Origin of the sequence: Chitinophaga rhizophila, from assembly GCF_019492185.1 — a bacterium.
In the GTDB taxonomy this organism is placed as follows: domain Bacteria; phylum Bacteroidota; class Bacteroidia; order Chitinophagales; family Chitinophagaceae; genus Chitinophaga; species Chitinophaga rhizophila.
Genome location: NZ_JAICCF010000002.1, coordinates 230687 through 346029, shown reverse-complemented (window position 1 = coordinate 346029; position 115343 = coordinate 230687). Strand labels below are relative to the sequence as shown.

At 43.2% G+C, this 115343-nt stretch carries 73 protein-coding genes, 1 tRNA gene and 3 pseudogenes (2 of these 77 running past the window's edge); 51 read left to right on the top strand and 26 right to left on the bottom strand.

Translation table 11 applies throughout. The features are described 5' to 3' along the window. Positions 1-229, bottom strand: the start of a protein-coding gene (locus K1Y79_RS10310) for an SDR family oxidoreductase (protein ID WP_220249936.1). It extends 566 nt beyond the left edge of the window; only the first 229 of its 795 coding nucleotides appear in the window; it begins with the start codon at positions 227-229; its stop codon lies beyond the left edge, outside the window. A gap of 125 nt (positions 230-354) precedes the next feature. Between K1Y79_RS10310 and K1Y79_RS10305 the strand changes: the two genes are divergently transcribed. Then, positions 355-738: a winged helix-turn-helix transcriptional regulator gene (locus K1Y79_RS10305; RefSeq protein WP_220249935.1), complete on the top strand. Its 384-nt coding sequence runs from the start codon at positions 355-357 to the stop codon at positions 736-738. Between the two features lie 118 nt (positions 739-856). Here the strand turns inward: K1Y79_RS10305 and K1Y79_RS10300 are convergent, their stop codons facing one another. From K1Y79_RS10300 to K1Y79_RS10275, 6 genes are all read right to left on the bottom strand, one after another. Further along, complete coding sequence (locus K1Y79_RS10300) at positions 857-1249, bottom strand: Rid family hydrolase (protein WP_220249934.1); 393 nt, start codon at positions 1247-1249, stop codon at positions 857-859. A 314-nt stretch (positions 1250-1563) separates the two neighbouring features. Next, positions 1564-2514 carry a DUF5996 family protein gene (locus tag K1Y79_RS10295; protein ID WP_220249933.1) on the bottom strand — a complete coding sequence of 317 codons (951 nt, stop codon included), beginning with the start codon at positions 2512-2514 and terminating at the stop codon, positions 1564-1566. A 299-nt stretch (positions 2515-2813) separates the two neighbouring features. Beyond that, on the bottom strand, positions 2814-3182 hold the full coding sequence (locus K1Y79_RS10290; RefSeq protein WP_220249932.1) for a nuclear transport factor 2 family protein: 369 nt from the start codon (positions 3180-3182) through the stop codon (positions 2814-2816). Between the two features lie 553 nt (positions 3183-3735). After that, a complete protein-coding gene (locus tag K1Y79_RS10285; RefSeq protein WP_220249931.1) occupies positions 3736-4530 on the bottom strand; it encodes an SDR family oxidoreductase in 795 nt (264 codons plus the stop codon). 108 nt (positions 4531-4638) lie between these two features. Continuing rightward, positions 4639-5217, bottom strand: a complete 579-nt coding sequence (locus K1Y79_RS10280; RefSeq protein WP_220249930.1) for a TetR/AcrR family transcriptional regulator — start codon at positions 5215-5217, stop codon at positions 4639-4641. A 693-nt stretch (positions 5218-5910) separates the two neighbouring features. Beyond that, positions 5911-7302, bottom strand: a complete 1392-nt coding sequence (locus tag K1Y79_RS10275) for a right-handed parallel beta-helix repeat-containing protein (protein ID WP_220249929.1) — start codon at positions 7300-7302, stop codon at positions 5911-5913. A gap of 1101 nt (positions 7303-8403) precedes the next feature. Between K1Y79_RS10275 and K1Y79_RS10270 the strand changes: the two genes are divergently transcribed. The 3 genes and pseudogenes from K1Y79_RS10270 to K1Y79_RS29525 form a co-directional block, all read left to right on the top strand. Beyond that, entirely contained in the window at positions 8404-8988 is a 585-nt protein-coding gene (locus K1Y79_RS10270; RefSeq protein WP_220249928.1) for a hypothetical protein, read from the top strand. Between the two features lie 212 nt (positions 8989-9200). Next, the gene (locus K1Y79_RS10265; RefSeq protein WP_220249927.1) at positions 9201-9461 is read left to right on the top strand and encodes a hypothetical protein; all 261 of its coding nucleotides are present in this window, start codon (positions 9201-9203) and stop codon (positions 9459-9461) included. A gap of 15 nt (positions 9462-9476) precedes the next feature. Further along, positions 9477-9626: pseudogene (locus K1Y79_RS29525) on the top strand (DUF6443 domain-containing protein); the annotation flags it as partial. Between the two features lie 342 nt (positions 9627-9968). Here the strand turns inward: K1Y79_RS29525 and K1Y79_RS10255 are convergent. Beyond that, positions 9969-10919, bottom strand: a complete 951-nt coding sequence (locus K1Y79_RS10255) for a DUF5996 family protein (RefSeq protein WP_220249926.1) — start codon at positions 10917-10919, stop codon at positions 9969-9971. Between the two features lie 137 nt (positions 10920-11056). Then, positions 11057-12844, bottom strand: coding sequence for a hypothetical protein (locus K1Y79_RS10250; protein WP_220249925.1), 1788 nt, complete (start codon positions 12842-12844; stop codon positions 11057-11059). Between the two features lie 416 nt (positions 12845-13260). Between K1Y79_RS10250 and K1Y79_RS10245 the strand changes: the two genes are divergently transcribed. From K1Y79_RS10245 to K1Y79_RS10215, 7 genes are all read left to right on the top strand, one after another. Further along, positions 13261-13572 (top strand): hypothetical protein, encoded by a 312-nt coding sequence (locus K1Y79_RS10245; protein WP_220249924.1) that lies wholly within the window; start codon positions 13261-13263, stop codon positions 13570-13572. Continuing rightward, positions 13547-14014 (top strand): SMI1/KNR4 family protein, encoded by a 468-nt coding sequence (locus K1Y79_RS10240; RefSeq protein ID WP_220249923.1) that lies wholly within the window; start codon positions 13547-13549, stop codon positions 14012-14014. The genes K1Y79_RS10245 and K1Y79_RS10240 overlap by 26 nt, the downstream gene beginning before the upstream one ends. 424 nt (positions 14015-14438) lie before the next feature. Then, the gene (locus K1Y79_RS10235) at positions 14439-15551 is read left to right on the top strand and encodes a DUF6794 domain-containing protein (protein ID WP_220249922.1); all 1113 of its coding nucleotides are present in this window, start codon (positions 14439-14441) and stop codon (positions 15549-15551) included. 417 nt (positions 15552-15968) lie between these two features. Continuing rightward, a complete protein-coding gene (locus tag K1Y79_RS10230; protein WP_220249921.1) occupies positions 15969-16775 on the top strand; it encodes a hypothetical protein in 807 nt (268 codons plus the stop codon). 124 nt (positions 16776-16899) lie between these two features. Then, positions 16900-17436, top strand: a complete 537-nt coding sequence (locus K1Y79_RS10225; RefSeq protein WP_220249920.1) for a hypothetical protein — start codon at positions 16900-16902, stop codon at positions 17434-17436. 508 nt (positions 17437-17944) lie between these two features. Beyond that, positions 17945-18274, top strand: coding sequence for a hypothetical protein (locus K1Y79_RS10220; RefSeq protein ID WP_220249919.1), 330 nt, complete (start codon positions 17945-17947; stop codon positions 18272-18274). A 235-nt stretch (positions 18275-18509) separates the two neighbouring features. Further along, on the top strand, positions 18510-19016 hold the full coding sequence (locus K1Y79_RS10215; RefSeq protein WP_220249918.1) for a hypothetical protein: 507 nt from the start codon (positions 18510-18512) through the stop codon (positions 19014-19016). A 194-nt stretch (positions 19017-19210) separates the two neighbouring features. Here K1Y79_RS10215 and K1Y79_RS10210 read toward each other — a convergent pair whose 3' ends face one another. The 3 genes and pseudogenes from K1Y79_RS10210 to K1Y79_RS10200 form a co-directional block, all read right to left on the bottom strand. Further along, positions 19211-20239, bottom strand: coding sequence for a hypothetical protein (locus K1Y79_RS10210; protein ID WP_220249917.1), 1029 nt, complete (start codon positions 20237-20239; stop codon positions 19211-19213). Between the two features lie 373 nt (positions 20240-20612). Then, entirely contained in the window at positions 20613-21035 is a 423-nt protein-coding gene (locus K1Y79_RS10205; protein WP_220249916.1) for a hypothetical protein, read from the bottom strand. Positions 21036-21299: 264 nt separating this feature from the next. After that, a pseudogene (locus K1Y79_RS10200) lies at positions 21300-21647 on the bottom strand (transposase); the annotation flags it as partial. 149 nt (positions 21648-21796) lie between these two features. On the opposite strand from K1Y79_RS10200, the gene K1Y79_RS29520 reads away from it, so the two are divergent. Beyond that, entirely contained in the window at positions 21797-22027 is a 231-nt protein-coding gene (locus K1Y79_RS29520; protein ID WP_220249915.1) for a sensor histidine kinase, read from the top strand. Positions 22028-22209: 182 nt separating this feature from the next. Here K1Y79_RS29520 and K1Y79_RS29515 read toward each other — a convergent pair whose 3' ends face one another. Continuing rightward, positions 22210-22365 carry a transposase gene (locus K1Y79_RS29515; RefSeq protein ID WP_220249914.1) on the bottom strand — a complete coding sequence of 52 codons (156 nt, stop codon included), beginning with the start codon at positions 22363-22365 and terminating at the stop codon, positions 22210-22212. 246 nt (positions 22366-22611) lie between these two features. Between K1Y79_RS29515 and K1Y79_RS10185 the strand changes: the two genes are divergently transcribed. From K1Y79_RS10185 to K1Y79_RS10180, 3 genes are all read left to right on the top strand, one after another. Further along, a complete protein-coding gene (locus tag K1Y79_RS10185; RefSeq protein ID WP_220249913.1) occupies positions 22612-24108 on the top strand; it encodes a Fic family protein in 1497 nt (498 codons plus the stop codon). Positions 24109-24127: 19 nt separating this feature from the next. Continuing rightward, the gene (locus tag K1Y79_RS29510; RefSeq protein WP_394370764.1) at positions 24128-24412 is read left to right on the top strand and encodes a DUF6933 domain-containing protein; all 285 of its coding nucleotides are present in this window, start codon (positions 24128-24130) and stop codon (positions 24410-24412) included. A gap of 223 nt (positions 24413-24635) precedes the next feature. After that, on the top strand, positions 24636-25028 hold the full coding sequence (locus tag K1Y79_RS10180) for a hypothetical protein (protein ID WP_220249912.1): 393 nt from the start codon (positions 24636-24638) through the stop codon (positions 25026-25028). Between the two features lie 317 nt (positions 25029-25345). On the opposite strand, the gene K1Y79_RS10175 is transcribed toward K1Y79_RS10180, so the two are convergent. From K1Y79_RS10175 to K1Y79_RS10140, 8 genes are all read right to left on the bottom strand, one after another. Continuing rightward, positions 25346-26467 carry a DUF262 domain-containing protein gene (locus tag K1Y79_RS10175; RefSeq protein ID WP_220249911.1) on the bottom strand — a complete coding sequence of 374 codons (1122 nt, stop codon included), beginning with the start codon at positions 26465-26467 and terminating at the stop codon, positions 25346-25348. After that, a complete protein-coding gene (locus tag K1Y79_RS10170) occupies positions 26464-27129 on the bottom strand; it encodes a hypothetical protein (protein ID WP_220249910.1) in 666 nt (221 codons plus the stop codon). Before K1Y79_RS10170 ends, K1Y79_RS10175 begins: the two co-directional genes overlap by 4 nt. A gap of 79 nt (positions 27130-27208) precedes the next feature. Then, a complete protein-coding gene (locus K1Y79_RS10165) occupies positions 27209-28597 on the bottom strand; it encodes a hypothetical protein (RefSeq protein ID WP_220249909.1) in 1389 nt (462 codons plus the stop codon). 3 nt (positions 28598-28600) lie between these two features. Next, on the bottom strand, positions 28601-30754 hold the full coding sequence (locus tag K1Y79_RS10160; protein WP_220249908.1) for an ATP-binding protein: 2154 nt from the start codon (positions 30752-30754) through the stop codon (positions 28601-28603). After that, positions 30739-32004 carry a DNA cytosine methyltransferase gene (locus tag K1Y79_RS10155; protein WP_220249907.1) on the bottom strand — a complete coding sequence of 422 codons (1266 nt, stop codon included), beginning with the start codon at positions 32002-32004 and terminating at the stop codon, positions 30739-30741. Before K1Y79_RS10155 ends, K1Y79_RS10160 begins: the two co-directional genes overlap by 16 nt. Beyond that, entirely contained in the window at positions 31991-32419 is a 429-nt protein-coding gene (locus K1Y79_RS10150; protein ID WP_220249906.1) for a very short patch repair endonuclease, read from the bottom strand. Before K1Y79_RS10150 ends, K1Y79_RS10155 begins: the two co-directional genes overlap by 14 nt. Positions 32420-32426: 7 nt before the next feature. Next, complete coding sequence (locus tag K1Y79_RS10145) at positions 32427-32639, bottom strand: helix-turn-helix transcriptional regulator (protein WP_220249905.1); 213 nt, start codon at positions 32637-32639, stop codon at positions 32427-32429. Positions 32640-33059: 420 nt separating this feature from the next. Continuing rightward, entirely contained in the window at positions 33060-33242 is a 183-nt protein-coding gene (locus K1Y79_RS10140) for a helix-turn-helix domain-containing protein (protein ID WP_220249904.1), read from the bottom strand. Positions 33243-33781: 539 nt separating this feature from the next. Here K1Y79_RS10140 and K1Y79_RS10135 point away from each other — a divergent pair. From K1Y79_RS10135 to K1Y79_RS29110, 5 genes and pseudogenes are all read left to right on the top strand, one after another. Further along, positions 33782-34723, top strand: coding sequence for an ATP-binding protein (locus tag K1Y79_RS10135; RefSeq protein WP_236059558.1), 942 nt, complete (start codon positions 33782-33784; stop codon positions 34721-34723). Between the two features lie 143 nt (positions 34724-34866). Continuing rightward, the gene (locus K1Y79_RS10130; RefSeq protein WP_220249903.1) at positions 34867-35286 is read left to right on the top strand and encodes a response regulator; all 420 of its coding nucleotides are present in this window, start codon (positions 34867-34869) and stop codon (positions 35284-35286) included. Beyond that, on the top strand, positions 35279-35854 hold the full coding sequence (locus K1Y79_RS10125; protein ID WP_220249902.1) for a hypothetical protein: 576 nt from the start codon (positions 35279-35281) through the stop codon (positions 35852-35854). Before K1Y79_RS10130 ends, K1Y79_RS10125 begins: the two co-directional genes overlap by 8 nt. A 748-nt stretch (positions 35855-36602) precedes the next feature. Next, entirely contained in the window at positions 36603-36860 is a 258-nt protein-coding gene (locus tag K1Y79_RS10120; RefSeq protein WP_220249901.1) for a hypothetical protein, read from the top strand. Then, a pseudogene (locus K1Y79_RS29110) lies at positions 36757-37797 on the top strand (recombinase family protein); the annotation flags it as partial. The gene K1Y79_RS10120 and the pseudogene K1Y79_RS29110, both read left to right, overlap by 104 nt. 532 nt (positions 37798-38329) lie before the next feature. On the opposite strand, the gene K1Y79_RS10110 reads toward K1Y79_RS29110, so the two are convergent. Further along, positions 38330-38413, bottom strand: a tRNA-Leu gene (locus K1Y79_RS10110). A gap of 236 nt (positions 38414-38649) precedes the next feature. Here K1Y79_RS10110 and K1Y79_RS10105 point away from each other — a divergent pair. The 5 genes from K1Y79_RS10105 to K1Y79_RS10085 all read left to right on the top strand — a co-directional run bounded on the left by K1Y79_RS10105 (position 38650) and on the right by K1Y79_RS10085 (position 41944). Continuing rightward, positions 38650-38937: a hypothetical protein gene (locus K1Y79_RS10105; protein WP_220249900.1), complete on the top strand. Its 288-nt coding sequence runs from the start codon at positions 38650-38652 to the stop codon at positions 38935-38937. A 506-nt stretch (positions 38938-39443) separates the two neighbouring features. Continuing rightward, complete coding sequence (locus tag K1Y79_RS10100; protein ID WP_220249899.1) at positions 39444-39764, top strand: LytR/AlgR family response regulator transcription factor; 321 nt, start codon at positions 39444-39446, stop codon at positions 39762-39764. Between the two features lie 209 nt (positions 39765-39973). Then, complete coding sequence (locus K1Y79_RS10095) at positions 39974-40543, top strand: hypothetical protein (RefSeq protein WP_220249898.1); 570 nt, start codon at positions 39974-39976, stop codon at positions 40541-40543. 63 nt (positions 40544-40606) lie between these two features. Next, positions 40607-40984: a hypothetical protein gene (locus K1Y79_RS10090; RefSeq protein WP_220249897.1), complete on the top strand. Its 378-nt coding sequence runs from the start codon at positions 40607-40609 to the stop codon at positions 40982-40984. Positions 40985-41188: 204 nt separating this feature from the next. After that, on the top strand, positions 41189-41944 hold the full coding sequence (locus K1Y79_RS10085) for a transporter (protein WP_220249896.1): 756 nt from the start codon (positions 41189-41191) through the stop codon (positions 41942-41944). An 84-nt stretch (positions 41945-42028) separates the two neighbouring features. Here the strand turns inward: K1Y79_RS10085 and K1Y79_RS10080 are convergent, their stop codons facing one another. The 3 genes from K1Y79_RS10080 to K1Y79_RS10070 form a co-directional block, all read right to left on the bottom strand. Further along, entirely contained in the window at positions 42029-43099 is a 1071-nt protein-coding gene (locus K1Y79_RS10080) for a pectinesterase family protein (protein WP_220249895.1), read from the bottom strand. Between the two features lie 17 nt (positions 43100-43116). Beyond that, positions 43117-44163 carry a pectate lyase family protein gene (locus tag K1Y79_RS10075; protein ID WP_220249894.1) on the bottom strand — a complete coding sequence of 349 codons (1047 nt, stop codon included), beginning with the start codon at positions 44161-44163 and terminating at the stop codon, positions 43117-43119. 139 nt (positions 44164-44302) lie between these two features. Then, complete coding sequence (locus tag K1Y79_RS10070) at positions 44303-47968, bottom strand: AraC family transcriptional regulator (RefSeq protein ID WP_220249893.1); 3666 nt, start codon at positions 47966-47968, stop codon at positions 44303-44305. Between the two features lie 232 nt (positions 47969-48200). On the opposite strand from K1Y79_RS10070, the gene K1Y79_RS10065 reads away from it, so the two are divergent. The 7 genes from K1Y79_RS10065 to K1Y79_RS10035 all read left to right on the top strand — a co-directional run bounded on the left by K1Y79_RS10065 (position 48201) and on the right by K1Y79_RS10035 (position 58639). Further along, the gene (locus tag K1Y79_RS10065; protein ID WP_220249892.1) at positions 48201-48938 is read left to right on the top strand and encodes an SDR family NAD(P)-dependent oxidoreductase; all 738 of its coding nucleotides are present in this window, start codon (positions 48201-48203) and stop codon (positions 48936-48938) included. Positions 48939-49188: 250 nt separating this feature from the next. Then, complete coding sequence (locus K1Y79_RS10060) at positions 49189-49713, top strand: RNA polymerase sigma factor (protein ID WP_220249891.1); 525 nt, start codon at positions 49189-49191, stop codon at positions 49711-49713. A gap of 82 nt (positions 49714-49795) precedes the next feature. Next, complete coding sequence (locus K1Y79_RS10055; protein ID WP_220249890.1) at positions 49796-50833, top strand: FecR family protein; 1038 nt, start codon at positions 49796-49798, stop codon at positions 50831-50833. 50 nt (positions 50834-50883) lie between these two features. Continuing rightward, complete coding sequence (locus tag K1Y79_RS10050; RefSeq protein ID WP_220249889.1) at positions 50884-54222, top strand: SusC/RagA family TonB-linked outer membrane protein; 3339 nt, start codon at positions 50884-50886, stop codon at positions 54220-54222. A gap of 20 nt (positions 54223-54242) precedes the next feature. Then, positions 54243-56159, top strand: coding sequence for a RagB/SusD family nutrient uptake outer membrane protein (locus K1Y79_RS10045; protein WP_220249888.1), 1917 nt, complete (start codon positions 54243-54245; stop codon positions 56157-56159). Between the two features lie 18 nt (positions 56160-56177). Further along, complete coding sequence (locus K1Y79_RS10040) at positions 56178-57650, top strand: pectate lyase family protein (RefSeq protein ID WP_220249887.1); 1473 nt, start codon at positions 56178-56180, stop codon at positions 57648-57650. Between the two features lie 38 nt (positions 57651-57688). Then, the gene (locus K1Y79_RS10035; protein ID WP_220249886.1) at positions 57689-58639 is read left to right on the top strand and encodes a pectinesterase family protein; all 951 of its coding nucleotides are present in this window, start codon (positions 57689-57691) and stop codon (positions 58637-58639) included. 50 nt (positions 58640-58689) lie between these two features. On the opposite strand, the gene K1Y79_RS10030 is transcribed toward K1Y79_RS10035, so the two are convergent. Next, positions 58690-58995 carry a hypothetical protein gene (locus tag K1Y79_RS10030; RefSeq protein WP_220249885.1) on the bottom strand — a complete coding sequence of 102 codons (306 nt, stop codon included), beginning with the start codon at positions 58993-58995 and terminating at the stop codon, positions 58690-58692. A gap of 147 nt (positions 58996-59142) precedes the next feature. On the opposite strand from K1Y79_RS10030, the gene K1Y79_RS10025 reads away from it, so the two are divergent. The 19 genes from K1Y79_RS10025 to K1Y79_RS09935 all read left to right on the top strand — a co-directional run. Beyond that, positions 59143-61311, top strand: a complete 2169-nt coding sequence (locus K1Y79_RS10025; RefSeq protein WP_220249884.1) for a hypothetical protein — start codon at positions 59143-59145, stop codon at positions 61309-61311. Positions 61312-61324: 13 nt separating this feature from the next. Continuing rightward, positions 61325-61834 carry a hypothetical protein gene (locus tag K1Y79_RS10020; RefSeq protein ID WP_220249883.1) on the top strand — a complete coding sequence of 170 codons (510 nt, stop codon included), beginning with the start codon at positions 61325-61327 and terminating at the stop codon, positions 61832-61834. Between the two features lie 690 nt (positions 61835-62524). Then, the gene (locus K1Y79_RS10015) at positions 62525-64144 is read left to right on the top strand and encodes an MBL fold metallo-hydrolase (protein ID WP_220249882.1); all 1620 of its coding nucleotides are present in this window, start codon (positions 62525-62527) and stop codon (positions 64142-64144) included. A gap of 67 nt (positions 64145-64211) precedes the next feature. Next, positions 64212-70607, top strand: coding sequence for a non-ribosomal peptide synthetase (locus K1Y79_RS10010; RefSeq protein WP_220249881.1), 6396 nt, complete (start codon positions 64212-64214; stop codon positions 70605-70607). Between the two features lie 29 nt (positions 70608-70636). After that, positions 70637-80461: a non-ribosomal peptide synthetase gene (locus K1Y79_RS10005; protein ID WP_220249880.1), complete on the top strand. Its 9825-nt coding sequence runs from the start codon at positions 70637-70639 to the stop codon at positions 80459-80461. Between the two features lie 40 nt (positions 80462-80501). Beyond that, the gene (locus K1Y79_RS10000; protein ID WP_220249879.1) at positions 80502-90359 is read left to right on the top strand and encodes a non-ribosomal peptide synthetase; all 9858 of its coding nucleotides are present in this window, start codon (positions 80502-80504) and stop codon (positions 90357-90359) included. A 24-nt stretch (positions 90360-90383) separates the two neighbouring features. Beyond that, on the top strand, positions 90384-97670 hold the full coding sequence (locus K1Y79_RS09995; protein ID WP_220249878.1) for a non-ribosomal peptide synthetase: 7287 nt from the start codon (positions 90384-90386) through the stop codon (positions 97668-97670). A gap of 212 nt (positions 97671-97882) precedes the next feature. Beyond that, positions 97883-98911: a sensor histidine kinase gene (locus K1Y79_RS09990; protein WP_220249877.1), complete on the top strand. Its 1029-nt coding sequence runs from the start codon at positions 97883-97885 to the stop codon at positions 98909-98911. Further along, positions 98892-99650 carry a LytR/AlgR family response regulator transcription factor gene (locus K1Y79_RS09985; protein ID WP_220249876.1) on the top strand — a complete coding sequence of 253 codons (759 nt, stop codon included), beginning with the start codon at positions 98892-98894 and terminating at the stop codon, positions 99648-99650. Before K1Y79_RS09990 ends, K1Y79_RS09985 begins: the two co-directional genes overlap by 20 nt. A gap of 171 nt (positions 99651-99821) precedes the next feature. Next, positions 99822-101159 carry a TolC family protein gene (locus tag K1Y79_RS09980; protein ID WP_220249875.1) on the top strand — a complete coding sequence of 446 codons (1338 nt, stop codon included), beginning with the start codon at positions 99822-99824 and terminating at the stop codon, positions 101157-101159. 8 nt (positions 101160-101167) lie between these two features. Next, a complete protein-coding gene (locus K1Y79_RS09975; RefSeq protein WP_220249874.1) occupies positions 101168-102226 on the top strand; it encodes an efflux RND transporter periplasmic adaptor subunit in 1059 nt (352 codons plus the stop codon). A gap of 15 nt (positions 102227-102241) precedes the next feature. Then, positions 102242-105367 carry an efflux RND transporter permease subunit gene (locus tag K1Y79_RS09970; protein ID WP_220249873.1) on the top strand — a complete coding sequence of 1042 codons (3126 nt, stop codon included), beginning with the start codon at positions 102242-102244 and terminating at the stop codon, positions 105365-105367. A gap of 329 nt (positions 105368-105696) precedes the next feature. After that, entirely contained in the window at positions 105697-106026 is a 330-nt protein-coding gene (locus tag K1Y79_RS09965; RefSeq protein WP_220249872.1) for a hypothetical protein, read from the top strand. A 148-nt stretch (positions 106027-106174) separates the two neighbouring features. Further along, positions 106175-106879, top strand: a complete 705-nt coding sequence (locus K1Y79_RS09960; protein WP_220249871.1) for an ABC transporter ATP-binding protein — start codon at positions 106175-106177, stop codon at positions 106877-106879. 55 nt (positions 106880-106934) lie between these two features. Next, positions 106935-109427, top strand: a complete 2493-nt coding sequence (locus K1Y79_RS09955) for a TonB-dependent siderophore receptor (RefSeq protein WP_220249870.1) — start codon at positions 106935-106937, stop codon at positions 109425-109427. A 38-nt stretch (positions 109428-109465) separates the two neighbouring features. Continuing rightward, positions 109466-110902 carry an ABC transporter permease gene (locus K1Y79_RS09950; protein WP_220249869.1) on the top strand — a complete coding sequence of 479 codons (1437 nt, stop codon included), beginning with the start codon at positions 109466-109468 and terminating at the stop codon, positions 110900-110902. 3 nt (positions 110903-110905) lie between these two features. After that, a complete protein-coding gene (locus tag K1Y79_RS09945) occupies positions 110906-112255 on the top strand; it encodes a DUF3526 domain-containing protein (RefSeq protein WP_220249868.1) in 1350 nt (449 codons plus the stop codon). Between the two features lie 10 nt (positions 112256-112265). After that, a complete protein-coding gene (locus K1Y79_RS09940) occupies positions 112266-114659 on the top strand; it encodes a TonB-dependent receptor (protein ID WP_220249867.1) in 2394 nt (797 codons plus the stop codon). Between the two features lie 147 nt (positions 114660-114806). Beyond that, positions 114807-115343: the start of a S9 family peptidase gene (locus K1Y79_RS09935; protein ID WP_220249866.1), read on the top strand. It continues 1767 nt past the right edge of the window; the window shows 537 of its 2304 coding nt (coding positions 1-537); it begins with the start codon at positions 114807-114809; the stop codon falls past the right edge of the window.

The following is a 115343-nucleotide window of genomic DNA, read 5'->3' as shown; positions in this document are numbered from 1 at the left end:
ACAGCACTTCGCTGATTACTTTTTGCGTATCTTCTGCCTTGCTCAGGTCAGCAGGAACAAAGTAAAGGTCCGCATCTGGCTGTTCGGGTTTGTTCCTCGCGGTAATGACTACTGTTGCACCAGCGGCCTTTAAGCGTTCTGCGATTGCTCGACCAGCCCCCTTGGTTCCGCCTGTTACTAAGGCTATCTTACCGGATAATTCGTTGCTGTAATTAAATTGCTGTTCCATATGTTTTTGTTTGTAGTGCAAATCTCGATACTAGGCAGGAAGCAAACAATTACGGGCTTACGAATCGGATACGGACAAATTTATCCGTATTGACCGTTGATCAGTTGTGTTGTATATTTGTAGTTATGTACATTAAAAAAACTACTCCGACGCTTAATTGTGGGCTTGACCTGGTTGGTGAAGTATTGTATGGAAAATGGAAGATCCGTATTCTTTGGTTCATCCATATAGGCAACTTACGGCCAAGTGAACTTCAGCGGAAAATTCCGGATGTGACCAGACGGGTGTTGAATGTGCAATTGAAGGAACTCGAAGATCATGAATTGATCACTAAAAAGATCTTTCCCGTTTTGCCTCCAAAGGTAGAATACAGTCTTACTGAATTTGGCAACACACTCATTCCGTTGATTCAATCCATAGGTCTTTGGGGCGACGAACATGAGGAGCGACTGCGTAGGGTCATTTTAAAGCACAATGCAGGGGCATCGGGAATGGAGGGGGATTACTAAGTGGCTCTATTACCGGTCATATAATACCATAGAGAACAACTTTCAAGAATAAAAAAGGCTTAGATTGCGCATCCAAACCTTCTTTAAGTATTTATTTTCGATAAGATTTTGAGATATATTATTCAGTGGCAATAATTTTAATTTCTACCAATTGTCCCGGCAAGGCAAGCCCAGTTACTCCTACCATAGTACTCGCTACCAATTTAGGATCAGTATAATACACTGTTTTAAAGTTCTTTCTTGCTTCAAATGCAGAACTCATATTCATTGTATAGATAACCTCTTCAACAACGTTATCCATTGTCATTCCAAATCGGGATAATAATTCTTTGATATTTGCGTAAGTCTGCTTCATCTGGGCATCCATGCCTTCCGGTATTTCCCCATTTTCGTTGTGACCAAGCTGACCGGAAATCCAAACGGTATTTCCTTTTTTTATTGCTTGCGCATATCCATAAATATCTTCCCAGGGCATTCCGAAGCCTTCTGCTTTCTTGTTTTGTTGTGGCATTTGTTATGAAATTTTGATGTTTAACTTATTTGGCAAATTCAAAATGCAGTATTCGACAGCGCATTCTACTGGTGTAACCAAATTGGATTTAGTGATCTCCCTAAATTTGCAAGTATTTGAAAAGAGGATAAGTCACCTAAAATCACACGTTGAACATTCAACTTTAACGCCAAGTATTTAAAATAATGATTTTAAATTATTTATGAAATGGTAAAATGAAAGTCAGTTGCGATATTTCGTAATTTTACGGCAGAAGTATTTATATTTCGTAGATTTTGAGTTTGTGATATAATCTTTTTGGATTTGTTGTTAAGCTAATCTTTCCGATGGCATCCATACGCGAACTCAAGCTCCGATAGGTTACATTCCAATGTTTTCCGGTCCCAGTTGCCTGTATTGGCGGCAGCTTCATAGGTGGATTGCAGGAATGACAATAAAACTTCTTCCGGATTGTCTGATTGCTGCACTACTTCATAGGGCAATAGAAATTCTCCCATCTCCTGACTGAAGAAGGCGCTTTCAGGCTTTACCTTAGATTCACCGTACGCCGGATTGCCAGGATAGCAGTAAGCATAAAATGCAGCGTGCGGATATTGTTCGTTTCCGGGCCAGAATCCACATGAACTTACTTCTTTGGAATAAGCTTCCTGCATCACTACTGCCGGAATATTGGGTGCTACACCCTGATGTTGTGGCGCATCTTTTCCGGAGAACCTGGTGACAGCCATATCAAAAGCTCCCCAAAAGAAATGTACAGGACTGGATTTGCCTGTAAAGCGGGAACTGAATCGCGTAAATACATTATGCACTTTAATCATCGCTTGCCAGTAACGTTGCATACTTTGCGCGTCATATGATTTGTGAATTTCATCCTCCTCAAATTTGATAGGATCACTTAATTCACAGGGCATGGTCGTAATATTAACATCGATTTCCAGGGCAGCTAATTTCTCAAATAACGATTTGTAAAAAATGGCAACTGTTCCCGGCTGAAGTGCCTGTATTTCCTTCTTACCTTTGCTGGTAGTGATAATCAGTTGATGTTGCACAAAGTCGAAGTCTATCTGAAAAATACCATGCTGATATGGTACACTTCCTGTGCTTAATCCTGACGGCGTCACATACAAGGTTACGTGCCAGGAATGATTTAACCAGGGCATTTTTCGCAAACGTATTTTACCTACCATCTGTGTCCACAGGTGAACCGTGTTCAATGTGTCTTTCCAATCGTCATACCCGATTACCGGCCAGTTATTATTACTCATGAATTTAATTTTTCCAGGTTAAAATTTTTATGAGATAAGAAAAGTATGTTGCTGCTTAAATTGATACTTAATGAATCAGCGCTTAGTGAAGTTAAGTAATGTTAAGGTAAAGTAAAGTATTTGTGGTTTGTGTAATTTACAACCCGGATGCTGGTATCCGGTTCGCCGTACTTGTTGAACTGGTAATGAACATAGCATTGTCACCACCTGCATTATCTGTGAGGGGAAAATTAGCAAGTGCCTCAGTTTAGAGGTTGCCCCATTGATCGGTGAGTAAGGCCGTTCCTGATATGATATAGTTAATGATCAGCTGTCGATTTATTTTTTTCAACCGGAAACAAATTTTCGTCCACAATCGTTCCCTGCCCGGCAACACGGCACCAGCCTGCCGTATTTTTATGATAGACTTCGAGCCGGCGTACTTTAATGTGCACATCTTGACTATCAACTGTCAGATGTACATTTGCCAGAAAGTTAATGACCGCCGTATTGCCATCATAAATGCGTATAAACTCATAGCCCTGTACGGGCTCTACAGATTTAAATACTACTTTCTGTTTTATTTGTGCGACTTTCCATTCGTTAAAGGAAAAGGAAATATCTCCTTTGGGGCCTACCGCTATGAAATCGTTACAATCTATGCAGGAGCCCGGCTTAATTTGATGCATCAACTGCCGGAGAGCTTGTCGTTACTCCGGAAAGCTGGTAGTATCTATTTGTGCATACAGGCGGCAGCAGGCGAGGAGGGCGATTAAGACTGGCACTATTTTTTTCATGGGAATGCGTATTTTCCCAAAAGTAAGTCGTGCAGTTACCGGTGAAAGTAAAAATAGATGAGTTGCGGCAAAAGCGCCGTTTCATGCTGATTTTTATCTCATCGTTGTATGGTTGGGATCCATCATAGAGCGACGACTGGATAATGACCATGCTACAATTTTTTTTGAGAAAGGCATTCTGAACCTTCAGCTGTCCAATCTGAGCATACAATTTCTGTAGCTGATCGGCTTGTTGCACCTATTTCTTAGTGCCTGCATCGGAGTCAAAGATTTTGCTGACTTTGATTTCTAGTATAAGAACTCCTTAAAAAAATACGGTGCCTCAATTATTTTTGAGACACCGTTTTGCTATTGTGAGGTGTATTAACCGTTTTATGGTATCCGAAACCATACTGCTTGTGTGCAGCCTTCTCTTATCCGGTAGCTTCTAAACCAACATACTTTATCAACTGACTACTGGTAAGGATCCTCCGTCAATAGCATAAATTGAACCTGTGAGGTAGCCAGCAGCAGGCGATACCAGGTAACGCACCAGTGAAGCCACTTCTTCAGGTTCGGCCATTCTGCCCATTGGAATTCCGCCAGTCTGTTTTAGCAGCTGTGCCAGTGCCTCCTCTTCTGGTATGTTTTGTGAAGATGCATAATCCGTGATGAATTTTTCCATTGGCGGCGTTTTCGTGGCACCGGGAGATACTGTCAATACACGTACGCCTTTTGCTGCCAGCTCTGTGGAGAGCGCTTTGCTATAACTGTTAAGAGCCGCTTTAGATACGGCATAGGCCAGATTTAAGTTCCAAAGCGCCTGGCGTCCTGCGATCGATGAGATATGGATAATCACAGTGTCTTTGCGGGTCATCATCTGCGGCAGCAGCTCTCTGTCCAGGCGAATGGCTGCGATCAGATTCAGCTGCAGCTCATCCTCCCAATGCTTATCGGTGAGGGTACTGAAGCCACCGCCAGGGGTGGTTAATCCACCCACGTTATTAATCAGGATGTCTATTCCGCCAAACTTTTCATTGATCTCCCGCGCAAGTAATGTAGCATCTTCTGCCTTAGTCAGGTCTGCGGCAATGAAATGATGTTCGCTATCTCCTGTCGGTTTATTTCTCGCTGAGACGATTACCCGCGCGCCTGCTAATGCTAATTCATCTGCTATTGCCTTACCGATACCTTTCGTTCCACCGGTAACCAAGGCTGTCTTACCTGTTAAGTCTGTGTTGAATTTTGTTGTGTGTGCCATGTATTTTATTTGTAATTCTGAAATGATTGTTTCAAAAAACTGCAGCACCTAATTTGCTGTAGTGTATGATTATTCTGTATCGATTGTTTCAGAATAAGGTAAAAAATTTTACTTGGAGATCTGGCGGATAAAATACTGCCCCATCTTTCTGATTTTATCTGCGTCTTTGTGGATGATGTAAGACTCATACCAGCCTGTCCAGGTGCTGATAAAGTAATCCGCTATCAGCTTAGGATCTTCCTCATCGGAAAGATGCCCTTCGTCCATAGCCTTTTTAATTAATGACGTAAGGAATTGATCTGCGTATTCGCTGTCGTTTTTAAGAATTGCTTTCACCTTTTTATTGTTGGCACCAACCTCAAATGCAGCCTTAATCGCCATGCATCCGTTCCGGCCATCTGTGATGACTTTAATGGCATCATTTATATATTCTACCAGTATCTCAAAGGCCGGTTTCTTGCTGGACATCCTTTGCTGAAGGTCCTTTTTTCTAAGATCGGTATAATGGGTTATACATCTCAAATAGAGTTCGCTTTTGTCGCCTATGGTATTGTATAGACTGCTGCTGTTGATCTTCATGGCGTCCGTGAGGTCACGAAGGGAAGTACCATTGTACCCCTTTTCCCAAAAAACTTCCATTGCTTTCTGGATCGCTTCCTCTTCATTAAACTCGACATTTCTCGCCATAACTGTCTTATTGATGCAAATATAGGTATTCTGAAACAAATGATTCAGATTTTTTTATGTAAGCCTATTATGTGATGGGGCTGAGCACCGGGCCGTTACTGGAGGAGACGCTTTATTATCCTTATAGGCTGATAATGCAGAGATACTCACTAATGCATTGAAACGAACGAATTATGCCGACAACCGGGTTAAATATAATGGGATGGAGTTACAATATAAAGAATTTGCTAATGGGAGTCGCTTGGTGTTGTATGATTATCGGGCAAGGACGTATGATGTACAAATTGGGAGATGGAGAAGACATTCTCTACCTGGGTGATCGTTTCGGTTTTACTTTACAGACTCCATTACAATAAGCCCATGTACCAGGGCATCCATTTTAATTACTTCTTCAACGTTTTAATATCATTTAAATCTACATACCCTTTACCTAGACATCCTGTGCACTCAATTTGAATGTTCTGTAGGTGTTGTATTTTTAAAAGTTTCTGAAAAAGTTCATAATAGAGGGATTTTTCCAGATATAGATTATTCGAGTAATACGAAAAAAATGCCAAAGTATTTTTGTGTGGTCAAAAAATTACTAGTCGGCCCTCTGTCTGCAAAGAAAAGGACCGACCTTTTTGGGTCAGTCCTTACTTATTGCATTTTTACCAGTATTATCTAATTATGTAGTGAAGCCTGGATGAAGTATTATATTCTTCTGTAACCAGCTGTACCCATCAATGATCCTGTCAGCGGCAGGTAGTAGTTGTTGGCACTTGCTCCCGCGGCAGCACTGGTAACAAACTTTTTGTTTGCATAGGTACCAGTACCTTCTGTGACAATGGCGCTATTTTCCAGGTAGATATAGTTCTTGTCGTATATTGTACCTGTACCATTCCTTGGTGCTATTAGGGCGTTTGAGTTCAGGATATTTGCACTCGTCTGACCACCAGAACCATTGATGCGGATAAGATTTCCAGCAGCGTATGCAACGGTGTTGTTTGAAAAGACCACGATGGCATTAGCGCTACCTCTCATGCTTATTCCGTCAAGCTGGCCATTGCGGAACAGATTATTGACAATAGTATGCTTGGAACCGTTTTCACCTGAACCATAGAACTGGCATAATTCACCCCAGCCATCATGTACGTAGTTGTCGTGCGTATTTGTGTTTGTTGTACGTCCACCGATCAGGATACCACCGTTATGTGCATAATTTTTCTGCGTTGCCCAGTTGCTCACTTCGTTGTTATGTACTTCCAGCTGATCAATTGCAGATGTTTGTATACCATCAAGGCCTATATTGCTGACAACATTGTTATAGATCTTCACATTACGCCAGATGATAGGCTGTACATACTGATGACCTGCGGTAAAACCTGAAGCTGCTCCATAGTAAGGCACGTTGGAAGTAAGATCCCAATAGGTAGCGGTATGTCCGATATACATTGCCTCATTGGTCGTATTTTTAATAACAATATCGTGTATGGAGAGATTCTGCATAACAGTATTTGGATAGGCTGTAGATGCATCGTTCTTAACAGGGTCGGTCTTCGCAACGATACCATTACCGCCGTCCTGTATTGTCAGATTGGATATTTCGATATTGTCTGACTTATTACCAATCTGCAGATCGTAATAAGCTGCTTTAGCGGCCTGTTTGGACCCATTAATAACCATTGATGTATTGCCTGATTGTCCTCCTAACTTAATGTAGTGACAATTCCATAAAACAAGTCCGGTGCTGTAACCACCGCCATTCCAGGCTGGATCACCGATATTAACGGTAGTGCCGGAAACGTTACGGATAGTTATCGGAGCAATCGCACTACCACTGGTATTAATGACCTGTACGGATTTGAATGTGCCCTTTAGATTTATGATATCTCCAGGCTGATAAGTTTTGCTACTGTTGTCAATCAGTAGGCGTCCACTGGCATCAGGGACAAGTGTAAATTCTCTTCCGGTCGGAGTTGCGGTAGTAGCGAGATTATTGATATCAAGTTTTTCTTCAAGAATTGCCTCTTTTTTACAGCTAAAGGCACAAGATATGGTAGCTGCTACAATCACTGATTGCGCAAATAATTTGAAATTTTTCATTTTTATTAGGATATGTTTTATGGTCGCAGGTATGTTTATCCTACGAAGGTTCTGTATGGTTTACGAAATAACAATTTGCATTCTCTTCGGTCTTCAGTATGAATGTTTCCGGATCCATTCAGTAACTGGCGTATTCGGTTATTCTAGTGTATTCAGTAGTATGATCGTTACGATGCGTACATAGTTACCAACGGAGTGCCATTTCTGCAAATTATAGTTATCTGTTTGAAAATCAATAACATATGTATGGGTATTGCGAGCTTGTCTTTTCCAATATCTGGAAAAATCCGTCGGAATCCGGAGAAATGAAATTGGTAATCGATTAAGTAAATAGAGCTATTTCAAAATCGACAGCAATTTTAAACGAAAAGTAAATTGGTTACTTGACTGTTAATAAGATGGAATTTGTATCAGTTAAAGAAAGAAGGTAGGCCCCTTCGCTTATATTAAGCTAATCGTAGGAGATGATGTTCAGATCAGTACTCATGCTTATAAAGGTCTAACCGACGAATTATGGAAGGCACCTGTAAAAGATATGATGGCGGGTATAGTACAGACTTTTGGAGGTAGTAATGGAGAAAATGGAGTGCATGATGTGGTACTTTCTAATAGCAGATGAACAGGAACTTACGGTTGTTATCTATCCGCTCCTCTTCGCCAACATCTGCGACTATGAACCAGGGCGTATTGTCAGTTAGAAAATAGAGGCCAATAAGTTGACTTCCTGTACATGCTGTTTTATTTGCTCTTCCGTTAAGTATTGAGGAGTCTTCTCCGAAAATTGCTGAGTGTTTCTTCGTTCATTTTATATACTAGTGTGGCTGATGGAATTACTTAGACTTAGTACCCTTAAGTTAAAACATGATTTTACTTGCTTACATTGGCAATTGTAAACGGAAACTGTCAAAAGACAATGAATTGTTTTATTACTATATTTGACCAAACGAGATTCAATGATGCATCAGTAAATAAGCATCAGCATTATTGATTGAACCTATCTCCATTAAATTATCTCTGCCTATGATTCAGACTTATTTAGATGGACGCCAAGCCGCTCAAGAGGTTCATGAGAAGAAAAATTACAGTCGATAAAATTATAGTATGAATAAAATAGATGGTTCATTTGTTTTGACATTCGTAGCATTAATCTTACTTATATGTGCCTGTGACATGCCCAATGGCGGGGCTAATAATAGAAGTGATAGTGTTACAGCTGATTCCAACAAATCGAAGTTAGAAATCGATATTGATTCGTCAGAAGAAGGTTTATATGAATTGGATGAAACTTATAATGCTTATATCCGTACGTATAAAGATACGATATGTGTAGATACACTAATTTTTAAAGATAAATCCAGGATTCAAATTGATTTTTGTCATTTTTGTCGATCAGATAGTTCAGTCCACATACCCCCAAAATATACTAAAATATATAATATTGATAATTTCGTTACACACAACTTTGTGTCAAATTTGAAGGTGAAAGTAGATGATATTTGTGTTGTGGACACAATTATTGGGAAGTCTGATTTTGTAAATTCAACACCAGAATATCTAAGGGACTATGGGGTGTTATTATACCCAAAGCTTCATTTTGAAAATATTGGACGTATTGAAATAAAATATAGTTTGTCAATACCTCTAACAGAAGTAGGAAAAGAGGTAATTTATAGTTATACACTATAATTTCTTCATGATCTACTATGTGACCGCTAATACAAAGAGTCCATTTGCGAATATTATATTATGCTTTGGAGAGGTAAACCGGTTTTGTATATTTTTTGGGGCTTTTAATAAAAGTGCAATAGTGTTTGTTTCAATATACCTGTTATAGTAAAATAGTTAAGTAAAACTGTCTGCAAGTATAGCTACCAATTACAAAGTAAGTAAGTCCCTCTATGAAATTTAGTGTACTGCGTGGAATTATCTTCGTTGCAACCCTATTGTTATCATCTGTCCCTTTTGCACAAAAGCCGGGAGGAGTACGTAACACCGCTACTCCAGTTCTGTTACCACCATCTTATACCAATACTAATATTAACTATGTCAGTGCCTGGGAACCGGATATGCCGTTGAGTGATACTGGAGCGGTGATATCGACTATCAGAAAAGTTAGAGAGGTAAAGCAAACGACCCAGTATCTGGATAGTTTAGGCTGATCTGTAAAGACAGTAGTAAAAGGAGGCACTGCAAACGGAAAGGACATGGTGCAGACGATTGTTTATGATAAATATGGCCGGCAGCAGTATCAATATTTATCTTATGCAGATCAATCATTTGCAGATGGCATATACCAATTTAAGAGGTTATTTATTCGCGTGTAGCGTTTACCGCAGTATTAATAGAGATTAACATCGGATTAAATTACCGAAGTCAACATAAAGCTATTTACTTAAACAGCATGTAAATAGTTTACGGCCAAGGTATACAAAGAATGGTTTTCGCAAGATTAAATACAAAATTCAGCAGGCACAGTTAAGGTCAGGTAAGCTGATCATAACATTATAACTACACTTCCTAAGCCTCAGTCCGATTTGGCCGTGATGCTAAAAATATCCTTCAAATGCATAATATTCTGTATTTGTTAGTATAGCAGTATAAAATTGAAAAGGGGCGTCTCAAAACTTTTGAGACACCCCTTTTCATTTGCCTGGTTATTTGTTAATCTAATCTTTCCGATGGCATCCATACGCTAACTCAAACTCCGATAAGTTACATTCCAATGTTTTCCGGTCCCAGTTGCCGGTATTGGCAGCAGCTTCATAGGTGGATTGCAGGAATGACAATAAAACCTCTTCCGGATTGTCTGACTGCTGCACTGCTTCATAAGGTAACAGAAATTCTCCCATCTCGGGACTAAAGAAGGCGCTTTCAGGGTTTACTTTAGATTCACCGTATGCCGGATTGCCAGGATAGCAATAAGCATAAAATGCAGCGTGAGGATATTGTTCGTTTCCGGGCCAGAATCCACATGAACTTACTTCTTTGGAATAAGCTTCCTGCATCACTACTGCCGGCATATTAGGCGCTACACCCTGATGTTGTGGCGCATCTTTTCCGGAGAACCTGGTTACTGCCATATCAAAAGCTCCCCAAAAGAAATGTACAGGACTGGATTTACCTGTAAAGCGGGAGCTGAATCGCGTAAACACATTATGCACTTTAATCATGGCGTGCCAGTAACGTTGCATACTTTGCTCGTCATATGATTTGTGAATTTCATCCTCCTCAAATTTGATAGGATCACTTAATTCACAGGGAGTGGTTGTAATATTTACATCAATTTCCATAGCAGCTAATTTCTCAAATAACGATTTGTAAAAACTGGCAACTGTTCCCGGCTGAAGTGCCTGTGTTTCCTTCTTACCTGTGCTGGTGGTGATAATCAGTTGATGTTGCACAAAGTCGAAGTTTATCTGAAAAATACCATGCTGATAGGGTACACTTCCTGTGCTTAATCCTGACGGCGTTACATACAATGTTACGTGCCATGAATGATTTAACCAGGGCATTTTTCGCAAACGTATTTTGCCTACCATCTGTGTCCACAGGTGAACCGTGTTCAATGTATCTTTCCAATCGTCATACCCGATTACCGGCCAGTTATTACTACTCATGAATTTAATTTTTCCAGGTTAAAATTTTTTATGAGATAAGAAAAGTATGTTGCTGCTTAAATTGATACTTAATGAATCAGCGCTTAGTGAAGTTAAGTAATGTTAGGCTAAAGTCAATTATTGGTGGTTTGTATGATTTACAACCCTGAGACTTCTATCCATTTCGCCGTACTGGTTGAACTGGTATTAAAAATAGCATCTTCACCACCTGCATTATCTGTGATGGAAAAATTGACCAATACTTTTCCTGCCTGGATAACTAGCTTCGAACGTGGAATAGCAATCTCCACTGTATATCCCCGATCTGTGTCGTTACTTTGGGAAATAGTTCCCTGGAAAGATGCCCTCACGTTTGATTGGGGATTTCCAGCTACCCAGCCTGCATTATATCCATTTGTGGATCTTAGCCCGTTGTGTGAGACCATGAACCTTCTGGCGCCATTCGTCAGCTGATCGTTAGTGGTAACAGGGCTGATCAGCAACGTGGCAAAGTCTTCAGCAGCTATGTTATCATCAAGCACTTCAATCAGGAAATATATACTGTCTCTGTTCACGGCTACGCGGAGTGTTGCCTGGGCCTGGGATTTTTCACCTACAAAGAGCGCTTCATCTGTATTCGTCCATTCCGAACTGTTTCCATCTACTTGCACCGTCCTGACGGTTGCATTGACACGATGATTCAGTACAAACTTCGCAAGCTTAATTACGCCGCTGGAAGGATTAGGAAAGACGCCGATAACCTGGTGACTGTTTTCAAGTTCCAAAGAACCCCAGAATCCTCCTGTTAGCGGTGTATAGTTATCGCCGAAGTGACGCGCAGATGTGTCGCCCATTTTCATATGAAAGCCGGAAGCGCGGTTGTACGAAAGAACAGTTTCTCCTGAAGGGAACTGCCTGATATATGGAGCGCTTCCCAGAAAAGCCTTGTCGTTTCGGTCCTCCGGTCCTTCCTGGTTCACGGTAAGATGTGTCCATGCGCCGTCCGTACCAGAGTATGCAAACGAAATATAGTAGTCGATACCGGTGTTTGCTTCAATAGCCGCAGCCAGTTCGTTGCGGTTGTTCAGTTTTATCACAGATGGCATCTGATTATTGAAGAATGTAGTACCGTTTTTCTCATACCGTGTACGCAACACATAGTACGGATCGGAACCGAATGCCGGCGTCCAGGTACTGCCGTTATCATTGGAAACGACCATTCCCGTGCCGGTATCTGTTCCAACGGTGCCCGTCCGGTCGCTGTCGGTAAAATAGCAGTGGATTTCTCCGGAAGGTAGCTGCAACAGGTAGGGCTCCCAATTGATGCCCTGATAGATCGCTATCGGATCACTCCAGGTAACGCCATTGTCGGTACTTCTCCTTAAGGCAATGCCGGCATCGAGTGGCTTTTTCAAAAATCCTGCATTAGCCCGGTAGGAGGCTACTGCCAGTATATGACCGTTTGAGAGCACCAGGGCATCCCCGTTTGAGAAGCGGCGCTCATTTGCCATTCCGTCCTGGTCAGTAATGGGATAGGACTTGAAAATCTCGTTTCGGGGTGTCCATGTCTTGGCGTCTGGACTGGTTGAGTATCGGACACTAGCGCCGATCTGATTGTTATGGAAGAACAGAATGTAGCTTCCATTCGCTAATTTTTTTACGCGTGGATAGTTCGGAGTAGTGGCGCCAAGAGATGATTGTCCCAGGCTGACATAGCTCCTGTAATTCATTTTTAAGGATGACCGGGCGGTGGATGCAGCATGGGAGTTAATAGTTGTTATACCCTGGTTGAGTTCCTGAATTGGAGTGATCTGTAATTCCTGGGCCATAAGTCTTTCAGGAGTGATTTCGTTTTCAGGATTTGTGTTCTTTTTGCAGGCCCATAACGTGGAATACACTGCTGTAAGCAGTATACAGGTCATGATTTGCTTGGTTGTTACGTTCATTGCATTATTTTGAGAGATTATAAATATCGTATCCGTGTAGTATTAACGGATACAGTTTTTTCGTTGTAAAATTCCATATAGTTAATGTAGTGGCAACGGCAGTTGATAATTTCAGATATCACCAGACAGGGCAAATTTCATTATCCAGTTACATTATAATGATGACATTTGTCGAAAAAAATCGTAGTTATTTGTCTACTTTTATTTTAATAAAAACATTTATGTCGGATACAAAGCTAAATGAAGGATATCTGCTATCACTTTGATGGATCAAGTTCTTATCTTCTAAAGACTTCCGTTAATGAGCATGGCATTTATATCCGTTCGTGCGGGCACGATTTTGCCACATTACTTTCCGTGGACCTGCAAACTATGCAACGGTGTTCATGAGCAAATAATTTGATAATCCATAAAAGATGCAACTATGTTTTACCATCAGAGACGGCAACACTTCCGTGAAAGACTACGCTTATGATGCTAATGTGAATATGATCGCAGATTTGAATAAGAGGATATCATCAATTACTTCTAGCATTCCCAATATTATTTTTCTCTATAGTGAATTGTTCAAGATGGGATTGACAGTAGAATGGGTTACGGAGCAATTGGGGTTATATACGAAGGCAATAGAACAAGGAGGAGATAAGTTAAAAAATGCTCAGCTTCCTTATAGAAAGGAATTAATGGAAAAATACTATCATTATGGGATCAGATATATTAACAAATAACTTAGCAATGCTAACTGAATATTGGAAGAATCAAAATATTGATATCGTGCAAAATTTTGATTATGAGATTGATGCCTTTCAGAAGGATGCAAAAGTTGAATTGCCAGATGATTTTCGAATCTATTATCTGACAATGAATGGAATGTCCTCGCATTTTCCTAATTGGATGGATAAAAATGGTTTTTTGTTTTATCCCCTGGAGGAAGTTGAGCCTTTTAATAAAATATTTAAAAAAAGATGGGGGAACCGAGATAAAAAAAATATTTTGATATTTGCTGAATACATGCACAAAAGCTGGTGGTACGGCATAAGAATAGATAATGTTAAAAATGCATATGAAATCGGAATAATCTCGGATGAAGATCAATTTAAACCGATTAGTAACTCACTTTCAGATTTTATACAATTTTATTTACAGGACGCTTCAATACTATATGTTTAGTAAGTAATATGACATCTTGCTCACAAATGTATATTTGATTAGCTATGCAAATGCGTTGTTCTTTAAATTTATTACCGCTAACATAAAGGTCAAAGTCTATTGATATCTTATAATCACTTGATCCCAACGGCCACCTGAGACCTCAGGTGGCTACTTTTTTTCAATGCGACTTGGGTTACGTTGATGCAAAAACATCCATCAGAAAGTCTGAATCTTCCATTTTGCCTCATCTCTCATTCTCTCACCTTTACACCATTGTAACTCTTATTCAATTTGATGATGAAAATATATCTGTTTTAAGGATGCTACGTTTACAGATGATGTTTAACATACAATTAACTGATAAATGAGTTTTGTGTATTATTGTGCGATAGTCATTTCCGAAAATTATTTATACAGTGGTAAATTTAATGTACCGATTAATATGAAATATTTCTTAGTGATTAATGTTTTTTTATTGCTAGCTGCTATGAGGGGCTATGCTCAACATAGTAATGTACCGAGCAACATGAAGCAAGCAATTCGCTTTTTAGACAGAGATTGTCCGGATAGTTTAAAGTCAATTATTAAGGAGACGGCAAATCCAAGATTGAAGGAACTTAGTTATCCATGGGGAGGGAACTACAAAACCATTTATAATTGGACTAGCAATGATAACGAGAATTCAAAAATTATAAAATATCTCTCACGTAAAGGTGTGAATGCAAATCAGGAAACGATAATACTAATTGCTTTTAAGGAACATTTACTTGGAGAAAAGTTAAACGAAAACGCCATTTATACGCCTTGGAAAATTCTCGAGGCAAAGAACAAGGCGGAAGACAAAGTCAGGTATACAACAGATAGTTTGAGAGGGATTTATATTCCTGTCAACCTTGAAGACTGCATTAGACAGATAGACTTATTCTGGAGTGATAGTATTAGATCAAATGTAAAACAGCTAACTGAAGATCAGTTTTCTGTTAGAGCACATCATGGATTTGGTATGTGGATAAGAAATAATTGGCAGCTGTGGGCAGGATCCAGACTCTCTAAGTATTTTAATGACAAAGGAATATATCATCCTGATGATATGTCCGGAATTATCCTGGATAGCTATCACAGACGCTTGAATAATCGGGATATCAAACTTGAGGATCAGATTCAACATTATCTGGATTATTGGAGCAAGTCGAAGATGGAGGCGATTGCAAGAAAAAATGAAGAATTTGACGCCTATAAAGTAGGTGATACTCTCACATATAAGTATAGATATGGTTATGTTTCAAAAATGCAAGAAAACAAGGAATCAGATGATATTTGTATAGCCAAATGCCTACTCTTGGAAAAGGACTCAGATAAACACCTTCTTAAAATTCGGTTATTAATAAGTTGTAGCAAAAAGGGGATTATCATTTATGATAATAAGGATGAACAATTGTACGATCCTGTGACAAAAGTATGGAGCCGCCCTTCAAAAAGAATTAGGAAGTGCGCAAAGCCTGGAAAATCATATTGGAGTGATTATAATGATTGGTCGATAGACGCAATAAATTAAGAGTGTACATTTGTGAAATGTTGATAAGAGATACGTTATTAACGAAAGGGTTTATGCAGCATAATATGCACTCAATTTAATATTAGAAGATAATCAGGCATGAGAAGGCAGCGAGTGCCACTGACGTCCTCCCTTAAAAACTGTAGTAAGTAGAACTGGAAATTTCGGGGTAATCACCAAAAAAATGCCCCCTAAAGGTGTTAACTTTTTTCGGGCACTTCAAATACTCCGACTTTTCCGCTTTAGTGCCCAGTAGCGGTAGATTGCCGAACCAAATGCTGTTGATTATTATGAAATTACAGCGAATCCGCTCAAATACTTGAACTTATTACACGTAGTATATGGTCAGCGTTGGAATTGTTAATGACATACTTAATATGCAAAATGAGCTATATTTAAGCGATAACTGATAAATAGATGAAAAAACAGAACCTATTGACATCTATACCCATTCTGTTCCTACTATTGAGTTGTAAGTCATATATTAAGCCGGCAACGAATGTTAAAGAAAAGTTTCATTGCCCGGCAGTTGTACAGAAGCAAACTAAGCATCCTGTTGCCTGTTTGGAAATGGATTTTATGAATGAAGTATTCTTCGAGTTCAGGGGTAAATATAAATTCACGGATACATTATTTTGGGATGATGATCGCCCCTGGCAAGATTCAACCTCGGAAAATGATTTCATAAATGAGCAAAGTCAGCCTGAGATTAACGACAGTTTACATACTGACGGATTCCAGATTATTCCGGATTATAGAACTTCCATCTATTGCAAAAACCATTTATATGGGGAAACCTACTGTTATTTTCCTGTATATATAGTGAATGAAACATCTTCCACAAAAGTATTCTATGGAAAAGATTCGTATGCCTTTGGCATTCAGGAAGCAATTGACACATCAGGTAGTAAGCAATGGCACCCCATTGAGGCCATGGCATTTGATTTCTGCGGTAATGGCAGTTTCGGTGTAAAAGTTCATCCAGGTGAATTTGTGATTCTTTTAGTACTCAAATATCAAGGGGAATTAGCAAATGCGATGAGGCTCAGGATTAGGATAGGAGAGTCATTATACATTTCCAGATCTTTTATTGGCTCCTACAGTGCGAAACAATTCAATATTAATAAGGACACCCGCCCTTATCGGAATCTAAAAGACCGCAAAAATCGCCCTCCTTTTGATCTGTTTTACGGAGCAATTCCCAAGGGACATGATCCATACTAGATCGCGCTTTTCAATTTTTCCGGGAATAAATGGATAGTCCTGGAAAATAGATATTCTTAGATCAAATCAAACTGGTAATAGATCCTTTTGTATAAAAGTCAAACACTGCAAGCAGTATAGTCAGATGACATACACATATAAACTCAATCGCGAACTACTCATCTATCAGGAAAAGATCGCTCCATTTGAGCTGAAAACAGGAACAGTCTATTTCCTGAAATCAAATATTGATGTGCTGGTAACGTCTTTAATGGATACACAACGTAGTAATCATAGTATGGTCGGAAAAGCGTATCATGTTCCCTATTCAAATGTGATCAGATGGTTGAGATCCAGAAGCGTGTACTATCTGCTTGAGAAAAGAATGAAGGATAAGGACGCGCTGGATGCCTATTTCCGGTTTTTTAATCTTCCGCATGATGTCATTGTCAAAGATTTGCGCGGAGTGCTCTGCAATCAGATATTTAACTTTGAATATAATTATGAGCAGTATAACTTATTCCTGATCAACTCAGCAGGAATGGATATACTGAGCATTGACGAGTTGCGTAGTTACATGCAGCAACGTACTACAGCACAAAAGTGTGTGCTTATATACGACACAGCATTACGACGTAATGATGATAATAGTGCCGTGTTCCAGTTAGAAGAGTGGAAATAGTCAGATACATCTGTCAACAGATAGCAGGTAACATTATTGGTTACCTGCTATTTTAGTATACCTCATTACATACTGATCAGGTATTATAAAGTGTGTTACATTATTTTCTGCTTTCTAGCCTGCTTGTAGACAGTATTTTCTTTTTCAAGGGCTTCCTATCTAATTTATACGAATTTCTGCACTGCCTCGACGGCTAGTTGTTGAACATGAAACGGTCAATTACATTTCTGTAATTGCGATAACTTAAGTCTTTACTATTTTACTTCGTTTAACCGTGTTTACTGACATTGGATCAGTATTCCCTTCTTTTCAATCACCGAGCGGCGATATTGTATACAAGTAATAACCAAATTACCCCCTGATGCTCAAAGTGGAGTTAAGAATGCAACGGGAGGACTTGAATATTCAACCGGATATAATACTTTAGGTTTAGGAATTTCAAAACCTGGAATCGGATATGGTCAGGAAAATGGTTATACATTTATGCACTATTTTCAAATTCAGTGATATGAGTAAATTTATTTTGACTTTTGCAGTATCTGTTATAATCTTTAGCTGTAACGATTGTCGATATTATGCTAAAGAGTTTAAGAAAAGACAATTTGTAATTATTGTGCGAGAGAAGTACATACATGATTATAAGCAGATTACTATTGAGGGGGTTGATCTGACAGGAAAGAAGGCACTATTTGATGAAGTAGGGTTTCGTGATTTATATGATATGGTAGAAGTTGGAGATACATTAAGAAAGGAACTGGAGACGGCAGATATCAGAATATTTAGAAAAGATACCAGCTTCGTTTGCTCATGGTACTGTAATGGACAAATCGTAAAATAATAATGTTTAGTTATTCAATAGTTGCGTAGTTTTTAAGTGGCCAAACTCCCTATATTCGGGCACTCAATCCAAGGCTAACCTGTTAACATCTATTGACTGGCCAAATGGTGGCCGCACGGAGTATGATTATGAACTGAATGTTTACGGAAAATATAATGTTTATCATCAAGGAAGTGGAATAAGGATAGAGAAAACACGTCAGATAGAAATCGAAAGTTTATAGAACGGTCATAACATGCTCAACATAGGATATAAAATTGCAAAACTGCGCAAAAGCTGGTCACAGGCAGATCTCGCAGAGGCAGTGGACGCCTCGCGGGATTGGAACGCAACGGGAACAGCCCCTCTATCTATATGGCCGTTAATATTGATGTTTTCTCAGGGAAATTCAATCCCTCAAACAGCACGCTACGTTGAAAAGCCGGTTTACAAAGTTTATAAGATTGATTCGATTAATAATTACTATTTGGTTTACGCGAAGAGTATTGCTCTGAAATATATGATTGTCTCTGTAAAAGCGAATGCTAAAAATAAACACGAAAAAATATTAATAGGAGGAGAATACAGATTCAGACTTCATTCAAGATTTGAACAACTGAATGAATTTGGCGATCCACTTCTTAGAACTCAAGTTAACTGTTATTTTTATGATGATTCGACTGCTATTTGTCTAGAAAGAAAAGATTCTATTTATGATTTGTACCGAGCAAATAATCTAAAAGGATTATACATTAAATTATAGTTGAGCTGCCAAATATAAATTCGCAATTGGACTCTTAATACTAGCCGTCACATAGCAAAAGGGATATTAATTTACTAATTATCAATGCTATTTGGTTTCGAGAATACTCTACTACTGGGCGCAGTAGCGGTAGAGATTCGATTGCACTGTGTAAAGTCCGTGGGGATGAAATCTTCCCCTAAGCAGTAACGTTTTTAACTATAGTATTCCATTATCTTACTCCGGGAAAAACGAGACAATCTTCTAGGCTTTCTAGGTATCTGCTTTAATAACCTTCTCAGGGTATGCTGATTGTGCGTCATCGGAATGTACTCGAGATATTCAGTATGACGATCGTTCTCAAAATAGTTGCCCGTCAGGATACAATTATAAGTAAGACTACCTGCTTTCCAACGATAAAGAAGAATAGAACGGTATGTTTTGATTCTGTAAGTACTTCGCGTACCAATTAGCTGCATACCAATGAATGGCTGGATAGTTGCCGGCAGTGTCAACGTAACCGGGGAATGTGGGTCATGGGGATCGTACAAGCTAGCCGGAGCATATTTCTCTGGAGTCCTGGCCATCACAAAGTCCCGACATAACTCCCTGATACCCTCAGCTGTCCCTGTGAGGCCTCTGGTTGCAGCATGAAGTGTAGCGGCGTTGTCTGGGGCCCGCGCCAGTAACTTCTGGAAAGGATGATGAAATCGGTCAAACCAATTGGTATCTTTCCCTAGAGAAAAAATGTCGTTCATAATAGTGACATACTCGTTCCTGTCATTATCAGAGGTGTCCAGGATGCGCTCAAACAAGGTTTGCGCATAATAGTTGCGCTCTGGATCCTGTACGCGGCTGAAAAAGTCAGTAAGGTAGAATAACATGAACTTATCTCTGGTAAATGAGATGTATAATCCATTCGAGCTTATGGATAGATCAAGTACTTCAAGCAATTCAAGATGATCATTTGCTGCAGCCTGTTGCATGTCTTCGAAGAAGGCAACCTTTCTCTCTGCATAAGGCAACTGTACCAGCATCTGGTTGTATTTACTTTTCAGCGCATCCCAAAGGTCCTGCATCTTTTTCTCCAGCTTTTGCCTGTTGCTTTCAAATTCCGGCGAGCGACCTGTATCATCAAACGCACTCCATAGCCGTGCAAATTCTAAACGGATTTTTTTATACTCTTGAAGTAGGTCCTCGTCAATGCGGGATTTCCTTCTCAGTTTATTAAAGGTATAGTCCATAGGTTATTGTTATAAAGATTATAAACATAGTGAAATTTTAATACATGTATGACTGCGCTTGGGGTTCCTTACAGGTATCAAACCTGCTATGAATTGATAAATAAAGTGTTAAGATGGTAAGGGATAATATGCAAAACGTCATAGGAGCGGGATTTGACGTTTTAGTGCCCAGTAGCGGATATTTACGAACCGCCTATACTTGATTATCAGTAAATTACTTTCCTCGTTTTAACTATTTTAAAGACAAAGCTGACTATAACAATGATGTAAACATCCTAACGTATACTGACAGTGCGTTCGATAGGAGTTTCCCTTACTGGTTTAACTCTCATCCAACCTTTATCGTTATATTCACGTTCTCTTTGAAACCCTTTCAGCTGCAGCGTTTCATTATCAATCCAGCGAATAATCTCTTCGTCATTGTCCAGAAGGTCAATTCCTTAACTTCCCGTAATGGCAGTATCATGGGGTTTGTAAAGTTAAATATTTTCATAAAGAATGGCCCACCCCAGATACAGCCTATTGTGGCTAATAGTTTTCCGTTAGGTGACAGATGGAAATTCGTCCAGATGTAACCGTCCATCTTGGGAGAATAGCTTGCCATCTTTTTATTAGTCAGATTGATGACGGTTTGCCCTCCAAACAGATTTTCTGCGCAGACCATGTATTCTGTATTGTTTGTTTCCAGCCAAGAGTAAAGGATCCTGTCTTCATTAACCAGGAAGTCAAATATTTTTTCATTGGTTGATTGCAGGTAAATCTGAGCTCTTGTTATGGCATATTTCTGATCGTACAACTCGTTTGCTTATAATCTGAAATTCCCTGATGGAGAGATAAACGTTTCACCATCGACTTCCTTTATTCTTTGATCAAAAATTTCTTTAAGACCAGCTCTTATTTCTTCAATATAATTCATGCTGGATAATACTTCGGCTAAGTTAGTCTAAATCCGTATTTGTGCATGAGTGGTATTTGTATGTGAAAGAGTTGTTTGATATAATAACATTTCAGGAATCGAACTTGTTATAGGGGATCAAGTTGAAGACTTGGGGGATCGTTATTAAGCATACAGTTTAACGAGCCTAAAAAGTAAGAAGTTAATATCTCTTATCCCTCTCATAGCGTTTCTAAATGATTTTACCTTCGCATTAAATGATTCTGCCGCCGCATTGGTGGCTCGGTTGTTAAAGAAGTTCAGGATATCCAGGTAATGATTTTGTACACTCCTGAACAAGGTTTTGAAGGATTGTATTCCTGAGGCGTCTACCTCATTGTACCATAATGCGAGTCTTTTAAAGGCTTGTTCTTTGCTAGTGCATATTCTGAACACATCTCCTAAGCCCAACGATAGTTGATAGGCTTTTGGGATAATAGGATATCTGGTAAATAATACTTCTGCCCGTTGCTGCTGCTCTCTGGTCTATAATGGTCTGCGTTTGATGCATAGGGCAACCCGAACGGTCAAATTAAGAGTAAAAGCTGCCAGCGTTAATCAGCGAACGGTTAGAAGACATCAAACGAACAGCAAATCGCAGCTTTCATTTTGAAAAAAAAACCTTGCCGGCAATAAACGCAGACGCTGAACGACTTGGGCAAGTCATCACAAACCTGCTGTCAAATGCAATTAAATACTCTCCCCAAAACAGCGATATCCGTATCGCGACCGAAGTTGTCGATAAACATATCCAAGTAAGCGTCAGTGACGAAGGATATGGAATCGCAGAAAGCGATCAGGAAAAGATATTTGACAGGTATTATCGAGTAACGACAAACAACATGAACACTTAACCTGGTATGGGCCTGGGATTATACATTACCACGCAAATTGTTCAACGCCATAGTGGGAGGATTTGAGTAGAAAGCGTGCTTGGCAAAGGCTCGACATTCGTCTTCACTATTCCCTATCAATGATAAACAGAAAACTGCCCAACCCATCTGCATTAACTTGACGATCTACGACTAAAACTTTATTATAACACTCCGTTGTGGAAATTCTTAATTGCACGAAAATGTGGGCGATTATAAGCTGCCAACCACATGAATGTAATATCTTGCCGTAACGCTTTTGCTATGCAACGTCTAGTGTAGATTTTAACCGCGTAAGCATAGAGAAGTATCTTAATCATCATTCGCCCTCTTCCTGCAAAGAAAAGGGCCGACCTTTTTGGTCAGCTCCATTTTAAGTACCACCAACCGGAGCCTTCTCTAATCAAATGTGTTTGATAATTAGTGAATTAGTTGCGGATCGATAAATCATTATCCACATTTTCTGCTAAAATTAGCCATCCGGTATCATAATTGTTTTACTGTATTTTTTGTTTATTATAATCATTTTACAGTGCTAAGTATTAAATTTACTGTAAACATGACTTATGAATTATAAACCTGCCGGTGCTCAATGGTTAAAGGAAAAGTTTAATATTTCAGGATATGTATTGACTCATTGCTCCTATATTGGAAGTAAGGATTCAATAGAAATTACCAATAAAGGCAATATTGAGCAGGTGTATAGTCGGAAGTATGCCCCCAATGACGACATGCCGATGTCCCATCTGGAATTTTCATTGAAATATGATGATTTGAATCTTGCTTTTCTGAAGCAGATATTTGATAATATTTTGGTTGAGGAGGTTGAAAGATTTATTGAGTTATCCCCCTCTGGTAAGTATTCAAGGAAAATAGGTTTCTTATTTGAATTTTTAACTGGTAAACAGTTAATGATCAGAAAGCCTATAAGTGGAAATTATGTAGATTTATTGGAAGATGAGAGATACATCACTGGCGATATCTTTAAGAATACACGGTGGCGGATTAATGATAATCTCTTGGGAACTGCTTCTTATTGTCCTATAATAAGAAAAACTAATAAACTCAAAGAGTTGCTAAGACAAGATATTGTCGCAAGCATAGAACAATTAAAGATTGAATTCTCTGCCGCAGTTTTTCACAGAGCTATTAATTACCTATACAATAAGGAAACCAAATCCTCCTATGAAATAGAGAAAGAGCATCCAACGCCTGATAGAATGGAAAAGTTTGTGGCTTTACTTACACAAGCAGGAACAGAGGACGTAGGTGAAATGCTTGACGAGCAGAGATTGACGCAATTACAAAATGCTATTGTAGATAGTCGATTTGCTGCAGATGGATTCAGGAATTTCCAAAACTATATAGGACAGTCTCTACCCGGGTATCTTGATATGGTTCATTATATATGTCCTCCGCCCGTTTTTGTTAAGTCTTTGATGAAGGGGCTGGCAGAGGTTTCCAGTAAAACTATTAGTGTGCCTTCTGAAATCAGAGCAGCTGTTATTTCATTTGGATTTGTTTTTATTCACCCATTCGAAGACGGAAATGGAAGGATACATCGGTTTTTGATTCATGATATATTGGTCCGGGATGGAGTAGTACCTAATGGTCTTATTATACCTGTATCTGCCCATATGTTAAACAACATACGAGATTATGATGCTATACTTGAGCGTTATTCAAAGCCATTAATGCAGCTGATAAAATATACTAAAAACGAAGCAGGGGGCATTGAGGTACTGAATTCAGAAAAGGTTGACGCTTATTTTCGCTTTCCTGATTTAACTGAGCAGTGTATTTATTTGGTGGAGACTATCCATGCAACCTTAAAAAAAGACATGCCGGAAGAACTATTGTTCATACAACGATATGATGAGGTAAAGAGGGCATTACAGGATGTCGTAGACATGCCTGATCGAAATATAAATTTGATGATTATGTTTTTACATCAAAATAAAGGCGTTTTTCCCAAGCGAAGGAGAGAACAATTTTCTAAATTATCAGATGAGGAAATCGAAATGATGCAGTCCGAATATCGAAAAATATTCGAATTGGAGTAATCAACATAAAAGGAATAGAATGTCTATCATCATCCATGCAGTACAGAAGTTGCTGAATACATCAAGACTAGAAGCTGTGCAATATATATCTGAGCCTGATCAAGGGCAGCTTTTGCATAGCTGGTATGCAAGGCTGATAAGGACTGGATTTTCAGGTAAGCTTTTGGTAATGTACGTACATGAGCCATCATTGTTATTGGTTATTTGTAAAGGGAAGACAATAGGAAAGACCTGGAATGAATTTGTAAGACGACTACCTGCTTTAATGCAACGAATAGGATTCTCTGAGCATCTGATTCACTAGAGAGAGGAAAAAGTTCCCCGGGAGCAGGAGTCGAAGGATCTGTTTATGAAGCCGCTCATAAAGCCGCTGTTCCTAAATCCGGGGCTATATATATGGATATGCAAGATGCAAATGGGAAAAGTATAGGGAAGGCGGTTCCAGGCGGAAGGACGATATACTTTAATAGGATGAAGGGTAAAGAAGATAATGTAATATATATTCATCAACAAAACCAATAATCATTATGAAATCATTCTTTAGTATAATATTAGTTTTAACTTTCGTCTCCATAGGATTCTGCCAGTCTTCATCTTCTTCTCCTTTAGATCAGACGCCTCTTTATAAAATACATCGTATCGATTCAGTTGAGTCTGTATACCTTATATATGCTCAACGAGATGGTCAGATCATGAAGATTGCCTCAGTTAAAGACAGCTTAAGTATTGGTGAGACTATTGTGCTAGGTAAGTATTACAAGCTACGGCTATCTTCATATTTAGATGAATCGAAAGTGGCAGGTAAATTACATATACATGGAATAATGATTAATGAGGTACTCATAGAATTAGAAGGAGGCAAAGTCACATGGGATTTATTCTCATGCATTAATCTTAAAGGTTTATCTATTAATGATTAAATAATCATCTAACTTTTGCATTAAGTTAAGTTGTTGCTTTGACAACACAAATCCCTCAAGAATTTAACTTGATCCGTTTTCAACTTGATCCCTTTAAGCCTGTGAAAAATTGACAAGCATAAATTAAAAATAGCTCTGTAATCAATCGATTACAGAGCCATTACGTGCCCAGTAGCGGAACATTTACGAACCACCTATGCCTGATTATCAGCAAATTAATTTCTTCTTTTTAACTATTTTAAAGACAAGGTAGACTATAACAATGATTTAAAATGGGTATGTAAAATGAACTGTGTCGTTTTTGAGATAGTGACAATTTACCGCTTCAAACATTCAGTAATAAGGGTTCTAATTAGATTTCCTCTGTATTCACGAGCTGTTTTATCATTTATTCCCTCTTTAGCATTTTCAAAGTATCTAATTCTATCTTGGGAGATTTGCGGTTGTTTGTTTTCACTAAGGTCAAGTATATATTGATTATTGTCAACTTCTAAAAGATGAAGCTCGCTTCTAAACTTTTCCATTTCAATAAAATCAGTTTCATACTTGAACAATTCTACTATTAACGTGAAAATATTGGCTTTGTTATACCAATATGAACTAGATGTAAACTGCATTGACTGTATAAATAGTATCGTTTTAATTAATCTTACTTCAATTTCGGGTGCTTGAATAAACTCATCGAAATATGTTTCTACGTAATGTTGAACTCTCGAATTTCGTTGAAAATATTGTTCATCACATAATGTTGCAATCAATGTCATAATGAACTGAAGTGATAACATTCGATTTATATCATTTTCAGAAAAAATTGTATTTGAATGGAAAAAATTAAGGAAAGTTTGTCTGTTGCCTACATCGATTTTATATGAGACTAATTCCATATCTAGTCCATCTATGTCTTTCTCGATAATTTGTTTTGAGAAACAAATAAATTCGCTATCTCCCCACTCCGCATTCTTTATCTCTGTTGTATTTAGTGAATACTCGGTACTATTTATTCTTCGGAAGATTTCACCCACTTGATCTCTGTCGATATTTTTCAAATATCTTACGGATACTTCGTAGTTCAAGAAACTTTCTTTTGTATCGCGATCTAAATGGGCAAACTTAATAACGGGGGTACGATCTTGACTAAAATCTCCTTTTCCATCAATATAATCAACGATTGTATTTAAGCGTTGTTGGCCATCTACAACATTGTCAACAATTGTCATTTGTTCAGTATCTAATTCGCCCTGTGAAATATAGATTTCGGGAAATGGATAATTGCTTAAAATTGTGTCAATAAAATTAAATTTATGTTGTTTGCGCCATACAAGTTTTCGTTGAAATCTTGGAGAAGTTTGAAGTTCATTTCTTTTAATTTTATTGTAAAGCTCAATAATCTTCTGATTATTCGCCGGGATGCTAAATTGTAGTTTATTTATAGTTGTCATATTACAGTTGTTTCAACCTTAAGAGATAAGGATTTAATGTTTTCTATGTGATAATGCTTAAAATAATACCAATCCTGATATATACCCAGCCCGGCTTTTCTTTTAAACTGATGAAATAAATCACGTTTCAATTCTGTATAGGAGTTTTTTATGCAGAACTCATATCCGTCTGGTTTCATATCTGGACGAAACCACCCTTTTGAGAAATATTCGCAATACTTATAATGAAGTGGTATTTGCGAGTAGACACTATTATATTCGTTCCTAGTCCATTTATTTTTAAATCCATTTGTAAATTCATGTATTCCACGACCAATTTTTTCAAAAAGAGGACCCGAGATTACCGCAATATCCAAGTCTGATTTGTCTCGTATTATCTTCGATTTCTCATACCGTGAATCAAATAATGACCATAGATGGTTGGGATTAAGACTAAACCCCATTTTTCCAGATCCAACGAATATTACTTCATGGAGGTGAACACCAAGATAATTAGCAATAAGGGACTTTATTTTATATTCCTTTTCAATATCCTTAATAACATATTCGAAGAAGTAAGTATGTCCATCTACAACATACTTTTGAAACAATTCTTCGGGTGTTAAAATCCAACTTTGTATGTCCCGCTTAAATGCATCAATTTTATTGTTGACTTCCTTCATAAGATAACGAAATGGGAATAAACTTGCTCTTTTCTATTGAAATCTTTTTTGAAATTCGAGGGATTTTACTCAGACAATACTAATCCTCATCGATAAATAAAACTCCCTGTCTATTTACATGACGAGCTAGTTTAGATTGTACTTCGGACAACAATTCATGTCTAACTCTAAATAGTGGAGACAGCCCTTTAAATCCCTCTGGGCCCAACGATGTGAAAAAATACCTGAAGTGGAGTACAATAGCATAAACTTCATTATTATATTTAAATCTAGGGGAAATAAATATAGCCTCGGATCGTTGGTCAATATATTTGAGAAGATCTCCCTTGAGCAAAAATCCTTTAACTACACGAATATTATAATATTTCCCTTGAACATAGTCGCAAAGTGGAGTAACTACGAAATATATTTTTTTCCAAGATTTACGAATCTCTTTCCGCATGTCTTGGACGGATTTTTTAACTATTTTTTCTATTTCATCTTCTTCCTTCCCCGAAGCTTGAGCATTTTCTTTCGCAGCACTCTCTATATTTGTTCGGTTTAGTGTATTGTTTAGTAATTCATTGAATACATTGTCACTTCTTGTATTTATGTCTTCGGTCACAGCACCAGAATAGGCCATATAGGTTATATCATCTGACAAGAGAATTTTTTTATTTACAGAGTAAATATTTTCTTTATCTACCAGCTTATTATCGTATACAACTTCAACGGCATTGGGATAGTTGAAATTATTAATCGTGTATTCAAGTGTGTCGTAGAATAGATTATTAAAAGCCTGAAACGAGCTTTTGATCTTTTGTTCGGCTGAAAAATTTTTATAGGAATTTTTACCAGTATAGCTTAACCCCAATTTATCAATTAAAAATCCTGCGTTATCTGACCAGCTTTCAGGAGTATGGCAAGATTTGAATATCTCCTGCAAGGTTTTATCAGTCGCGCAGTGTACATGATTTTCCCAATTTAACAGGTAGTTATAAGATGGTAGCTTTCCTAGAAGTTCAAAAATTTCAGAGAATAGAGTAGTAAGTTTTTCATCAAATTCATCAGTTTTTGACCCATCAAGGTTAAAAAAATCAAGCTTATTCTGAGAGAGATATGCAATTGGCTTACGATCGGATAGGTTTTGGTCGAACATATCTTCAACCATTTTTTTCAACTCATTCTCAGTCCTACTCCAGTAGACAACCACATATGGATAGTTCGAAGGAGAGATCACCCTTTTAAGTACCGGAATAAGCCGACCTCTTAAGACTTTTTCTTCTCTTACCTGGTCATCAATTAGGTTAATATCAAGAAAAAGAATTCTAATGTCATTTGAGATATCGTTTTGGTCGGGGAGGAATTGTACTTCTCCGGAATAATAAGAATAAGGGTATCTTTTTTGGGAAAGTACGTTCATTAGTGGAATTGCTTGTTCTATTTTGTCATCAATTATTGCAATTCTTCCATTCAGAGGTAAGTTCATTATTTATTTTTTTAATGCAAATGCTATGACTGCGCCATTTTTAAATTCTTCTGGTAATTCAAAGTCGCCTAATTCCGGAAACAATAATTTCCCTTCTTGGGCCTGTAATATTTCGTTAGTAATGTGCAATCCTAATCCAATTCCGCCAGGTTTGGCGGAGACAAATGGTTCAGTAAGTCCATCAGTGGGTATAAGGAAGCCTACGCCATTATCTGCGAAAAGAATATAAACGAAATTTTCGTCTTCTATGATGTCGATATATATTTTTTGAGTATAGTCATACCCGTTTTCTAACGCTTGAATTCGTTTTTGTTGAAGCCAAAATATAGAATTATCAATTATATTCATGATACTTCCAACGAGTAGATTTTTTGCAATTTTGACCTTGGACTGTCCTTTATAGGCACTGAAGTGTTTGATAACTTCGATATTATGGGAAGATAATCTGTATTCTGTATTAAAAAGTGCTTGATCAATAACCTGTTTAATATTTTCTGTAGTTCTGTCAGACCGCCTGATAATCTCCGCATAACCGTCTACAAGGGACGACAAGTGCTCAATTAATTTCAAAACGCGAGGAGAACCTTTCTCGATTTTGAGGACTTTTCCTATTTCAAAGATAATTTTCTCAACCTCATGTACAACCACAGACATACTTAAACCAGCTCCTGCAGCTTTGAGAAGATTTTCAGTAACTCTTTTATAGTCAACTTCTATTTTTTGAAGATATTTGATTAGTTGAGATTTAACTTCCTGATCTTTGACCTTTTCCTGAACATATTTTTGGGCCTCGGCAAGAAGATGCATCACAGGCTCTGATTTTGCTGTAGGTCCGTAAGCAATTTTTAGCTTCTTTTTATCCTCTAGACGAAGGGTTTCTACTAATTCTAAAGAATGAAGAATTGAAGCCTTAAAAGTTTTATACGCATCATTATCGACAAAGCCTTCTCTGTTTGTTTTTTCTTCGAGATCTGTACTGTCTTTTCTTTTTAGGTACACTGCACCAAGTATCAGATTATTACTTATTGCTTTTGTGGGTTGTTGAAATCGGCGAAAATCTAACCCTAACCAATCATTTTCAGGTTCGCCATAGTCGTATACCCTCAAACCATCTCTAAAGACTTTTATTCCGCCATTGTTTTTCAGATATTCCTTGAACCCTTTTTTATCTGATACACCGAGCTTTAAAACAAAGCTGTCTAAGTCAAATACGTAGCCCTCAAAAACTACAGTTCCAATTTTGAAGTCAGACAAAGAAAAATACTGAGTTACATTTTTTTCATCTCTGAATGATAACTTTTTAAAAGTTTCCACAAGGGGATCAGATTCATCTACTTCCCTTGGAAATAGTTTTGTCATAGTTGCCCATGGTGTAAATTGGTATTCCAGTTTCTCGATTGAATTTTCTGATAAAGTAATCTTAAACCTAAAAAGTGCATAATGCTGAATGTCTTCCCATTTTAATAGTCCTTCAAACCAACCATGCTTATTTGATATCTCAAAAGTTGGCTTAAATGAGCCTATTTGTTCAAATGGGGATGCGAGCGCAGTAATGGACCTTTTTACTTCGCGAGCTATACCTCTTTCCCATTTTTTTTTAAGTTTTTTAATAACTATGTCGGTACCAGTTTTCCCATTTTTGAATATGAGTGGAGCTTCTCGTTCAATAATTTTTATAGGAACCTGTTCAAGATATTTATATTTATTTAGCTCTCTCCAATCAATGTTTACATAGACCTCTTTCCCGTTTTTAGTCTTTGTCGTCATTTCTATAACATTCCCTAATTTATGTACGCCGAATCTTCCGATTCCCTTTTCTCCAATAGGAAGACGTTTGTATTTGGGAGATACTTCTAGATTCCGAATTTTCTGCGATTTGAAATCACTTCCTGGCTCGAGCCAAACGTTCTCAACCGTCTCTGCTGTCATGCCATAACCATCATCCTTAATGGTTATTGTGGCAGTGTCAGGGTCGTCTGGATTACTCATGTTGATTGATACTGTATTGGCGTCCGCATCATATGAGTTTTTTACTAGCTCCACCAATGCAATACTTTCATTTTTTATCAACTGGTCTCCCAGTTGAGTCAGTAACCTTGCCCTCGGTTTAAATTTAGCCGGGATTTCTCTTTCTATTTTTACTAACTCAGCTGACATAAAATTTTTTTTATTATCAAAGCAATTTCGTAAGCCATTAAAGGTGGTACAGCATTACCTATCTGCTTAAATGCAGGCGTTCGATTTGCGGTTTCTTTGACACCTTCAAAATAATAGTCGTCAGGAAAGGATTGCAGTCTAGCTGCCTCTCGTATTGATATTGATCGATTTTGATCAATATCGGGATGTATATAATAGTGACCATCTTTAGCAATGTGAGCGACAACCGTTTGAGAATAAGGTTGGTCCGCCGCTACAACTTTGAATCTATCGGAAAAAGATTCACGATTTTGATGGGTTTTTAGCCGCTCAGGAAGATCATTATAGTTCAACCTCTGTTTAGAACCATTCCATTTATTTACAGCTATCCTATATATTTCTTTGTCTTGTTTAGTATGTGGTCTGGCGATGTGCTGTGTTAATACGTTGATTCCGTTCCTTATATGGCTTTGTTTTAGATATTCATTTGTTCTTGAATTATACTTTAGATATTTGTTAGAGGATTCACCTGCATATATTTTGGGTAAATCCGCTAATATATTGATTACTTTATAGTTGCTACTTTTCTTAATTTCTTCTATATCCGGAATAATGACTGGAAAATCACTTTTCCATCCAATAATTATAATTCTTCGCCTATTTTGTAATACTCCGAAATTGTTAGCTTCGACTGTGAATAGCTTCATGTTATATCCTTTTTCAAGAAAAAGTTTTTCCATGTTTCTTAAGTAGATGCCCCCGCCAGCAGATTTCAGCCCAATAACATTCTCGAATACAAATATTGTTGGTTTAAAGCGCTCTAAAAAACTGGCATAATGTATATATAAGTAGTTTCGAGGATCGCCCTTCATACCGGTTTTTGAACGAGCTCGTCCGACTAATGAATAAGCTTGACATGGAGGGCCGCCAATAATTAGATCTACATGTCCTTTTTCAATCTTTTTCTCTATTTGATTTTGAATCTCATCATTAAATTCAGGACCTATTGGTAGGTTTATAATAGATTCTAAAATTGATGAAGGTATAATATCATAAAGGGTATTTCTCGTTATTTCGCCTTTTAAATATGCAATATAGTCGTCATGTTTGTTAATAGATCTTAAGTGATGATAGGCGGCACGTGTTCTTAAGGTAAAACAGGCAGCCGCATCCATTTCAACGTGTGCAATTGGTTCAAATCCAGCTCTAATAAAGCCTTCTGAAAGGCCGCCGGCACCGGCAAATAAATCAATATATTTAAACCCGTTCATTAGTAATTAATTCTTTCAACAAATTATTTAGCGTTTCTTCTTTTCTACTAGACTTTAGCTCACATTCCCAAATAGTCAACACACGCCATCCCATTTGATTTAGTAGTATGGATTTTTCAATGTCTCGATTGACATTCCCAATTATTTTCTCACGCCACCAATCGGTTCTTGTTTTAGGAATAACAGAGTAACGGCAATTAGTATGCGCGTGCCAGAAGCAACCATGAATGAATATAACTGTTTTATGTTTAGGAAAAACCAAATCAGGTTTGCCAGGTAGTCCTTTTGAGTGTAACCTATACCTAAACCCTTTGGAAAATAGAAATCTTCTAACCAGCATTTCAGGCTTTGTGTTTTTACCTTTAATCTGGCTCATGTTATGACTTCTCGTTTCTTTTGAATGTACGTCTGACAATGAAGCGTTATTTTTTTGAGGGTTCTAACAATTCCCTAATATCCACGTTAACTAAATCAGCAATCCTTTTTAAGATTTCTATGCTTGGTTGTGTATTGTTATTACAATAATTAGTCACAACAACATAACTCTTTCCAATATTTTCTGCGAGCCATGTCTGAGTTCTCCCCTGTTGCTTTAATACCTCTTTTATTCTATTTAATTTGCTTTTATCGGTCATCTGCTATGTAATGCGCGTTCACAAGATATTTTAGCAAATATATAATATTAGACGATAATTAAAGATATTGTAATATAATATATTTTGTCTGTCACCGATATTCAGTTTAATCCCTTTTGCATGAGAATTAATCTGAAATTCCAATTTCAAAAATCAATTTTTTCAATTAAGCAAAGCAAATGACAGCATTCGATCTGAGAAGTCGACAGATAGCTTAACGTTAGCAGACAAAGATTTGATTATTCAGGATATATTTGGATAGAGCGTTTATCTCGTAGAAAAGTAGGGCTAAGTTCAGAAAGATTTGCGATTAATAAAACCAGCTTATTGTCGGTATTTCCCATTTTATGGAATGGTGATAAAATAAATTTATTCGTTGCACCTGACTATTAGTATGTTAAGGAAGTAATACTAATCTATTTAAAGAGGTATATCTGGTAGAAAATCCTTAATTGAACACTTTAGGAACTTGGCAATAGAATTTAAGTGATTTAAATTGTATTTTTCTCTTCTTGCAGGTCTTTCAACAAGGCCAACAAATGCATCATTAAATCCCGCCCCTTGCGATAAGGTAAGCTGGCTAATACCGCGTTCCTCTCTCATCTCCTTTACTTTAGAAATCACGTATAGGTCGAGTTTAGTGAAGTTTCCTTGAGCTTTACTATCCACTTTTTGATGGCGAATAAAGATATTTATAAAATATTTTCCACAAGTACATGTACTTGTGATGTTTTTTATTATCTTAGAGTCAGAAAATATCAAACTGACATATGCAATACAATGTATACTTATCCAATATGGATACAGGATAGTTTTTTGTACATTTGCGATCTCAAAACTTATTGATTGAAGCTCGCTCTAACGTTATCCGGCACGAGGAAAGTCGAAATTCTACAGAATGCCAGATGATAAGGAGAGTGCTCACGTTATTGGCGTGGGCCTTCTTGTCTGCATTCTAGCCCTTCGACTGGCTCCTCGTGCGACAAGTTGTGCTTGCGCCTTTTTGTATTTAAAAAGGTCTCCACATCTTACGCCTATACATTTTTAAAATCATTAAACTTTAAGGGTTAATCTAATGAAACGGTAGCTGAGATATCCATTTCGGTCCAAGATCTTATTGTTTAAAGCTGTAAATCTTAAACATGAAGAAACAAATGACTTACTCGGAAAAGAGTGAGAGTAGCCAGTCATTGCTTACTAAAAGCGAAACCGAATATCCTTTACAGGTATTAAGTAAGGTTTTCATGAAGTATAGCTTGGAGTCTATTCTTCAGAGCATCAAGGGCGTTTTTACGGCCTCTTTCAATGTCGATCTTCAAAGAATAATCGAAGCGGGACATATTCTGGCGAGTTCTTCAGAGGAGCCTCGGACAGATAAAGAATGGACCAACTGCATATGCGCCAAGCTGTTGTTAGTGCTAATAGATATGATTGATGCTCAATTGGGCCTTGCTGAAGTTGCAATGAACAGGCTAATGGAAGAACACGAATTTCATCTATTTGCAACCAGGCCAGAGGTCGCCTGTCACATAAGCACATTTCGTCTGATTATGGCCCGGAGTAGACACTTATTACGAGATATTAATCACAAGGTCAAGTTTAGTGGAGGGGACTTCACCCTAAATCCCAATATTAGCAAGTTCAATCTGGCAATATTTGTTGATGAGGTGACAGCTCCATTCAAGCTATACGAAGATGTGACAGGTAGGGTGATTGAAATAAGGAACACAGTTGAATCAAGTCAGAACCTGCTGACTGATAAGGTTATGCTGGACATTATCATATCCAGTCTCATACATGTTGCATATGCCCACTCTAGAAAATCAACAAAGGTATTCATATTAGTCGAAGCGGCAAATGAACGGCTTTCATTTAGCGTCAAAAGTGAAGGAAAGCAAATGTCCAACGCCGAGGTTGACAACCTATTTAAACCGCTTAATGGTTCGGTAACACTAGCCAATAATTGGGGAGCGAACTTATATATGGCTAAGAAATGTATTGACATATTAGGTGGCGTGATACGAGTACTTAGTGAGAAATATGAAACAGTTATCCAGGCCAGCCTGCCATGCCTTTTGAGATAGTCGCGACTGTAATTCATACTTGGTGCGCTTGATTGATTAAATGTGCCGCTGAAGTAGAACTTAGTATCGGCTAAACACAAACCATTGATTAATAATTCCTCGGCATTATCTCTTAATACAGTTCGAGGAATAAAAATCCCAATATGATCCCTGTACGAGCTAGAAAGAAGCTATCAATTTGTTTGGTTGATGAAGACCGATTAGGCAGGTGGAATTTGGCTAATGTTCTAGACAATATGGACACCTATATACCAATCGTATGTTCCAATTTCTATGAATTGATAGACGAGTATGTATGTTATACGCTAAAAGGACTTCCCAATTTTATTATTTCAGAATGGTACAAAGAATTTGTTGATCCTGATTTCCTGAACATTTTCAGTGGTAGTCCACTAGCTACAATTCCGATAATTATCCTCACGGATGCAAATAGGGCAGAATCAGTTAAACCACCACATGAGATGAACATCATTGGTACACTGGCCAAGCCTGTCTGTAGAAAAGATCTTAAAGAAATACTAACCAGTTACCTAAAACATAAAAACGCAGAAGAAAATGACTGAAATAAAAAGCTATTCTAACAATTTTTTAAATGACCTAATGACTTCCCTGGAACATGCGCCAGATGAATTCACTAGCGCCATCTGTAAGGGCCTTCGATGGAGCAAAATAAGGTTAAAAACAAATATGGAGACTGATGCACCAGTGGAAATTGATTTAATGTCTTCCAAGGAGGCTGAACATGTTTTAAGAATATATCAGCATTCTATCGTCTTTCATTTACTACTGAAAAGATCACTCCACTGGAAGAAAAGACTGAACACTTCGCAAAAACCTATTCAAAATATGCTGAAGTTATCGGACACTCATTTCAATACTATGATAAGAGATTTAGTTTCCGCTTTGGAAAATGCACCAGCCTTATTCAAAGAATGTGTTTGTTCAAATTTAAAGTGGCAACCCAGTAAATTCGACTCGTATCGTTTGGCTCCCATAGCCAAGGATTATGACACATATACTGTTTTTAACAAAAAGCGGATTAGCATAATCATCCCAATTTATGAATCCGTTGTTATGTGCCAGATACATGATAGAGCGTTCAAATGGGATAAATACAATCTGACTCAGTAACACTTCCAAGCAGGTATTACAGTCAGATCTATGTTATGAAAAAATACCGATGCGAATGTTCGTGAATAATCCATAGCTGAAATAAACATAGGGTTTTATCTTGAAGGGAACACCGGTAATGGATTCTTCCTCCGCCGGTTTTTATTACCAACCATAAAAAATAACAATATCCATATGAGAAATTTACCTGAATGGCACGAGAAGCCATTGGAACTGACAGTTGAAGAAATTTCTGAACCGATGTCAGTTGTTTCAGATTTCTTTCATTCATATCCGTTACCGGAATTTAGGGAGTATCTGAGATCGCTTCTATTAATGGCATGTAGCGATCAAGATTGTAACGCTTCATTTAATATTATTCTGTGTGAGGACGTTATTCGATTAGTAGAGGCATGTAGTATAATCCTAAAACGGCGCTATGGGGAAGCGAAAGTGTAGAGATAGCCGATTGGCGTGTCTAGGTTCTACCGTTTTTCGACTCCTTTTAACTTATTCCGATCTTTTTCAACTAAAAGTCAAATGGATTTCAACTCGCGGTCAAATGGAAGTCAACTATTAGCCGACAAATTGTCGGCTCGTCTTGAAAGAGATTTACGACAGTTTAAATGATCCTGAATTTGGTTTACGACTGAATGACGGAAGATAATCTGAGCAAATTCGAACAAGTTTCTTACGAAATATGACATTTCGAGTAAAAGCGGGAGAGTAGATTTTTGGGTGGCTGTATATTGGTCTCTTATTGAATCATATGAAACATGAAGTCCAACGCCAGTTACCCGCCAAGCCCTCAATTGAGGAAGCAAAACAAATCCTCCAGGCAGATCAATACACTTATACAGACGAGGAAATTACCATAATAATTCACTTTATACATCGTCTGGCGGGTATTGATCTGAATATCTATGAACAGTCAAATCCACAAATCCATCACCTTAAAGGCTACTACAATGATTACTCAAAGAAAAGCATTTCTATATCCAAGAGTCAGCACAGACGAGCAGGTTGACGGTTATAGTTTGGCTCATCAGGAAGATGTATTAATACGTTATTGTGAGAAAGAGAATATCCAGGTAGTGGGTATTTATAGGGAAGACCATTCAGCAAAGACATTTGACAGACCAGAGTTCCAAAAGATGCTACATGTCATCAGCAAGAACAAGGGTATTGTTGACCTGATCCTGTTTTCTAAATGGGATCGCTTCTCCCGAAATGTCGCTGCTGCCTATGAAATGATTGGTAGACTGAAAAAGCTTTCTGTAGAACCTCAGTCCATCGAACAGCCTTTGGATATGGATATACCAGAAAGCAAGATCATGTTGGCCATCTACCTTACTACACCGGAGGTGGAGAATGACCGGCGAGCCTTAAATACACTTCATGGCATGCGGAGAGCAAAGAAAGAGGGGAGATACCTGGGCATTGCCCCGATTGGCTATAAGAATGGACGTGACGCTCAGAACAAGCCTTTCCTTATGCCTAACGAAAAGGCTGAGATAGTCCGCTGGGCATTCGAAGAGTTATCCAGAGGCATATGGGATATTGATACCCTGCGGCGTATGGCAAACAGAAAGGGGCTGAAAATTGGCCGAAGCCAGTTTTGGAGCCTTGTCCGTAACCCGGTTTATTGTGGGAAGGTTTTCATAGCTGCTTATAAGAATGAACCAGCCCATTGTGTAAAGGGCATCCATGAGCCTATCATCCCTGAAAGTCTATTTGACGATGTTCAGGACGTCCTAAAAGGCAAGAAGCGGAATGTCAGGGTGAATACCCTCACAGAAATTGACCAGCAATTACCCTTACGTGGCTTCCTAATCTGCCCTCGCTGTGGAAGACAATTAAGTGGAAGTGGATCAAAAGGGAATGGAGGTGTTTATTACTACTACCACTGCCAATCTGTAAACCTATGTAAGGAGCGTTTCCGAGCAGATACCGCTAACGAGGCATTTGTGAAGCAATTAGGTCAGATCGCGGTTAACGCGCCGATCATCGACTATTACTGCCAGATCATTAGCCAGTCATTAAAGAAGGATAACCAAGGGAAAGAGCAGGAGCTTAAAGAAACACAGTCAGAAATAGACAAGCTATATATAAGAATACAAAACGCCCGTTCTTTACGCCTGGACGATGAATTTACCGCAGAAGAATTTAAAGAAATTAAGACAGATCTGACCAAGAAGATAGAAGACTTGGAAAAGAAGAAGACGAAGCTATTGTCCACCAACGACAACTACCACGAATACCTTTCACAAGGCGGCGAAATCATGAAGAACATTGCCAATCGCTATATTACCGCTTCTCCAATCGGCAAAAAGCAAATCATTGGTTCGATCTTCGCAGAAAAGCTGATTTTTTCAGATAATAAATTTCGAACCACAACACCAAACATCATCCTCGAGCTAATAAGCAGGCCCAGAGCGGGCTCAGACGACTATAAAAAGCAAAAGGTCGGAGAATACTCCGACCTTTCCGCTTTAGTGCCCAGAACAGGAATCGAACCTGCATGCCTTTTCAAGCGCTGCGTCCTAAGCACAGTGTGTCTGCCAGTTTCACCATCTGGGCAACAAAAACTAATCAAACTAATTTAAGGTACCACAATTTTACATGCAAACAACTACCAGGAAAAATTTATCCGGTAATACACCAGGTAACTGATAACAGCAATTGCTCTATAAATCTACGTCCCACATCCTCCTGCTGCAATAAAATTTCATGCAATATTCATAGATACAACTCAAAGGTCTGAAATTGCGTAAAACCCGCAATCATCTCTGCTTTAATTTTATCCTCAAAAAACTATGGCAAAAACGAGTAATCCATTACTGAACGGTTATGGTGTTAGTAATGCAGTGACAAACAAGAAATTTATCATAAAGAAGTACAAATCCGGTACGGTTATCTGCAAGTATCCTGATATGAGCGGTGTAGTTCGATCGGGTGCGCAGCTGGATGAGCAATCGAGGTTTAAGGCGGCGGTGAAGTATGCAAAAAGTATCGTGAGTGATCCGGTATTGAAGGCGCAATATAAGCCGCGGCCGGGTAGTAGTGTCTATCACAGTGCCATCAAAGACTATTTAAATGGTTGAATCTTTATCATCTTACGTTAATCCTGCGATTTTGAACGAAGGATTAACGTAAGAGTAACGTAGCATGACGACAAAGTTCAATTCCGCCGGTGGTAGCAGAAAAATTTTTTGTCCGGAGTAGCTGAATTTGAAAAAATCAATGTAGAAATTTGCAGCGGTAAAAGCGAATATTGACGAGCATTTTCACCTGCTAAAACGGTTAAGGAATCGATATTGTTTTGAAGTACATCATGCAGCGAATTGATCTTCAGATGTTTTTTTTCATTAAAATTGTGTTGAATTTACGCTCCTGGACAGGAGCACATTTTGTAACCCATAAATAATAGCGCTATGTTTAGCCCAAATGCAAATGTTTTCCTGATGAAATCTTATTTGACCCTGCCTGTAACTCAATATATCCCTGCCAGCGTAACCTCCCTACGACTACTACTACGACTACGACTATGTCTCTCCACCATTTATTCCCGCTCTCAATCAAAATTGTTAAACTTTATTTTACTTATATTATGCGACACTATTTTCTCATCCTTTCGAAGGATGCACGCCGTGAGATGATATCAGACGAAGAAATTGTCTATGCCACCGTTAAAGATAAATACGTTCAGGCAAAGCTTCCTGACCAACGCACAGTAATCATACGCACCAGCTTGCAGAAATTTGAAACCTCCCTTCCTCCAAATGTATTTCTGCGTATTCACAAAAGCTATATCGTCCGAATCAACTTCATCAAGTATGTAAAGAACACCGTCATTATGAAAACGGGGGATGAACTGCCACTCAGCAAAGAGTTCAAGGACGACTTTCTCGATAATTTTTCCATCTTTTGACTATTGCCACACCATGATTTGGCGTCCTATGGACACGTTTTGGCGTCCTGTGGACATCGTTCAAATTTGAGCGCATAATCATCCTAATATTGTATCAGCAAACGTGATCAACAGGGCCGCGTCCAGGACAGTAGAGAGACGCCTGCAGTCCTACCTGGTGATCCCGATTGTGGGTACATCATATTTCTTCATCATTAAATTTAATCACAATGGCAATCGTTAAATATAATCCATTCATAGACGGTTTATCCGGTACAGTAGGTAAAAAGATCAACTTCCGTGTAAGAAAAGGTAAGACAATTGTAGCCGTAAAACGCGGACCAAACACAACGCCGCCAACGGAAGAGCAACAGGAAGTGCGTGAACAATTTATTAAAGCATCGTTGTTTGCGCAGAATGCAATAAAAGATCCTGTAACTAAGGCATTGTATCAGAAAGCAGCCAAAGGCGGACAAACCGCTTACAATGCTGCCTTCAGAGATGCAGTAAAACCACCGGTGATCGATAACATCGACACAGATGCATACAAAGGTGCAGTAGGCGATAAAATCTTGATTCGTGCAAGAGATGTGATCACGCCCCAGTCCGTAACAGTGGCCATCGTGTCTGAAGCCGGAGTGGTATTGGAACAAGGAGACGCTGTGTTAAATATCAACGACCGGCGTACATGGATCTATACTGCCACCGCTGCCAATGCCGCAGTCCCGAGAACAACCGTAATTGTTTCAGCGACTGATTTACCGGGTAATACCGCTGAGAAAGAGGTAACCATCCCGTAATAGGAACATCGCGTCCCGGGTTATACCGGGACGCTTTTATAAACCAGTTTAAATGAAAGCACGATGCGGATAGCCAAATACAGATTATTCAATAATCCTGGAATGGCCCAATTCGTCAAAGGAGTTGCAACGCGTGCCGGCAAGCGGAGCACCGCTGCAGCCAAGGCCCGGTTAAGTATCAATTTTGTCATTACCGATTACTACCGGGGCGCCATCAATGATGTGATCTATATGATCGTCAGGAATGCTGAAAGCGTTAAGGTCAGTATCCTGTGCGTCGATGGCAAATTGCTGGAGTCAGGTCCCGCCACGCGCAGCAGCAGTGGTCTGTGGAACTATCACGCAGTTATTCGTAACCCTGATTTTCCAGGTACTAAAGTGCTGATTCTGGCAACAGATAGCCACGGTAACCAGCAGGAATCAGTGGAGCCAGTTCTTTGACATATTGGGTAATAATTATCAGGACATAAGGTCCCGATATTCCATAAACTGACCGGAAAGGCAGTTTTCAATGGCAGGCCGGAGCGGTTTTCAGTAAGTATTACGCACTGACTAACTCCGGCCTCGCTATTGATTATTCACGATCATTAGTAGCGTCTGGCACACCGATTGATTACCAATGACGTTGATTAAATAACCAGATAGATGATTTCCTCCATTAAGACAACTATTTTTCAGGCGCTTATCCTCCTGTGTATAAGTACATTCGCCCGGGCGCAGGATAAGATTAATACCGACCGCCCGGACCAGACAGACGGTGCCACCGTCATCGATCCTAAAAGCATCCAGTTTGAGACAGAGTTTTATTATAATAAGTTCAGCACCGGAGAAAAAGCACTCATATCATCGTCCCTGTTACGTTACGGATTGACGAAAAAAGTAGAAGCAAGACTCCTTGTGGAACAAGGACAGGAAAGAGATCTGTTCATTTCTGAAACCACTCAGGGACAATATCCGCTGGCGCTCAGTACTAAAATAGCGGTACTCAAAGATAAGCGCAACCTACCCGACATAGCACTGATAGGTTACCTGCATTTGCCATTGACTTCACACAAGGGTAACTACGGCTATTGGTCGCCATCAGCAACACTCGTCATCGAAAAAGAATTTGATAAGTTAACGGCCACTGCTAACGGCACCTATAAACAGGAAGCATTTGAGAAAGAATGGATATGGCAGGTAAGCGGAGATCTGAAATATGAATTGTCAGAACGGATCTCCGTCTTTGGTGAATACTTTGCGCAATATGCACCCGGTGATAGTCCGCTACATAATGCTGATGGTGGCATACTATATCATATCACCCCGGATTGGGTAGTATATCTCGCCATGGGACATACACTGTTTACTAAAGAAAGTAATTATTTCGGTAACGCGGGACTCGCATTCCGGATTCATTAAAGACGAAGACACGCATATCAATGTATGAATGGCGTGTCTTCGTTTTCTTATATTGTTATTCCCGATTTTAACCTGGACACCTACCTAATTAACAGGTGCGCCTGTTTGGCTGATTACTACGCCAGGATCCCAGTTGTCAGTCGTAACCGGGTTTGTATACTTTGTCTTCAGGATGTTCTTCACTGTATATTGTTGTGCCTCGGCATCTGTCAGACGTTTGATCCAGGAAGGACGGGCATTGATATTCGATCCGTTGCCATTGTTGCGGTACTCGGAATACCTGGCAGTTGCTTCATTAGCAGCATTGCCCCAGTTATTCCAGCCTGCCGGTTTAATCACCGCGCTCATAGCCGTGTTCTGATAGCTCACAGCTGCGTAAGGTCTCCAGGGTCTGCCGAGATCTGTGGAAGCGCCGGAAGCACCTGAGATATTACACTTCAGGAAAACAAAACCATAAGGTACATAACTTTCCGTAGAGGCGGCTGTGATAGCTGAACCGCCATAGCTGTACAATTTACAGCTTTCAAAGACGGCAGTGGCGGGGCCAAAGATAAAGTCAGTCGTACCTTCCAGGTAACAGTTCCTGAGATATTGCCGGCAGTTGCCGCCATAATAAGTGTCTTGTCTGCCCAGGAAACGGCAATTGTTGAAAACAGCTTTGTCTCCCGAGATGTAGATCGCGAGGGCTTGCCCTACAGGACCAGACGAGTTTTCAAATGTAACATTCACCGCATAAAAACCTTCAGCTCTGATAAATGTACTGGAAGATCCACTGGTACCATAGGCAGCACCAGTGGCAGGATTGATCTTACTGGCATAGTTGTCATAGGTCAGTTTGACGCCATTTACGCTTTCTCCGATAACAGTGACATTCTTTTTGCCAGATTCCAGTGTCAACACTTCTTTATATACACCATTTTTGATGAAGATGACCGTGCGGGAACTGCTGTTGTTAGGCACTGCATTAAATGCCTGTTGTACAGAACTGTAATTGCCGGAACCGTCTTTGGCAACTACAATGTTGTAAGCAACTACTGCGGAGGGAGTTTGAGCAATTGTGCCACCTGCAGGTAATGCCTGATCGGCAGTAATGTCTGCTTTCGTGCAGGCAAAAAAGGTCAGCGCCAGTAAGGCGGATGTGATTGTGTTTTTCATATGTGGAATTTAAAATATCAGAAAGTAGGGGTTGCTCTTGGGCCAGCGCCGTTCATTACCACAGCAGGTACATCCTGTGCAGGCGTGATTGCATAATTATACGGTGGGGGAGCGACAGTAGTCGTTTCTCCTTTGGTGATTTTGCCGGTACATTGGTTATAGATATTGCCAACCACCCGGATCTTTCCGCCAAGCTGTTCAGAGAGGGGATTATTCACCTTCTGGTAATAATTGTAATCACTATACCAGAAGGAACCTGCGCGTGCGTCAGACGCATAGGAGTTACCTTCGCAGGAGAAATAATTGTTATACAGATGCGCATTGCCCTGCGTGCCGGAAGGCATACGCTGGTCGCATTTTGCGCCCCACCAGTTATGATGCAGCGTAACGTGTAACTTACCGTCTACTTCTGCGCCGACACTGCCCAGTATCATAGTGAAGCGGTGGGCAGTCTGATTCACATAATAGAACTTACACCACGACACTGTAATGTAATCAGACTGGTTATTGATGTCAGCCAGACCATCGGAACAGTCAAATATAGCACAATGATCTACCCATACATGGTTACCGTTCCGGATAGTGATACCATCGCCGTCAGGATTAGTGATGTTGAGATTGCTGATAATGACATTGGTTGTGCCGTTGGCGATGTAGATATTCCCGGTGATCCTTGCGCTGGCGTTAACACCCTGTATCGTCTTGTTGGAAGCAATTGCCACGCGGCCATTCAGATTGATGCTGCCGGATACGCGAATCACATAAGGAGAGGAAGATGTAGCATAGGTCCTGAAATCATTCAGGTTGCTGACAGTCACCGTCGGACCAGCACCGCCTCCTGTAGTCGAGCCGTTGACATTACAATAGCCTGTCTGGCCGGGGAGGGCTGCTGCTGCCGCCGCTGTTGTAACACTGGCAATGGCATCGGATGTGGATACTTTGCCGGCAACTTCCGACTTTGAGCAGGATGAAAATACGCATAAGGCGAAAAAGGATACACAGAGAGCCCATAGCTGGTAATGGCATAGGTGCCGGAAGAAATGCATACGCGTTTTTGTTTTCATAGTTTTTCAGAATTGTGGATGAGTAAAAAGTCTACGGCGGCAAATGTATTTTTTGCCGGATGCAGTGACGTACAAAAACTGATCAGAATGGGTCTAAAAACTGGTAATACTGATTTTTGAACCTGTGGATAGCCATTTTTTAACTGTTACCGGTATCCTTTTCCGGGCTGCGCAGATATTCAGAAGGCGTTTGGCCAAAGCGGTTTTTAAAACAGGTACTGAAATACTTCGGATTACTGAACCCTACAGTATACGCAACGCCAGAAATGTTCTCTTCTCCTGCGTCAAATAGCTGGCGGGCTTTATTCAACCGGGTCTCCCTGACAAATTCCACCGGGGCAGTGTTTGTCAGACTCTTGAACTTTTTATAAAAGGCAGAACGACTCATCGCGATAGCATCCGCTACATCATCCAGGTTAAAATCGCTGTCAGACATTTTCTCATCTACAATATGGATGATCCGTTCCAGAAATTCACGGTCATGATCGGTAACAGTATCTTTCTGCAAGGGCAACCCGTCGGTAACTTCACCAGCAGACAATGCCTCATTGTCTTTTCTGTTATCCACAATTTTCAGGCATAAGGTCTTTTTGTCATCAGTAGTCATTTCAATGTTGATATCGGAATGATCCGGAGAAAACTTAATTGCATTTCCTAACAGATTGTACAATACCGTATCGAGCTTGTCTGCATCAGCAGAAATGACAGGTTCCGGTACATCTGTAGAGACCGTAATTGAGATATGCCGTTTGCGGATAGTTTCACGGAAGTGATGAATGATATTGTCAAGGAAGGGCAGCATAGCTATGTTCGAGAGTCTCAGGTTAGCGCTGCCGCTTTCTGTTTTCCGGAGGTTTAGTAACCTGTTCACAAAGTGCACCATCCGGCTGGTGTTCTTTAGCGCATCCTGCATAAAGGCAGCTCCCTGGGTGGAGAGTTGTTCCTTTCGCAGTATCTCTTCAGCAGGATGGATAATCAGCGTGAGAGGGGTACGCAGCTCATGAGATACTTGAGAGAGATAGTCCTGTCTCAGGTCAGTTAGTTTTCGTTCAACTGTAATCCGTTGTTTTAATTGTAGTAGTGTCGTGCCTGTTCGCACAATGATGAATAACACTATGGCAGTTAGCAGAAAATAGATGACATAGGCTCCCGGCGTTTTCCAGATAGGTGCAAGAATAGTGATGGGCAAACTGCGTTCCGGCGTATTTAGATATAAATATTCCGTCTGACTTTTAACCTCAAACCGGTAATGCCCGGGAGGCAGGCTGGTGTAGGTTATCCGTCGCTGCCCCTTACTGACCTTCCAGGATCTGTCAAAGCCTTTCAGCCGGTACAGATAGTCCTCTCGTTCTCCCAGCCGGTAATCCAGCACGGCAAAGTCAATAGTGATGGTGTTCTGATCGTGTGGCAATCTTAGTTCCTGTAATCCATGGGAATAGGTTGTAAGCAGCGAATCCGCCGGTAAGATATCACGGTTGTTAACCTGGATATTAGTGAATGCAAGTGGCGCATTTATTTTCCTTGTACCGATCTGCTGCGGCATAAATGACCAGTATCCCTCGTTAGATCCGAAAATGATTGCTCCGGTAGACAGGCGCGTACAGGATGCTTCGGAGAAAAAGACATTAGACAATCCATCATATAAACCGAAGTTCTGTATTTTATGCGTCTGCCGGTTAAGTTTGGAAATACCGCTTTGTGTCGTTAGCCAGATATTCTGGTCGTTATCTGCAACGCAGCTGAGTACATAATCTCCGGACAAGCCATTTCTGACCGAGTAATTATCAAACCTGATATCCTGTAAAGGATTGCTGGTGATGGCTTTGCTGATGCCGCCGGAAGAAGTACAGATCCACATGGTATCTGTTACATCCCTGAAGATGTATTGAATGTCATTACCACCGATACTTTTGGTTTCGCCCGGCTGCTTTTTATACACTTTGAAGCGATTGCCGGTTGCTGCCTGGTCCGGATGAAAGATCAGCAGTCCTTCCGTAGTACCTACCCACACGTTGCCCCATTTGTCTTCCTGCAGACATCTTACTTTCGAGAAGTTACCCTCGGGATAGTTCCTGAAAATATGCTGTACGGGCGTAAACGACTGTTGTGTGGTACTGGTATTAATAAGCAGCAGACCGTCTCCGTAAGTGCCTGCCCATATTCTGCCTTTACTGTCTTCCAGTAGGGAATAGACAGCAGTGGTGTGTGCGCCATAGTGTGATAGCCGATAGCGGGTGTATGTTTTGTTTAGGGGTTGTGCTTTGTATAACCCATCAGACTTAGTACCCAGCCATACCTGTTGATGACGATCTTCCATCATGCAGTACACGCCATGTTTCAGGGCCAATGGATTCTCAAATACGTTTTGCAGCAAGTGATCTTTATCAGTAATAAACAGATGGCCCGCTTTGGTGCCAATCCAGCACCGGTCAGCATGATCAGTCAGCAGGCCTCGCACGCCATTCTGTGGGCTATGCTTTGTATCTTCAGCGAGTAATGTTTGCCGGAAGTCATTCTGCTGAAAGACGATCTTTTCCAGGCCCCAGTCTTCTGTGCTCAGCCAGAGTACACCGGTGGTGTCATAGTACCAGGTGGTGATCATATTAGAGAAGCGCCTGCCGGGATCCGCCGGGTTATTGTGGAAATATTCGAGGATCCCCTTTTTGTTGTCATAATAGCCAAATCCGCAGCCCTTCATATATACCCATACGATGCCCTGGTTGTCCTCCCAAACCGCATAATCTTTAGAAGCACGGAGGTAGTTAGCATAATTCTGCTGTTTAAAGTGGTTTACCAGCTGTTCTGCGGGTGCATACCTGATTACGCCATTCTTCTCCGGTTCTATCCATAGAACGCCTCGTTTGTCCTCGTAAAGGGTATGTACCGGGAGGTCTGACACCTGTTGACGGAAATTGATCACCAGGGTAGCAGGAGAGAAGGAGATTACAGCGCCCGAAGCAGTACTGAAGTATAACAAGCCGGTTTGCCTGGAAAGCAGCACATCATTCAATGGTCCGCCGGCTATGCTGATAGGCTCACAGGACAAGGTATTACGGTGGATGACCAGCAGGTATCCTTCTTTGGTGCTCAGGTAATAGTGATCATCATTTTCTGCGAAGCCGGTACAGGTCAGTGGGAGTGGAAGCGTTAACCGATTGCGCCGGTAGCTGCCATCAGGTTGTAACGTAAGCAGGCAGAGCCCTTCTGTTGTGCTGACCCACAGGTTTTGCTGCCTGTCCTTTTTAGAGAATAGGATTTTATTGGCAGGCAGGCTGTTGGCATAGGTCATGCCGGCAGAGAACTGGGTATATGTTGTAGGCCGGCGTGCAGGATGATGTATCAGGAATAGCCCATGGTCTTCGCTTTCCAACCAGACAGCGTTACTATCAGCATAAAGAATAGCGGAAAACCGGATGTCGTTCAATTTGTTGTCATTGAGCAATGTAGACAAGGAGAGGAACTGCTGCGTACTTTTATCAAACCGGTATACCTGGTTATCATAGGCGGTTACCCACAGGAACGGCGGCCCGCCATCTACGATCTGATTAATCCTGTTGTTCCTGAGTTCCGAATGATCGCCAGGGGAGGCTTTAAAAGAGACGAAGTTATGTCCGTCAAACCGGTTAATACCTGCCCAGGTACCGATCCACATAAATCCTTCACTGTCTTTAATAATGCAACGTACGCGGCTGTCGGATAGTCCGTCAGATGTACCATAGTGGCTGATAACGCTTTTAATCTGCGAAATGCCTCTTAAAGATAACAGGGCCAGGAAAGTAAGAATGAAAATACTCCGATTTGGCATGGCAGTAATTCATTAGTTGTTAACGTGTGAATTGTAAAAGACGTGGAATTTCGCAGTTATTAAGATAGTAAAATATCACCTGTGACTGTAAAACCAGCAACAGGGGTCGAAATTGGTAACAACATTTGCCATTTGGCAAATATTATGTGCCCGGCAGCTCCCACCTTTGTCATGTCGAAACAGGGAATATGCATGAAGCAGTTCCATAAATAAACAAATAACTAATATAATTATGAGAACAGCATTAGTTACAGGAGCAAATAAAAGTATCGGTTTTGAAACCGCAAAAATACTGGCACAGAACGGTTACAAGGTTTTCCTGGGTGCCAGAGATGAGCAGAAGGGAAAGGCCGCCGTTGCACAGTTACAAGCAGCCGGCGTTAATAATATTATACCGGTACACCTGGATGTTACTGACCCGTCCTCCGTACAAGCAGCAAAGCAGTTCATCGCACAGGAAACAGGAAGTCTGGACGTACTGGTTAATAATGCCGGTATCCTCGGTACGTTCCCGCAGCCGGCAACGACAATGCCGGTAGCTGACATCCGCGAGGTATTTGATACTAACTTCTTCGGGACTATAACAGTAACGCAGATCTTCCTGGAGCTGCTGCAACAGAGCAAGCAGCCGGTCATTGTTAATATAACATCCGGCCTGGCATCATTGACATTACATGACGATTCGTCCTGGGTATATTACGGCGCAAAAACAGCCGCCTATGGTCCATCTAAAACGGCATTGAATGCGTATACACAAGCCTTGTTTGTAGAGTTGAAGGAAAAAGGATTTAAGGTGAACATTGTCGATCCTGGTTATACAGCTACTGACTTTAATCACCATTCGGGCAATGGTACAGCCGCAGATGCAGCAGCCTTCGTAGCACCTTATGCTATGCTTGGAGCTGATGGGCCAACAGGAAAGTACTTCAGCAGAGATATAGCAGCTGAGGATCGTGTGAGTCCCTGGTAAGATGCAGGATAGCAGTTGTAAGCCGGTATGTAGTGTCATACCGGCTTTTTGAATTGAGATTTATCCTATAAAATCTGCTATTGCTAAAAGATTCCCCCACATTACCTTCGGGAACGATTGCGTAGTTTTTTCAATGGATATGGCAATTAATCCGTAAATATGCTATCTGGTGTCATGAACCAGCCACGCTGCCCTGCGCCGGACGGGTTGTTCTGTTACACCACATTTCCACGAGAAAAACTGAAACGTTATGATTGGCGCAATTAAGAAAGGTGATCACTTTGCGTATGAGCAGGCATTCCTGCAACTTCGCAGCCGGCTTTACGGTTTTTTCCTTCGTAAAACGCATTGCTCCGAAGATGCCAGGGATCTTGTGCAGATTACTTTCCTTAAACTCTGGCAGTACCGTCACACATTAGATGAAAACTATACAATAGAACAACACTTATTCAGTATCTCCAGAACAGTATTTATAGACTATCTGCGCAGGCAGCAGACGGCAGAGAAGTCGCGCCATATGTTCATGAGCGACAATGTCTGCTATATTCCAGAAGACTTTGACCTGCGTCAGAAAGTATATGCTGTACTTGACGGGATGCCCTGTATGCGAAAGAAAGTATTTGAACTACACCGGTTCCATGGATTATCCTATGCCGAAATTGCCTCCCATCTGTCCATCACCGTTAAGTCAGTAGATAACCACGTTGCCAAAGCAGTACGGCTGATTAAAAAAGTTGTATTGATACATGTTTTCCTGCTACCAGGAATTTTCTAAGATTTTTTTTAAAAAGGCGGAGGTATAATGATTGCTGCTGCGTAATTACTTATAAGGACTTTCTATGGAAATCAATGATGACATGATACGAAGGTTCTTCGACCGCAGTTGTAATGAGGAAGAAGCAACACTTGTAGCACGCTGGCTGAAGGATCATCCGGAGGTGGCAGATCAATACTACAAAGAGAGCGATTGGATCCATGAGACCGGCGAACAACTTCCTGCTGCAGGATGGGATGCCATATGGCGTCAGGTGATAAAAACAATCAGGAGAAGGAATCTGCTGAATGGTATGGCATATAGCCTGTCAGCCGCTCTATGCATACTGCTGTGTTATATATTTATGTTCAGAACATCGGAACAGCCGGTAAGGCCAATGGCGGTGAAGCAACCCGTTGTTGCTACTGACAGTCTGCACTGGCGCAATGATAGTGATACTGCTGTACAGCACATATTTGCAGACGGTACCGTGGTGCAATTAATGCCGCACAGCTATGTAAAGATCAGTCAGCAGGAATGGAAGAAGACCCGGGCAGTATATATGAAAGGAGCAGCCGTATTCCATGTAGCACCCGATCAGGAAAGGCCGTTTGTTACTTACTGTAACAGCTTGTCTGTACAGGCGCTGGGCACTGTTTTCTCCATAAAGCAGGGAAGTGATGATTACGTCAGTGTCAGGTTGTATGAAGGGAAAGTAATGGTGAAATCAGTGGCAGATCATACCAGGAAGACAAAAGCGCAGTTCACCAGTTATCTGAAGCCGGGACAGGAGCTGATCCTCCCATTAAACACGCTTATGCCGCGCCGGCAGTATTTCCTGCAGGGACAGAGAGGGACAGCATTTGTTAAGAAAAGAACAGTACATAAAACGCCGGTCATACAACCAACAGGATGGTTTGAATTTACCAGTCAGCCACTGACAGATGTCTTCACCACATTGGAAGTATTGTACGGCGTACAGATTCATTATAATAAAGCCACGTTGGAGAAATTGTTTTTTATCGGCAGATTCGAGCCGGATGAATCCATTGAGGACATTCTGGGGACTATTGCCCTGCTGAACAATCTGAAAGTAACAAAGCGATCCGACAACAACTATTATGTAAACAGAAAGGGATAACCACGTAGCCCGATCAGAAGTATTATTTCTTAAACAACATTACTTACAGTATGACAAGATTGATTGTCAGCATTTGTGCTGCACTTATGCTTTGCTGCGTACATCCGTCTCCAGTAAGCGCGCAAACCAGCTACGGTACGGTAAAGGGTCTCGTCAGAGACGAACAGGGGCAACCTATTCCCGGGGTGACTGTAACAGCAGTGAACACGAAAACGGAATTTAAAACAGGCACACAGACTGATACCAGCGGTGTATTTGTATTTAACAGACTGCCAGCTGGCGTAGCCTATCGCTTTATTTTCAGCAGTATCGGTTTTGCAAGCCAACGTATTGAAGGGCATGTGGTAGGTGCTGGCGCTACAACTTCGCTGGTTGCAAAGCTGGTCTCAGAATCCTCCAAACTCAATGATGTAGTGGTTATAGGATACCAGGCCTTCCGAAGAGGAGACCTGCTGGCAGCATCTTCCGGCGTAACATCCAAAGACCTGAAGACGAACCCGCTTAACAATGCGGCAGAAGTACTCCAGGGACGGCTGGCGGGTGTACAGATCACTATGTCAGAAGGCTCGCCGGGTGCAGAGCCTGTTATCAATATACGTGGCCGCGGTTCTATCACCCAAAGCAGTGAACCGCTTTATGTGGTAGATGGTATCCCTATGGATAATGCGCTGAACGTGTTGAATCCGCAGGATATAGAATCTATCAATGTGTTAAAAGACGCTGCCTCCACAGCTATCTATGGTTCCCGGGGCGCAAATGGGGTGGTAGTAATTACCACTAAAGGAGGTCGCAATACAAACGGCAGAACGTTGGTTGCCTACAACATGTTCTACGGTATCCAGCAGCTGGCCCGTCCCATAGAAATGATGGATGCCCGCGACTTTGTAAACTACCAGTATGAGCGGGCCTGGTGGCGCGGCGATACGGCCGGAGCTGTTAAACGGTATATCCGCGTTCCGGAAAACTACGACACTATTGCTACTTTCGGCAAAGGCATCGATTGGCAGGACAGAACTATGGGAGCAAACGCCTTACAGTCTTCGCACAATGTGAGCGTAGCCGGTGGCAACGAAAACACCACCTACAATCTCAGCCTCACAGCTGTGAAGCAGGACGGTATTCTGATCAATTCCAGTCTGGATCGTAAGAACCTCAACTTCCGTATTGACCATAAAGCCAATAACCGCTTCCGCTTCGGGTTCAATGCCCGCTATACCCGTCAGCTGATACTGGGTGCAGGTACGTCTGACGCCGGCGGGGCAGGAGGTAACCGCCTGCGGCAATATACCCGCTACAAGCCCGTCATATTGCCGGGAGAGGAAGAAGACTCCTACGACCCCACACTGGATCTTAATAATGCCGGTAACGGCTTTAATATTCTGAATCCGCTGTTGCTGGCAGATGCAGAAGTACGTAAGCGATATATCAATCAGCTGAACCTGAACGGTAACTTTTCCGTGGAGCTGATAAAGCATGTGACCTTCCGCTCGCAGCTGGCTTTTAATGTGACCAATACCAACAACAGATCATTCGATGATACGCTGACTAACAATGCCAAAAGCAATAATAAGCAGCCGGTGGTGATACTGGGCGATAACCAGGTGATGCAGCTGGTTAATTCCAATGTACTGTCTTACTCCAACGGATCTTTATTTGGTACCAAACATAGTTTCAGTATGCTGCTCGGACAGGAAACGCAGAAGACGACCACCAGCAGGTATGATCAGACAATCAGATATTTCCCTATTGGTATTACGGCCGACCGTGCATTTAATAACCTGCAGCTGGCAGCTGCATCTACGACGGCCTATCCGCAGCAGCAACCCTCCAGCTCGCAGGTACCGGTATCACTGGCCTCCTTCTTTACCACCATTGACTACAATTACGCACAACGGTATTATGCGAAACTGACCATGCGTGCTGACGGATCGTCCTTATTTGGTACGGAGAATAAGTGGGGCTACTTCCCTTCAGGTGTGCTGTCGTGGAGGGTCAGCAGTGAGCCATTCTTCAAAAGTAAATGGGTAGATGACCTGAGAATGCGCGTTTCATACGGTATAGCCGGAAATAACCGCATTACGCCCTTCTCTTACCGTACACAGTATATTAGTCCGTCGAATGGCGGATACGGACTTAACGGGGTGCTGAATGGTGTTTATAACCCTTCCAACCTGGGCAACGACAAGCTGAGATGGGAATCGCAGATTGCCCGCAACCTGGGAGTAGACCTGACAATCTTCAAAAATCGTATTACGCTGACCACGGATGTGTACTACAATACCTCTAAAAATCTGTTGCTGAATCAGGCGATCCCTTCTTCCACAGGGTATACTGCGCAGTTCCAGAATATCGGCGCTACCAGTAATAAGGGGTTGGAAATTCAGCTGTCTGCGGATATTATCCGTAAACAGTCCTTCAGTTACAGTGCGAACTTCAACATCTCCTTCAACAAAAACCGGATTACCAGCCTGGGTGGAAACAATATCATCCTCCGTAACTCCGGCTGGTTTAGTGGTACTAACTTCCCCGCAGATTATATCCTGAAAGTGGGTGAAGAAGTGGGCACTATGTATGGATATATCAACGACGGCTTCTATACAACGGCAGATTTTACCACCGCACCTTATTCAAATGCGAACTATCCGGAACTGACCACACAGTACAACCTTAAAAAAGATGTGGCTTCCAATGCCGGTATTCTGGCAGATCCCCTGCAACCCGGCTCGCCTAAGTTCAGGGACTTAAACGGAGACGGTGTGATTGATGCAGATAAAGACCGGACTATCATAGGGCGCTCGCAGCCCAGGTTTTACGGCGGATTAACACAATCCCTGACCCTGGGGAACTTTGACCTGAACATCTTTGTCAACTTTGTATATGGTAACAAAGTTTTCAATGCTAACAAACTGGAATACGGCAGTGCATATGGCAGCGAAGTAAACCTGCTGAAATCAGCGAATGGCAGATGGCGTATGATTGATCAGGAAGGCCGCCTGGTGCAACGTACGGTGAATAGCGGGGGCAGCACGGTAGTCATTGGTGTGGATTCATCGTCACTCAGCAATGTAAACCGCAACGCCGGACTGTGGTTCCCCTCTACCAGTGTGAATGGATTTTACTCTCAGAGTTATGCTGTTGAAAATGGGTCTTACATCAGGATCAACAATATCACCCTGGGGTACAACCTGCCAAAAGCATTGTTGTCAAGAGTAGGTATCAGTAATGTGCGTGTGTATATGACCGCAAACAATGTGGCCACTATCACCGGTTATACGGGTTATGATCCGGATGCGAATACCAGAAGGAATGATCCTACTACATCGGGCGTGGACTATGCTGCTTACCCAAGAGCGCGGACTTATGTAATGGGACTGAACGTTAACTTTTAATTATCCCAAAGCTTATTCATATGAACTTAGTGAAGAAACATTTTTATATCGTTGTACTGATGGCATTGATGACCACTGCGGTGGGCTGTAAGAAGTTTCTTGAGCCGGAGGCAGTATCCTCATTTGATGTGGAATATATCTTTGATGATGTGCAGAATGCCAGGAAAGCATTACTGGGCGCTTACATGTCCATGTCCGGAGACTTTGGATACGGTATCCGCATCAGTGGCTACTGGCCCTATGATACAGACGAACTGCTGAAAGGTACTAATCCGAATACCAATGACGAAGGACAGTTGCTGGCCAAGTACCTGGGTATACCCTCCAATCTGCAGATTACTAATCCTTTTAACCAGATGTACCAGGGTATCGAACGTGCTAATTTGTGTATCTACAATATACCAAAGATGGCAAAGTATACCGGTGGAAATGTGCAGGAACAGGCGCAGCTGAAAAGGATGCATGGTGAAGCGCTGGTATTGCGAGCGCAATACTATTATGAGCTGTGCCGCAACTTCGGCGACGTACCCGCACAGTGGCAGCCATCACAGTATGAAACAGAACTGTACAAACCCCGTACCAGCAGAGATTCTATTTATGATCGCCTGCTGCGCGACCTGCAGGAAGCACAGGCGCTGATGCCATGGCGTACCGAAGTACCAGGTATTGGCGACCCTACAGATCAGCGGTTTACTAAAGGCGCTGCAAAAGCTTTACGTGCAAAGATTGCATTGACAAGGGGCGGGTATGCCTTGTCGGTATCTCAGCAAACAATGGTGAGATCGGCAGACTACCTGGATTATTATAAGATTGCCAGGGATGAATGTGCAGAGATTATTGCGAATCCTGCACAACATGATCTGTACCCTTCCTATAAAGGACTGTTCAAAGAGTACCTGCTGGCGCATAACCTGAACGACCCGTCAGGGGAATTTATTATGGTAGCGTCTATGGCGTTTGGTACCAACTCGGACAGTAAACTGGGTATCCAGACTGGTACGCGTATGAACGGTACCGGCGGCGGTAACCTGAGTGTACTGCCTACTTACTTTTATATGTTTGACTCTACAGATATCAGAAGAGATATTACCTGTGTGCCTTACGAGATCACCTTTGATACCATCAAAACCGGGCATACAATCAACACTATTAATGACGGTAAATTCAGAAGAGAATGGGTGACCAATCCGAGCTTTGTTTTCAGTTCGGGTAATTCCGCTGTATCTAATCGTCCTGCTATTAACAATAGCCTGCAGAATATGCAACTGAGCTGGCCTTTAATCCGGTTTGCAGATGTATTACTCTGGTATGCTGAAGCGGAGAATGAATTGAATGGTGGTCCTACAGCTGGTGCTATTGATGCAGTCAGCCGGGTAAATAAAAGGGGGCACGGCGGTAGTTACACAGAGACTGCTCCAGTGATCCCCAATGACAAGACCGGATTTTTCAAATTCCTGGTAAAGGAGCGTATGCTGGAATTTGGCGGAGAGGGTGTACGCAAGTATGATCTGATCCGTTGGAATTTACTGGAAACAGCTATCCGTGAGACACGTGCCCGGTTACAGGCATGGGCCGGTGCAACAGAAACCAATCATCCGCCATTAGCCCCTTATTCTTACATGGCAGACGGACCGGCATATGCGAGCGATGCTTCGCAGCTGCCAAGTTACCTGTATTTCTTCCGTACACCGCCCCGTTCCAACATAGATGATTTTAATCCTTTCCTGTATTCATATTATAAACCTGGTCCAGTGGAAGTAGCACCAGCCGGCCAGGTCAGGGTAGCCTGGTGGATAGGTGGTACTGTGACAGCTCCACAGACATTCACGAATGCCTTTGCCCAGGGATTCACGGCAAACAAAAGTGAACTGATGCCATTGCCGCAGACGCAACGTGACGTGAATCCAAATCTGAGTCCGCAGAATCCCGGGTATTAATTATCTTAACTATCCTTTATGTTGCAGCAAACAATTATACGAAAAGTGCTGTTAAAAACAGCCATGACAGCCTGTGTAAGTACCCTGTTACTGGCAGATCTGTATGCGCAGAAACCCGCGTTCCCCGGGGCTGAAGGAGCGGGTATGTTCACTTCCGGTGGCCGGGGTACGCCGGATACCGCTACTACTGTGATGGAAGTAACAAATCTGCTGGATGATGGTCAGCCGGGAAGCCTGCGTTATGCGCTGAGTGCAAACGCCGCTTACAGAACAGTTATCTTCCGGGTATCGGGTACGATACATCTGACGTCGGCGTTGCGGATCAAGGCAAATACTACTATCGCCGGACAAACAGCTCCTGGGGCGGGTATTTGTGTGGCAGATTATCCGGTGAGCATTGGAGGGGATAATGTGATTGTAAGATATATGCGGTTCCGCCTTGGTGACCGCTACCAGAAGAAGGTGGATGCCAATGGTAATCCGGTGGATGGTAGCGGCGGAGATGACGCTTTCGGCGGATTAGGCAGGAACAACATTATCATTGATCATGTATCTGCCAGCTGGAGTACAGATGAAGCACTGACTATTTACCGGGGCGATAAACTGACAATACAGTGGTGTATCATATCAGAGCCGCTGAATTATTCCTATCATTTTGAAATAGGAGATACCGACTATGAGCAGCATGGCTACGGAGGTATCTGGGGGGCTAAAAGAGGTAGTATGCACCACAACCTGATAGCACATTGCCGTAACAGGAATCCGCGGTTTGCGGGCGTCAGTACTTATACTCCCAATACGCCCGGTACAGAGAACGTTGATTTCCGGAATAATGTAATTTATAACTGGGGCATCAATACCGTATATGGAGGAGAAGGAGGCAATTATAATATCGTGAACAACTATTACAAATATGGTCCTAACACAGGCAGCGGCGTACGGTATCGCATCTGTAATCCGAGTAAGAGCGCCGCTATTGGTTTCGGAAAATGGTATGTGAATGGCAACTTCGTGGACGGTTCTCCGGGTAATACCGCCAATAACTGGAACGGTGTGAGTCCGGTGGATAGTGTCCAGGCGCGGGCCAATACCGCGTTTGATATTGGTTATACTATCCACACAGAGACACCTGAACAGGCGTATACGGCTGTATTGCAGAAGGCAGGATGTGCTTTGCCGGAACGTGATACATTGGATCAGCGGATCACTGACAACGTGCGTAACAGAACCGGGCGTATCATTGATGTACAGGGAGGGTATCCGCATGGCACTGCTTACGGGCAGACAATTCATGCATGGCCATCTCTGCGATCAATAGCTGCGCCGGCAGATAGTGACCATGATGGCATGCCGGATGATTATGAAAGGACAAACGGATTGAATCCGGCGGATGCCGCAGACAGAAACGGTTATTCCGCCAATGGGTATACTAACCTGGAAAATTACCTGAACAGCCTGACCCATGAGGGCAAGCGGGCAATCAGGCACTGAAGTACAACAGATAAATAATAACAGAACGGCGAAATTATATGCGAAATGTATGTTTGAGATGGCTATTGCTTTTCTTCCTGTTGCCGGTTACGATATGTAAGGCCGGCAGGATAGTGGTAGCAAAAGATGGTTCGGGTAATTACCGTACCGTACAGGAAGCGATCAATGCAGTGGCGGATGATAGTGACGAGATCACAGTAGTATTCATTAAGAATGGCACTTACAAAGAGAAGCTGGTATTGCCGGAGACTAAAATCAATGTGCATTTCATTGGAGAGAGTGTGACCGGTACAATTCTTACTTACGATGATTATGCCTCCAGAAAGGATAGCGCCGGCAATAATATCGGTACATCGGGTTCTTCCAGCTTCTTTATTTACGGAGCAGGTTTCCGGGCGGAGAATATTACGTTTGAGAACAGCGCAGGTCCGGTGGGGCAGGCAGTCGCTGTGAGAGTGACGGGGGACAGAGCGGCATTTATCAATTGCCGGTTTCTGGGCTATCAGGATACTTTGTATACGCATGGAGCAGACAGCAGGCAGTATTATTACAAGTGTTATATAGAGGGCACGGTAGATTTCATCTTCGGTGCAGCAACCGCTGTTTTTGACAGCTGTACCCTGTATGGTAAACTTGGGGGGTATTATACGGCAGCCTCTACCCCTGAGCATAAGTCTTTTGGCTATGTATTCCTCCGTTGCAACATCACCGGTGATGCACCTGCAGGTTCCTTTTACCTGGGGAGGCCGTGGCGGCCCTGGGCAAAGACAGCATTTATAGGTTGCGAGCTGGCAGCTACAGTGACCCCAGCCGGATGGAATAACTGGGGCAAGACTGATAATGAGCGCACTACCTGCTATGCAGAGTATAATAACCGGGGGGTAGGAGCAGCTGTTACCGGAAGAGTATCATGGGCGCATCAGCTGACTACCGGGGAGGCAAGGCAATATACCATAGACAATATTCTGTCTGGCTGGAAGCCACAATAAGCTGAAATCCTGATTTCTTTACTACAGGTCCATATCAAAACGCCCGTCAGTCACCCTGACGCGTTTACCGTCTTTGTGCACGGCATCGAACCAGAAAGTACCTGCCTTTTATCCTTTGCACTCAGGTGAAAGTAATAGCCGTTTTCAGTATTGTACTTATGCTGATAAAAGCAGTCATAGAGTGGCGTCGTATTCCCGAAAGGCGCTCTGTTCCGGACCAGCTTCCCATCAACATAACAGGCTACAACGTTTCTGCCTTCGGCCGTTTCAGCCGGCAGGGTATCTTTTTTACAGGCTGTCTGTGAGATAATGGCAACAAATAACAGGGTGCGGTACAGGGAGGAAACTATTTTCATGTGGTAATATGAATATGCAACGAATGTATATAATCTCTGCGTCAGGTATGTTGGTATTAGAAAAACTTAACACATATTAAAGGGGCTGGCAGAGAAATGGTATAATACTTATCTTTATCCTACCAGATCATCCTCAAATATGGCCCTATGACGTACGAAACCAAGATTGTTATGAAAGATGCGGTACGTAACGCCGCTACCGTTGTGAATAGTTCGCCTTTAAAGCAGCATCCTGCAATACATCCCTTCCAGTTCAACAGCCTCCCTGGCAATAGCCGTCGTGCACCTGTTGTACAACGTGTTGAGATTAAAACAGGGGTGGGAAAAGATCCTGCCGGTACGAACAACCACAACGTAACGGAGATGGAAGTAGTGAATGCCCTTTATAAGAAGTTTCTCGCATTCTCCAAACACGATTATCCAAGTCCGATACACATAGACCACAAGTCAAATGCAGCACGTACGAACTGGGATGATGAGCATGCACTGGGCGAGCCCCGTAACCTGGGAGATAAGCCCCTGAATGCCTTGTGGCAGATCGTAATGGACTACAAGAAATCCAGAACGCTTGGTTTAATAAACATTACGTCTGAAAAGAATGAAGGCCTTTCCACGGCCCGTTATAACCAGTATGGTCCGACCAGTTACAGCACCGGCGGAAGAGATACGATGGTGTATAAATATCCGCTGAAAGAAGAGGCCGTAGAGGATGAAAAGGCGGCCAAAACAGCCTCAGACAAAGGCGTGTCTTACAAGCTGGCAATTACAAAATTTAAAGAAATAAGAACAGCTACTAAACTTACAGATGCCGAGATTGCTGCAGGCATCCTGAGCTTTTATAAGGACGGCGTAGTACCAAAGATCATTCAGGATAAGCAACAGGCGCGGAATTTTGGCTATCTGGTAACTTTAATGACGGTGCCGGAGTCTGTCAGAAGTGTGGGAACATTTGCTTTCGGGCTTATTATGCTGGATAATATCAGTAAGGGCAAGGCAACATCCGAGGAGACTTTTGAAGCACCGGCTGGTGTGATGACGCAAATTGAAGGTAGAGAGCAGATACGATCCGATAATGCTAAAATAAAAGCTGCAAAAGGCCGGGTTGAAAAGGAAAAAAAGAAGGAAAAGTCAAAACAGAAAATCAGTGAAAAAGATGCAAAACTGGCTAAGAAGGCGATTGCAGCGGTGGCACCGAAGTATAAAGATGCTATCGATAGAGGAGGTTTGTACGCGCCTGCATTTACCGGTAGTAAGCCTCCGCTGAATCAGATGGAGGATAAAGCGGAAGCTGGTGATCTGTCTTTACATGGAGACAACGTGAAAGAAACGGAGCCTGTCTATTACTGGAATACCACCTTGAAACGATACAACACGATGGTAAAGGTATTTATGAATGGTCATCCGGAGCTGTTGAGTTTCAAGAAACGAATCAAAAGTAAAGAGCGTGTAATCAGAAAACTGACAGACAGGATTATTGACCATTTTGGAATAGGGACGGAAATAACAGCGCCTACTACCACCAGACGTGAAATAGGCCGGGAAGCCAGCAAAGTACTACACAATATGAATATGGAGATCCAGCCTGAGAAATTTCAAAAACCGGATCTTATACCTTCTGCCGGTGCGTTGGGCGTATCCGCCTTCACGTTTGCCGCAGCAAGACAAGGAGAGGAGGAAGAAGAATTTACCGAAGATCTGTTCGAGCGGCAGGGACGTACCCATACATCGTTCAGTAGCAGTTTTGCCAGTCATGAGCTGCGGCCTTCATCGCCTACAAGGGGCTTTGGGGAGGTGCTTGACGATGTAGGGAGCTTTGTTACGTCTAACAGGGCGCTGCGCCGGGATGATACAACCGGCACTTTTAGCGGTATACCGGACGAAATGGAGTATCTCAGTCACGACCTTTCACTCAGTAGAACCTCCCGGGAGATCAACACTTCCCTTTTGGTGGAGCAGAAAGCGAAAGCGGATGAGGAGAGGCGCATGGCGAAGAAACGGAAAGCAGTTGTATTAAATCCGACGGGTCAGAAGGGGCGTACTGATAACAGCAGTGGAAGCGAACATAGACGGAAGTTCTCCACACCTCAGATGAGGAAGATGCAGTTTATAGGTGATATTCAGAAAGTCGTTACCGATATTTTAGTGACGATACAGGAACAATACTCGAAGAAAGAGATGCTGGCGATGATTAAAGGGCACGAGCCATTTATGGAGTTTGTTCGTGGCCGTCTCGCAACAGAAACTGATCTGAAGATGAGCGATGCGGAAGTAGAAAATATCATTTCTAATCAGTTAAACTTGTTTGGCTTCAGATAAGTAATAATTCCCTATGCCTTATACAGCAGATATCATTACCACCATGGTGCAATTTATTGAATCGATCGGCATCCCGGTGGTATTTGAAACGATTAACGAACCAACCTTTGTACCCGGTATTCTGGTAAATAAAGGCACACTGATTGTGGACAGGAAGCAACTGAGCTATCCCGGAGATCTTTTGCATGAAGCAGGGCACATTGCCGTAGCAATACCGGCAGACAGGCAGCTGATGCATGGAGATGTAGGTGCTATCTCAGAGAAGGGGAAAGCCGACGGAGAAGAGATGATGGCGATTGCCTGGAGTTATGCAGCGTGTGTCTACCTGGGCATTGATCCCGCAGTTGTTTTTCATTCAGCGGGATATAAAGGCGCTGCTGATTGGTATATTGAACAATACACGAGCGGCACCATGTTGTATGTGCCGGTGTTACAATGGGCAGGCTTTTGCTATGACGCAGCAGCAGCTGCCAATAATGGGGTACAGCCCTTTCCGCATATGATCCGGTGGATGCGGGCATAGCGAATGCAGGTAACCGGTATTTCTGCATAGATATACTGTGTAAAAATGAAATAACTGTCTCAGCTATACTTTACCATAACTACAACGCATAGTGCAATACAAGTGCAGCGATTCTAATAGATATATCGAAATCATGATAATTTTTCGCGTATGCTCTGCACTGTTATTGCAGCGAAGAGAAAATATTAAGTGTATATTTTGTACCGGCGTCATTCATTTTGCCGTTGCAGTGTTCGCGCTGTAATCCTTTATGGTAAAGGATTGGAGTAAATGTGTATAATGGATGCATTTTTAGGTCGAGTTATATTATCTGTTCGTTACGATGATTTTTGTTTTTGATTATTCAAATCATAAACAGTAATTTTAGGAATACTTATTTAGTATGCTTAGCTATTTAACCCGTATGTAAAGTATTAAATTTGCCACCGTCTTATGAGCTTTACATGAAATTGATGATGATGACCCGCGTTTGTATTATAGCTCAATTTATCAGAATAACTTTATTGAAACAGGTAAAATAAATTCGTGAACCGGTCACTGCAAATGCGTGTCCCTCAACTCAGGAAGCGATAATGAAATAACCTACAAATCGATAAAATCTAACTGTTACCCATAGTGTTTGTACCCATTTCTGGTTGGGCACAGGAAACCTTTTGTCTTAAAAAACCATTGATACAAAATCCTTTTTTTATGCAACAGCAACTATATTATCTCCGTCCAAATGTTGTTATGGAGCCATTAGTGGATAACTGGTATGCATGGAGTCATCTTATTTCTCCGGCTACAGCAGCCATGAACATTGTAGGCAGGCATATGACTATAATGGAATCATATATGATGGCACCTAATATTCATGCGGAAGCGATCCTCAATCCCAATCTGCGCGGTGGCCCATTTATGGATATCCCCGTTGAACGGGCCGGAGAAGTGAAAGCATTGTATCAGCAGACGGTTGAGAAACAAGCCCCGCTGATTGAACTCAGCAAAGCTATTAAAGAACTGGATAAGATCCTGGCAGCTGAAGCAAAGGGTTTCCGGATGGAGCCTTTATATGAGAAGGTTCCTGACATATTAAAAGGGTATGTAGAGTTATATTATGATCGTCATAACCACCCCGGATTCCGCTTCTTTGAATCCTTACTGTATAACAGCCCTTACTATAATAAGGACTCCCAGAGTGTGGCACTGTGGGTAACGGATAACGATCACCGGCCGTTTGTGTTAAGTACGCCACGTATAGGAGAAGAGAACGTATTACAGTTGCAGGTGCCATTTGATCATCCGGGACTGGATGAACTGGCTAAAATGAAACGTACGCCACGTTCGCTGGAATATATCAAAGAAATACTGAGTATCTCTTCTGAAGATAATGCGCTCTTTGAGACGTTCTTTACACAGGAAGAGCCTGCACGCTATGAACCATATACGGGAGATAAGATCCGCATGCGCTATTTTGGTCATGCCTGTATCCTGGTAGAAACGAAAGACATCAGCATACTTGTTGATCCGCTGATCAGTTACTATGGTTATCATTCTGACGTAGATCATTTCTCTGATCTGCATTTGCCTGATGTGATTGACTATGTGCTGATTACACACAATCATCAGGATCATATTCTTTTCGAGACACTGCTGCCACTGCGTCACAAGATCAAACATATTATTGTGCCACATACTAATAGTGGTAAGCTGGAAGATCCGGATCTGAAGCTGATGTTTAACAATATTGGTTTTAACAATGTAATCGCAATTGATGAAATGGAAACAATCCGGTTCTCAGATGCGGTGATTACAGGTATTCCATTTACAGGTGAACACAGTGATATGAACATTATTACGAAGTCCTGTTACTTCGTACAGATCGGTCAATTCCGACTCGTATTTCTCGCAGACTCGCGCATACTTGAACCATCTCTCTATAAACACATTCAGCAGGTTACAGGAGACCCTGATGTAATGTTCCTGGGTATGGAGTGTGATGGCGCTCCATTGTCCTGGTTGTACGGCCCACTGCTGACTAAAAAGCTGTCCCGTGAGCAGGATAACAGCCGGAGATTGTCCGGATCTGATTGTGATAAAGGCATGTCGCTGGTGAATATTTTCAATCCTAAAGAAGTGTATGTATATGCGATGGGGCAGGAGCCTTGGGTTGAATTTATCAGTAGTATAAAATATACGGACGAGTCTAACCCGATCATTCAATCTAATCATCTGATCAGGCTCTGCGAAGAGAAGGGCATTGTTGCTGAGAGACTCTTTGGTGAGAAAGAACTATTATACGATAAACAACTGACGCCTGTAGAGGCCTGATTTTTCTAATCTGTTTATTGCCGCTTAAGTGATTTGAATTTTTAAGGAAATTTCAAGACGGGAAACTATGTCCTTACAAATAATACCCCTGCATCCGGTTCAGCGTGATATCTTCCTGGATCAGGCGATTAATCCATTGCGCCCGAATTACAATGTCGTTGCGTTCATGACTATTTCGGGAGACCTGGACTTGCCTGTTTTCCGGCGTGTGCTAAGTCATGCAGCCAGCGTGTTTGATATCTTTCGCATGCGCTTCGATATCAATGATGAAACGCCGGTAGTATACCTGACAGATACTGCTACAATGCCTGCTTTAAACGTAATCGACTGCAGCACGGCAGCTGATCCGGTTGTTGCCGCAAGGAGCTGGATGCAGGGGAGAGCGGATCATCCGTTCCTGTTAAGCAAGGACAATATTTTGTATGAACATGCCCTGCTGAAAATATCTGGACAAACGTATTACTATTTCTTCCAGTTTCATCACCTCATCTTTGATGGCTATTGCTGGCGGATATGGGCGAAGTATCTTACCGGCAGTTACCGGTCAGCTGTTGAATCAGCAGGAGAGATACCGCACTTTGAGACACCCTCCTATATCAGGGCGGTAGAGGAGGCAGCAGTAGCGTATGAGTCGTTAACGTATAAGGCACATGCTGACTACTGGCAGGAAATGATTCAGGAAGATCCTGCGGGTATGTTACCCCGGCACTATGCCAGGCGGGAACCGCAGATGCCTGAAAGTGGCAGTTATGTATATCCGCTTACAGCCGCCCAACGGGACATGCTGTTGCAACTGGCAACAACCCTGAATGTACGGTTGCCTCACCTGACCCTGGCCGCAGTTATTATCTACCTCTCCGCCACTACGGGCAGAGAGGAGTTGGTGCTAGGTACGCCGGCACATAAAAGGAAAGGCCCGGATCAGCGTAGTACAATGGGGCTATTTACAGGTATTGTGCCTTTCAAAGGTCAATATGTGCCACAGCAATTGCTGACAGATCTCATCAGACAGATTGCAGCTGCACAGAAAGCAGATTATGCACACGTGGATTATCTCATCGGCGACCTGGCACGGCATCTGAAACATGATGCATTCTCAGGGCCCTTACTGGATATGATCGTCAACTATGTGCTACTTGATCTTGATCTTGATTTCGGTGTAGGTATACAAGCTGATTTTGAAGTGATGTTCAGTCAATACCAGATTGAGCCCCTCCGTATGATCTGGTGGGATTATTCAGAGAAGCAGTCGCTCGAATTACGTTTCGATTTCAGATATGAATACTTCACGCAGGAAGAAGTAGCCCTGCTTGCAGAACGTATATTGTTTATCCTGGAACAGTTTTCTGGAAAGCTGCATGAGCCGGTCAGCAGCGTTGCTGTTATACCATCAAATGAACTTGAATTACTGCGTACTGCTGGTATGCCTACAGCATATACTTATCCGGCAGATAAAACGGTGCCGGAACTATTTCGTGTGCAGGCGGCAGCAACACCTGATGCTACCGCTATATTATTTGAAGATACTATACTGACTTACAAAGAACTGGACGGCGCTTCTGATCAGCTGGCAGCTTATCTGTTGCAATCAGGCATTACCCCTGAAACGCTGATTCCAGTATGCCTGGACCGGTCTGCAGATCTGATAGTAACCTTACTGGGTATTCTGAAGGCAGGAGCAGCATTTGTACCGCTGGATCCGCGTTATCCGCAGCAGCGTATTGAGCAGATGCTGTCAGAGACGGAGTACAAGCTGGCGATTACCAGCAGTGAGTACCGTGATTTGTTCCAGCCTGATGTGCAGGCACTTACCTTGGAAGCATTGCAACCGATTCTGGGGTTGATGCCGGAGACGGCGTTGCCGGTAGGTATTCAGGCAGATAATCTTGCGTATGTGATGTATACATCTGGTTCTACTGGTCGCCCGAAAGGAGTGATGGTCACGCATCAGAATATAGTAAGTCTGGCATTGGGCAGTGGATTTCTGGACTGGTCTTCAGCAGATGTGTTGCTGTCTACCGGTTCACCTTCCTTTGATGCCAGTACGATAGAATACTGGGGTACGTTGTTAAATGGAGCAACACTTGTATTATGTCCCGAGGAACGGTTATTGGATAGTGCACAGTTGAAGGAAGAAGTAGCGGAAAGAGGTGTCACGCGCATGTGGTTTACCGCCGGCTGGCTAAATCAGCTGGTGGATACCGATATCAGCGTATTTGCCGGTTTGAAAACGGTCATAGCAGGAGGAGAGAAATTGTCCGCTCATCATATTGGCCGATTAAGGGATGCTTATCCGGATCTTGCTATTATCAATGGTTATGGTCCGACCGAGAATACCACATTTTCTTTAACCTGGTCAATTGAAGCAGTAACTGCAGGAGAAAGTATTCCTATAGGGCGTCCGTTATACAACCGAACTGCTTATGTACTGGATAGTCAGTTGCAGCTATTGCCTATTGGCATTGCTGGCGAACTGTATGTTGGCGGAGCAGGTTTATCGCGTGGATACCTGCATCAGCCGGAGCTGACAGCGGAGCGTTTTATCCATCATCCTGTCAGCGGAGAACGGCTGTACCGTACGGGTGATCTGGCCCGGGTACTACCAGATGGCAGCATTGCCTACCTGGGTCGTAGTGATGACCAGGTAAAGCTGCGTGGTTTCCGGATTGAGTTAGGCGAGATAGAAAGTGTATTACAGGATAGTGGATGTGTCAGTCATGGCGTAGTCGTACTAAGGGGAGAAGGTAGTGGTAAGCAGCTGGTAGCCTATGTTATCCCGGAAGAGCAGTACGACGAGGCGGTACTGCTGACCTACCTGGCAAAAAGACTGCCGGATTATATGGTACCATCATTTATTGTTGTGCTGGAGGCATTCCCATTGACCAATAACGGGAAAGTGGATAAACGCGCCTTACCTGATCCGGAAGCACAGCAGCTGCAGACAGCAGGTTATGTGGCCGCACGTAATGAAACAGAAGCTGCTATTATTGCAATCTGGCAGGAAGCATTACAGATAGATCGGGTAGGTATCTATGACGACTTTTTCCGGCTGGGAGGAGATTCTATCCGTGCCATTGGAGTAATCAGCCAGTTGCGGAAGCGTTTCAGTGAAAGCATCCGTTTGTATGAACTGTATCAATCGGGGAATGTGGCCGCTCTGAGTGTTTTGATTGATAACCTGCAGCCATCATCAATAGAAACGGATGAACTGAAAGCAATAGTAGTGGCGGAGGTAGACGCGTTACGGGCAGCCGTGCTGGAGGAACGTGCAGATGCAGCTACAATAGCGGATGTATACCCGATGAGTGATATCCAGAGTGGCATGATCTACGCCTCTCTGTGGCAGACTGACAAAAGTGTCTATCATGATCAGATCACCTTCCGGATCAGCGATCGTCCGGACAAGCGTATTTTACACAGGGCATTGACTATGCTGGTACAGAAACATGCCATTCTAAGAACCGTGTTTGATCAGCACCCTGTGTACGGAGGTATCCAGATCGTCAGGAAAGTGGCCAATTTCGACCTCAATGAGGTTGTGTGGTGTGATGTGTCAAAGGAGCAGGAAAAGGACGCTATTCAGCGTTTTATGGCCAGTGAGCGGGAAAAGGGGTTTGAGTTGAATAACGCACTTTTATGGAGAGTGGCCATATTACAGTTCCGGCAATCCTGTTACCTGGTATTTCAGTTCCATCATGCCATGCTGGATGGGTGGAGCCTTGCCTCTCTTACAACAGAACTCAACAGTTTATACGTGACCCTGTTTGCACAGTATGATCTGCCACCGTTGCAGTCACTGAAGGCAACCTATAAAGACTTTGTATTGGATGGTATTACAGAGAAGCGTAATACAGGTAACCAGCAATTCTGGCAGCAGGAGCTGCAGGGATACCGGCGTCTCGATATATTCAGGGAAGAGCCAGTTTCGATTCAGCTGGTTCGTTCATTTGACAAAACGACTTTTGAGCGGTTGCAGCAGCGCATTCAGGCAGACCGGCTATCTATGAGAGGCTTCTTCCTGGGAGTGACATTACGTGTATTGAGCACGTTGACCTATGAGGATGACCTGACCATTGGTGTGGTCACTAACAACCGGCCATTGCTGGATGATGGTGACAAGGTCTTGGGTTGTTTCCTGAATACGGTTCCGTTCCGGCAAAGGAATGCAAAGGAAGCAGCCACCTGGCTGAGTTATTTCCGGCAGGTAGAAGAGCAGCTGGTCCGGTTAAAAGAAAGAGAACGCATCTCCCTCTTCGCTATTACAGCGGCAACCGGAGAAGCGGCCAACGGCGGTAATCCGTTCTTTGATGTGCTCTTCAACTTCGTCAACTTTCATGTATACGATCATCTGCAGGAGGGGCTTTTCCGTCAGGGCCATGTGGCTATAGGTGAGGAAGAAGCCCACATGTCTATGGTACATGAACTGACCAATACCTTCCTGGATTTCTGTATCAGTACAACAGGCAATAACCTGCTGCTGATCTGTAAGATGAACCGGCAGCTGAAATCAGGTAAATCTCCCGAAGTACTGGCAGATTACTTTGCCGCTGTGATACAACAATACCTTGATCATGCAGATATGCCGGCAGACAGTCTGGCGATATACCCACAAACCGAGCAACAGGAACTTGCCAGTTTCAGTAACCCAACGGCTGCTATACCACCCGCAACAACACTCACAGCTGTTTTTGAAGAACGGGTAGCAGCTACGCCAGAGGCGACTGCGCTCATTTTTGAAGATATACGCCTTACTTACCGGCAGCTGAACGAGCAGGCTGGAAAACTAGCAGCCTGGCTTCAGGCAAATGGATTGCAACAAACTGTTTTGATCCCGGTATGTCTGGATCGCTCTCCGGAGATGGTGATTGCTATACTGGCTATTCTGAAGACAGGTAATGCTTACGTGCCGCTTGATCCGGCCTACCCTGCCGAGCGTATCGGGTATATTCTGAAAGATACACAGGCATCGGTAGTAGTAAGTAGTAAAAAGCATGGTGCGAAGTTGCTGGCGGCAGGAGCATCCAAAGTATTAGAGATAGATACTGATGCAGCCGTTATCGGGACATATATGCCTATTGCAGGTCAGGTGGCAGGCCCCGCAGATACCCTGGCATATGTCATTTACACCTCCGGCTCTACCGGACATCCAAAGGGCGTATTGGCAGAGCATGGATCAGTACTGAGCCTGATTAACCATCAGAGCAGCGTGTATGGTATCTCATCATCCGATCGTATACTGCTATGTGCCAATTACTGTTTTGATCCTTCTGTAGAACAACTCTTTTTCGCCTTACTAAATGGCGCTGCGGTGGTGATCTGCAAAGAAGAGACCATTCGGGACCCTCACCTGCTGGAATGCCTGTTACGGGAGCAGGGTGTTACTCACCTGGAGGCAACCCCCGGAGTAATTGAACACCTGACACCTGGTACATATAATGGCCTGAAACGGGTCATCAGCGGAGGAGAAGTATGTCGGAAGGAACTGGCAGAGAAGTGGTGTGGACTACTGGACTTCTATAATATTTACGGACCTACAGAAACTACTATATCAGCAATCATATACCAATGCAATCCTGCGCAGCTTAGCCAGGTTGATGTGTTGCCAATAGGACGGCCTTTGCCACATGTGCAGGTGTATATACTGGATGTGAAAGGTAATCCGGCTCCTGTTGGCGTACCAGGGGAAATATACATCGGCGGGGCCGGTGTTACCCGCGGATACCTGAATCAGCCCGAACTGACAGCCACAGTATTCCTGCCTGACAGGTTCAGCAACGTACCCGGCGCCCGCATGTATAAAACAGGCGACCTGGGCAGATGGCTGCCCGATGGGAATATAGAATATTTATCCCGCCTTGATGCGCAGCTGAAATTACATGGATACAGGATAGAACCCGACGAAATTGCCAATGTATTATTAGGCAGCGAGTGGGTAAGTCAGGCGGTAGTGCTCGATAACAGAGACGACACCGGCCAGGTGAGAATCTGTGCCTACATCGTGCTGGCAAAGCAGGTAGAGAAAGATGTGCTGCGAGCGTATTTGTCCGCACAGCTGCCGGCCTACATGGTTCCCTCGGTGATATGGTATTTGGATGTCCTGCCATTAACACCAAATGGTAAGATTGATAGAAATGCTTTAAAAATGATGGGAGTATCCGCTACCGTCTCAACGGAATATGTAGCGCCCCGTTCTGCAACAGAAAAGCAACTGTGGGAAATATGGCAGCAATTGCTACCGGCTGATCGTATCGGTGTGTTGGATGACTTCTTCGAGTTAGGAGGGCATTCATTACTCGCTATGCGGATGAATGCACATATCAAACGCGCTATAGGTGTAAATGTGCCTGTAAAGAAGCTGTTTCAGTGCCGGTGTATTGCCAGGCTTGCAGAATACCTCGATGTAACCAGCGCAACCCCTGTACAGAAAAATGACAAAGCAGCAGCACGGATCATTGAGATCTGAGGCTGTCCGGAAACATTAAACAAGTAATCATGAATATCGATTTCAGTAAAGCTATACATGTACTCAGCAAAGCGAAGCAGCAGGGAATGGAATTATTCCTGGATGACAGGAAACTTAAACTGAAGACGGACGAAGATATTGAAATAGATCCCCAATTACTGGAAGAGATCAGGCAATATAAGGATGAGATCATTGACTTCCTGCACCATGATGTTGCAACAGAAACGGTGGACCTGCCGGCTATTGAACCGGATCTGCGAAAGGAAACAGAGACACTGCCATTGTCTTTCGGACAGGAAGCTTTATGGCTGATAGATCAGCTGGAGGGAAGTGTGCAATACCATATGCCTTCCCTCTACCGCATCAATGGGCAGCTTGACATACAGTTACTGGAAGAAGCGTTCCGGTTTATCATTCAGCGCCATGAAATTTTACGCACTGTGATCCGTCAGGATGCAGGCGCTCCTTACCAGCATGTACTGCATGGCAATAACTGGACGCTGGAGTTGTTGGACGGATCAGCAGCTGATCTGCAGGACGGTTTACCTGTGGAACCGCTCACAACCTGGTTTGGCCGTCCATTTGATTTGTCAGCGGATTATATGCTGAGAGCTGCATTGATACAGCTGGCAGAAGAACGATATGTGCTGCTGATCAATATGCATCATATTGCAGCTGATGGCTGGTCGCTTTCCATACTGATCAATGAACTCAGATCTGTATATACCGCATTGGTTAACCGAAGGCCGGCATTGTTACCTGCGCTTCGCATTCAGTATGCAGACTATGCATTGTGGCAACGCCGTCTTGTAAATGATGGATTACTGGAGGCACAGTCAGCATACTGGAAAGCACAGTTATCAGGAGTGACGACGCTTGCGTTGCCTTATGACTTTATAAGACCTGCAGTTCAGAGCACCCGCGGAGCGCTGGTGAAATACGAGATAGATGCAGCCCTGACTAAAGGTCTGCGTCAGTTGGCACAGGCAGAACAGGCTACCTTATACATGACGATGCTGACAGCACTGAAGGTGTTGTTATACAGGTATAGTGGTGAAACCGATATTGTGGTAGGTACGGTGATAGCAGCCAGGCAGGAACAGGAACTGGAAGTCATGATAGGTTTCTTTGCCAATACGCTGGCTTTACGCACAGAAGTAAACGGTTCGTATTCTTTCCGCTCGTTGTTACAGCAGGTAAGAGAGACAACATTATCTGCTTATGAGCGTCAGGACCTTCCATTTGAAAAGGTTGTAGAGCTGTTAGGAGGGGAGCGTGACCGTGGTCACCACCCGATTTACGACATCATCTTTACTATGCAGAATGCGCCTGAAATTCCTGTACTCTCATTGGGGGATGCCGCATTGTCAGCTATTCCACATCAGCATTCCACGAGTCAGTTTGACCTGAACATTACAGCGCTGGAAAAAGGCGATCTTCTGGAAATAAATGTTGAATATTGTACCGACCTTTTTCTGCCTGCCAGTGTAGACAGGTTATTCGCACATTATATTACATTATTACGTTCTGCGGTTGCCCGTCCTGAGGAACAGGTAGATAGACTATCGCTTACAACGGACCGGCTTTATACGCCAGCTAGTCAATCTTCCTTACCCTACCCCGCAGACAAGCCGGTAGGCGAAATATTCAGCAAGCAGGCCGCCATGACTCCGGCGGCTACTGCTTTGATATTTGAAGATACAAATCTTACTTACGAAGAGCTGGAAGCGGCTTCTAATCAATTAGCCGCTTACCTGCTACAGTCGGGTATTACTTCTGAGACGATGGTGCCAGTATGTCTGGATCGCTCGGCGGATCTGATTGTCACATTGTTGGGTATTCTGAAGGCAGGAGCAGCCTTTGTACCGCTGGATCCGCGTTATCCGCAGCAGCGTATTGAGCAGATGCTCTCAGATACAGATTACAAGCTGGCGATCACCAATAGTGAATACCGTGACCTGTTTAATAGTAAAGCATCAATACTCACGCTGGAAGCATTACAGCCGATACTGGGATTGATGCCATCCACAGCATTACCGGTAGACATCAAGGCCGATAGTCTTGCATATGTGATGTATACATCTGGTTCTACTGGCCGTCCGAAAGGGGTGATGGTCACGCATCAGAATATAGTAAGTCTGGCATTGGGCAGTGGGTTTCTGGATTGGTCTTCAGCAGATGTGTTGCTGTCTACCGGTTCGCCTTCCTTTGATGCCAGTACGATAGAATACTGGGGTACGTTGTTAAATGGTGCAACGCTTGTATTATGTCCCGAGGACCAATTACTGGATAGTGCGCAGTTAAAGGAAGAGATAGCGGAGAGAGGGGTGACACGCATGTGGTTTACCGCCGGCTGGCTGAATCAGCTGGTCGATACCGATATCAGTGTATTTGCCGGTTTGAATACGGTCATAGCAGGAGGAGAGAAATTGTCCACTCATCATATTGGCCGGTTAAGGGATGCTTATCCGGATCTGGCTATTATCAATGGTTACGGTCCGACGGAGAATACTACGTTCTCTCTGACGTACACCATTAAAGCCGTAGCAGGTAATGCCAGTATCCCGATAGGTTATCCGTTGGCCAATCGTAGCGCGTATGTGCTGGACCACCACCTGGTACAGCTGCCGACAGGTGTTCCTGGTGAACTGTATGTTGGCGGAGCAGGGTTATCGCGTGGTTACCTGCATCAGCCGGAGCTGACAGCGGAACGTTTTATCCATCATCCTGTCAGTGGAGAACGGTTGTACCGTACGGGGGATTTGGCCCGGGTACTACCAGATGGCAGCATTGCTTACCTGGGTCGTGGTGATGACCAGGTAAAGCTGCGTGGTTTCCGGATAGAGTTAGGCGAGATAGAGCGCGTGTTGCAGGATAGTGGTTATATCAGTCAGGGTGTTGTGGTGCTTCGTGGTGATGGAGGTAGTAAACACCTGGTAGCATATGTGGTGCCGGAAGATGATTATGAGGCTTCAGCGTTGCAGTCCTACCTGGAGCAGCGGCTGCCTGATTATATGATACCTTCAGTAGTGATGACACTGTCAGCACTTCCGCTGACAAATAACGGGAAGGTAGACAAGCATGCATTACCAGACCCGGCAGCCGATCAGCTACATGCCGCGCGTTATGTAGGCGCACGTAATGCAGCAGAAAGTCAGCTGATAAGCATCTGGGAGGAAGCATTACAGGTTGAGCGCATCGGCGTGCATGATGACTTCTTTCGTCTTGGCGGCGATTCAATTATAGCAATAGGCGTTATCAGCCGCATCCGGCAAGTGTTTAACAGGTCTGTACGGCTGTATGACCTGTATCAGCAGCCAACAATCAGTGAGCTGGCATTACTGCTGGAACAATCAGCAGTGATCACGCCAACGGAGAGTGCGGAACATATAGCAGTTAAAGCGGAGATAGCGGCATTGAAGGCGCAGGTTTTATCGCAACTGGAGGATACCAGTAATATTGAAGATATCTATCCGATGAGCGATATCCAGGGAGGGATGGTGTCAGCATCATTGTTGAATCCAGAACTGGCCGTTTATCATGATCAATTTGCACATTCATTCGTTAAGGAGCTGGACATTCCGCTTTTTGAACGAGCATTTTCTCTCATGATAGACAAATATGAAATTTTCCGTACCAGTTTTAACCTGGATCTGCATCCGGAAGGCGTACAGGTGTTGCATAAAGAAGTGCCTGTACACTTTAATCGGCTCGACTGGCAGGAGCTGGATGGGGATACCGCTAAAGGTCCGCTTGCAGCATTCCTGGAGCAACAGCGTTCACACCCCATAGATGTTAAAAATCCACCGCTCTGGAGGGGAACGCTGATAGCACTTGCTGACCGGTATATTTTCGTGCTGGAATTTCACCACGCCATGATAGACGGCTGGAGTATGGCATCTTTTAATACAGAACTCAACAACCTGTATGTGAAGCTCAAAGCTGGCATAGATGTTACTACGCTGCCATCTCTCAGAAGTAACTATAAGGATTTTATTATTGAAAGTATTATTGAGAAGCGCAATGACCAGCAAAAGCAATTCTGGAAGGAAGAACTGAATGATTACAAACGCCTGGACATATTTACGCATGAACCCGACGATCAGCACCTGGCTAAGGCGTATGATGCGGGCTTCCTTGTACAACTCAAAGAAAAGGCGCAACGGGATGATATCTCTGTAAAAAGCATTTTCCTGGGCGCTTATCTGTATGTACTTACCATGCTGACACATGAGGGTGAGATTACTACAGGTATTGTAACCAACAACCGGCCACTGATACCAGATGGAGAACGTATGCTGGGCTGTTTCCTCAATTCGATACCTGTGCGTATCAGGAAGGGAAGTACACTGACTACCTGGAAACAATGGTTTGCCGGAGTAGAAGAGAAGCTTGTAGCATTAAAGCAGCATGACAGAACCTCCCTGTTCGAGATCAGGAAGATTACGGGAGAGTCTTTTGCGGAGGAGAATGCCTTTTTTGATACTCTTTTTAACTTCGTAAACTTTCATGTATACACCCGGCTGGAAGGGGGATTATTCCTGTCTGATATTTCCGCGGTACATCAGGAGGATACTGTTGACAGTGGTTTTGAGTCCACCAACACCTATATGAACTGCGCCGCGAGCATCACCAATGATGTGATGATCATTACCTGGTCTTTACGTAAGCAGCTTAAGTGTGGCGCATCATTGGAGGAACTGCATAGCTGGTTTGATGCTGTACTTGAAAGGTATTTATACAATTATGAAGAAGCAGCAGATCGTAGCATGGTATTACAGGCGGTTCCGGATCGTCTGTTGCAAGCGGTAAACAATGATCTTATTTACCCGGCAGATAAAACGGTAGGGGAAATCTTCAGTACACAGGCCACAGCAACACCATCGGCAACAGCGGTAATTTTTGAAGATACAATACTGACGTACGAGGAGCTGGAAGCAGCAGCTAATCAGCTGGCAGCTTACCTGTTGCAATCAGGCGTTACCCCTGAAATGCTGATACCTGTATGCCTGGACCGGTCGGCAGATCTGATTGTAACATTGCTGGGTATACTGAAAGCCGGCGCAACCTTTGTACCGCTGGACCCACGTTATCCAAAGCAGCGTATTGAGCAGATGTTATCTGATACAGATTATAAGCTGGCAATTACCAGCAGTGAATACCGTGATCTGTTTGATAGTGAGGTAAAGGTGCTTACACTGGAGGCGTTACAACCAATATTGGGATTGATGCCGGCTACCGCCTTGCCGGTATATACAAAAGCAGATGGTCTTGCCTATGTGATGTATACGTCTGGTTCTACCGGTCGTCCGAAAGGGGTGATGGTCACTCACCGTAATATTGTGAGTCTGGCGTTAGGTAGTGGTTTCCTGGATTGGTCTTCAACAGATGTGTTGCTGTCAACCGGTTCTCCTTCTTTTGATGCCAGTACAATAGAATATTGGGGTACATTGTTAAACGGTGCCACCCTTGTACTATGTGCAGAGGACCGGCTGTTGGACACTGCGCAGTTAAAAGAAGAAATACAGGATAGAGGTGTGACGTGCATGTGGTTTACAGCAGGCTGGCTGAATCAGCTGGTGGATACTGATATCAGCATCTTCACCGGTTTGAAGACCATTATGGCGGGAGGGGAAAAACTATCAGCGGCGCACATAAGCCGGTTGAGGGATGCTTATCCGGAGCTAAATATAATCAATGGTTATGGCCCGACGGAGAATACAACGTTCTCATTGACTTACGCTATAAAGGATGTAATCGCAGGGGGCAGTGTACCGATTGGTTATCCATTGTCCAACCGCAGTGCATTTATATTGGATGATACATTGCAGGTTTTGCCGGTGGGCGTTCCGGGCGAACTGTATGTTGGCGGTGCAGGATTATCCCGAGGTTACCTCAATCAACCGGCACTGACTACAGCACGTTTTATCTATCATCCAGGCACTGGTGAGCGGATGTACCATACGGGTGATCTTGCCCGGGTATTGCCAGATGGCAGCATTGCGTACCTGGGTCGTACGGATGACCAGGTAAAACTGCGAGGATTCCGGATTGAGTTGGGCGAAATAGAAAGTGTGTTGCAGGATAGTGGCTACATAAACCGCGGGGTAGTTGTACTTCGTGGAGAGGGCAGTAGTAAGCATCTGTTGGCCTACGTAGTGCCGGAGGCTCACTATGAGGAGGATGCCTTGTTATCTTATTTGTCGGAACGTTTGCCGGACTATATGATTCCATCGGCTGTTATTACACTGGAGGTATTTCCATTAACCAATAACGGAAAGATAGATAAACGCGCTTTACCTGATCCTGATGGGCATGCTATGCAATCAGCAGGTTATGTTGCTCCGCTTACCAATACAGAAGTAACTATTGCACGCATCTGGCAGGAAGTACTGCAACTGGACCGTGTCAGTATTCATGATGATTTCTTTAGGCTGGGAGGCGATTCAATTACAGCTATCGGCGTAATTAGCCGGTTACGCAAAGCTTTTGGTGATCATATCAAACTGTATGATCTGTACAGATCAGGTACATTGTCACAGCTGGCCTTACTAATCGATAGTACTCAGGCGAGTATCGTTGCTAATGAGCCGACATCAGCAATATCCGCAGCTATTGAAGCCACGAAAACGGAATTAATGGCTGCATTACCAGATGCGGCAGCGATAGAGGACATTTATCCGCTCAGCGATATTCAGAGCGGGATGATTTATGCATCATTGCTGAGTCCTGACAAGTCGATCTATCATGACCAGTTTGCTTATATGTTACCTGCGGATCTGGATATTGAGCGGTTTACCCATGCATTTTCCCTGTTGGTACAACAGCATGGTACACTGAGAACAATCTTTGACCTGAATCTGCAGGAGCAGGGTGTGCAGCTCGTTTACAAACAATTGCCGGTATCATTCAACTATCTTGATTATTCCCGTCAGGGTAAAGAGGCGGCGGCAATGGCCATCCGTAGTTACCTGGAGGCAGAGCGGCAGCGCCCTTTTAAAGTGACAGAGCTGCCATTGTGGAGAGGGACAATTGTGAAGCTGGCTGACAGGCATGTATTCTTGTTCCAGTTTCATCATGTGCTATTAGACGGATGGAGTGCAGCTTCATTAAATACAGCCCTTGGAAATATTTATGAGCAACTTGCAATTGACCCTGCACTTAGCTTACCAGCCCTTAAGGCGACGTACAAGGATTTTGTAATTGAGCAGTTGGTAGATAAACAATCCCAGCGTAGTCGTACTTACTGGCAACAGACGCTCAGTGGATATAAACGCCTGGATATATTTACGTCCGCAGATGAGGAACAGCGTATTGTCATGCATTACGATAACGCGTTTTTCGAGAAGCTGAAGCAACTCGCACAGGACAACGACATGTCGCTTAAAGGTGTATTTCTGGGCGCTTTCCTGTATGTGTTTGGTATGCTTACCTATGAGGACGAAGTTACAATAGGTATAGTTACTAATAACCGTCCGCTGATTGAAGATGGAGACAAAATATTCGGGTGTTTCCTGAATGCCTTGCCTTTCCGTTTTTCAACACAGCGTAAAGATCTTACCTGGAGGCAATGGTTCCAGCATGTAGAGGAGCAGTTACTGGATCTGAAACAGTACGAAAGACTTTCACTAAGTGAAATCACCAGGTTGAACGGAGAACAGGCGCAGCAGGAAAACCCGTTCTTCGATGTGCTGTTCAATTTCATCAACTTTCATGTATTTGATGGATTGGATGCCAACCTTCTATCAATGAATATTGCGCCGGATAATCAGGACGAATCACTGGTATTTAATCATGAGACCTCAAATACATTCCTGGATTGTTCTGTGGATATTACCGGTAACAGACTATCTGTGGTGTACACCATCCGGAGGCAGCTCCAATCGGGTAAGACAGTCGCTGAGTTACACCAGTATCTTGATGCAGTGTTGGAAGCTTATATCAACAGGCAGGATGAACTCATTGCCAGGGAGCAGATATTGCACCCATTAGAACTTGAGCGTATCATGAAGGTAGGTAACGGGCATATATCCCCATTACCGGCAACGAAAACTATTACAGCAGCCTTCCAGGAGCAGGTGGGAAAAAGACCTGACGCTATTGCACTTGCTTGTGAGCAAGAAATTTTCACCTATCAGGAGCTGAACGAGCAATCGGACAGGCTGTCTATACACCTGCAACAGGCAGGGGTTAAAAATGGCAGTCTGGTACCAATATATATAGAACGATCTCCGGCACTGATCATAGGCATATTAGGAATATTGAAAGCAGGAGCAGCGTATCTGCCGCTGGATCCTGCCTACCCTGCTGTCAGATTAAACAGCATGCTGGAAGAAACGCATAGCAGTTTGTTATTGTCAGTTGCAGGTCTGAAAGGAAAGTTGCAGACATGGATACCTGCCGGTATTACATCATGCTTCATTGACAAGATGGACGGCGCGGATCAGCAAGTAGCTACTTTACCTACAACAGTAGCTGTAGCAGCGGACAGTCTGGCTTATGTGATGTACACCTCAGGTTCTACAGGGCGGCCGAAGGGCGTCATGGTTACTCACCATAATGTTGTAAGTCTGGCGTTGCATAGCGATTTTACCAGTTTTACATCAGAAGATGTTTTATTGTCAACCGGATCCCCATCATTTGATGCAACGACTATTGAATACTGGGGCATGTTATTGAACGGTGGATGCCTGGTGCTGAGCAGTGAACAACAATTACTGGATGTTTCCCAGCTGGCTGAAACGATCCGCAGTAAGGGTGTCAGCAAGATGTGGTTTACATCCAGCTGGTTGAATCAGCTGGTAGAGGAAGATATCAGCATTTTTGAGGGACTTACTACGGTTATGGCCGGCGGCGAGCGGTTGTCTCCTGCACATATTATGCGTCTCAGGCAGGCATATCCCGGACTGGAGATTATCAATGGCTATGGTCCTACGGAGAATACAACGTTTTCACTGACCTATGGGTTGGAAGCTGAATTACCAACAGGAGATATTCCGATTGGAAAACCGTTGCCATACCGGTCTGCCTGGGTGCTGGATAAGCAGCAACAGTTGTTGCCGCTGGGAGTAGCAGGAGAACTCTGTGTTGGAGGAGCCGGTCTTTCCAAAGGCTATCTGCATCATCCCGAACTGACAATAAAACGCTTTGTTCAACATCCCTTACATAGTGAAACACAGATAGTATATCGTACAGGTGACCTTACACGCTGGTTACCTGATGGCAATATGGAATACATTGATCGTATAGATGAGCAGGTAAAAATAAGAGGTTTCCGTGTTGAACCTGGTGAGATTGAAAATATACTACTGCAAAGCGGAACTGTAAGGCAAGCCGTTGTAATACTGCAAACCAGCCGGGCTGGTAACAAGCAACTGGTAGCTTTTGTGGTGCCCGAACAAAACTTTCATCTTTCTGCATTGACAGCATTTCTGGAGAGCAGGCTGCCGGCAGTAATGGTGCCTTCGCAGATACTTACATTAGATAAGATTCCGCTCACAGTAAATGGTAAGGCAGATAAAAAGACATTGTTGCAGCATGCCGACAATGTTCAGCAGGAAAAAGAATTTATTGTTGCCAGTACTGATATGGAAAAGCAGCTGGTAGAGATCTGGCGGTTGCTGCTGGGCAGAGAAAAGATCAGTATCAGCGATGATTTCTTTGAACTTGGCGGTCATTCACTACTTGCTATGCGCCTGAACATGCACATCAAAAGATCGATAGGCGTCAATGTGCCTATCAAACGGTTGTTTCTTTACAGAACGATTGAAGAGCTGGCAGCTTACCTGGATGAGCTTATTGCCAGGGATACAGATGCCGGAATAGAAAATTCAACTCAGGTTTTCGAGATATAAACTGTTACACTTATCATAACCATTCTAAAATCGCAGCCTCATGAACATATCTTCAAAAAAGGCGATCAGTATTCTTAAGAAGGCCCGCACCAATGGAGTATTTGTCTTCATAGAAAATGATAAATTAAAAATGCGGACCAGTAACGAGGTGCAGGTAGATGCCGTCTTATTGGATGAGATCCGGCAGTATAAAGATGAGATTGTTGATTTTCTGTTAAACGATCTTGACAGGGAACAAGAGTCTTTACCCGGAATAGTGCCTGCAAAGCGTGAGGAAACAGGCTATCTGCCCCTGTCTTACGGTCAGGAAGGACTTTGGCTGATTGATCAGCTGGAAGGGAGTACGCATTATCATATTGAGGCACTGTTTGAAGTAACGGGAGACCTTTCAGTTAATAAACTGGAGGAAGCCTTTCGACATATTGTTAATCGCCATGAAATTCTGCGTACCGTGATCCGTCAGGATGCCGGTGAGCCTTATCAGCATATCCTTGAGCCTAATAACTGGCAGTTGGAATTTGCTGAACTTCCGGCTGAGGTGCAGCAGGTTACTATTGATACAATGTTATCAGAGTGGTTCGCGCGCCCTTTTGATCTGTCAGCAGATCATATGTTACGGGCCGGATTATTCCGTAAAGACCAGCAAAGTCACCTTCTGCTCATCAGTATGCATCATATAGCTGCTGATGGCTGGGCTGTGTCCGTGCTGATTAATGAGCTGATTGTTATCTATTCAGCATTGATCAATGATAGGCCCGCACTGTTACCTGCACTACGTATACAATATGCAGATTACGCCTTGTGGCAACGTCAGCTTGTAAATACAGGAAAGCTGGATAAGCAGGTAGATTACTGGAAGGAACGATTGAACGGGATGTCCCGCCTATCGCTACCTTATGACTTTGTGCGTCCGGCGATACAAAGTACGCGTGGTGCTCTGGCTAATTATAAGATAGAGGCTGACCTGACAACAGCGCTTCAACTGCTTTCGCAGCAGGAACATGCTACCTTGTTTATGACGCTTCTTGCAGCGTTTAAGGTGCTTTTGTACCGTTACAGTGGTGCACAAGATATTTGTGTTGGTACTGTGATAGCGGGACGTTCACAACAGGAACAGGAGGTGATGATTGGTTTCTTTGCCAATACGCTTGCTTTGCGTAGTCGGCTGAACGGGACCGAATCTTTCCGGTCGTTGTTACAGCAGGTGAAAGATACAACGCTTTCTGCCTATGAGCACCAGGATCTGCCTTTTGAAAAGATTGTAGAAATAGTGGATGAGCCGCGTGATCGGGGGCATCATCCACTTTATGATATCATTTTTACGATGCAGAATATGCCGGAGATCCCCGCTCTGTCATTAGGTGACGCCCGGTTGCACGCAGTACCCCAGCAACATACAACCAGCCAGTTCGATCTTAATATTACAGTATTAGAGAAGGGAGATCTGCTGGAACTGAATATAGAATATTGTACGGATCTTTTCGGGCAGCAGCGTATTGACCAATTGTTTGAACAGTACATAACTGCACTTCGGCATATTGTTGCCCAACCAGCGATAGCGATTGATAAATTGGTTATTGTCAGTGAGCAGGAGCGCCAGCGACTAGAAGTGCTGACAACGCCAGCTATATTACCATATCCTTCCAGACAGTCTATAGGCGAGTTGTTCAGTAAACAGGCATCTGTTAGTCCGGCGGCTACTGCATTGATATTTGAAGATACAAAGCTTACTTACGAAGAGCTGGAAGCGGCTTCTAATCAATTAGCCGCTTACCTGCTACAGTCGGGTATCACCTCTGAGACGATGGTGCCGGTATGCCTTGATCGCTCGGCGGATCTGATTGTGACATTGTTGGGTATTTTGAAAGCAGGAGCAGTCTTTGTACCGCTGGATCCGCGTTATCCGCAGCAGCGTATTGAACAGATGCTGTCAGATACAGATTATAAGCTAGCGATCACCAGTAATGAGTATCGTGACTTATTTAATAACAACGCACAGGTACTCACCCTGGAAGCATTGCAGCCCGTCCTGGAATTAATGCCGGTTGCTGCTGTCCCTTTGGAGATAGCTGCCGATAGTCTTGCATATGTGATGTATACATCTGGTTCTACTGGCCGTCCGAAAGGAGTGATGGTCACGCATCAGAATATAGTAAGTCTGGCATTGGGCAGTGGGTTTCTGGATTGGTCTTCAGCAGATGTGTTGCTGTCAACCGGTTCGCCTTCCTTTGATGCCAGCACGATAGAATACTGGGGTACGTTGTTAAATGGTGCAACCCTTGTATTGTGTGCTGAGGACCGATTACTGGACAGTGCGCAGTTAAAGGAAGAGATAGCGGAGAGAGGGGTGACACGCATGTGGTTTACCGCCGGTTGGCTGAATCAGCTGGTGGATACCGACATCAGCGTGTTCGCCGGTTTGAATACGGTCATAGCAGGAGGAGAGAAATTGTCCACTCATCATATTGGCCGATTAAGGGATGCTTATCCGGATCTGGCAATTATCAATGGTTACGGTCCGACGGAGAATACAACCTTCTCTCTAACGTACACCATTAAAGCCGTAGCAGGGAATGCCAGTATCCCGATAGGTTATCCGTTGGCCAATCGTAGCGCGTATGTGCTGGATCATCACCTGGTACAGCTGCCGACAGGTGTTCCTGGTGAACTGTATGTTGGCGGAGCAGGGTTATCGCGTGGTTACCTGCATCAGCCGGAGCTGACAGCGGAACGTTTTATCCATCATCCTGTCAGCGGAGAACGGCTGTACCGTACGGGTGATCTGGCCCGGGTACTATCAGATGGCAGCATTGCTTACCTGGGTCGTGGTGATGACCAGGTAAAGCTGCGTGGTTTCCGGATAGAGTTAGGCGAGATAGAGCGTGTGTTACAGGACAGTGGTTATATCAGTCAGGGTGTTGTGGTGCTTCGTGGTGATGGAGGTAGTAAACACCTGGTAGCATATGTGGTGCCGGAAGATGATTATGAGGCTTCAGCGTTGCAGTCGTACCTGGAGCAGCGGCTGCCTGATTATATGATACCTTCAGTAGTGATGACACTGTCAGCACTTCCGCTGACCAATAACGGGAAGGTAGACAAGCATGCATTACCAGACCCGGCAGCCGATCAGCTACATGCCGCGCGTTATGTAGGCGCACGTAATGCAGCAGAAAGTCAGCTGATAAGCATCTGGGAGGAAGCATTACAGGTAGAGCGCATCGGCGTGCATGATGACTTCTTTCGTCTTGGTGGCGATTCAATTATAGCAATAGGCGTTATCAGCCGCATCCGGCAAGTGTTTAACAGATCTGTACGGCTGTATGACCTGTATCAGCAGCCAACAATCAGTGAACTGGCATTATTGCTGGAACAATCAGCAGTGATCATGCCAACGGAGAGTGCGGAACATGTAGCAGTTAAAGCGGAGATAGCGGCATTGAAGGCGCAGGTGTTATCGCAACTGGAGGATACCAGTAATATTGAAGATATCTATCCGATGAGTGATATTCAGGGAGGAATGGTAGCGGCTTCTCTGGCCGACCCGGAATTAGCGATGTACCACGATCAATTCACTTATGCTTTTCCTGCGGATCTTAATATTCCTGTATTTGAGAAAGCGTTTGCACTTCTAATAAGGAAATATGAGATATTCAGAACATCCTTTAATCTGCAAGCCCATTTAGGGGGCGTGCAGGTATTGCACAGAAACATTCCTGTTCACTTTGCGCAACTGGATTGGACATCGTTAAGCAGTGATACGGCAGGTAATAGTCTGAACAATTATTTAAAAGAGCAACGATTACGGCCATTTAATGTGGAGCAGCCGCCTTTATGGCGAGGAACACTGATTCGGTTGTCCGATCAGTTTGTCTTTGTATTTGAGTTCCATCATGCCATGATTGACGGCTGGAGTATGGCATCTTTCAACACGGAACTAAATAATCTTTATGCTTCACTATTAACTAGCGCTCCACCGGATTTTCTGCCTGCACTTAAAAGTACTTACCGCGACTTTATTATTGAGAGTCTGGTGGAGAAGCGCCAGTCCACACATACTGATTTCTGGAAGTCAGAATTAGCTGACTACAAGCGACTAGACCTCTTTACATCGGAAGATATTGATGAACGTGTGATCAAGGTCTACGATCATGCGTTTTTGGCACAGGTGACGGCAAAAGCGAAGGAGGATGGACTGACGGTTAAGAGTGTATTTCTGGGTACATATCTCTATGTACTTGGAATGCTGACGCATGAGGATGAATTGACAACAGGTATCGTTACCAACAACCGTCCTTTGCTTCCTGATGGGGAACGTATGTTGGGATGTTTTCTTAATTCCGTGCCGCTTCGTGTTATGAAGAGCGGTATGCATACTACCTGGAAGGAATGGTTTGTAGGCATAGAAAATAAGTTGGTTGCACTCAAGCAGCACGATCGGACCTCATTATATGAAATAATGAAGGTAACCGGGGAATCTTTTTCCGAAGCAAATGCGTTTTTTGATACACTTTTTAATTTCGTTAATTTCCATGTGTACAACAATCTTGACGATGGTAATGTAGAGAATGGATTGCTGGCAGCCGGTATTGATGCTGTTCAGGAGGGTAAACAAACGCTGAACACAGGCTTTGAGTCTACTAACACTTTCTTCAACTGTGCAGTGAGCCTCACCGGAGGGGTACTGGCAGTGTCCTATGTGATGCGTAAGAGATTGAAGAGCGACATTACGTTACAGGAGTTTCATTGCTGGTTTGATGCTATACTGGAAAACTACTTACACCGTTCGGGGGAAGTAGCGGACCGTCATACAGTATTAGCAGCGGTGCAGGCCAGGATGATCCGGTCGGAGTCACCTGCTTTACCTTATCCAGTAAATGAGACAGTAGCAACACTTTTCAGTGCACAGGCGGCAGCTACCCCCGATGCCATTGCGCTTTTGTTTGAAGATGTAAGCCTGTCTTATGCCGATCTGGAAGCGGCCGCTAATCAGCTCGCGGCTTACCTGACACGCCTGGGCATTGTTAAAGAAACGCTGATACCTGTATGCCTGGACCGATCTGCGGACCTGATAATCACCTTACTTGGAATTATGAAGGCGGGTGCTGCGTTTGTGCCATTAGATCCACGTTACCCGCAACAGCGTATTACACAGATGTTATCTGATACCGATTATGCAATAGCTATTACCAGCAGCGACTATCGCGACCTGTTTACCAACAAGGCACAGATATTAACCATAGAAGCCATGCAGCCGGTATTAAATCTGCTGCCAACTGGCCCGTCGCCGGTTGATATTACCGCCGGAAATCTGGCTTATGTGATGTACACCTCCGGCTCTACCGGACGGCCGAAGGGAGTAATGGTAACCCATCAGAATATTGTAAGTCTTGCGCTGGGCAGTGGCTTTTTAGATTGGTCAGCTGCTGATGTTTTACTCTCTACAGGTTCTCCTTCTTTTGATGCCACGACAATTGAGTATTGGGGTACATTATTGAATGGAGCTACACTCGTATTGTGTAATGAAGACCGTTTACTGGACAGCGAACAGCTGAAGGAGGAGATTACAGAGAGGGGCGTGACCCGCATGTGGTTTACCGCCGGCTGGCTTAATCAGCTTGTGGATACGGATATCACTCTGTTTAGTGGCCTGAAAACTGTTATGGCGGGCGGGGAGAAATTGTCAGAGAGCCATATTAGTCGCTTGCGTACCGCTTATCCGGATTTAACCATTATCAATGGTTATGGACCTACGGAGAACACTACCTTCTCGCTGACTTATTCTATAAAGGAAGTACCTGCCGGTAGCAGTATTCCGATAGGCTACCCATTGTTTAACAGAACGGCTTATGTGCTGGACAATTACCAGCAGGAATTACCTGCCGGCGTAGCTGGTGAGCTTTATGTTGGCGGCGCTGGTTTATCAAGAGGATATATTAATCAGCCAGAACTAACTGCAGAACGTTTCATTATACATCCTGTTACGGGAGAACGGTTATATCGTACAGGCGACCTTGCCCGTATATTATCAGATGGCAGTATTGCTTACCTGGGACGTAGTGATGACCAGGTGAAGTTACGTGGGTTCCGCATAGAGCCGGGTGAAATTGAAAGCATTCTGCAAATGAGTGATTATGTTACCGCCGGAGTGGTTATTTTGTCTGGAGAAGGACCGTCCAAACGTCTGATTGCTTATGTTGTGCCAGCAGACGGTTATAATGAAGCAGCCTTACTGTCTTATCTTGGTCAACGCCTGCCGGATTACATGATTCCTGCAGTGATCATCACCCTTGATACGATGCCATTAACAAAAAATGGGAAGGTGGATAAACGTGCGCTACCGGCTCCGGATGAAGAAAATGTACAAAGCGATATTTATGTAGCACCTCGCAACGAGACTGAGCAGGCCATTGCCGACCTTTGGCAGGAAGCGCTAAAGGTAAACCGGGTAGGGGTGTACGACAATTTTTTCCAGTTGGGAGGCGACTCAATCCGTGCGATCGGTATTATCAGCCATTTGCGCAAACAGTTTGATAGCCGTATTAAGCTGTATGATCTGTATAATCCTGGCCATATTGCCGGTTTGAGTGCTATTATCGATGAGCTGCGTGAAACTGATCATAATCTTCAGGATCAATTCAGAGCTGTCATAAAGGCTGAAATAGCAGCATTGCATGAGCATGCGTTGACTGTTCTACCTGATACGGATAATATAGCTGATATCTATCCGATGAGTGATATCCAGAGTGGGATGATATATGCCTCCTTGCTTAACCCCGGACAAGGCATCTACCATGATCAGTTTATCTATCCTTTTTCTGTTGACACGCAACCTGCTTTGCTGGAACAGGCTTTTAAGCTACTCGTAAATAAGCATGAGGTGTTGAGAACCGGGTTCAACCTGGATATCGAAGAACATGGGCTTCAGATTGTATACAAACAGGTGCCAGTGACGCTGAAGCAACTGGATTGGTCAACACTTGATCGCCGGGAGGCAGCAACTAGGATTCAGGAATATCTGGCAGCAGAAAGAGGTAACTCATTCGACGTGACAATTGCACCACTCTGGAGGGGTACATTGGTCAGGCTGAAAGATCAGTACCTCTTTGTCTTCCAATTTCATCATGCATTGCTGGATGGATGGAGCGTAGCCACACTCAATACAGAGTTAAACAACCTCTATTTCAGACTGCAACAGGATAATTCCACAACGACATTAACACCATTAAAAGCCTCTTATAAAGACTTTGTAATAGATAGTATTATAGAACAAAAGCAGGGAGGTAGCAAGGACTTCTGGATGAAAGAAATGGATGAGTACAAGCGACTGGATATCTTCACTCAGGATGATGTCAACGAGCGGTTCGTTCGTACCTATCCCACTGCTTATTTTGAAGAGATCAGGCACAGAGCCTCAACCGATAAGATTCCTCTGAAAGCACTGTTTCTTGCAGCTCATTTGTATGCACTTGGGATGTTAACAGCTGAAAACGAATTGACTGTGGGCATAGTGACTAACAGCCGTCCGGGAATTGAAGATGCAGACAAGATGTTGGGTTGTTTCCTGAACACGGTACCTTTCCGTTGCAATACCAGTGAAAAAGGACTTTCCTGGAAAGCTTGGTTTGAGCAGGTTGCCGACCACTTATTACGTTTGCAAGAGCATGAACGAACACCGCTGGCTATGATTGCTTCACTGACAGGCGAAAAAAGTAATGACGAGAACCCTTTCTTTGACGTAATTATTAACTTCATCAATTTCCACGTTTATGACGGACTGCAGGATGCATTGTTTGAGAAAAGCGATGAAAGTTATGAAGAAGCTTCTCACCAGGACAGAGGCAATGAAACTACAAACACCTTCCTGGACTGCACAGTAAGTGTTACCGGTGGAGTACTTAATGTTATTTATTCATTACGTAAGTCACTGTATAGCGGCATCTCGCTTGAGCGCATACATCATTACTTTAAAGCTGTGCTGGATAGTTATCTGTATCGGTATGATATGCCCGTGAACAGGCAGCTGGTACTGGGTGAAAGCGAAACTAATCAATTGCTGTACAGTCTTAATCCGCAGCCGTTTAATTATCCGGATGCTTATACAATTCATGCGCTGTTTGAAGAGCAGGCGTTCTGGACACCAGGCGCGATTGCCGTTAAAGACAATAATAGTCAGCTAACTTACCTGGAATTGAATAATAGGGCGACGCAGGTTGCCTTGTGGTTGCAGGAACAAGGTGTGACGGCCAATACGCCAGTAGGCATCTGTACAGAGAGAACCAAGGAACTCATTATTGGCATTCTCGCCGTGTTAAAAGCAGGAGGAGCTTATGTAACGTTGGATCCTGCTTATCCTAAAGACCGGCTGAGTTACATGTTGAGGGACGTTGGAGCGACAGTTATATTGACCAGCACAGCAGCCAGCGAAGCAATAGCAGGTTCACTTTTAGAGAGCCATGCTGTATTGAGCCTTGATGCTCCTGACATATGGGATATACTGCCAGCTGTACGGGCTGTGACGACGGCAACAACTCCGGAGGATCTTGCCTACATTATGTACACTTCCGGTTCTACAGGCGAGCCTAAAGGCGTGATGATCACACATAAAAATGTGATCAGCCTTCTGCGTGGCGGAAACCTGGCGGTTTTCGGACCGTTTGATCGTTTATTAGCTACGGGGTCGCCATCTTTTGATGCCAGTACACTGGAATACTGGTCTATGTTGCTGAATGGCGGACAATTAGTGATTACACCGGAACATGAGCTGCTGGACAGCAGTATTCTTCGAGATAAGATTATAGCATCAGGCATTACAAAAATGTGGATAGCTGCTGGGTGGTTACATCAGCTGATTGACTCTGATATAAATGTGTTAAGACCTTTGAAGATGATCATTACGGGTGGAGAGAAGGTATCTACCTCACATATTAATCAGCTCAGGAAAGTGTTGCCGGATGTTGATGTTATTAATGCATATGGGCCGACAGAAAATTCTGTGATTTCCCTGGCCTGCCATCTTGTAAAAAGACATTATGATGGAGATCTGCCGATAGGGAAACCGCCTGCCAATCGTACCGTCTATGTGTTGGATAAACAGCAAAGATTGCTGCCGCAGGGTGTGCCGGGAGAATTATATGTTGGCGGAGATGGCTTAGGTAAGGGGTATTATAACAAACCGGAACTGACTCGCGAGAAGTTTGGCCTACATAGTCTGATTGAAGGAAAACAGGAGCTGCTTTACCGTACAGGGGATCTGACCCGCTGGAGACCGGACGGTGAAATGGATTTCCTAGGCCGTACAGATGAACAGGTAAAGATTCGAGGCTATCGTATAGAACCAGGCGAGATAGAAGCGCAGATCATGCATACCCGGTTGGTACGACAGACAGTTGTTCTGGTACAGGGGCAGGGGAATGGCCGACAACTGGTGGCCTATGTTCTTCCTGCTGCTAATTATAGTAAGGAGTTACTTACCGAACAGTTGCAGCAGCAGTTGCCATCGCATATGTTGCCGACAGTAATCATCAGTCTGGAAAAATGGCCACTTACACCGAGCGGGAAGATAGATAAGCGTGCCTTACCGGAGGCAGACATGCAGGTTCGGGAAAACAAAGAATATATAGCGCCCCGTAATCATCAGGAAGAGTTGCTGGCAAAAATCTGGGAACAGTTACTTGGCATATCACCTATCAGTATGAATGACGATTTCTTTGAACTGGGTGGGCATTCATTAGTCTTAATGCGTGTAAATGCCAGGATAAAGAAAGATATCGGGTTGGATGTGCCAGTAAAGCGGCTGTTTGAATTTAGAACAATAGCGTTGCTGTCATCCTACCTCGACATGTTGTCATCTGTAGAACAGGCACCTGTTGCGGCAGACTATAATGTGTTCGAATTATAATTAACCATCTCTAATATTGATACAATGCAAACCGACTTTAGTAAAGCCATTGATGTATTAAGTAATGCGAGGAAAAATGGGGTGGAAGTATATCTGGAAGATGATAAAATAAAGGTGAGAGTAAAGAAGGATGTAGAGATGGACCCGGCGTTACTTGCTGAGATCAGGCAATATAAAGCAGAAATCAGCGATTTTCTAGGGAATGACCTGATAGAAAAAGGGCGGGAAATGGAAAAAATCCAGCCTGCTCAACGCAAGGAAGGGGAGAAGCTTCCGCTTTCTTACGGACAGGAAGCATTATGGATTATCGATCAGCTGGATGGTAGCAAACAATACCAGATCGTTATTCCCTTGCGGCTGAAAGGACAACCTGATAAGGCAGCATTAGAGGATGCATTACGGGAGATTGTCAGCAGGCATGAAATATTACGTACTGTAATCCGACAGGAAAGCAGCGGGCCGTTTCAGTACGTCAGACCAGCTGATGAATGGCAACTACATATGAAAGATATTCCTGCATCGGCTGATCATTCGCAGGCATTACAGGATGAGATTCAAAAGATATTTAATACAGCGTACGATCTGTCAGGAGACTATATGCTGAAGGCGAATTTGTTCAGTCTTGCCGATGATGACCACTTACTGGTACTTTCCATGCATCATATCGCGGCAGATGGATGGTCGCTTTCTGTAATTGTGCGTGAATTGGTAGAATTATATGATGCCCGTATCAATAGGAGGATGTCTACCTTGCCGATTTTGCCAGTACAATATGCTGATTATGCTATCTGGCAACGCCGGCAACAAGAGGAGGGAATATGGTCGCGGAAGGCAGCGTTCTGGAGCAACTACTTGCAGGATGTTGCCCGGCTTGAATTGCCACTTGATTTTGCCAGACCACTGGTACAAAGCAGCAATGGCAGAGTAGCCTGGTTTGATATCGGCAGTGATCTCGCCATAGCGCTGAAAAATCTGTCTTACCAGCAGCATACAACGCTGTTCATGACCATGCTGTCTGCATTTAACGTTCTTCTTTACCGCTATACAGGTCAGGAAGATATCTGCATTGGAACGGCTATTGCGGGAAGGACGCAGGATGAACTGGAATCACTCATTGGATTTTTTGCCAATACCGTTGTGCTGAGAAATAAGCTGGAGGGGAATCCTGATTTTCAGTCATTGCTACAGCAGGTAAAGAAAAATACGCTCAATGCTTATGAACACCAGGATCTTCCATTTGAAAAAATTGTAGAAGCGGCAGGGCAGGAGCGCGACCGTAGCAGGAATCCGTTGTGCCAGGTGCTGTTTAATGTGCAAAATATACCGGAGGTTCCTCAGCTCAAACTGGGTGATCTTTCCCTGACTGTAGAAAGTATAGACCGGGATACGGCGCAGTTTGACATGAATATCTCTGTGATTGAGAAAATGGACGGATTGTCAATAAGTGTAGAATATTGTACGGATCTTTTTCTACCTGCCAGTATTGATCAGTTGTTCAGGCATTACATTACTTTATTGCAGGATATTGTGAGTAATCCAAAAGCTCGTGTAGATGACTTGTCTTTTTATCAGCAGGAAGAAGCAGCGCTGTTTTCCGAACGAGCTAAAATTACTTATCCTTCCAACCTGACAATAGGGGAGGTATTTAGTACACAAGCATCAGCTACACTATCGGCGACCGCATTAATCTTTGAAGACACAATACTGACTTACGCCGAAGTTGAAGAAGCATCTAATCAGCTGGCAGCGTACTTATTAAAGTCAGGCGTGATTCCTGAAACGTTGATCCCCGTATGTCTGGACAGATCGGCAGATCTGATTGTTACATTACTGGGTATTCTAAAGGCAGGAGCAGCATTTGTACCGTTAGATCCGCGTTATCCCCAGCAACGTATTGAACAGATGCTGTCAGACACTAATTACAAGCTGGCGATCACCAGCAGTGAGTATCGAGATTTGTTTGATAATGATGTGCAGGTACTTACCCTGGAAGCATTACAACCTATATTGGGATTGATGCCGACGGCGGCTTTACAGGTAGATATCACGGCAGATAGTCTTGCTTATGTAATGTATACATCTGGCTCTACTGGCCGCCCGAAAGGGGTAATGGTCACTCATCAGAATGTTGTAAGTCTGGCTTTGGGTAGTGGATTTCTGGACTGGTCAGCAGCAGACGTATTACTTTCAACCGGTTCTCCTTCGTTTGATGCCAGTACGATAGAATATTGGGGGACCTTGTTAAACGGGGCAACGCTGGTCTTATGTAGTGAAGACAGGTTACTGGATAATGAGCAGTTGAAGGAAGAAATACAGGAGAGAGGCGTGACACGTATGTGGTTTACCTCCGGTTGGCTGAATCAGTTAGTAGATACAGATTTACGTGTATTTGCGGGTTTGAATACAGTGCTGGCAGGAGGAGAGAAGCTATCAGCCTATCATATTACTCGTTTAAAGGCCACTTATCCGGATCTTAGGATTATTAACGGTTATGGACCGACAGAGAATACGACATTCTCGCTCACATACGATATTAGGGAGATTACTGCCAATATGAGTGTCCCCATAGGTTATCCATTAAAAAATCGTACAGCTTATGTACTTGATAAATACCTCAGGCGACTTCCGCCAGGCGTTCCTGGCGAGCTATATGTTGGTGGTGCTGGTTTATCTCGTGGTTATTTGAATCAGCCGGAATTAACAGCAGAGCGTTTTATTGATCATCCTGTCAGCGGGGAACGGTTGTATCGCACAGGCGATCTTGCCAGAATTTTACCGGATGGCAGCATTGCTTACTTGGGGCGTACTGATGATCAGGTAAAACTGCGAGGTTTCAGGATTGAATTAGGCGAAATAGAGCAGGTGCTGCAGGATAGTGGTTATATCAGCAGAGGCGTAGTAACAATTTATGAGGAAGGTGGAGGTAAACGACTGGTAGCGTATATTGTTCCGGGAGATAATTATGAAGAGTCAGCGGTACTATCTTATCTGGGGCAGCGACTGCCGGATTATATGATACCGTCTGCAGTTATCGCAATGGAAGCACTTCCTTTGACTAACAATGGCAAAGTAGATAAGCGTGCATTACCACATCCCACGAATACTGGTGTAAATAGCAATAGCTATGTAGCGCCGCGCAACGAGATGGAGACTCAGTTGGTTGCCATATGGCAGGATGCTTTGCATACCGCACGCATTGGTATACATGATGACTTTTTCCGGTTCGGAGGAGACTCTATTATTGCTATTGGAGTAGTTAGTCGTCTAAGGCAAGTGTTTGGCCGTAATGTACGGTTGTATGATCTCTATCAGTTACCCACCATAGCACAGCTATCGGCAGCCCTACCTCAGATGCCACTGCTTTCAGAAAGTGGGAATGAACTGTATAATCAGGTGGAAAGTGAGGTGGCATCAATAAAAGAAGAAGTCTTAAGTCAGCGTAATGATGCTGTGGATATTGCTGACATATTTCCTATGAGCGATATTCAGAGTGGTATGATATATGCTTCAATACTGCATCCCGGAGAGGGTATTTATCATGACCAGTTTGCTCATGTATTACCTGTTGATTTGAATACAAATTTGTTTGAAGCAGCATTTGGTCTGCTGGTGGAAAAACATGCAATACTGCGTACTGCTTTTGACATGCATGCACATGTTAATGGCCTTCAGATTGTGTATAAGCAAACGGTAACCCGATTTGCCCAAATAGATAGATCAGATATAACATTGAATGAAGCAACTGGTTTTGTACAGTCTTATCTGCAGGGGCAGCAGCAGAAACAGTTTGACTTTGAACGTGGTCCGCTATGGCGTGGTACATTCATCAGGCTTGCGGACTGGTATGTATTTGTTTTTGAGTTCCATCATGCGATGCTGGACGGTTGGAGTGTAGCACATCTTAACACTGAATTGAATAATCTCTATTTAAGATTGTTACAGGATAAATCAGTGAATGACTTATTAATACCATTGAAATGCACCTATCGGCATTTTGTTATGGAAAGTCTTGTGGAAAAAAGGTCAGGCAAACATGCATCTTTCTGGCAGCAGCAGATGGAAGGCTATAAAAGATTGAGGCTGTTTACTCATAATCCTGAGCAAAGGAAGTATATCCAGACGTATGATAGCAACTATTGGAAGCAATTAAAGCGGCGTACGGACCATGACCAGATCTCTGTGAAATCACTTTTCCTGGGAGCGTTTCTGTTCCTGACAGGAATGCTGACACATGAGGATGAGATGACAATAGGATTGACTACTAATAGCCGGCCTGTTATGGAAGACGGTGACCGTCTGTTAGGGTGTTTTCTTAATACGATACCTTTCCGTATTAGTAAAGCCGGTAAGAATACTTCATGGAGCAGTTATTTTAATGAAATAGAGAATAAATTAAAGGCACTCAAGGAAAATGAGAATTTTCCATTACTGGAAATTGTAAAAGCAACTGGTGAACTTGCGACAGATGATAATCCGTTTTTTGACATATTGTTTAATTTCACCAACTTTTACGTGTATGATGCGATAAATCCCGGGCTTTTTACTGAGGGACATGCGGCCGCCGCACAGCGGCCAGATCCCGCGCCAGGTAACGATAGGACAAACACATACCTGGATTTTGATGTTAGTATAACCGGGGATGTTTTAACGATTATTTACTCTCAGCAGCGTCAGCTTTCCGGCGGAAGAACGCTGGAGGAACTGCATACATGGCTCAATGCTATACTGGATGCTTATCTGCATCGTTACAATGAGCCTGTTGACTTGCTGCAGATATTATCACATGAAGAAGTCACGAATCTGCTATTAACACTCAATCAGACGTGTAGCGAATATGATACTGAGGCGACGCTGGTGAGTCTGTTTGAAAAGCAGGCAGCAACTACACCCGCAGCAATAGCTGTTGAGGATGATACACTAATGCTGACATATGCAGATCTGAATCAACTGGCTGATAGGCTAAGTTGCTACCTGCAACAAAGTGGCGTATCTGCGGGAACATTATTACCGATGTATGCAGATCGTTCGGTACACTCAGTAGTGGCTATCCTGGGCATACTTAAAGCAGGAGCTGCGTATGTACCGATGGACGTGGAGTATCCCGTAGAAAGGGTGAAGCAGATATTAGAGGACAGCCGTGCTCCTTTTATATTGAATGCAGGTAGCATTTGTGTTGCCGATAGTATAAGCACCATTGCTCATATAGCCGATGTCAGCAAAGCGATTGATTCTACAGCACATTTACAGCCTATCGATATAAGTGTCACATCTGATGCTCCTGCTTATGTCATATATACTTCGGGATCTACAGGACAGCCGAAAGGAGTAGTGGTTGCACATCGTTCAGTCATAAACTTGTTAGGCGACCGTCAACGTGAGTATAATATGTGTGTAACCGACAAGTCGGTACTGACCGCCTCCTTCACTTTTGACGCTTCTGTAGAGCAGCTATTTGTTCCGCTTACCAGCGGGGCGAGTGTTTACATTGCACAGAAGCAGGCATTGTTAGATGCCAGCGTGTTTAATAAGATGCTAGTTTCTAGATGTATAACTCATCTTGATATCACGCCTGGATTATTAAAGCATCTGTTTCCCTTGCCATCCCACCATACGTTGCGACGCATAGTCGTTGGAGGTGAAGATTGTCCTGCCTGGTTACCTGCGCAGCTTTCTTCTGATATTGCTTTTTACAATGAATATGGTCCAACGGAGACGACAGTGACAGCTATTACTTATAAGTACCTAAAAGGTGAGCGCGTTCAAACCCGTATACCTATCGGACGCCCGGTAGCAAATACGCAGGTGTTTATATTGGATAGGAAAGGGCATCTTTTACCACATGGAGTACCAGGAGAAATATGTATTGGTGGGGCGGGTATAAGCCTTGGTTATCTCAATCGTGCAGCGCTGACTGCAAATAAGTTTGTAACTGTGGCATTTGGAGATAAGTATCAGGGAACCATTTATCATACCGGCGATCTGGGTGCATGGCAGCCAGACGGGAACATTGATTATATAGGAAGGATAGATGAGCAGGTCAAGATCAGAGGACATCGTATTGAACCGGGAGAGATCGAACAAATACTGTTGCAAAGTGGGCTGGTTAAGCAAGCTGTAGTACAGGTTACGGGAGAAGATGCTGCTAAAAAGCTGAGCGCATTCGTGGCCGGGTTGCATCCGTCTAACGCTACGCAACTGAAGGATTACCTGTTACAGCGCCTTCCAGAGTATATGATTCCTGCCGAAATAATTGAATTAGAAGATATGCCGCTGACTGCCAATGGTAAGATCGATCGTAAGGCATTAAAAGCCCCTGACCGGCCGTCAGTGCATACATATCATCCGCCTGTAAATAATATGCAATATCGCTTGTCTGAGGTCTTCAGCGCGGTGCTTGGCTTGCCTTCCGGACAAATTAGTATTCATGATGACTTCTTCCGTATCGGAGGCAACAGTATTCTGGCGATGCAGTTGATAAACAAGGTAAATCGTCAGCTTAATGTCGATCTACGAGTGGTTGATATCTACCTGACGAAAACCATCTCACGCCTGGCAGAACTTCTGGGAGATAAAGAACGTGAACAGCAGTACATCGTCAGGCTTAACAAAGCAGTTGATAAGCCGCCTTTGTTTATGATACACCCTGGTAGTGCCGGTGTTGAAGTTTACACTTCTCTGGCCGAAGAGTTAGGAACTGATTATACCTGTTATGGCATAGAACCTTATAACAGAAGTCATCATGAACCGATTCTCCAATTGCACGCATTGGCAGCAAAATATCTTACATTCATTGATGAGGTGCAATTACCGGCGTATCCGGATCATTATGTACTTGTAGGATGGTCGCTCGGTGGACAGATTGCGTTGGAGATAGCAGCAATACTCGAGCAAAGGGGTGTTAAGGACATTCGCGTTTTTCTACTGGATACCGTATTGCCTGATGGTGATGAACTGTTGGTATCGCTGACAAACACTATTGCCGGTAATAGTTTGCCAAGCGACACCTATGAAGCAGGCGTATTACAATTGGGCAATCAGCCACTATCTGCCAGATTGCGTCATACCCGGGTCATTTTGCTGAAAGCAATGCAGAAGTCAGAAGCACCACTTATTCATGCTTCTGAAGCACTTGATGCTTTGACAGATCATGTTCTGGCATTACCTGACAATAATATAAGGAATGTGCTGGCCGATCCTGCTAATTTTGAATTGATACAATTACATGACGTGCATCATGAAAATATCTTAACAGATATATCTGCTATTCTGCAGGTTATGCGAAGCAATAAACGTCTCGTTTCTTATAAATAATTGTTCGTCAGGGGGGAGGAATGATGTCGGTCGCATAAGTACTGAATCATGATGATTCCCCCCGACTAATTTTAGGACGATAGGAATTTTTAAGGGCACTATTTCAAAGTGCCTCCGGATAATTTCAGCCTTTTCCGTCATTTCAGCCCTGAAATTGTCCATTTCGCCTGTTTTTTCGATGTCTTGCGGTTGCCTAATCGTTACATTTGCGCATGTTCAGATCATACCATTTAAAATGGTGTTTTATTCTCATCAGCATACTTGCAGGTGGCACATTGGTAATGAGGCTGGGGGAGGTGCGGGTATGGAGTGTAGGACAGGTATTGGGGCACATAATAACCATTACCATATTAATTCTCTGTTGCTGGTTTACGCATGGTTTTTTCCGTAACTATCAACTACCTGTTGATAATAGAGTGAGAACCATTACAAGTATTGTTGCCGGAACGCTGGCAGCACTTGTTATTACATACTGTTATGATCTTTATTTTCCGAAGGAATTGATGCCTCCGCGCGATATACCTGAGTATGGGACACTGCCGGATTTTCTGAGGCGGCTTGTTGCCGGTTTCTTTCTCAGTATGATCTGTTATATCGTCTTCAATATCATTTTCACTAATAATGTATTGCAGAAGACCAGGTTAGAGAATGAACACCTTAAACAGGCGCATTTGCGTGCCCAGCTGATCTCGCTACAGCAACAGATTAGTCCTCATTTCCTTTTTAATTCGCTAAGCACATTAAAAAATATTGCAACAGACGCTGACACCAAGAAATTTGTTGTGCAGCTGGCGCATGTTTACCGCTATCTGCTTAATTATAATGAGCATCATGTAACGTCGCTTTCCGAGGAGTTATCTTTTACGCATTCTTATATTTACATTCTGCACCAACGATTTGAAACGGCGTTAAATGTGACAATTGATGTGCCTGAAGATTATCTGGATTGCCGGATACCTCCGCTATCCATCCAATTGCTGTTAGAGAATGCTATCAAACACAATGCTTTATCGCCTGAAAAGCCTTTGAACATCTGTATTTCGGTAAATACAAATGAGGAACTTGATGTAGTTAATAATTGTCGTCCTAAAAAGGTCGCCGCAGAGAGTACAGGATTGGGATTGCAGAATATCAGAGACCGATTCCTGTTATTATTTAACAGAGATATCAGGATCAATAGTACACAGGAGACATTCACCGTCAGCTTACCACTCATTACCAATGAACGTAATCATAATTGAAGATGAACGCAGAACGGCCAGCGAATTAAAGTCTATGCTGGAGAATCTGGATCAGGAGATCCGGGTGATAAGCATATTACCCTCAGTCGCGTCTGCTGTAACCTGGTTTCGAGAGAACAAGCATCCGGACCTTATTTTTTCTGATATACAGTTAGGGGATGGGCTTAGTTTTGACGTTTTCAAGGAAATACAGATTACTGCGCCTGTGATTTTTTGTACTGCATTTGATCAGTACGCCGTTCATGCATTTGAATCCAACAGTATTGACTACCTGTTGAAGCCGATTGAAGAAGGTATGCTGGAACGCAGTATCCAGAAGTATCACCGTATACGTGAGCATTTTTCAGCAGTTACGTATGCTACAGGTTTAAGTAGGGCGCTCAACCAGCTGGACGCGTCGTATAAGCAATCCATTCTGGTGTATTACCGTGAGAAGATTGTCCCGGTCAGAGTGGATAGTATTGCATTCGTGTATACATCCAATGGTATTGTCAGGCTACATACGATTGATCATCAGGACTATACCGTTCAGTACACAATAGAACAGCTTGAGGAAATGTTAAATCCACGATTTTTCTTTAAGGCTAATCGTCAGTTTATTATTAACCGGAACATAGTAAAGGACATAGAACACTACTTTAACCGCCGGCTTGTAGTGAAAACTAGCTGCGATACGCCCGAAAAGGTGGTGATTTCACGGCTGAAAGCGCAGGACTTCCTTCGCTGGGTGGAACAGTGATCACCTGTTGGCATTTCGTTTGTGAAATTGATCATTTCATCACCCCATATGTCTCTCTCATAGGAATATTAGTAATGAGACCATGGGGATCATCTAGTTTTACTGTCAGATACTGACCGACGCCTGCCGAAATAGCGTCGGACCGGACTTTATGGATCTCTTAGATTATATATGAATAAAACACTCTTACTTGCAACATTTGCGTTACTACCTTTGGGCCTCTTTGGGCAAACCGTCTGGACACTACGTAGTTGTATAGAGTACGGTATGAAAAATAACCGTAACAGCGTCATCTATGATAACGAAAAGAAAGCTGCGGATGCACAGGCCAGGGAAGCGCTTGCTGCATATCTGCCTTCCGTCAGTTTGAATGGCGCACTTGACGATAACCTGAAGGTACAGGAAACGGTAATCCCTGCCGGAATATTTGGTCCTGAGGATCTACGTGTCGCTTTTACCAAGAAATTTAACACTAACGGATCTGCCCAGCTGGACCAGACCATTTTTGATCAATCACTCATCATCGGACTTAAGGCCAACAAGTACAATGTACAACAGGCGACGCTTAATAAGAAGAAGAGTGAAGAGACTATTATTTATAATATTACTACCGCGTATTATCAGATATTCATTTACAGGGAACAACTGGGCATGCTAAAAACCAACCTTGAAAAGTATCGTCAGCAGATAGATATTACTTCCCAACGGGTAACAAAGGGGGTGTTGCTACAGAAAGAGTTGGATAAGGTTACCGTTGACTATAATAATGCCATGTCCCAAATTGTCGTTTCAGAGAGTAACCTTACGCTCTCTGAAAATCAACTGAAATATGAAATGGGATATCCAATTAATGATCCTATAGTTGTGGACAGCGCTAATGCACAGGGGAGTATTCGCATTGTTGCACCAGTAATGGCAGAAAACAATGTTTTCTCGGCATATAACCGTACAGATTATCAGCTTTCCCAGGTAAACGCAGCCTTGCTTGATATTGACCAGCGACGTATCAGGGCAGGCATCTTCCCCAGACTAACTGCGTATGCAAGATACGGAGCAATTGGTTTTGGTGATCACCTGGGAGAATCGTTCTCCACTATGAGCACTTACTCTGCCATCGGTTTGAAGCTTAGCTTTCCATTACTCGATTTCTTTAAAAGAAACGCACAATATAACCAAGCCAGATACAAACATTTGAATGCAATGGAACAGCTGAAACTCGATGAAGGAAAGTATCAGCTGGAGTACGAAAACGCCAGGACTAAAATGAAGAAGGAACAGAGTAATGTTGAAAATAACAGGCGTAACATCGAGCTTGCCCAGTCTGTTTTTGATGTGACCAATCTCCAATATGAGAAGGGGACTACAGATATGACTGATTGGATCAATGCCCAGAACTCGGTAAAGGAAGCGCAGAATAATTACCTTAACTCCCTTTACAATCTGATTTTGGCCAGGCTGGAACTGGAGAAAACGGCAGGCTCTCTAAAAACTTTTTATACGGCTTTATAACTCAGCACATGAAGACCAGATATATTACCATCACTGTTGTAATTGCGATCGTTGCTCTGATCGCTTTTAAACTTGCCGCTAACAAGCGCAAATTGAATGAGAAGAATAAACCGGCACCGGTTACAGTAGTTCGTATTCCTGTGAAGGTCGCTACGGTGGAAGAAAAGCTACTTGAAATAAATATACTTAAGACAGGTAATCTAGCGCCTTTTAAGGAAGCAAAAGCACTCGCAATGACTGGCGGTACGCTCCTGCAGGTAAAGTTTGAGCTAGGGGATAAGGTGAAGCAGGGGCAAGTCCTTGCGGTAACAGATACCCGCCTAGGACAGCTGGAGCTGCAAAAGGCAGAAACCAATGCAGCTAAGTTACGTAGCGACTTGCAGGTATACACTGAGTTACTGGCAGGAAAGGCGGCTACCCAGGAAAAGGTAAATGAGATCAGACAGAATTACGAGAATGCAGTAAATCAGGTACAGCAGGCAAGAAAGAATATATCAGATGCTGCTATTCTTGCTCCCACGGGGGGGATCATTGCCGCGAAAAAGGTAGAACAGGGAATGTTTGTCAATGCTGGGACTGAGATTGCATCAATTGTTAATCTGTCGCGTGCTAAAGTGCAGGTCAATCTTACAGAAGCGGAAGTATATAAGGTGAAAGAAGGGCAACAGGTGAAAATTACAACTGACGTATATCCTGGTAAAACCTTCACAGGTTCAATCAGCTTTATTAGTCCGCAGGCAGATGAAACCCATAACTACATGGTAGAGATTTTAATTGGCAATGAAGAGCAGACCCTGCTCCGATCCGGCACTTTTGTATATGTTGATTTTACAAGAAAAACTGAACAGCAAGTGCTCGTTATTCCAAGAGAAGCCTTGACAGAAAGTGTAAAGGACGCTTCTGTGTATATTTTGCAGGATAGTATTGTACGCCAGCGTAATATTAAAACAGGAGCAGATATGAATGGTATGGTTCAGGTACTCGACGGTCTTAAAGCGGGTGAAAGGGTGGTGACTTCTGGTCAGATTAATTTAAAGGATAGCAGCGCTGTCAGCGTGTCCAAATAAAAAATATTATCGCTCATGTCAATAGCAGAAATAGCCGTAAAGCGGCCTTTACTGATCATTGTGATATTTACGGTGCTTATTCTCTTTGGGATGATAAGCTACAAGAAGTTGAATTATAACCTGCTTCCAAAAATTGAGGTGCCGACTGTAACAGTCAGTACTGTGTATCCCGGTGCTTCTGCCGCAGAAGTTGAGTCCTCAGTGACAAAAAAGCTGGAAGATATATTCGCATCAGTAGAGGGATTGGATAAAATCAATTCCACTTCTCAGGAGGGAGTGTCACAGATCATTATACAATTTAAAAGCGGTACCAACATCGACGAAGCAGAGGCTAACGTACAGCGTAAGGCTGATCAGGCTCTAAATGATCTTCCAGATGATGCCGACCGTCCGCTGGTTAATAAAGTCAATCTGGAAGAAGTGCCTGTGATTCGTGCCGGTGTTACATCCAACTTGGCACCCGCAGCATTATATGAGTTTGTAGATAAGCAACTGCGGCCTATACTGCAAAATGTGGAGGGTGTAGGACAGGTTAATATCATCGGCGGTGATGAAAGGCAGATCCAGATCAATGTAGATCAGAGCAAACTATGGGCTTACGGGCTCAGTATATCTGATGTGACAAATGCGGTGAATAATGCGAATCAGTCATTTCCGGCAGGTAGTATTGAAACAAGAGACCAGCAGTTCACTATACAGTACGATGCCAATGTGGCTTCCGTTGATCAGCTACGGGAACTAATTGTAAGGCAGCAGCCTGGTAAGGGCAGTATTTATCTGAAAGATGTTGCAGAAGTGGTAGACGCAACTGCCAAGGCTACCGCTATTAACCATATCAACGGCTTACCTTCAATCGGTATCCAGATTATTAAACAATCGGATGCCAATGCGGTGAATGTTAGCCGGCAGGTAAAAGCTGCCTTTGAGCGTATAGAAACACAGTATAAAAATAATGCACTCCAATTCACCATTTCTACCGACCAATCTACTTACACATTGCGTTCTGCAGATGCGGTAATGGAAGACCTGATATTGGCAGTTATTATAGTAGGTGTAGTGATGCTGGCTTTTCTGCACAGCTTCAGGAGTTCTATGTTTGTAATGGTGGCATTACCATGTTCTATTATACCGACATTCATTGCAATGTACCTGTTAGGATTCTCCCTGAACCTGATGACACTGATGGCATTGTCTCTGGTAGTGGGCATTCTGGTAGACGACTCGATTGTGGTATTAGAGAATATCTACAGGCATCTTGAAATGGGATCTGATAAAAGGACTGCTGCACTGGAGGGGCGAAATGAAATTGGATTTACGGCAATGGCTATTACACTGGTGGACGTCGTAGTATTCCTCCCGCTTGCAATGTCTGGCGGCATTATTGGAGCCATCCTCCGCGAGTTTTCGCTGGTAGTGGTTGTCTCTACATTAATGAGTCTCTTTGTATCATTTACGGTGACGCCAATGCTTGCCAGCCGTTTTGGCCGATTGGAACATCTGAATCCGAAAAGTCTCTGGGGTAAAGCTAACCTGGGCTTTGAGCGTTTGATTGATAATACGAAAGATAGTTATGGCAATATGCTAGTGGTCATGCTGCGTAAGAAACGATGGTTGCTCTCCGGCGTAATTGTACTAATTATCGGCTCAATTATGCTGATCGCTAAAGGTTTTATTGGAGCAGCATTCATTCCTTCAGGAGATCAGGGCGAATTGATGATCAACCTGGAGCTGAATCCTTCCGCTAACATTTACCAGACGAATATACTTACACAGGATGTAGAGAAGATAATTATGAAAAGACCCGAAGTGGATAAGGTTTTTTCAAGCATTGGATTCCTAAGTGGTGGTGTAGCTGGTACGGGGAATAATGCAAACCGTGCCGAAATTACTGTGACGTTGAAAGATGCCAAGGAACGCGACATGACAGCTGAACAATTCGGGATCATGATGCAAAAGGAACTAAGTGCTGCTGTTCCTGGGGCCAAGATTACAGCTTCCCCAACTTCTATCACGGGTAATGCTAATCAGGCTCCTATTCAGATTGCTATAAAAGGAGTTGATCTGAAGTCTGTGCGTTCTGTTGCCGAACAATATCTTAAACAAGTAACGACAGTACCAGGTACGCAATTCGTACAATTATCTGTTAAAGATCCTAAGCAACAGGTTGAAGTGAAGTTGGACAGAGAGAAGATGACTTTGCTGGGTCTGAATGCGAGCCAGGTCGGTGGAGCTTTACAAAACGCTTTTAGTGGTAATGACAACAGTAAATTCAAGCAAGGTGGCAATGAGTACGACATTCTGGTAAGTCTTGACCGGTATGACCGCTCTAATATTAATGACGTACGGAACCTTACATTCTCTAACAATAACGGGCAGCGCTTTGTGTTGAGCCAGTTCGCTGATGTAAAAGAAACGATGGGGGAAAGTGTATTGGAAAGGAGTGATCGGTTAAATTCTATTACTGTAAATGCGAACGTTGCCGGTCGGCCGACGGGAACTGTTGCAGAGGATATTAAGAAGAAAGTAGCTGGGATAAAATTACCACAGGGGGTTACCATAGAATATCTTGGTGATGTTAAGAATCAGGGTGATGCATTCGAGAGCCTTGGTTTAGCTTTAATTGTAGCAATTCTGCTGGTGTATCTTATTATGGTTGCTCTCTATGAGAGTATAATTTATCCATTTGTAGTATTGTTCTCAATTCCTGTTGCGCTGATCGGGGCATTGCTGGCCCTTGCGTTAACAATGGAAACACTCAATATCTTCTCAATTATTGGCGTAATCATGTTGCTCGGTCTCGTATCGAAAAACGCGATCCTGATAGTCGATTTTACCAATCAGTTGAAAGAGGAAGGCAAACCCGTTCATGAGGCATTGGTTGAAGCAGGCAAGGAGCGTCTCAGACCTATTCTGATGACTACTCTGGCAATGATATTGGGTATGCTGCCAATAGCGTTGGCTTCAGGCGCAGGTTCCGAAGTGAAAAACGGGATGGCCTGGGTAATTATTGGTGGTTTGACCAGTTCGATGATTCTTACGCTGTTTGTTGTTCCTGCAATGTATCTGATTATTGAAAGACTCAAAAACCGTTTTCAGAAGAAGTCTTTACCAGATACTGAAACCCGATTAAGTACTACTTGATTATACTGACCAATCCAATCATACAGCTGTGATAAATATGATATTAGATCAACTGTGTGATTGGATTGGTCCTTAAATATTACAATGACATCCTGGTAAAGCCCAAGGTAAGAAGGTGTCTTTTACCTGATTGATAAGATATCTGCCAGACGGCAAATTTTTATTAAGAATGCGCAGGAATGTGTAAAAGTTGTAGGTTTTAGGACATACCGGCTTATTCGTGAGCCGGTGACTGATCTAACATATTCTGTGTTATTCTTCCCATTCCATGACTAATACTGTATAATCTCAAATAAACTCCTATATTTGCAACTTCGTTACATTTAGGTATGGGAGTAAATCGCCGTCATAAACGAGTACTGGCAATATTTATGGTATTGCTCTACGGGTTCATTCTGTTTCCCGTGGCACTCTGGCATTCCCATGCACACCAGGCAAATCATGCTTACTTTAAAGCACCAGGCTCTGATAAAAAGCATGTCAGCGTATCTCATTCCTGCATCATTTGTGAGCATGCATATGCTCCGTACATTGCCCAGGACGATAACTGGAATAGTTTCATTCCAGTACAATACCAGCGGTATAGACAGCCCTGCCTGACAGTGTGCTATCCTCCCTCATTGCGTTACTATAATACCCGCGGATCTCCGACTGCGTAAGTCCAAAAGCTCAACCATTTAAGGCCAGGCTGTCATTATGATTGCTATCATAGTAACCATAATGTCAAGCACCTATATCTGCTGTGTGAACCGGGATGCATTCCGGCGACTCAGTCATGTCCATTCTGTAAATAAAAAATTGAATTATATGTCAGTCGTATTAGAAGCTGTTAATCTGACCAAGGACTATCAGCAATACACAGCGCTCAGACAATTATCCCTGTCTATCCATACCGGTGAAATATTCTGTTTGTTGGGTCAGAACGGGGCGGGTAAAACGACCACTATCAATCTCTTTCTGGGATTTCTGGAGCCGACCGCGGGAAAGGCGCTAATTAAAGGAGTAGAAGTTAACGGGAATGATACCAGCACTAAGAATATGGTCGCTTACATTCCGGAAGTGGTACAACTTTATGGCAATCTTAGCGGTGTGGAGAACCTGGATTTTTTCAGTCGTCTCGCAGGATTCTCATATTCCCGTGAAGAATTAACGGCTTTTCTTAGAAAAGCAGGGTTACAAACCGAAGCCCATTTAAAGCGCTTGGGCACTTATAGCAAAGGAATGCGTCAGAAAGTTGGTATTGCTATCGCGCTATCCAAAAATGCGGACGTTATTTTTATGGATGAGCCTACCAGTGGGCTTGATCCTAAAGCTACGGCTGAATTTACTGCTATCTGTAAGGAATTGGCAGGAGATGGTAAGACGATATTCATGGCAACCCATGATATATTCAACGCTGTGAATGTAGGCTCCCGCATTGGGATTATGAAGCAGGGTAGTCTTGTACATTCAGTAAGTACCGATGGTATCTCTGCAAATGAATTACAGCAGTTGTATCTCGAAACTATATAACCTTTTATTGCCAACTTCCATATTTCATCACTGCGGTATACCCGTCAGATCTGCCATGAAACATATAATACTCCTGATCTCTATAATCATTGCTTCTTTATCGGCCTATAGCCAGTATAAGCTCAAGGGACAAGTCAAAAATGAATTTAATCAGCCTGTTGCCGGTGCGTCTGTCTCAATCAGGCAGAAGAATAACCAACAAGCTGCCGTCTCTGACACTTCCGGCAATTATGCTGCCGCTGGTTTACATAGCGGCGCTACAGAGATCTTTATTTCTGCTGTGGGATATAAATCTGCGCACGAATGGATCACTGTTTCAGGAAATAGTGAATATAATCTGATATTACTGTCCGAGCCTGGTAAACTACAGGCTGTAGAAGTGATGGGGCGTTCATCTAAAAAATATAACAGCGATTATAGTTTTAGTGCAACGCGTACGGCAATCCTCAATAAAGAGTTGCCACAGTCAATAGGTACAGTTACCAAGGAATTGATCAAAGACAGACAAGCTTTTCAACTAGCTGATGCAGTGAAAGTGATTCCAGGGGTTATTCAGTCGAGCTACTATAATCAATACGCGATACGTGGAATCAGTCAGAATGAGGAAGGACAGATTATTAATGGGATGCGAACGCGCCAGTACTATTTCCTGCAACCCCTAACTGCTAACATAGAAAGGGTAGAGGTACTTAAAGGACCAGCCAGCGCGACGTTTGCAAGTGTAGATCCAGGTGGAAGTATCAATCTGGTAACGAAAAAGCCGCTGGCATTTAATCGTAGGGAAGTTAGTCTCAGTGCCGGTTCTTTTGGTACCATCCGCGGTACAATGGACTTCACAGGGCCGCTGGACAAGGAAAAAAAGTTATTGTATCGCATCAATGGTGCATATCAGCAGGCGCAAAGTTATCGGGATCTGGTACAGAATAATGCATTACTGATCTCTCCGTCTTTTTCCTTTATCCCTAATGAAAAAACCGCCATTAATGTGGAGGTAATATATAGCGATATGGAAGGCAATCTTGACAGGGGGCAGCCCATCTTTGGCGCGGTAGCCGGGAAGACAGACCTGCGTAGTACTCCGATATCTTTGAATCTAGGCTCCGGAAGTGATTTTTTCAGGTCGAAGGATTTCACACTTACCACTAGTCTGACGCACAAATTTAATGATGTAATCAGCTTTAATGCTGCTTATATGAAACAAACCTGGCGTGAAGATTTACAAGAGCATAGAACGACCAATGCATATGCAGTAAATATAAACAATGAACCTGTTACTTCTCTTGTTGGCATGCAGTTCGTGCAGCGTCAACAGCATTGGTCCACGGACAATGTAAATGCGTATTTCAATTTCCGATTTGCAACAGGGAAGGTAAAGCATGAATTGCTGGCAGGTTATGATTTGAGTAACTGGCGGAAGATGAAGGGGGGAGGTCAAAATTCCGCCCGCGGTTTCCTGCTACAGGACGGATCAGTAGCAAATTCATTTGTTCCTGCTAATGCAGCAAACTACCAGACGATCACTTATAATGGGCAAACATTACCGAGGCCCAATGTGAATTATTTTGATCTGAGTAATCCGTCTTATGTCATTCGTAATATCAGCGATTATAGTCTGAATGCGCGTACTGCTATACCATCAGCGCTGACTACTACCAGCGGTTTGTATGTGCAGGAGCAGCTACGATGGAATAAACTGATAGTTTTACTGGGATTACGCCAGGAATGGTTTGAAGATGTTACCAATTATAAATCGACGAGAGAGCTGTCATTTACCAATAAGAAACTCCTTCCACGAATTGGCGTTACATATAGTGTTACTGACCAGATCAATGTATATGGAACCTATTTGCAAGGATATCAGCCACAGAGCAATACAGTTACTCTATTGCCTTCTACTGGTAATTATTTCTGGACAGACCAGTCAGCAGCCCGGTTTAAACCGCTAATCAGCGATCTGAAGGAAGCCGGCGCTAAAGGAGAGTTTTTCAATGGTAAATTGAACGTTAACCTGGCGCTGTATGAGATCAATCAGAAGAATCTGTTAATGAATGCCAACCTGCCGGATTATCCTGATTCGATGGTTACCAGAGGTGCTGAACGTAGCCGGGGATTTGAAGTAGATATTACAGGTTATCTGTTGTCAAACTGGCAGATCTTTGCTTCGTATAGTTATATCGATGCCAGGATTATAGAAGATAACAATCCTGCCCTGAAAGGTGCCCGAAAACAGAATACTCCCTTGAATAGTGCCAGTCTGTGGACCCGATACAACTTTACAGATGTTCCATTACTGAAAGATCTGGGTCTTGGCCTGGGCGTTCAGCATAGTGGCGACCGCCTGCCATGGTTTGACAGATCATTCAAAACGCCTGCTTATACATTGCTGGATATAGCAGCATACTATACCCCGGGTAAAAGCAATATGCAGATAGCAATAAATGTGAATAATGTGCTCAATAGCACCTGGTGGATAGGCGCGCAAAACTACCAACGACTATTCCCGGGTGCGCCGCGTAATGCAACGCTAACAGCTACTTATACTTTTTGATCAGAGCTGTATTGCTAAATAATTTAAAATGACAGATAATGAATCAGATAAATACTATTGCCGGTCACTTTCTGAAGATTACGCTACGGAGCAGAGCACTGGTAGCTATCTATATTATCTGGCTACTGCTGGTCGTATTTTCCGCAGTTACCGGATACAAAACTTATAAAGACCGAAACGCACTACTGACAAATTTCCAGCAGCAGGCCAGGCAAAGCTGGGAGGCCAATCCAGATAAGCATCCGCACCGTATGGCCCATTTTGGCTCCTTTGCCTTCCGACTTAAACATCCGTTGAGTATGTTTGATTACGGTATGGAAAGTTACACAGGTAATGCTGTATTTCTGGAAGCACACAAACAAAATACGGTGAATTTCAGTGAAGCAAGCTTTAGTACGGGTCTATTAAGATTCGGGGAAATCAGTTTATCTATATTGATACAAATAGTTCTGCCGCTAATACTCTTTTTCCTAGGATTTAATGCCATCTCTCAGCAAAGAGAAAACGGTACGCTTAAAGTACTCCTCAGTCAAGGACCAGGGTTCAGAGCATTGATTGTAGGTAACAGCCTTGGATTGTTTCTACTGTCCTTGATGTTTCTGGTTCCAGTCTTAGTAGCAACAGCTATGCAACTGAGTTTTACGAAGCTACCGGCTGATAGTTTCATCAGCCTGCGTAGTATTTATTTGCTGCTTGCATTCCTGGCTTATCTATGGTTGATCTGCACTGTTGCGATCTGCGTTTCTGCGAATAGTGCCAACAGCAGAGCTGCCTTGCTGAAACTGTTGGGCATCTGGTTACTGATGGCTGTAGTGTTACCTAAAACGCTGCAGGCTGTTGGTAGCACCATGCATCCCGCACCTGGCAAGATTGAATTTGAAACTGCTGTTGAGAAAGATATTCTGCTGATAGGCGATAGCCACAATGCAGACGACCCACATTTCAAGCATCTTAAAGACTCTGTGTTAAAAGCTCATCATGTAGATAGTGTACATAAGTTGCCATTTAATTATGGTGGTTTTCAGATGCGTGAAGGGGAACGGCTGAGTGCAGAAGTATATGGAGATCATCTGGAGCAGTTGTACAATATCTATGAAAGGCAAAACAACATCAGTACTTACGCGGTATTTATCAATCCATTGATTGGTATAAAGAACTTAAGCATGGCCCTGAGCGGAACAGATTTTAAAGCATACAGGCATTTTCAGAACGAAGCGGAAACATACCGTTATGGATTGGCCCAGACTATGAACGAACTGCAGATGAAGTATATCGGGAATGTGAAGACGGATCATGATAAGCCACAGATCATTGATAAAGATCATTGGACGACCTTCCCTGATTTTAAGAATACGTATCAGTCTGTATCATCGGTCGCCAGTCAGCAGCTGCTAGCTTTCATCGCTATGCTTTTATGGTTCATCTGCTCGTTTGCTCTTATTTATTTCACCGCTCGCAGCGCTAAAGCAATTTAAGTTATGTATCGTTTAGCATTTAAGAATTTTATCCGCAGCAGGTCGGTCATTATCGTATTGATCCTTTTCCTGATAGTCGGTATTATCAGTATAGTTATAGGAAAGCGTTTTCTTGATAAACAGCAGACTGCTATTGAGGCAGTTACCGCTTTACAGCAGGAGCAGATTGCCCGGAATGTACATAATGTGCGTGATCAGTTTGGACTGTTGATGTATTATCTCCGCTTTGCCTATATTAATAAGCCGGATGCTGCCGCTTCGTTAGCGATTGGTCAGCAGGATGTAAACTCCTCTATTCAATATCTTACCGTTCGCGGCCTAGAGGCACAGCGTTATGATACAGATCTGGTAAACCCATACAATCAGTTGACAGGTAACCTTGATCTAAGTTTTGTCATACTGTTTCTCTTTCCATTATTGATTATTGCATTTAATTTCAATGTGTTGTCTCAGGAAATGGAGAACGGTACCTGGTCTTTGATCAGGGTGCAGATTAAAAAACCTTTACGTTTTATTATCAGCAAGCTAAGTATACGGTTGGTAGTGGTACTGGCACTATTGTTTTTACTACTTACTTTGGCCGTGGTTATTATCGGTTTGCCATTGTCCGTGCAATTATTTGCCTATGCTATCACGGCTGTTCTTTATATACTCTGCTGGTTTGCTATCAGCTTTCTGATTATTGTGCTTCGTATGAACAGCAGTATAAGTGCTTTGCTACTCCTTAGTACCTGGGTGCTTTTATGTCTGTTAACCCCTGCTGCCATCAATAATTATCTGACAGCAAAATACCCGGTTAATGAAGCTTATGAAACTTTTCTGAAGCAACGCGACGGATATCATACAAAGTGGGATAAGGATCATGACAGCACTGTGCAGGCATTTTTCAAGCATTATCCACAGTTTAGTCATTATGAATGGAGGTCCCCAGGTTTTGATTATATCTGGTTCTATGCAATGCAGCAGGCCGGTGATGATGAAGCTGCTGGCAACACCAAAGCTATGCAACAGAAGTTACACCAACGTCAGCAAGCCGCTGATTTAGCAGCCTCGTTTTTCCCGCCGATGCATGCGCAATTGCAGTTTACAGATATAGTCGGTACCGGATTGAAAAGACAATTACAGTATCTGGATAGTACCGCCGCTTTTCATGAAAGTACTAAGCTACATTTCTATCCGAAGATCTTCAATAATAGTCCCGTGGATGGAGAAAATTGGTCTCAGCATAAACCTAAGTATTTTCAGGCAACGAATACAGTAAACTGGATGACGTTAATTATGCCATTCCTTCTATTTATCCTGGCTCCCAGCTGGCTGGCGACCTATATCTTTAACAGGAATGGCAAATTATAGGGACTGAGACATGAAATATAGTTATCTGATGGTATTGATGCTGGTGCTGGCAATACCGCCCGGCTCCTTTGCGCAACGCTGCTTATTGGCAGGCGACGTAAAAGATGTTGAGGGAAATACACTGCCCTTTGCATCTGTAATTGCCCGTTTCGCAGACAATTACAATAAGGTTGTCAATGCCCAGGCCGACAGTGCAGGTAACTATCGGCTCCGTTTGTCGCCAGGACGTTATATATTGTCTGCCAGCTTTCTTAACGCCAACCAGCCTTTTGGAGATACGCTTGTACTTACCGGTGACAGCATCTGGCATACGCTTACCTTACACACCACCGCTACCCGATTATCCGGCGTAACTGTTACAGCTTTAAGCCCTCCGGTAACTGCAGAAAAAGGCAAGATCGTTTTCAATGTGCAAAACGCCGCGAATGAACCTGGGCAGACGGCGCTTGACCTATTATCGAAGATTCCTGGTATAACAGTAGATGGCGAGGGTAATATTACATATGCGGGGAGCAATGGTGTGAATATTATGGTCAATGGTCGTATGACCTATCTATCAGGTCCGCAGCTCGCTAATTATTTGAAGGGATTGAATACAGCAGATCTCGCTAAAATAGAGCTGATTACCTCACCAGATGCCTCATTTGATGCGGCAGGGAATGCAGGTATTATTAATATCGTGTCCAGGAAGAAGTTTGCCGGCGGATTAGCGATAGATTTGCGTTCTGCTGTCAGCGCTGGAAGATACCTGATGACCAATCAACATGCCGACCTGACATATGCAGCTCAGAAAATTAGTCTTTACGGAAGTTTTGACTTCAATACACCGCATAAGTATTTAGACAGGAAGGGTGGAAATGTACTACCCAAAACAGATAACCAATTGTACTTGGAGCGAAATACGGGTTCCGCATACAAAATCCGATATTACACATGGAGAACCGGAGCAGTCTATAGATTGCATCCACGCCATACAATTGGTGTGCATTATCACGGTTATCTGGATGACTTTACCTGTGTGCATAGTACTACATTACAGACGCTATCCCCATCGGGCAGGGTTCAGACAATCAGTAATTCCAGGAATAATATCATTGAGCCTTATCATTACGATGCGGTTAATCTCACCTATCAATATGATCTTGATAGCCTGGGTAAAAAGCTTACACTGGATGCAGATTATACCAGCTACCGTAATTACTCAGATGCGGCGATGCATGTTCGTGATTATCTCCCAGATGGTACACTCACCGCAGAAAATACTTTGTCTTCCTACCAGCCGGGTTTTGTCAAGATAAGGTCAGTGAAAGCGGATGCGGAGTTACCTTTTAATAGTCTGTTGGTTAAAGCAGGTTTGAAGTACGCTGCAGTTACTAATGACAATAATTTCCGGTTTGATTCTCTGCAGCATGGCGTGGTGACAGAAGTGGATAACATCAGTAATCATTTCAGATATAATGAGCGGATTGCTGCTGCATATGTTTTCGGTACAATGCGTCTAAAGAAAACGAGTTTTAATGCTGGTCTTCGTCTTGAGCATACAGATGCAAGTGCAGATCTTTTAAAGCAGGGAAGTCGTAATAAGTGGAACTTTCTGCAACTGTTTCCGTCATTTTCCATTGAGCATACTTTGAATGATTATCACAATCTCAGTGTACAGCTAAGCCGCCGTATCAACCGCCCCGGGTATACAGCGCTCAACCCTGTAAGGTGGTATCGTGATCCATACTTTTATTACTCCGGTAATCCCGGATTAATACCTGATCTTGCCTGGAATGTGTCCGCCACATACAGTCTCCATAAGAAATACATCTTTAATATTGGTTATAGGCATAGCAACCGTTATTTGTCTGAACAGCTGGCCTTCGATGAATATTCCCGTGCAATAAGAAGTCAGACGGCCAATCTTGGTGCCATGCAGCGGGGTGACCTCCGTATTGCGATACCTCTTTCTATACTACCAGTCTGGCAGGTGCAGGGAAATGCCAACATCAGCTACACAACGTATCCTATTAGTATGATCAGTGGCAGCCGTCAGTTTTCCCAGTGGGCCGCCTCTTTGACGTTGCAACAGGACTTTACCCTGCCAGCAGGTATCAAGGCGACCGTTAGCAGTTACCTAACCACCGCAGAGCTTCATGGTATCTATCGCACCCGCCCTATATATTATCATGACGCAGGCGTTAAGAAGTCAGTGTGGCAGAACAAGTGTACGATACAGGTATCAGTGAGCGATATTTTTAATACCAGCAGGCTGCAAGGTGTAGCGTTAACAGACTATACGGATTTTCACTATAATGACAAGCCAGATACACGCAGGGTTGGTGTTGCCGTAACTTACCACTTCGGCGGTAGATCAGTAAAACAAGCTGAACGCAAAACGGAGGAGCAGGAACGGTTATAACTATATAGTTAGGGCATACCAGCAGGCCCCTAGTCAGCTGCTTGAGGCCTGGAGACTGCGCTTATATTCGTAGTAACTACTATGAATATAGCGTGTACAATCTTATCTTTAAGCCCAAATCATTATGCTCCGGCATCTGAAAAGACTATGAATAAATTACTTTTTACTGCATCCTGTATGCTGGCTTTCTGTAGTGTGAGCGCCCAACAGACTGTTCCGGTTACAGATTACCGCTTGGCTGAAAGCAGGCTTATTTATAATACCGCCCCGCTGGTAGATAATAATGTTATCTCACCTGAATGGCTGGAAGATGGCCGCTTCTGGTACCGCATACTGACTAACCGCGGTAGTGAATTTATCCTGGTTAATCCGGCAAAAGGTACACGCGTCGCGGCCTTCGATCAGGAGAAGTTGGCCATATCTCTTTCTAAATCTACTGGTAACAACTATCAGCCTTACGCTTTGCCGTTTCGCCAGTTCCGTTTCATAAACGGCAACAAAGGGATTGCATTTGATGTAGATGGGTATAAATGGACCTGCAATTTGCAGTCCTACAAATGTGAGAAGAATGGCGAATTGCCTTTGAATGTAGCAGATAGTCGGGCAGCTAATGAAGTAGTTTCTCCTGACGGACGGCTGGCTGCATTTATTAAAGACTATAACTTATGGGTACGTGACCTTGCC

Excerpts from the sequence above, each read along its gene's own strand:
- K1Y79_RS10305 (WP_220249935.1), top strand. The coding sequence starts at position 355 with ATGTACATTAAAAAAACTACTCCGACGCTTAATTGTGGGCTTGACCTG.
- K1Y79_RS10300 (WP_220249934.1), bottom strand. The coding sequence starts at position 1,249 with ATGCCACAACAAAACAAGAAAGCAGAAGGCTTCGGAATGCCCTGGGAA.
- K1Y79_RS10295 (WP_220249933.1), bottom strand. The coding sequence starts at position 2,514 with ATGAGTAATAATAACTGGCCGGTAATCGGGTATGACGATTGGAAAGAC.
- K1Y79_RS10290 (WP_220249932.1), bottom strand. The coding sequence starts at position 3,182 with ATGCATCAAATTAAGCCGGGCTCCTGCATAGATTGTAACGATTTCATA.
- K1Y79_RS10285 (WP_220249931.1), bottom strand. The coding sequence starts at position 4,530 with ATGGCACACACAACAAAATTCAACACAGACTTAACAGGTAAGACAGCC.
- K1Y79_RS10280 (WP_220249930.1), bottom strand. The coding sequence starts at position 5,217 with ATGGCGAGAAATGTCGAGTTTAATGAAGAGGAAGCGATCCAGAAAGCA.
- K1Y79_RS10275 (WP_220249929.1), bottom strand. The coding sequence starts at position 7,302 with ATGAAAAATTTCAAATTATTTGCGCAATCAGTGATTGTAGCAGCTACC.
- K1Y79_RS10270 (WP_220249928.1), top strand. The coding sequence starts at position 8,404 with ATGAATAAAATAGATGGTTCATTTGTTTTGACATTCGTAGCATTAATC.
- K1Y79_RS10265 (WP_220249927.1), top strand. The coding sequence starts at position 9,201 with ATGAAATTTAGTGTACTGCGTGGAATTATCTTCGTTGCAACCCTATTG.
- K1Y79_RS10255 (WP_220249926.1), bottom strand. The coding sequence starts at position 10,919 with ATGAGTAGTAATAACTGGCCGGTAATCGGGTATGACGATTGGAAAGAT.
- K1Y79_RS10250 (WP_220249925.1), bottom strand. The coding sequence starts at position 12,844 with ATGAACGTAACAACCAAGCAAATCATGACCTGTATACTGCTTACAGCA.
- K1Y79_RS10245 (WP_220249924.1), top strand. The coding sequence starts at position 13,261 with ATGCAACTATGTTTTACCATCAGAGACGGCAACACTTCCGTGAAAGAC.
- K1Y79_RS10240 (WP_220249923.1), top strand. The coding sequence starts at position 13,547 with ATGGGATCAGATATATTAACAAATAACTTAGCAATGCTAACTGAATAT.
- K1Y79_RS10235 (WP_220249922.1), top strand. The coding sequence starts at position 14,439 with ATGAAATATTTCTTAGTGATTAATGTTTTTTTATTGCTAGCTGCTATG.
- K1Y79_RS10230 (WP_220249921.1), top strand. The coding sequence starts at position 15,969 with ATGAAAAAACAGAACCTATTGACATCTATACCCATTCTGTTCCTACTA.
- K1Y79_RS10225 (WP_220249920.1), top strand. The coding sequence starts at position 16,900 with ATGACATACACATATAAACTCAATCGCGAACTACTCATCTATCAGGAA.
- K1Y79_RS10220 (WP_220249919.1), top strand. The coding sequence starts at position 17,945 with ATGAGTAAATTTATTTTGACTTTTGCAGTATCTGTTATAATCTTTAGC.
- K1Y79_RS10215 (WP_220249918.1), top strand. The coding sequence starts at position 18,510 with ATGCTCAACATAGGATATAAAATTGCAAAACTGCGCAAAAGCTGGTCA.
- K1Y79_RS10210 (WP_220249917.1), bottom strand. The coding sequence starts at position 20,239 with ATGGACTATACCTTTAATAAACTGAGAAGGAAATCCCGCATTGACGAG.
- K1Y79_RS29515 (WP_220249914.1), bottom strand. The coding sequence starts at position 22,365 with ATGATTAAGATACTTCTCTATGCTTACGCGGTTAAAATCTACACTAGA.
- K1Y79_RS10185 (WP_220249913.1), top strand. The coding sequence starts at position 22,612 with ATGAATTATAAACCTGCCGGTGCTCAATGGTTAAAGGAAAAGTTTAAT.
- K1Y79_RS29510 (WP_394370764.1), top strand. The coding sequence starts at position 24,128 with ATGTCTATCATCATCCATGCAGTACAGAAGTTGCTGAATACATCAAGA.
- K1Y79_RS10180 (WP_220249912.1), top strand. The coding sequence starts at position 24,636 with ATGAAATCATTCTTTAGTATAATATTAGTTTTAACTTTCGTCTCCATA.
- K1Y79_RS10175 (WP_220249911.1), bottom strand. The coding sequence starts at position 26,467 with ATGACAACTATAAATAAACTACAATTTAGCATCCCGGCGAATAATCAG.
- K1Y79_RS10170 (WP_220249910.1), bottom strand. The coding sequence starts at position 27,129 with ATGAAGGAAGTCAACAATAAAATTGATGCATTTAAGCGGGACATACAA.
- K1Y79_RS10165 (WP_220249909.1), bottom strand. The coding sequence starts at position 28,597 with ATGAACTTACCTCTGAATGGAAGAATTGCAATAATTGATGACAAAATA.
- K1Y79_RS10160 (WP_220249908.1), bottom strand. The coding sequence starts at position 30,754 with ATGTCAGCTGAGTTAGTAAAAATAGAAAGAGAAATCCCGGCTAAATTT.
- K1Y79_RS10155 (WP_220249907.1), bottom strand. The coding sequence starts at position 32,004 with ATGAACGGGTTTAAATATATTGATTTATTTGCCGGTGCCGGCGGCCTT.
- K1Y79_RS10145 (WP_220249905.1), bottom strand. The coding sequence starts at position 32,639 with ATGACCGATAAAAGCAAATTAAATAGAATAAAAGAGGTATTAAAGCAA.
- K1Y79_RS10140 (WP_220249904.1), bottom strand. The coding sequence starts at position 33,242 with ATGAGAGAGGAACGCGGTATTAGCCAGCTTACCTTATCGCAAGGGGCG.
- K1Y79_RS10135 (WP_236059558.1), top strand. The coding sequence starts at position 33,782 with ATGAAGAAACAAATGACTTACTCGGAAAAGAGTGAGAGTAGCCAGTCA.
- K1Y79_RS10130 (WP_220249903.1), top strand. The coding sequence starts at position 34,867 with ATGATCCCTGTACGAGCTAGAAAGAAGCTATCAATTTGTTTGGTTGAT.
- K1Y79_RS10125 (WP_220249902.1), top strand. The coding sequence starts at position 35,279 with ATGACTGAAATAAAAAGCTATTCTAACAATTTTTTAAATGACCTAATG.
- K1Y79_RS10120 (WP_220249901.1), top strand. The coding sequence starts at position 36,603 with ATGAAACATGAAGTCCAACGCCAGTTACCCGCCAAGCCCTCAATTGAG.
- K1Y79_RS10105 (WP_220249900.1), top strand. The coding sequence starts at position 38,650 with ATGGCAAAAACGAGTAATCCATTACTGAACGGTTATGGTGTTAGTAAT.
- K1Y79_RS10100 (WP_220249899.1), top strand. The coding sequence starts at position 39,444 with ATGCGACACTATTTTCTCATCCTTTCGAAGGATGCACGCCGTGAGATG.
- K1Y79_RS10095 (WP_220249898.1), top strand. The coding sequence starts at position 39,974 with ATGGCAATCGTTAAATATAATCCATTCATAGACGGTTTATCCGGTACA.
- K1Y79_RS10090 (WP_220249897.1), top strand. The coding sequence starts at position 40,607 with ATGCGGATAGCCAAATACAGATTATTCAATAATCCTGGAATGGCCCAA.
- K1Y79_RS10085 (WP_220249896.1), top strand. The coding sequence starts at position 41,189 with ATGATTTCCTCCATTAAGACAACTATTTTTCAGGCGCTTATCCTCCTG.
- K1Y79_RS10080 (WP_220249895.1), bottom strand. The coding sequence starts at position 43,099 with ATGAAAAACACAATCACATCCGCCTTACTGGCGCTGACCTTTTTTGCC.
- K1Y79_RS10075 (WP_220249894.1), bottom strand. The coding sequence starts at position 44,163 with ATGAAAACAAAAACGCGTATGCATTTCTTCCGGCACCTATGCCATTAC.
- K1Y79_RS10070 (WP_220249893.1), bottom strand. The coding sequence starts at position 47,968 with ATGCCAAATCGGAGTATTTTCATTCTTACTTTCCTGGCCCTGTTATCT.
- K1Y79_RS10065 (WP_220249892.1), top strand. The coding sequence starts at position 48,201 with ATGAGAACAGCATTAGTTACAGGAGCAAATAAAAGTATCGGTTTTGAA.
- K1Y79_RS10060 (WP_220249891.1), top strand. The coding sequence starts at position 49,189 with ATGATTGGCGCAATTAAGAAAGGTGATCACTTTGCGTATGAGCAGGCA.
- K1Y79_RS10055 (WP_220249890.1), top strand. The coding sequence starts at position 49,796 with ATGATACGAAGGTTCTTCGACCGCAGTTGTAATGAGGAAGAAGCAACA.
- K1Y79_RS10050 (WP_220249889.1), top strand. The coding sequence starts at position 50,884 with ATGACAAGATTGATTGTCAGCATTTGTGCTGCACTTATGCTTTGCTGC.
- K1Y79_RS10045 (WP_220249888.1), top strand. The coding sequence starts at position 54,243 with ATGAACTTAGTGAAGAAACATTTTTATATCGTTGTACTGATGGCATTG.
- K1Y79_RS10040 (WP_220249887.1), top strand. The coding sequence starts at position 56,178 with ATGTTGCAGCAAACAATTATACGAAAAGTGCTGTTAAAAACAGCCATG.
- K1Y79_RS10035 (WP_220249886.1), top strand. The coding sequence starts at position 57,689 with ATGCGAAATGTATGTTTGAGATGGCTATTGCTTTTCTTCCTGTTGCCG.
- K1Y79_RS10030 (WP_220249885.1), bottom strand. The coding sequence starts at position 58,995 with ATGAAAATAGTTTCCTCCCTGTACCGCACCCTGTTATTTGTTGCCATT.
- K1Y79_RS10025 (WP_220249884.1), top strand. The coding sequence starts at position 59,143 with ATGACGTACGAAACCAAGATTGTTATGAAAGATGCGGTACGTAACGCC.
- K1Y79_RS10020 (WP_220249883.1), top strand. The coding sequence starts at position 61,325 with ATGCCTTATACAGCAGATATCATTACCACCATGGTGCAATTTATTGAA.
- K1Y79_RS10015 (WP_220249882.1), top strand. The coding sequence starts at position 62,525 with ATGCAACAGCAACTATATTATCTCCGTCCAAATGTTGTTATGGAGCCA.
- K1Y79_RS10010 (WP_220249881.1), top strand. The coding sequence starts at position 64,212 with ATGTCCTTACAAATAATACCCCTGCATCCGGTTCAGCGTGATATCTTC.
- K1Y79_RS10005 (WP_220249880.1), top strand. The coding sequence starts at position 70,637 with ATGAATATCGATTTCAGTAAAGCTATACATGTACTCAGCAAAGCGAAG.
- K1Y79_RS10000 (WP_220249879.1), top strand. The coding sequence starts at position 80,502 with ATGAACATATCTTCAAAAAAGGCGATCAGTATTCTTAAGAAGGCCCGC.
- K1Y79_RS09995 (WP_220249878.1), top strand. The coding sequence starts at position 90,384 with ATGCAAACCGACTTTAGTAAAGCCATTGATGTATTAAGTAATGCGAGG.
- K1Y79_RS09990 (WP_220249877.1), top strand. The coding sequence starts at position 97,883 with ATGTTCAGATCATACCATTTAAAATGGTGTTTTATTCTCATCAGCATA.
- K1Y79_RS09985 (WP_220249876.1), top strand. The coding sequence starts at position 98,892 with ATGAACGTAATCATAATTGAAGATGAACGCAGAACGGCCAGCGAATTA.
- K1Y79_RS09980 (WP_220249875.1), top strand. The coding sequence starts at position 99,822 with ATGAATAAAACACTCTTACTTGCAACATTTGCGTTACTACCTTTGGGC.
- K1Y79_RS09975 (WP_220249874.1), top strand. The coding sequence starts at position 101,168 with ATGAAGACCAGATATATTACCATCACTGTTGTAATTGCGATCGTTGCT.
- K1Y79_RS09970 (WP_220249873.1), top strand. The coding sequence starts at position 102,242 with ATGTCAATAGCAGAAATAGCCGTAAAGCGGCCTTTACTGATCATTGTG.
- K1Y79_RS09965 (WP_220249872.1), top strand. The coding sequence starts at position 105,697 with ATGGGAGTAAATCGCCGTCATAAACGAGTACTGGCAATATTTATGGTA.
- K1Y79_RS09960 (WP_220249871.1), top strand. The coding sequence starts at position 106,175 with ATGTCAGTCGTATTAGAAGCTGTTAATCTGACCAAGGACTATCAGCAA.
- K1Y79_RS09955 (WP_220249870.1), top strand. The coding sequence starts at position 106,935 with ATGAAACATATAATACTCCTGATCTCTATAATCATTGCTTCTTTATCG.
- K1Y79_RS09950 (WP_220249869.1), top strand. The coding sequence starts at position 109,466 with ATGAATCAGATAAATACTATTGCCGGTCACTTTCTGAAGATTACGCTA.
- K1Y79_RS09945 (WP_220249868.1), top strand. The coding sequence starts at position 110,906 with ATGTATCGTTTAGCATTTAAGAATTTTATCCGCAGCAGGTCGGTCATT.
- K1Y79_RS09940 (WP_220249867.1), top strand. The coding sequence starts at position 112,266 with ATGAAATATAGTTATCTGATGGTATTGATGCTGGTGCTGGCAATACCG.